This is a genomic window from Rhizohabitans arisaemae (assembly GCF_025996515.1).
Taxonomy (GTDB): domain Bacteria; phylum Actinomycetota; class Actinomycetes; order Streptosporangiales; family Streptosporangiaceae; genus Rhizohabitans; species Rhizohabitans arisaemae.
In genome coordinates, this window is sequence record NZ_BLRH01000035.1 from 1 (window position 1) to 114,081 (window position 114,081).

Genomic DNA, 114,081 nt, shown 5'->3' on the forward strand with positions numbered 1-114,081 from the left:
CCGGCGCGGCCGGCGTCGTGGGGGCGGGGGCGGTTCGGCGTCGCAGCGGGATGACGAGTTCGAGGACGTGCCTGCCATCCGGGCCGTCCAGAACAGCCCCGGCTGAGGGGTGGCCGCCGGGGAGTTCGGTGACGGCGGTGATGCCGCGGCGGAAGTAGCGGCGCAGGAGCTGACGGTCGGTGTCCTCGCGCAGGTCCAGGGGCAGGTGCCGGTCGGTGTCCTCGATGACGACCATCTCCGGCGGGGTCGGGACGGTCGCCGCCTGCCAAGTGGCGAGAGCGGGCTCCCATCGGGAGGGGTCGCGGGCGGCGCCCGTCAGGGTGGCGGGCAGCCGCCACCGGGCGGGCGAGAGGATCGTCTGCCGGTAGGTGACGCGCGGCTGGAACGGGACGCGGTGCATCGGATCCCAGGACCAGCCGTGCCAGGGACGGCAGCCGTGCGCCGACAGGCCGGCCAGCAGCCGGGCGGCGGGTGGCGTGTAGAGGGGGCCGATCCGGGACAGCAGGACGGGCAGGACCGGGCGGTCGTGCTGGGCCGACCACAGGACGAACCGCCCGCCGATCGAGGCCAGCTGGAGATCGTCCAGTTCGAGGTCTCCGGGCCGGGACGGCACGCCGACCGGTATCCGGGGGCCGGGTGCCCCGGACGCCGGGGCGATCCTGGCCAGCTGGGGCGTCCGAGGCCGCACCACGACCTCGGCCACCAACTCCGAACCTCCCCGCGCATCGACTGCGGTGGTCTTGGCGGGGAGCAGGCCGACGAACCGCCCTGCGGTCGACCCGGCTTCCTGGTTGCCGCCTCCGTAGAGCGCCAACGACAAGCCGCCCGCGGCACCGCCCTGCCCGGTCAGTACCCGTGCGTAGACCTCGGCGGTAGGTGGTGGCGGCAGGTCCGCCGGATGCCGGTCCAGCGCGGTGACGGCGGCCTCCGACAGCTCCACCTCGATCCGGCCGCTGGTGAGGGCCTCGCTGATCAAGTCAGCGAGGATCGCCGCACGGTCGATGCGCGCTGATCGGTCGAAGGCTTGCCCGTCGGGTTGGTCGTCGGGAGCGCCCAGGCCGACGGCAGGATCGACGACCTCGCATAGCGGTACGAACCGGTCGGGCCCGTACCGGTCCACAAAGCGCCGGTGGTATGCGGCGATCGGGTCGATGCCCTGGCTGATCCGCCACAAGACGCCAGCGGCCTCGGCCGCCTGCCGGGCCAGCGCCGCCGGGATCGTGATCCGCGCGTCGGCCGCGACATCCGCCGCCAGGGGCCGGGATACCTCGGCGATCTCGTCGCAGGTCCGCCGCGCCGCCGACAGGGCCGTGATCCGCTCCGGTGCTCCCGGCGGACAGCGGTCGGCCGCGCCCAAGTACCCGTGCAGCCGTTCCAACGGACGGCGCAGCGGCGACGCGGCCGGCAGCCGGTCGATCACGTGGGTGAGCGGGTCTTGGTGGTCGCTTTCGGGGAGCAGATCGATCAACAGGAACCCGCTGCGGACCAGCGCCAGGACGGTGCTGTGAATCACGTCAGCCGGGGCCTGCGGCCAGGATCGGGTGACCTCCACGGTGACGGTGTCGTAAGAGGCTCCCGATGCGCAGACCGACAAGATGAGCAGGGTGGCGGCGGTCGCGCGCACCGTCACCAACTGCGGGGCGGCGACGTCCGGGACGGCGTCCTGCTCACGCTCCAACCGGTCGCCGCGCCGCACGACGAGGTTGCTCGTCGTCAGCCTCAGCCCTTGCAGCACCCCGGGCTGCATCAGAGCCCGGCCGACGACTGCGGCGAGCCATTCGGGATGCGGGTACGTGCGGACCAGATGCGCGCCGCCCACCAGGAGCTCGCCGCCCCCATCGTCAACGGAAGCGAGCGCGACCCCGGCGAACACTCCGTGCGGCGTCGGCCGGAACCGGGCCCGGAGCTCATACGCCCGAAGGGTCGCCTGCATCCGGTCGTCGCGCCGGTCGCCGACCTCCACGGCTCGGGACGCCAGGAACATCCCCTCGGCCACGAGCCCGTCCGTGGGGCCGGGTCCCCCGGCACCGGTAGCCGGCAAGAGCGGGATCCGCGCGAGCAGCGGGATCCCGCTCATCGCCTCGAAAGGCTCGTCGAGCATTAGTCGTCGCAGCCGCTTCTGCAGCCCTTGCTGCAACCGACGCTCGGGCACGTCTTCGAGCATCCGTTGTCGGTGCAGTCGGTGGTGGTGTTCGCCGCCGTGATGTCGGGGACCGGCACCGCCCGCAGATCCAGGTCGAACAGGCCCGCGGTCAGGTCGTCCAGGACCGCAGCCGCGCTGTCTGCGGCCGCGGCGCCGCCATGGTCCAGGGTGATCACACTCATCTGTCACCTCTCTGTTTTCTGTACAGGCGGCCGGGAGCCGCCACGGAACTCTCTGCCGTCATGGAACGCGAATTCGGTGATCGGTCCACCCCCCGGGTTGGAGGAGCACGGGCTGCACACCCCCAGATTGGGGGGCCACAAACCGCCCCACGGCGGGCTACCGTCGATGTGTCCTGTGCCCTACGGAAGGAAGTACCGATGGCCCAGCGGTCCGTCCAGGACTTCGTGCGAGGCCTGCGGGATGACGCCCTCGCCCACGGAGACATCGCGACGGCCCTGGTCACCGCCTACCGGTTCACCCCGCTGGCCGCCTACCGGCACGCTCACGGTTACTCCCAATCCGGCGCGGCCATCGCCTTCAACCAGCGGTTCCCCGGCGCCGCCGTCACCGCCAAGAACATCTCCTACTGGGAGAACTGGGCCGACCCGGACGCCGCCCGCTCCCCGTCGGCCCGGCCGCCGTCCCTGGTCGACCTGCGGCGGCTGGCGCAGATGTACGGCTGCCTCATCGACGACCTTCTGCCCGGATCTCACGATCGTCGCCAGCGGGCCCGGCTCACCGTGCCCTACCCCGTACTGACCGAGCTGCTGGCCGACCTCCCAAAGCCCCCGCAACGAGCGACCGTAGAGGCCTGCGACACGGTCATGACCATCCAAGCCAACCTCGGCGAAGGGAAGATCACCTTGGAACTGTCCCGCCGCGAGTTCGCGGCCCTTATTGCGACCGGCGGTCTGGCCGCCCTCCTGCCCGACTCCCTCGCCGCCGCGGCCGACGCGGGCCCGGCCGAAATGTTCCGCACGAAGCTCATCTCCCACCAGGCCGGGCACCACCTCCTCACCCCCGCCCAGCACATCCGTTCCCTGGCCGCGATCCTCACCGAGATCGACCAGACCAGGCAGACCGCACGGCCACCGCTGGACATCGACCTGCTGCACGTCAAGGCTGAGGTCGCCGAGCATCTCAGCTGGCTCCACCGGGAACGAGGCGACCAGCCGATCAGCACCCGCTGGGCCGACCACGCCACCACCTGGGCGATCAGCAGCGGCGACCCCGACATGGCCGCCTACATGATCCTCCGTCGAGCCTCCACAGCCCTCGACCACGGCGACGACGACTTGGCCCGAACCCTCGCCACCCAGTCCCGCACCATCTGGACGCTCCCGCCCGCGCTGGACGCCGTCGCACGCCTCTACCAGGCCCGCGCCTCAGCGATCACCGGCGTCGTCGACACCGGCCTGCTCGACACCGCCGACGAACTCCTCGCCCACGCTCCCAGAACAGGCCCCAGCTACTTGCGGTTCTACAACCGCGGCTGGGGAGACCTGCAGCGCGCCACCTGCTACACCGCCGGGGGCCGCCCCGGCACCGCCATCACCATCCTCAATGCCCGCCTCACCGGCCTCCCCAGCACCCACCACCGCGACCGAGCGATCCACCACACCCGCATCGGCACCGCGCACGCCGCCACCGGCACCGCCGACGCCGCCGCCATCGCCGCGATCGCCGGCCTAACCGAAGCCCAACGCGCCGGATCGCAACACGCTCTCGCGGAACTAAAGACCCTCAACGGCCTGCTCGTCGCCCGCTGGCCAGACCAACCCAAGGTCCGTGAGTTCGCCGAGGCACTGGCCACGGCGTAAACGAAGCGCCCGTTCCGGACGTGCTGATCTTGAAGGGCTCCCTACTCCCCGAACAGGGGTCTGGTCATGCCGAGTCGGTCACGGAAGAATCTGACGCGCTCGCCGAAGCTCATCGGCGCGGGCTTATTGCCTTCGTTCATAGGCCCTGCCCTTTCCTGACGATCTTCCAACCTCAGGCTAAGACGTGGCGCTCGCCTCGTGGAAGGCGAACCTCGACCCGGCGACGTCGTCAAAGGCTTCGTCTTCGACATGCCCTCGGTCTTCGAGGACTTCGTCACGGTCGCCCTGCGGGAAGCCCTCGCCGGCAGCGGCGGACGCTGCTCCGTACAGGACACCATGTACCTCTCGTGTGGTTACGCTGTGCGATTCCCCTGTTGCGGAGGCGTATTGGTGGGGGCATATTCAAATGTGGGCTCAGCCGATTTCGGTTCGGCTGTCACGACTCAACTCCGATGGTGTAACGATGTTGTCGCCATGGAGTCGCCTTGTTGCATTCTGGAAATATGAGACGGTGTTTTGGAATCGTCCTGGCGGTCATGGTCATCATGGGGGCCGCTGGCTGCACTGTTCCACCGGCCGGTTATACGGGGCTGAGCGTCGACGATATGGGGCGCCCTATTATCGTTTTAGCGTGGTGCGACGGTTTCGCTCCCGATGGCGTCACTGTTTATCATGATGAAAAGGTGGCAGCCACGGACGGTTCCTCTCCGTACCCATCTACGACAAGTAAAGCAGATGCGAGATTCACCGCGCCGACGCTCGATGGGCAGACTGCTTCGTTCCGTCTTGACATCTCGTCCAACGGATGGGATCTGGACTCGAATCCACCTGTCTTTAAGCCTGGAGTAACTTACTCGGCGTACGGCTGGACGTACGATAATTCCACAAGTACTGCTCATGTCGAATTCAAAGTGGAAGACATCGGCAAACTCCGGCCGGGGTCGGTCATGGCGCCGGGTGGTGCGGTCGTCTCACAAGAAGAGTTCGATCAGATGGGCAGGGAATCGTCCTACTGTTCCGAGAAATCGCCCGGCTGATGAACCGACCGTTGCGGCGTGCCGTGCCCGCGGCGACACCTGTCGCGCGGCTGGTCACGCTGTCCGCATCCGCCGTCAGCTCGTCCGGAGGGGTTCTTGGGCCGGTTGTCTTGGGTACGGCTGTGCGCTCCGCCGAGCCGGCGTGTACGGCAGGAGGCTGACGTCCGTAGGCTGAGTACCGCCCGTGACGGACAGGAGGCTGAGATGGCCGAGACGACGCCGACGATGGCTGAGGTGATGGCCGAGCTGGCCGAGCTGGAGGATCCGAAGGCGCGCGAGGTGAACGAGCGACACGGTGACGATCACGGTGTGAACCTCGGCAAGCTGCGCGCCCTCGCGAAACGGCTGAAGACGCAGCAGGAGCTCGCGCGCCGGCTCTGGGAGACGGATGACACCGCGGCGAGACTGCTTGCGCTCCTGATCTGCCGTCCGAAGGCGTTCGGGCGTGACGAGCTGGACGTGATGGTGCGCGAGACGCGCGCACCCAAGGTGCACGACTGGCTCGTGAACTACGTGGTGAAGAAGAGCCCGCACTCCGAAGACCTGCGCCTGTCCTGGTCGGCCGATCCGGATCCGGTGGTCGCGAGCGCCAGCTGGGCGCTGACCACCGAACGCGTGGCGAAGAGACCCGAGGGCCTCGACCTCGCGGGACTGCTCGACGTCGTCGAGGCGGAGATGAAAGACGCCCCGGATCGCCTGCAGTGGGCGATGAACCATTGCCTGGCGCAGATCGGGATCGAGCACGCCGAACACCGCGTCCGCGCGATCGACATCGGTGAGCGCCTGGAGGTGCTCAAGGACTACCCGACTTCCCCGGGCTGCACGTCGCCGTTCGCGCCCATCTGGATCACCGAGATGGTGCGCCGACAGCACGGTTAAGCCGTCGGCTCTCTCAGTGGAGCCGGCTCGAAACCCTCGCCGACGCGGTACATCCGCAAGTACGCGGCGCGAGGGCGGACCGCGGCCCGCCGCGAGTCCGGCACCTCGCGGTCCGGGCCTGTCGGCTCGACTGCCCGCCCCGGCACCTTCACGGATACCCGTGCGCCCCTCGACACCTGGTTGAGAGCACCGCGTGAACCCGTTTGCGCGGACAGAGGTGATCTTCGAGACGACCTGTGACCGATGGCTAGGTCACGATCACCGGGAGCAGGATGAGGTAGAGGAGGAGAAGGAACACGGATTCAGCCCGGCTGAGGCGTTTGCCGCGTGCCAGCAGCGCCCAGGTGAAGCCGCTGATCCCGACCATCGCCAAGATGACGAGCGGGCTCAACGGGGGCCCGGTTTCGGCGGTGAAGGCGATGATCATGCCCCCGGCGAGGCTGTTGACGAGGTTGCTGCCGAGCAGGTTGCCCACCATGAGGTCGCCGTCGCCGCGGCGCTGCGCCTGGATGGAGGTGACCAGCTCGGGCAGCGAGGTGCCGAGCGCGACCAGGGTGAAGCCCACCACCTCCGCCGAGACGCCGAGCCGGACGGCCATTTCGGCGGCGTTGTCCACCAGCAACTGCGCACCCAGCACGGTCCCGCCGAGTCCAAGCAGGACCCGGAGGCATTCGACGGCCAGACGAGGCTGCCCGGCGACGTTCAGGTAGTCGACGGTTTCGGCCGCGACGACGTCACGGGGGGCGGCGCGGGCGAACCGCAGCAGCAGGATGACCGACCCGATCAGGCCCAGTGTCAGCACGACGGAGCCGGTTCGCCACAGGCCGTACATCAGGATCACGCCGAAGATCGCCACGGCCGCGACCGACAGCGGCGCCTCGCGCCGCAGGATGGTGGAGCGTACGACGAGCGGCGCGATGAGCCCGGCCACGCCGAGGATCAGGGTCAGGTTGAGGATGTTCGAACCCACCAGGCTGGCCGCGGCCAGCTCGGTCTCGTCCCGGACGCTTGCTGTGCCGGCGACCACCAGTTCCGGCGCGCTGGTGCCGAAGCCGATCACGACCACACCCACCACGACCGGCTGAATGCCGAGCCGTTCGGCCAGCCTGCCGGAGCCGAGCACCAGGTGATCGGCGGCGAGTGCGAGCAGCACGAGGCCGAAAACGCTCAGGACGGCAAGCAGCACCAATGGTCAGACTCCGATCAGGTCGCGATGGCGGAAAGCGGCCACTCCGGCTCCGGCGAGCACCAGGGCGAGCGCGGTGAGCCAGATCAGCGGGCCGGCGTCGAGTTCTCCTCCGGGTGCCTGCGGCAGATGGGCGTAGGGGGAGAGGCCCTGTATTCCTTCCGGCAGCTGGAGCACCTCACCCAGCTGGCCCAGGAGGGCGAAGGCGACGAGTGCGGTCCAGGCGAGTGCGGTCAGCCGGGGGAGCAGGCCGTACAGCAGCATGGCCAGCCCGGCCGTCACCCATACGGCGGGTAGTTGCACCCAGGCCGCAACGGCTGGCCGGACCATCTCGCCGGGCTCGCCGGTGCGGATGCCGTGGGCCAGGCCGACGGCGAGGCCGCCTGCGGTGAGGATCGCCGTGGCGCCGACGAGGGCCGCCAGCAGGTGGGCGGAGGCCCATCGGAGGCGTGGCACGACTGAGCTCAGGACGTGCTCGGCGCGGAGCGCGGCCTCCTCGACCTGGAGCCGGAGCACGGCCTGGATGGCGAACCCGCCCGCGACCAGGCCCATCATGCCCAGCACGGTGGCCAGGAAGGTGTCGATCAGCGTGTTCTCCCCGCCCATCCGGTCCAGGATGGCGGCGAGTTGCGGGTTGTCCCGCAGGATCTGCCCCGCGCTCAGCGCCAGGGATCCGAACAGCGCGCCCATGACGGCGAACCCGGTGGCCCAACCCAGGACGCCGCCACGGTGCAGGCGCCAGGCGAGACCCAGGGGGCTGCTCAGGTACGGCGGGGCGTCGGCCGGTCCACGCCGGGGCGGAAAGGCACCGGCGCCGTGGTCTCGCCGCCCGGCCAGTGTCGCGGCGACGGTGACCAACGCCAGCCCGGTCAGGGCGGCCAGGCCGGGAACCCACCACTGCTCGCCGGCGAAGGCGCGCACACGCTGCGCCCAGCCCAGCGGTGAAGCCCACGACAGCGCGTCGACGCCGGCGGCGTCACCCCCGGCGCGAAGCAGGAAGGCCAGGCCCAGCACCGACACCGCCAGCCCGTTGGCAGTACGGGCGTGCTCGGTCAGCTGCGCGGTGATCGCGGCGATGCCGGCGAAGATCCAGCCGGTGCCGGCGATGGCCAGCCCGAAGGCGAGCGCACCCTGGACGGGCAGGCCCTGTCCGGCCAGGGAGGCGGTGAGCAGCAGCGCGACAAGCAGATTCGTGCCGCCTGCGACGGTGAGCGCGGCTGCGGGGAAGGCATATCGCCCTACCGCGCACGCGCCGACCAGCTCGGCCCGTCCGCTCTCCTCTTCGGCGCGAGTGTGCCGGGTGACCAGCAGCAGGCTCATCAACGCGGTCAGGACGGCGGTGATCGTGGTGGTGCGCCAGGCGGTCAGCCCGCCCACCGAGGCCGGATCGTAGACCGGGCCGGTGATCGCCTGCAGGGCGGGGGTGGAGCCGATCGTCAGGCCCAGGGCGAGGCGCTGCCCCATGTCGGGGTAGAGCTCGGCGATCGCGGCGGCGGTGCCTGCCACGGCGCCCACGATGACCAGCATCCAGGCCGGAAGCAGCAGCCGGTCGCGGCGCAGCGCCAGCCGTACCAGCATCATCGTGCCGGTCATGGGGAAACCTGGTAGTGGCGTAGGAACAGCTCCTCCAGGGTGGCGGGCCGGCAGGTCAGAGTACGCACGCCCGCGGCTGTGAGCAGCGGCAGGATCTCGCGGAGCCGGTCGGGCTCGACTTCGAAGGCGATCCGGGAGCCGTCGACGGCCAGGTGGTGCACACCGGGCAGGTTCTCGGGAACGTGGTCGAGTTCGGCGGTGACGGTGGTCCTGGTGAGGTGCCGGAGCTGGGCCAGGGTGCCGCTCTCCACGACGCGGCCGGCGCGGATGATGCTCACCCGGTCGCACAGCGCTTCGACCTCGGACAGGATGTGGCTGGACAGCAGGACGGTACGGCCGCTGCCGCTTTCCTCCGCGATGCACGCGCGGAAGACGGCCTCCATGAGCGGGTCAAGCCCGGCGGTCGGCTCGTCGAGCAGCAGCAGCTCGACGTCGGAGGCGAGGGCGGCGATCAGGGCGACCTTCTGGCGGTTGCCTTTGGAGTAGGCGCGGCCCTTCTTGGTCGGGTCGAGGGCGAAGCGCTCCAGCAGGTCCTGCTTGCGCTGCCGATCGAGGCCGCCGCGCAGCCGGCCAAGCAGGTCGATGGCCTCACCGCCGGAGATTGTGGGCCACAGGACGACGTCGCCGGGCACGTAGGCGAGGCGTCTGTGCAGCTCGACGGAGTCGTGCCAGGGGTGGCCGCCGAGGAGTTCGGCGTGGCCGGAGTCGGCGCGCAGCAGGCCGAGCAGGATCCGCAGGGTGGTGCTCTTGCCCGCGCCGTTGGGACCGAGAAAGCCATGCACCTCGCCCGTTCGCACGGTCAGGTCGAGGCCGTCCAGGGCACGGACGGCGCCGAAGGTCTTGGTGAGGCCGCTGATGAGGATGGCAGGGCTGCCCTGCATGGGCGCCTCCCTGGGGTCGGTCCGATACGACGTTGCCGACCAGGCTTCCCGGCGCTCCATCAATGACGTTAACAGCGGCCGATCCGCTGCGCCATAAGGTTTTTGACGCCGTTCACACAGCGGGAGGTGGGGTGGTTTCCAGCGCCAGGTGGGGCTCCCGTCGGGGGGAGATCGCTTTGCTCCGGAGTACGGCGGACATCGGGCGGATCATCGGCACGACGAAGAGATAGGCAGCCGGGAAGGTGGAGCGGGCGCCGTCCCTTTCCCCAGGCTGACAGCTCCGTTCGTGCTCATCTGGATCGCCGAGATGGCGTGCCGACAGCACGGTCAAGCCGCCGACTCCGTTCGGACCAGTACTGCCCGTGCTGGGCGAGCCGTACGGCTGACGGGTTGATCTCCTGTCTGATCAGGGGATTGTCGTCGAAAGCCATAGGCGGATGTGTGGGGACCATGGTTGGCCTGACACGAGAAGTGACGCAGGTCATACTGAGTGTATGCGTGCCCCCAAACGCCGTCGTCCCCTGCTGCGTAGCATCGTTGCTCCTCCCGAGGGAGTGTCACTGGACGAAATCGCAGAGAAAGTCGCCTACGTCGGCAGCGGTGAGCACAAGTCGTACCCGTCATTCGCCGGGCACCCGAGATTGCGGGCGGATGCCAGCAAGTGTGACCCCAAGTTCACAGATCCGGAGGAGATCACCGGCTGGTTGCGGAAGACCATCGCGAATGGGAACATCGGCGCGCCGTGGGAAGGAGGGTTTCCTCGGTATGCCTGGCATCGGCAGGATGATGTGATCTATGAGGCTCGGCTGGTGAACCGGGAGCTGGGCCAGTACAAGGGGTATCCGCTCGAACGGAGTGAGTGGCCGGAGAGGCTCAATGAAGCCGGCGAGGATGGCGACCGATGACGATGGTTCCGGAGTTGGGGATTCGCTGGGAGTGGGAGGCCGCGCCGTCGGTCAGGGCTCCCGAGCATCGAGCCACCTGGGCGCGGATCGAGATCGGCGTCGGTGCCGACCACATCACCCTGGTCGAGGACCGCGAGTCCGGCAGTTCCCGTCGCTCGATTTACTGTCCCCTCTATCCGCTCGCGGAGTGGATCGCCTATAACTGGTGGGCTTTGCGAGCCGATGCCAGACCTGCCCGGAGTCTTCATCTCCGCGGTTCCGATCGGCGGGAGTTCTCGCGGTTCAGGCGGCACTCCGTGCGTTGCAGCGGGGACGGGTTTCTGTGGCCCGACCTGTTGATCATCCCCGAAGGGGATCGGAAGCGTCTGATTTGGCAGCGTGATCGGGCTCCGCATCCGGGACGGCCGATCAGGTTTCTGGCGGACGGTGAGGCTCTTGTAGACGGCGTGTCCGTTGAGCGTGAACTCGGCCATCTTGTTTCTGCGGTTCTGGTCCGACTCGCGGAGCAGGGCATCACCGGTACTGCGCTGGAGCAGGAGTGGGCGGGAATCCAGCAGGCGACCCCTGAGGAGGTTGAGTTCTGCCTGGCGGCCGCACGCCTGGGGCTTGATCCTTACTCCGAGGCGGAGCCGTATGAGAAGTCCATTCTCCGGGCCGCCGGTGAGTTGCCGGGGAATCTGCTCGGAGATTTCCTGGACGCGGTTGAGCCGTCCCGGATCAGCCAGGCACTGGAATGGATCAATGCGGCTCGGGTCGAGATCGGACGTACCTCCGGGGCGAGGGCGGGCCAGGAGTTACGAAGCGAGCTTCGACCCCTTCGCCTCCCCCTAGGAGATCGGCTATGGGAGAAGGGCTGGGGTCAGGCGCGGGCCGTACGCAAGATGCTCGATCTTGCCGATCGTGAGGTGTTCGACCTCTCTTCGTATATGGAGAGTGCGGATCGCCCTTCCGCCGATCGGGGGCTCCAGGCTATTGGGGGAGCCGGGACTGCCGGACCGCTGGCACTCGTCGAGCCTGGCCGGACACCTGGTTCCCGGCGCTTCACTCTCTCTCGTGCACTTTGGCACTATCTCTGGAGTTCTGATCCGGTTTTCCTGGTGACGACCGCTCATACGGATCGGCAGAAGATCGAGCGGGCTTTCGCCGCCGAGTTGCTGGCACCTGCTCAGGGCATCAGTGAGCTGTTGGGCGAAGTCCTGGAGACGGCGACCCAGGATGATCTCGACGGGGTTGCCGCGCACTTCCAGGTGTCCCCAATGCTGATCAAGCATCAACTGGAGAACCAGCTCCTGGCCGCCTGAGCCGGGAGCGCTAATCACTTCCGGATCTGGTGGACGGGGTGGCACGGGCCGAGGCCGTCGACGTTGAAGCGGGGGACTGGCTGGCGACCGGGATCTTGCATGGGGCGGGAAGGAGCATGCTCCTTACGCCCGGACCGGCACTTGCACTCCGGCTCGCCGACGGCAGCGACTACTTGCTCTCCTGCCGGGACCCGGCGACGGCGGCCGGATTGATCAACAGCATGCGCGACCGCCAAGCCGCTTAACCCATCACAGTTCATCGGATTTCGGACTCAACGTTTTGCGGGCTTCGAAGCGTCATAGAGGTAGGCGGCTGAGCAGCGCTATCCGGATTGCCATGTCTCACCGCCAGTAGACCGGGTCGCCCAGTCCAGCCCGTGGACTGGGCGGCTTGGCCTTTGACCTGGAAATGGTGGTACGCGGGCGGACACCACGCCTGAAACCCCAGGCGTTCTGAAGGAAGTGCCTGACGCGAGGCGCGGTCCGGAGTGGCCGACCCGGGGAGTTCTCGATCAACGCGGACGGCACCGGCTTCGCGTCGGTTGACGGTTGCCGGGTACGGGCGCCGCGCCACCCTGGCCGCAGGCCGTACCGCACTAAAAGGATCAGCCGCGGCGGATACGCCGACCGGTGATCTCGGTGGTCGCGATCCTCAGGTACAGCTCGCGGGGACCGCCCGCCCAGGGCTGGACCCCGGATGCCGCCGCGGCGGCCCGCTCGTCGGGTGAGACGTGGTGGACGCCGCCCCGGACGAGCACGCTCCAGCCTTCCCTGGTCGTCTCGTCGATCCGGTCCACCTGGAACGCGATCTTGAATTCGGCGCCGTCCATGCCGGTGCGCAGCGGTTCGTCGAGCGGGCCGCCGATCGCGGTCCGGATGATGATCGCACCGTTGTGCAGCATGTAGTTGACCGGCAGGACCGCAGGCCCCGCGGGCTCGTTGAAGGCGACCCTGCCGATGCCGCCCGGCGCGATCAGCCGCAGGCATTCGTCGGGCTCCAGCTTCTCCAGGCGGCCGCCCGGGGTGTCGCGGAGGAGTTCCTCGACGCCCATGTTGAGGGCGACGGCCAGCTTGTGCACGACGTCGATCGCCGGAGCGCCGCCGGTCTCCTCCAGATGGTCCAGGTAGCCGGGGTCGAGCCCGGCCCGGGCGGCGAGTTGCTCGCGGCTGAGGGACAGCTCCTCACGCCGTGCGGCCACCCGGCGCCCCAGGTCACCCGAGACTTTCACACGTTCGGTCATCGCCGTCTCCTTGTCCCCGGACTGCGGGCGTGTCGCCTCTGCTTCCATTCCACTGCGGAAGCCCCTCCGGGACACGGGCCGGAAGTCCTCCCTCGCCGGGCCCTTGGCCCTTCGGACCCTGCGACCATCGCGGATCCGGTACGGCGCCACGGCGCGGCTTCAGGCTCAGTCCGGGGCCGCCCCGTGGCGCCGCCGCCGTCGCGCAAGGCCTGCGGTCAGCGCCACGAGCGCCGTGACCAGCGCGATCGTGTAGGCGGTCGACTTGATTGCGTTGACGCCGCCGAGCAGGACGGCGAGTCCGTCGAGGCGGACGGGATGGCTGATCAGCAGGACTGCGACTCCGATGTCCTCCAGGTAGTTCAGCGCGGCCCCGGCGAGCGGCACGGTCGCGGCGAGGGCGCGCAGCCGGAGTGGCCGCGCGATGCCGTACGTCAGGCTCAGGGTGGTGAAGGCCGTCATGGCCAGGACCAGCGGCACGTCGAGCAGCAGGATGAGCAGGTGGTTGAGCCGCCCGTCGGGTCCGTAGGCGGTCAGCCAGGAGTGTGCGATCTCGGCCGAGTAGCCGCCCGGGGCGGGTTCGAGGAAGCTGCGGGCGCCGAGCAGGTTGAGGATGCCGGCTCCGGTCGCATCGTGGAAGGCGGTGGTGGCCGCGTTCATCGCCCCCAGCAGGGCGATCAGGGCGAGGAACGTCGTGCCGACGGTACGGCCGTCGGCGCGGCGCTCCAGGAAGGCGATCACTTTCGCACCGCGGCGATCGCCGCCTCTTCGATGATCCGGTCGTGTTCGGTGTCGTGGAGCAGGTCGAGCGCGTCTTGGCGGGACATGACGGACACGATGATCGGGCGGAGGACACAGCCCATCAGGATCGCGGCGAGCAGGTTCGGCCGCCCGTCGCGGATCACACCCGCCCGCTGCCCGTCCGTGATCAACCCCTCGACGATCTCGATGGGGTACCGGGTGCCCTCGGGCAGCCGGGGAAGGAACGAGCCGGTGCTCAGCAGGGTGAAGACGATCGCGTCGGGCTGGTCCCGGTAGGCGCGGAGGATCTCCCGTACGGTTGCCGCGACCCTGTCCAGCGGCGCGCGGTCTGCGGAGGCGACGGCGGTGAGCCGCCGTACGTGCTGCTCGGTGTGGTGGGTGAACAGCTCCTGCGCGATCGCCTCTTTGGAGGGGTAGTGCCGGTAGAGGGCGGATTCCGCCACTCCGGCGCGTTCGGCGATGTGTTTGACCCGGGTGGCGTCGTAGCCGAGTTCGGCGAAACACGACAGCGCGGCGGCGAGTATCCCGGGCTTCTGACTGACCCGCGGCATCGATCCTCCAATGTGGCATCATTGAAAGTGAATATTCACACACATTAGATGCCGACGCAAGCCGGGTGGCACCTCCCGATGAGGTGCCACACCGGGGCTATCGCCGGTACTCAACCTCCAGGAAACCGGAAGGCGGTGGATGGATGACGGAACGCCGGGTCACGGCGGGGGACTTGGCTGAGACGGTGCCGTCACACGCAGGTGTCCACCTGCCACGGGGTGCAGGAAGGACGTTCGCCCCCGCCGGACAGGAACTCCTTGACGGCCTGGCAGGCCAGATCAAGGGGGATGCCGGAGTTTGGGGGAAACTCCATCCCTTCGCCGAAGTAGAGGTACGTGGAGGTGCCCGATTGGTTCTCCGGGTACCCGTCGCTTGCCCAGTTTCCGTTTGTATCGGCATATTTCACGGCGCCTAGCCGCGCCTCGCCGTCCACCGCCAGGTAAAACTGATGATCGGGGAATCCGGTTTCGGGATCTACCCGTTCCGCGATGCACAGTGCCGCGACGCCATGTGATTCGGGGAGCTTCACGAGCTTGGCTATGAGGGCGTCCACATCCTCAGGCGTGCATAGTATCTCGGGCCCATTGCGATGGCTCGACGAGTAGTACGCCTCGATGTGAAAGGTCATGACTGTTCTTTCTCTTCTTCCTTGCCGATGAAGACCTGCGAATGCTGCCACTTGCCGTTCTTGTCCCGCCAGTGAATGATCACCCTCTGATTCGGCCCGAGTAGCCAGGGCAGAACGTTGACACAGCCGTAACGAGACCCACACGGACCGTCTTCATTGTTGATGATCAGGTGGGCTTCTTCGACATTCTGGTTCTCGAAGAGCCAGTAGGCGATCTTCTGCTCCGCGTGATGCGCGAGCGCGGATTTGGCGTGGCCGAGACCGGGGATGCGCTTGCGCAAGCGCTCGTTGATCTTCTTGATCCTATCCGTGTCGTCGCTCTGCCCACTTATCGCGCGACGGAGAAGCTTCTTCTTCGCGTCCACGGCGATCCCTGCGGTGGCGGTGCCCTCGCGGGGAGGGAGCCCAAGCGTCGCCGCCAGCATATCCAGATCAGCATCGGAAAAATGCGTGGTAAGGGCGTCCTGCTCCGCCTGCAAGGCTTTGGCGATGGCCGGGATCTCGGCTTCGACCGCGGCACTGGCGTAACCGGCGGACTCCGCCTCGACACGGTGGCGGCGATTGGTAGGAGCGTTGTACCGGACGCTGCAGGAGACCTCGACTCTACCGTTGGCCGGTATCGTCACCCGTTTCGTGCACGAGCCGACGAAGATTCTGTTCAGGCGGAAATTGACGACGACGTTCGCCGCGATTTTTCCGATTTTTACATGGGGGCTGTCCACTGCAACCCGCGTGCTGATCGTTACAGTCACGGTGCAGCCGAAGTTGTTGCAGTTTGACAGCCTGGAGCCGCCTTCAAGGGAGAATCTGACGCTGGAGTCGATTGCATCCTTGAGCTTGGAGACCTCGAGATTGAGATATCTGAGATGGGTGCGGGCATCGTCATCGGACACCGCGTTGACGTCGATGACCAGACCGAAGAGAGCCGGGTCCCCGGCCGGTCTGAAGAGGCCGGCGACGGCCGAATAGACTGTGCCGACGGCGTATGTCCTGGCGCCCGGCAGACCGGTGTCCCCGGACGGGGATTCGATCCGGACAACGCGGTACGGCGCGGCCGTCGTCACATACACGGCACTGAAGGGAGTGACGACCTTCCGTACCTCAATGCCGTTGATCTTCTTCGTCGGATCGGTCGACGGTCGTCCAAAACGTCCGACCCATTTGGCCAGGTCGGGCGGGGCAAGCATTTCGGTGAGTCCGAAACCTGGGGCTCCGAGTGAGACCTTGACCCAGCGCTTGCCGTACTCCTTGCTCAAACTCGCCGGTGCGCCGTTCTGGCGCCAGTAGGCCGGTTTGGCTTTCAGGAAGGTGTGCTTACCGACGGTGAGAAGCCGGATCTTATGGCCGTCCAGGGTCAGGGTTCCTGATGCCGACCCTTTCGAGGTCACCTTGACGTCGAGGCCTGTTTTCTGGCCGCCAAAGGAAATGGTGCCGACATAGTGCGCTGCGGGAAGCCCGGACAGCTCGGCGACCGCGTCGGCGAGCTGAGCCGATTCGAGGGGCCTTCCCTGCCGGAGAAGGTCCGAAAGACGACCGATCCCGCTCAGGACCAAGGCGAACACGACGAGCAGGCCGATCAGTGCGACCGCCGCTCCACCGATCAGGATGCGACGCCGACGGCCCGGACGGTGTACGGGCGGAGGCGCCGTCAACGGAGGCGCTGTCGACGGCGGGGGCAGATCGGTGACAGGCGGACCTTGAGGCGGTGGCGGACCACCGGGGAACGCAGCCGGTGACGTCTCCGGGGGCGGAGGCGTGTCACCTGGTGTTTCGTTGATGGGTGGGTCCATGTCAGGCATGGGCGCTCAGGTCTCGGACTCCCACCGGCGCTGCTTCCAGGCGCTCCGGCGGTCCCGGACGGGGAGCTTCGAACCATCTATCCGGCTGTCGGAGATACCGAGGTTGAGGCCGGAGAAAGCTGTCTTCATGCCACCGATTATTGCGACTGCCAGTATATTTCTCATATATAAATTTGAGCGGTGGCTATCGGATTTCCGTGATGCCCACCGGCATGGGCGTTGCCGGTGACAAGGGAAATCGGTGATTCGCCGAATTCGGCCCGTCCGAAAACCCGGAGGATTCTGAGCTCAATCCGGGATATCGGCGGGTGCGCCGGGTGGTGGACGCGCCGATATCGATGGCGGCCATGACCTCAGAATGGTCGGCTGGCAGGAATCGACCCGTAGACAAGTGTGGCACCTCGCGGGGAGGTGCCACGTCGCCGGTAGCCGATCTCTGGGAAGCCCGAGGACGGCCGTCCACGCTGTGGTCAGGTGCGGCTTGAGCGGAGGGCTTTGAGGATCTTCAAGGTCCCGGTCGCGAGGTGCTCCCGGTACTCGGCGGACTCCATGGGGCAGAGCGCGATCTTGCCTTCGGCGTTGAAGACGAGGCCCCAGCCGTGCTTCTTGGGCAGCGGTGAGGAGCGCAGGCAGGCTTGCGGTTTGCTGAAGAACTTCGCCCGGAGTGCGGCGATCTCCTCGTCGGAGGCCTCCGGCAGCTCATGCCGCTTGAACCAGGTGTCGAACAGCACGTCTTCCTGGGTGTGGACGAACGGCCGGCCGGCGAGCATCTCGTACTGGAGAACGGCGACGGTCTTCTTGGCCCCACGGTCCTTGGGGGCGACGCCCTCCTTCACCGGACAGTCGTCGGCCACCGCGATGAACGTTCGGTAATAGTTCATGTCCATGGGGAAGGTCTCCTACCAAGCGGTCTGTCAACTTCTCCACGCGCCCCGGAATCCTACCCAGATTCGACCGTTTCCCCAGAAACTTCTTTGCGGGTATCTCACCCCCGCCTTTGGCGGCGGAACCATCGGCGGATGCGCTGCCGCAGAGCGGTCTCCGCTTCTCCCCGGCAGGAGGCGGGCCACCTCGTTACGCCCGTGAACGGGGTGGCCCGGCTGGGAACGCGTGGCGTCAGGACATCGCGCGGGCGATGAGTTTCCGGATCGTGTCGGCGGTGCCCTCGTCGATGTCGGCCACCGCATAGGTGGTGGGCCAGAAGTTCCCGTCGTCGAGGTTGGCGGTGTCGTTGAACCCGAGGCTCGTGTAACGCGTCCCGTCCTTGTCGGCGGTGCGGAAGAAGCACAGGAACTTGCCCTTGTAGGCGTAGGCGGGAGCGCCGTACCAGAGCCGCGGCGCCAGGTCCGCCGACGCGGACGTGATGACCTCGTGCGACCAGGTGGCGATGCGGCGGTCTTCGTCGGAGAGCGCCGCGATCGCGTTCAGCACGTCTTGCGCGTCGGCGGCCGCCTTGTTCTTCGCGGTCGAGCGCTTGGCTTCCTTCTTGAGTTCGGCGGAGCGTTCGCGCATCGCGGTGCGTTCGCGGTCGGTGAAGCCGTCGTTGCCGGCCATTGTTCGTCCTTTCCTCAGAGCTCTGTCGGTTGTGGTCAATGGGTCACGGCCCAGGCGATGGAGTCGGGGTCGGTGAACACGTCACCGGTGCTCGCCCCCTCCGCACGCCGGTCCGGGTGTTGCGCCCGGGCGGTTTCGGTGAGGCGGCGTGCCGCTTCGGGGGTGTCCTGGCGGGAGACGAGGGTGATCCCGCCGTCGGCGGTCGTCGTGTCCGCCAGCACACCGCCGACATCCCTGGCCAGCGCTTTGCGGGGCATGAGCCCGAGGCGGAAGGCCGGCGCCCGGAAGGCGAAGTCGACGAACTTGGATCCGTAGTCGCGGTCGACGGTGAATCCGAGCCCCTCGTAGAAGCGGCGTGAGGCGGCGACGTCGGTCACTCCGAGCAGGAGCACGATCTCTGTGGGCAGGGGCGGCGACGAGGCCGTGGCGGTGTCCTTCTTCTTCGGTGCGGAGACCTTCCAGATCGTGCCGTCCGGGCTTCGGAACGATCCGGCGAACCCGCCGAAGAACCCCTTCTTCGGCGGACGGAGGACTTCGGCACCGGCCGCGGCTGCGGCGTCGACGATCTGAGTGACGTCCGAGGGCTGGGCCACCACGTAGTTGACCACGACGAGCCCCGCCGCCTCGCGCGGGGATCGGCCGGTGGTCGCGAGTGATCCCGCCCCGTGAAGCTCAAGTGCCGCACCGGGTGACGCCGCAGGAAGCCTGAACACGGACGTGTAGAAGGCTCTCGCCTTCTCCGGGTCGGTGACGTGCACGTCGATCCGATCGAGGGTGACAGACATGATGGGTTCCTTCCCTGGGCTCGACTAGGACCGCTGGTTGATACGGATCGTGTTGCCCGCGGGGTCTCGGACGGCGCAGTCGCGCACGCCGTAGTCCTGGTCCATGGGTTCCTGCATGATCTCGACGTTGGCCGCTTCCAGCTTTTCGAACAGCGCGTCCAGGTCGTCGCTGCTCAGGGTGAGCGTGGCGTAGTTCCCCTTGACCATCAGCTCCAGGATCGTTTCGCGTTCCTGACCGGTCAGCGTGGGGTCCGCGGCGGGCGGGGAGAGGACGATCGACACGGCGGGCTGGTCGGGCGGTCCGACCGTGATCCACCGCATGTCTTCGTAGCCGACGTCGTTTCGGACCTCGAATCCGAGCAGATCCCGGTAGAAGGTCAGCGAGTCGTCAGGATCAAGGTGGGGCAGGAATGTCGAGTGGATGAACAGGCTCATGGCTGCGAGCCTAGAAAGCACCCCCCACCGGGCGCTTATCGATTCCTGACCGGTCGTGAAACCCGCTTGGCCACACAGGGTGGGATCCCGGACAGACTCCCTGCGGCGGCCGCTTTGTACTCCGAGGGGCTCATCCCCACCAGTTCCTTGAACCGGTTGCTGAACGTGCCGAGCGATCCGCATCCGACCTCGAAGCACACATCCGTCACGGACATGTCCCCTCGGCGCAGCAGCGTCATCGCACGCTCGATGCGCCGGGTCATCAGGTAGCTGTACACCGGCTCGCCGTACGCGGCCCGGAACTCCCGGCTCAACCGCCCCGCCGACATGTGCACACCGCGGGCGAGCTCTTCGACGTTCAACGGTTTCGCGTACTCACGGTCAATCCGATCACGCACCCGGCGAATCCACACCAACTGTGAAAATCGATCACTGACAGTCACACCGCCAGTATCGCACCACCACCGCAGTGGCCTCTCCACGGCATCGTCGCAGGACACAGCCGGTACGGCCTGCGGCGCCACACGCCGTACCCGCCTGTCCGTATGGTCGCGCAGTGTGAGGTGCCGCAGCGTCCGGCCAGGGCTATCGGCGGTAGCCGACCTCCGGGAAGTCCGGGGACGGCCCGTCCAGCAGCGGCACCTTCCTCCCGCGCAGGTGCAGGTCGAAGAAGGCGGGGACGTATGCCCGCTGGAAGGCCAGCGCCCGAGCGGCCGGGATCGTGCCGACCACCTCCTCCAGCTGCTGCTTGGTCAGCCCCAGCGCCTTCGCCGCCATCGGGATCAGCAGGACGTCGTCGCCGAAGGAGTTGTGCGCGGCCCCCTTCAGGGTGAGGTTGAGCCGCCAGCCGCGTAGGCCGTCCCAGAACTTCCGCAAGACGGGATTGGTGGCCATGCCGCCTTTGCCGGGGGTGTCGACCACCAGGTAAGGCCGGTCAAGTCCGGACACGCCCACCTCGCCGAAGATCGCGCCGTCGAGCCCGAGACCGGCTTTGATCCGCTTGTCCTCATGCATCGTGGAGGAGGTCGCCGCACCGCCCAGTGAATGGCCGAACATACCGATCCGATCTAGCTGGAAGACGCGTTCCTTGTCCAGTTTGGGCAACTGATCCATGACGAACCGGACATCGGCCACGCGTACGGTGACCGCTTTGGCGAAGTCCGTCACCTCCGGGCCGCGCTCCACCCGGCCGCCGGGAAACTCCACCACCGAGGCGTCGTAGGTGTGGTCGACGGTGACCACCACATAGCCGTGGCTCGCCAGCTCCTGAGCCAGGCCGGTGCCGTAAGCGCGGGAGGCGTTGGCGCCGGGCGAGTACAGGATGACCGGCAGCTTGCCGAGGTGCTTGGCGATCGGGGCCCCCAGATGCCCGGCGGTCCTGTCCATCAGGATCGCCCCCGGCTCCAGCCCGTTCTCGCTCTGGTAGCGGTCGGCCGCGGCCTTGGGCATCCAGGGGGCGACCTCGTGGCCCTTCACCTCCTGCGCCGGGTACCAGAGACTGATCATCAGCTCGCGTTTGGCGCCGTCGTTCTTCCACGGATCCGGGCGAGCCTGATCCACCAGGTGTACCGAGACCGTGCCCACCGGGTGCTTGCCCGACGGCGACGGCACGGTGAGCCGTTGACCGGCGGTGGATTCGGGCCCGCCGCATGCGCCGGCCAGCAGGAGCATCAGAGACATGAGTGTTCGCTTCATGTCCTTCACCGTGTCGGGGGAAACCGTGCCCGGCCTCAGGCTCAAGAACGGACTTGACGTCAACCCAGGACGGTACGGCCTCAGGCCCGGCCTTGTGGTCGTGAGCCGGTTACCCGCCCGGCGGCGCTCCCGGTGCCGGCATACCAGCCCAGGACGGTACGTCGGCCTCGTCCGGGGGGATGAGTGCCGCCCGGGGATGATGTCCTCCAGGGCGATTCGCGACGTGAAAGGCGCGGATACCGTGAAGCCATGTCCGATCGGCGCCCCTTGATCGCCCGACGGCTGCGTCCGGGCCACTGGGTGGCGCTGGACGCCGCCGCGGCCGTACTCCTCGGCATCGGGTTTTCCGCGGTGGCCGCGCGCGGCGGCATTCTGGCGATCTTGCTGGCGTTGGCCGGATGGCTGCCGCTCGCGGTTAGACGACTTCAGCCCTGGCCGGTGTTCTGGTGGGTTCTGGCCGCCTCGGCGGCCACCGGGCTGACCGGCGAGCCCGCCTGGTTCCTGCCGGTGGCCATGGCCCTCCACGCCGTCGCCCTGCTGCAACCCCGCCGACGGGCCGTCACCGCCCTCCTGGCCTGCCTCGCGGCCGCGCCGGCCGTCGTCGTCCCGATTGCCGGATCGGCCTGGGGAGACGCGTTGTCGTCGGCCGTCTTCGCCGGGCTTGTCATGGGCCTGACCTGGACGGCGGGTACGGCTGTGCGGGAACAGCGCGCCCACGCCGCCCGCGCGATCAGGCAGTCGGCACGCGAAGCCGTCACCCAGGAGCGGTTGCGCATCGCCAGAGAACTGCACGACGTCGTCACCCACAGCATGAGCGTGATCACGGTCACCGCGGGCGTCGCCAACCATCTGGCCGACTCCCACCCCGGCGAAACCCGTAAGGCCCTGACCCTCATCGAAGAGATCGGCAACACCGCGCTCACCGACATGCGGAACATGCTCGGCCTGCTCCGCCGTACCGCCGACCAGGACGGACACGAGCCCATGCCGGGCCTGGCCGACGTACCGGCGCTCGCCGAGCGGGCGGAGGCGGCCGGGGTGACGGTGGAGACGGACGTCGACCCGGGGCTGACGGTGTCCGGGGCGATCGGGGTGGCGGTCTACCGGATCGTGCAGGAGGCGCTGACCAACGTGATCAAACATGTCGGGCCGACCCGCTGCCGGGTCGCCGTCCTGTCCGGAGAACCCGGGGAGGTCCGGGTGACGGTACGCGACGACGGGCCGCACCGGCCCGCGCCGTCGTCGCGGACACCGGGCCACGGGCTGATCGGCATGCGGGAACGGGCCGCTCTGCACGGCGGCCGGTTCTCGGCCGGACCGCGACCCGAGGGCGGCTTCCTGATCGAAGCCACGCTGCGTACCCGCGATGGGTGAGTCCACGTACACCGTGCTGGTCGCCGACGATCAGCCGCTGCTGCGCGCCGCGTTCCGGCTCCTCATCGACAGCACCCCCGACCTGAAGGTGGTCGGCGAAGCGGGCACCGGCCGCGAAACGATCGAGCTGGCGGCCCGGCTGCGACCCGACCTCGTGCTGATGGACGTCCGCATGCCCGACCTGGACGGCCTCGAGGCCACCAGGCGGATCCGCGCCGACCCCTCCACCGCGGAGGTGAAGATCGTGGTGCTGACCACCTTCGACGTGGACGAGTACGTGTACGCCGCGCTCCGCGCGGGGGCCGCCGGGTTCCTGCTCAAGAACACCCACCCCGCGGACCTGCTCGGCGCCCTGCGGGTGGTGGCGGGCGGGGAGGCGCTCCTCGCGCCCAGCGTGACCAAACGGCTCATCGAGGAGTTCGCCCGGCGGTTCGCCGGCGACCCCGGCGCCCCCGGAGCCGACCTCAGCCAGGTCACCGACCGCCAGCGGCAGGTGCTGCTGCTCATCGCCCGCGGGCTGACCAACCCGGAGATCGCCGAACGGCTCGGCGTGAGCATCGCCACGGTCAAGACCCACATCCGCGGCCTGCTCGCCAAACTCGACGCCCACGACCGCGCCCAGCTCGTGATCGCCGCCTACGAGAGCGGCCTTGTACGGCCGGACCCGGCGAGCCCGCCTCACCCCTGAGCGGCCGAGGCGTAGCGTTCCGCGAGGGCGCGTAGGTGGGCGCGGAGTTCGGGTGGGTGCAGGACGGTGAAGGGGATACCGAGGCTGCCCAGGAATCCGGCGAGGTCGTGGAGGGAGTCCGCGCCGGTTTCCAGGAGGCAGCTGTCCTCGTCGACGAGCTGCAGCAGGCCGGCGGCGGGGGTGAGCCGTTCGGCGACCTTCTCGACGGGGGCGTGCAACCGTACCCGGGCCGGATGGTTCCAGGCGGTGGAGCCCGTTCCCCGCAGGACGTGTACGGCGGCGTCGCCCTCCGGCGGCTCCCGAGGGGTGAAGCGGGGGCCGCCGGGGGTGCGGGGGGTGATGCGGTCGGCGCGGAAGGTGCGCCAGTCGTCGCGTTCCACGTCCCAGGCGAGGAGATACCAGCGCCGTCCGGTGTGCACCAGGCGGTGCGGCTCCACCTCCCGGATACTGGGGGAGTCGTCGTGGCCGCGGTAGTCGAAGCGCAGCCGCCGACGATCGCGGATGGCGGCGGCGACGACCGTCAGGGTGTCGACGTCGACGGTGGGGACACGGCCGGTGGCCGAGACGGTGGCGGCGTGCACGGCTTCGATCCGGTGGCGCAGGCGTGAAGGGATCATCCGCTGGAGTTTGGCGAGCGCGCGAAGCGAGGTCTCCTCGATCCCGGTGACGGTGCCGCCGGCCGCGGTGCTCAGGCTGACCGCGACCGCAACCGCCTCCTCGTCGTCCAGGAGCAGCGGGGGGAGGGCGGCGCCGGCCCCGAGGCGGTATCCGCCCGCCGCTCCCGGCGTCGAGTGGATCTGATAGCCGAGGATGCGCAGTCGCTCGATGTCGTTGCGCACGGTCCTGGTGGTGACGTCGAGCCGCTCGGCCAGCTCGGCTCCGGGCCAGTCGGGTCGTGCCTGGAGCAGTGACAGGAGCCGGAGCAGCCGGACCGAGGTTTCCAACATTCTTTCAGTCTGCCGGATACTGCGGAATCACACGTTCCTCAATGCCGCCTAGCGTTGCCGGCATACCCCATGGAGGAGAGGAACGACCATGTTGCGAGGACTGACCACGACCAGCTTCTGGGCCGACGACCTGGAGGCGGCCAAGGAGTGGTACACCGAGCTGCTGGGCCTTGAGCCGTACTTCGTCCGGTCGGGACCGGATGGCCGCATCGCCTACATCGAGTTCCGGCTCGGCGACTACCAGCATGAACTGGGCATCATCCAGAGCGGCTACGCGCCGCACGGGCCGATCGGCGAGCCCGGCGGGGCCGTCGTCTACTGGCACGTCGACGACGTCGCCGCCTCCTACGACCGGCTGCTCGCGATGGGCGCCAAGGAGCACCAGCAGATCATCCAGCGCGAAGCCGGCTTCGTCACCGCCTCCGTCGTCGACCCGTTCGGGAACATCCTGGGCGTCATGTACAACCCGCACTACCTGGAGATTCTCCAGTCCATGCAGGGATGACCGCGCCCGCGGAGCCGTACTGTGCCGATGAGAGCCGGTACGGCCCGCGGGCGTTCATCCTCAGGAAACCTGCGCCGGTCCGTCAGGGGACGGGCGCACAGGTTCGCCGGGACGATCGGCCGCTGATTGTCGGTGTGGCTGCTTAGGCCGCGGTCTTCAGTGACTTGCCGGTGATGTAGAAGTTCATGTCCATGAAGTCGAACGTGATGGCGTAAGGCTTGAAGAAGGCATGGGTGAAGTTGGCGATGGTCTCAAACCTGAATCGATCGTCCATCAGCAGCGGGCCCGCGATGGAGTAGAGGTCCCGGGCGACCGCATTCCCGAGGCTCACCTTGTCCGGGACGCAGGGAAAGACAGGGATCTTGTTGAACCATGCCGGGCGGTCGTAGTCCACCCTGATGCCCGCCCGCTTGGCCGTCTCCGCGTTCGTGACGACGCCTATGTTGCCGGCGCCACCGGTGTCGAGGGAGACCATTTTCGGCCCGAGATTGTTGAGGCTGCCCCGTGTGCACGGGAAGTGACCGTGGGCCAGCCACAGCGGCAGTTTCTCGGCGCCGGCCTGTTTCGCCTCGGCCTGGAAATCACTCAGATTCCTTCTGCTCTTCTGCCGCAGAACGAGTGCCCGCCCGGCGTAGTCCATCGTGGTGAGGAAGTGGTAGAAGATGGTGGTTCCGATGACGCCTGACGGTTGAGGATCGCCGAGTGCGGCAGGCATCTTGGCGTCGTGCCAGTGGACGGGGAGATTGCGCAATTCGATGTCGCCCATCCGGAACGAGTCAAGAACGCCGAAGTACATGGTGAACACCTGGCCGCCGGCCCGCGCCATGCCGGTGGACACATGCTCAAGACCGGCCTCCCGGGCAGTCTCCATCGAGAGGCTCAGCGTTCCCCCGGTGTCGAGGAGGAACTTCCTCGGATTGTTCCCGCTCACCGACGCTTCGACGAGGGGCAGGGGATCCAGGCCCTGGAACGGAATCCGCGTGCTTTGCGCCCCGTGCACCTGGTACGGCGTGCCGCGCACGCTGGCGAGCTGCGTGGCGTAGCCCTTGTTGCCTGCCCTTTCGAGGAAGGGCACGGCGCGGTCGAGCTTGTCCTGTCGGACGAGAGTATCCGCCAGTTGCGTGAGAGAGAACTTGTCATCCGGTGCCAGCTCGGTGGCTTTGGTCAGATATGTTTCGGCGTCCTGGAATCTGTTGGAGAGAAGGGCGATGTACCCGACCTGGGCGGCCGCATGCGCGTTGTCCGGGTTCGCGTGCAGCAATTTCCGGTAGCCGCGCTCGGCCTCGGTGAACCTGCCCTGCTTGAACAGCTGATCGGGGTCCCCAGTGGCGGCGAGCGCCGGGCTCAGGGTGGACCCCAGGAGGGGGAGAGCCGCCCCCGCGCCTGCGGCCAGGCCCGCTTGCCGCAGGAATGCGCGCCGGTCAGGGCTGTGAAGATCGTCGGAATGAGTCATTCTTCGTTTCCTCATGTCGTGGCTGAACGCACCGCCGAGTTGATCGGAGCGCACGGCTATTCGACTCGGGGACACGTTACATACGGATAAGTCGGCTCCCCTCTCCCACGGCCGAAACGCCTCAACCGCTATAGCCGCCTATCGGCGCAGCTCGCTCTGCCACGCGACGCTCGCGTCGGCCGAGGAATGTCGGTGGGCCTGCTTAGGCTGCCGGAGTGGGCGAGATCGTGTATCTGATCGGCGACGCGACGACTCCGGTGGGGGAGCCGCCGAAGGTGATCTGTCACGTGGCCAACGACATCGGTCGCTGGGGCGCTGATCGTCGGCGAGGGTACGGTAGGCGATCTTACTGAGATGAGATCAGCTGAATTTTCCTCATGAGGTGGGTTTGTGGTGGTGCTGGCATGCTGAGCGGGCTCGACGAGGTGCGCTGGGAGCAGACCAAGCACAACCATGGCACCGGGGAGAACCTCCCGGATCTGCTTCGTGCGATGACGAAGCCGGGATCGGGTGCCGCTCGTGTTCAACTGCAGGACGAACTGTTTCATCAGGGCGGCTGGATCTGCTCGGCCGCGGTCGCCGCCGTACCCTTCCTGGTCGAGCTGGCCTCGTCACCCGGGATCGAGGGACGGGACGAGATCGTCGAACTGCTCGCGGATCTGGCTGGAGAAGCGCGCCGCCTCAAGGGGGAGAGGGTGCCGACGACCTGGCCTGAGGTGTGGGCGGCGGCCGTACCCCGACTGCTTGATCTGATCGACGACGCCGAGATCGGGCGGATCGCGGTGTATGCGCTGGCGGCCGGCGGCGCCCAGGTGCATCCCCGGCTGATGGCCGCGTTTCCCGGTGAATCCGATCCTGCCGCGCGGCTGGGGTTGGTGCTGGCGGTCGGTGAGCTCGCCGTCGAAGCCGCCGATGACGCACGCTCCTGGCTGCGGGATCTGCAGCGGCATGCCGACGCGCAGGTACGGCTGGCCGCCACGATCGCCCTGGGCCGGGTCGCCGAGGATCTCGATCTCGTGCTGGCTTCGCTGTCCGAGGGGGATCTGGCGGACTGGCGGAAGAGCCCCTGGGTCTTCGGTAGCCCCGACACCGTGGTGCTCATGGTCGACCGTGCGTTGAACGGGAACCTACCGGTTCGTATCCGGCTCGCTGTGGAGATGTTCGGCCACGAGGACCCCCTGTGCCGACAGGCGGCGATGCGGATCTGCACCGACCTGATGAGCGTTTCCCGTGGCGCGACCGTTGAACTTCTGCCGTTGGTGACCCGTTTTCTGGACAGCCCGGATGAGAAGCTCCGGGAGTACGCGACGCATCTCGTGGTCGCCTCCGGCCAGGCGAGGGCGCACGCCGATCGGCTCGCCTCGGCGATGGCCGATGAGGGACGGGTCGGCAGGATCGCGCTGTGGGGTCTGGCCTGGTCGGGGGACGAACGGGCGATTCCCGGCCTGATCGACTGCCTCTCGGAAAAGCAGCTAGGTTTCTCCCTTTTCAAGCATCACTATGGGAAATCCAGCTACATGTCCGATCCTCCGGGAGGACCGGAACTCTTCGGGCGGCTGGCCGGATGGGCTGACCTGCTGCTCCCGGCCCTCCGCCGTGGGCTGAGCCAAGCCGAGGGGAACGACCTGAAGCGGGCTTTGGCGCAGGTGCTGGCCGCCTGGGGACCCGCTGCGGCGCCCGCCGTACCCGAACTGATCGAGTTGCTTGACGGCGAAGCCCGTACCTGGGCGGTGGAGGCCCTCGGCGCCATCGGCCCGGCGGCGGCCCCCGCCGCACCCAAGCTTCGTGCCTTGCTTCTGTCGGCGGCGGACGACGGATTCCGGATCGACCTCGCCTGGGCACTGTGGCGGACAGTGGGCGAGGCAGGCCCGCTACTGGAGGTCACGAGGTCCCTGCTGGAGTCCACCGGTGAGTCGTGGGACTCCCGGGCGAAAGTGCCTCAAGTCTGCCGGCGGCTGGCGGACCTGGGTCCCGCCGCAGCGTGTCACGCGGCCTTGCTGCGCAAATTCCTGGACGGTCCTCCGACCTGGAGCCAAGTCGAGGCCGCATATGCGCTCTGGCGGTTGACCGGTGACTCCTTTCCGGTCCTCGTCGACGCCATCCGACCGCTTGCGACGGAGAGCGCCAAGCCCGTCATGCGCGCCGCAGCCCGCCACCTTGCCGAGATCGGCTCCCTCAACGCGGACACGGTCACGCTCCTTCTGCGAGTGTGCGCCCGGGACGAGCGGCTCGGCTACTTCGGCGGCTGGCGACCCTTCGATGAGGACGAGGAACTCCGTCGCCACCTCCGCCGAGCTCTGGCCGGCACGTACGATCAGATCAATGAGTCGATTCGGGATGAGATCTCCAAAAGCGTACGGCTCGGGGTGGCGCTGGCCCGGGAGGACTACCGGCAACTGGTCGTCGACGTGCTGGAAAGCTGGAGCCAGGAGCTCGATGACTCCGCCGAGCTCCACCGATACGCCGTAAAGGTTGTGCAGCGGGAACTCGCGCGCCACCTAGTGGAACAGATGGACTGGCCGGAGGTGACCGACTGCGATCGGCTCAGCCTGGCGTTGATCGAGCTCGCCATGGCGGGCATCGTCTCCCGTGAGATCTTCACATGCTGTTCGATCTGCGGGTACTCCGAGATCCGTGTACTCGTCGAGGAGCTTTCCGGAGCGCGGGGCTTCGTCTTCTACCACCGGAAGGACGCCGAACGGGCGGTGGAGACCGGGATCGTCTCGCTGAAGTACGGCGCCATGGATGGGAAGGACATCGTGCGCATTGGAGCGGAAATCGCTGAAGTACTCCGCCGCCGCGGCTTGGACGTGCGCTGGCGTGGTGATGCGGCCGACTTCATCAAGGTCGACCTGACCTGGCGGCGGCGCCGCTTCGGGAGACACGCGGTACACCCCGGGACCGTCGCTTCAGAGGCCGTGGCCGGGCCGTGGTTGAGGGCGGTCTTTTACGACCGGACACGGGAAGCCGACGGTGATTCGCTGCGTATGCGGGCCGAGGACTGCCGCGATCGGCACCGCTTTTGGAGACACGCGGTACTCCCCGGGATCGTTGGTTCAGAGGCCGAGGTCGGGCCGTGGTTGAGGGCGGTCTTTTACGACCGGAGGTGGGAAGCCGACGGTGATTCGCTGCGTATGCGGGCCGAGGACTGCCGCGATCAATTGCTCCGGCTGACACCCCGTGTCGGCAACTTCGCCGTTTTCGAAACCTCGGGCGACACTGTCCTTCAGTTCCGCTGGGAGGAAGGGTTGCGGCTCTGGGCGGAAACCCCGGACGTCACCGAGCGCTGCTCCTATGGTCGTCACGTCGACATCGACGAGGCCAGATCCTTGATCACGACCCTGGGCCACGAGGGCCGAGTCGGCCTTGCCGACCTCGGACCCCTGGAAACCGTGACCTGGGAGGGATGACCCCGGCGTAGACCCAGGTCGAGGACGGCCATGGTCGTCGCCGACACCAGAACGACGGACGACTGCAATTGCGGTGAGGTGCGTCAGGATCGGCTGACCTTCAGGATGCCGGGTGAGTGTTCGCCGCCGAAGCCGGTTGGTCGTCCGCTGGGGTGAGGAGGCGGAGTTTGCCGTCGGCGGTGGAGACCAGGACCTCGATGAGGCCGTCGCCGTCGAGGTCGGCGAGGACGGGGTTGGTGACGGCTGCGGGCAGCCGGTGTTCCCAGACGATCTCACCGTCCCGCAGGCAGAGGAGACGGCCGGTTCGCGTGCCGACGAGGAATTCGTCGCGGCCGTCGCCGTCGAGATCGCCGGCTGCGACGGCGCGCTGCGGGATCGTGGGGCCGGTGTCCAGTTCCCAGCGGACCGTTCCGGTGGCCGCGTCATAGGCGGTGAAGACACCGTCGCGGGAGACTGCGCCGAGCAGCCACGAACCGGCTTCGGGTGCGCGGGCGAGGGCGGATCTGCCGGGGAAGTAACACCAGAGCTCGGTGCCGACCCGCCAGATCGTGTGGCCGTCGAGGTCGATGAGCTCGATGCCGTGGATTCCGTCTGCCCTGAGCAGGGCCGTGGTCCCGCCGTCGGCTGCCGGGACGGCGACCGGTGTGGTGTACGCGGCCGTCCAGTCGTTCTCCGCCACGACTTTCCCGTCCTCCCGGTAGAGGCGGATCCGGCCGTGGTCGTCGGCGGCCACGAGCCAGTCGTCCCCGCCAAGCGGTACGACTCCGGGCTGGGACGGGTGCCCGCCGTGCCGGGAGTCGCCCCAGAGCGGCTTGCCGTCGGAGTCGTGTGCCGCGAGCGCTGCGGTGTGCACACCGGTGTGCATGTTGGTGAGCAGGCGAAACTCTTCGCCGTAGGGGATGAGCGCGAGTGCCGGGGGTGCGGGCGTTCCGATGACGGTTGCCGTGCCGCCCAGGGAGCCGGGCTCGCGATACACGGTCACCCCCGGCTGGTCGCGGTCCATGGTGGAAACCACAAGCCGCCGGATTCCCGCCACGTCCCGGTGCAGGGCGGGCATGGTTCCGCGAACCGACCACGAGGGCCGGCTTCGCCGGGAAGTCTCAACGATGGAGGGGCTTTTGGAGGATTGAGTTCCGTGACTCGTCCGTTCCGCGTGGACTCTTTGGCCTGTCTCCACGATGGACGGGCTTCGGGACGGCGGAGCTTCGGAGTGGTTTGTCGAAGCCTCCTCCATCACGGACGAGCTGCGGGAAAGCGCTCCTGGCAGGTCGATACCAGGTGGAAGGCCCACAATCACTCCACCGGCGAGGTCGACGACGATCTCGGGGCCGTGTTCCCGATTCCAGACGAGGGGCTGGCAGAACCGGCCTGAGGTTCGCACGGGATCGCCGATCGGGCGCAGGTCGGGTCCGCATCGGCTGACCAGGCCGTCCGCCGTGGTGAGGATGAGCTCCCCGTCGTGCCAGTCGGCCCGGGTGTATTCCGGTCCGGCGAGTCTGTGCAGCGCCCGGCCGTTCCACAGGTGGACGCCGTCGTCGCGCCGGACGAGGAGCCCCGGGGAACCCGCGGAGTCGCGTACCTCGACGGCGCTGCGCCGCTCGGCGTGGAAGTTCACGTGCTCGGGGAGCGGGGAGTCGCCGGAGAGCAGCAGTGCGGCGTCGTCGAGGGTGGCGAGCGTCTCCAGGGTGGTGCCGTCCACGATCTCCAGCACGCTCCGGCTCGCGGTCCGCCGGGCGGGCTCGCGGCTGACCACGAGCTCGGGCCGGCCGTCGCCGTTCAGGTCGTGACAGCCCCAGAAGTATCGTCCCGGCAGCGCGGCGCGGGCCCCGGAGACCAGGTCGCCGGACGCCGGGCCGGTGGAAAGGTCGAGCACCAGGGTGTGCCATTGCTCGTCCTGCCAGAGTCCGACGACGAGTTCAGGGCGCCCGGTGCCCTGCAGATCGGCGATCGAGGTGATCTGCGGTCGCAGTTCGCGGTGGTCCAGGGGCCAGTCCTTCTCCACGAAGTGCCCCCAGGCGCGCCGGAGCTCCCCGCCCGAGTGCGCGGTCACCGAGACGAACTCCTCGACCTGGCAGCTGACGAGGACCGCCCCGAGCTGTGACCCCTCGTCCAGGGCGACCGCCTGCAGAAGCCCGTACGGCCGGGCGCACGGGTAGTCGCCGGGGTCGGGCCGGTAGCGCGCGGTTCGCCGTACCGCACCCGTGTCGGTGTCCACGATCGCTTGGTAGAGGTGCCCGTCGTCACGCCCGAGCACCAGGGCCTCGGTGTCGTCGCGGGGGTACCCGGTGCCGCATCGGCTGGACAGCAGGATCTCCGGTTGGCCGCCCCCGGTCAGGTCGGCGACGACCAGGGTGGGCCCGAAGCCGGAGTCGTAGGCGTCGCCGTAGTCCACGTCCCACAGGACACCCGGCCGGTCGGGGTCGGAGAACTCGACGCATCGGCCGCGGGTCGAATAGGTCGGGAAGCAGACCCAGCGCAGGGCCCCGGGGTTCCCGAACACCTTGGAGCCGCCGGGTCCGGTGAGGTTGGCCTGGGCTTCGGTGCGCCACGTCCAGCTGATCGTCCCGGTGTCCAGGTCGAGCAGGGCGACCGTGCGCTCATCCGTGGTGACCAGGGCCTGCCAGGAGCCGGGGGTCCCGAACCGTCCGGCGTGGAGCACGCGGGTGACCCCGAGCGTGTCGGCGCGCCAGATCGGTGTGCCGTCCCATCGGGTCGTGGCGAGGGTGCCGCCTGCCTGGACCAGCAGGGCGTCGTCACCCCTGATCCGGACAGTGCGAGCGAACAGGACGTCTCCGCCGGTGTCGAGCGACCAGGTTTCCACGGGAGCACCGCGGTAGCCACCGGGCAGGTCCGCGCGGGCGAGGTTACGGCCGTCGCCGCGAGGAGCCCACCATTCGCCGCAGCGTGACATCGGCACCTCCATCTGTCCTATGACAGAGGTTACTTCTCCGCCGTCGCGCTGTCCAGGTCGCGGAAGTGTTGCCGGGCGCGTTCCAGGATGGCCCGCATGCACTGCTCGGCGAGCTGGGTGTCACGCGCCTCCAGAGCCAGTAACAGTGCCTGGTGCTGGGTGTTCGTCTCGGCGTGGGTGAGCCCGGCGGCCTCGGTGAGCTCACCGCCGCGGTGCCGCTCGGCGGTGAGCGCCTCGGCCAGCGCGTCCAGGATCGACTGGAAGAAACGGTTCCGCGAAGCATGGGCGATCTTGTCGTGGAAGGCCATGTCCAGCTCGACCCGGCGGGTCAGGTCGTCCTCGGCCTCGCTGAGCTGGGCCATGATGATGCGGAGTTCGGCGATCTCCTCCACCGTGGACCGAGTGGCGGCGAGCCCGGCGGCCTTGGTCTCGATGGCGAGCCGGAGTTCGAGAAGTTCGTCGATGGCGTCCTGGTCCACATCCACGGCGAGCCGGAAGTAGTCCTCCACGGCGACGGGGCGCAGGCTGCTGACCGTCGCGCGTTTGCCCTGGTGGGTCGCGACGACGCCCTGGTTGGCGAGGGTGCGGAGGGCGTCGCGGACCACTCGCTGGCTCACGCCGTACCGCGCGGCCAGGTCGGACTCGGAGGGCAGGGGATCGCCGTCGCCGAGGCCCTCGGTTTTGATCAGCTCCCTGAGCTGGTCGGCGATCTGTTTCCCGAGCGGTACCCGGGTGTGCCGCCACTGCCCTTCCGGTCCTGATGTCCCGGTCACACCGGTCACCCCTTTGAAGTTGGTCGTTGCCGAGCCGGCCTGCGGCCAGGACGCCTGGACGACAGCTTAGCGGTTTTCGAAAACCACACAGGACACAGGAGATATGACCTAGGGCCTAACCTGGGTTACATTGTCCGGCAATGAGTTGACATGTGGAGGTGTCATGCGAGTCACCGGTGTGCGGCAGTGGATCGCCGATTTCGGCTTCTACAACGCCATCTACCTCCGAATCGAGACCGACGAAGGGGTGGTGGGCGAGGCCGAGGTGGCGATGCGCCGCCGTACCAGGTCGGTCTCCGCTCTCATCGAGGAGCTCTCCGAGTATCTGATCGGACGGGATCCGACCCGGATCGAACAGCACGCCGAACGCATGTACCGGGACGCGTTCCTCGGCGGAACCCTGCTCACCATCGGAATCAGCGCGATCGACCAGGCGCTCTGGGACCTGAACGGCCGGGCTCTGGGTGTGCCCGTACACCGCCTGCTCGGCGGGAAGTTCCGGGATCGGGTGCCGGTCTACACCCACGCCAAGGCGGGCGGGTCGCCGGAGGAGATGGCGGCCGAGGTCCGCGATCGGGTGGATCGCGGCTTCAAAGCGGTCAAGACCACCCTTCCCGGTTTCTACGAGAAGGTGACGAGCGTTCGGCACGACCAGCCTGCGATGATCCCTGCTCGGCAGACCGAGACCGAGCTGCTCCCCACCGGGGTCTTCACGATGATCGCGGAGTACTTCGAGGCGACCAGGGAGGCGGTCGGCCCCGACGTCCACCTGATGCTCGACTGCCACGGACGGCTCAACGTGGCCAACGCCATCCGGCTGTGCGAGGCGCTGGAGCCGTACGGTCTGACCTTCATCGAGGAGCCGGTGCCGGCCGATCGGGTGGACTCGATGCTTGAGGTGAGCCGTCGCTCCACCACCCCGATCGCGGCCGGCGAACGGTGGGGCAACCACTTCGGCTCGGCCCCGTTCATCGGCGCGCACGCGGTCGCGGTGGTGCAGCCGGACGTCGGGATCTGCGGGGGGATCACCGCGGCTCGCAAGATCGCCACTTGCGCGGAGGTGCACGGGCTGTCCATCGCCTTCCACAATCCGTTCGGGCCGCTGCAGAGCGCGGCGACCTGGCACCTCGGCGCCACACTGCCGAACCTGCTGATCTCCGAATCGATGATCACGCCGACCCAGATGAGGTACTGGGAGAGATACACCGAGAATCCGCCGCGGGTGGAGAACGGGGAGTGGGTGGTCACCGACGAGCCCGGGTTGGGGACGCGGTTGCGGGTCGAGGAGATCGTCAAGCATCCGTTCAAGCCCGAACTCGACCAGGGCGGCACGCGATGACCGAGCCGTACCAGCTGATCATCCATTCCGGGCTGGTGGTCGACGGGTCGGGGAACCCCGGCTTCCACGCCGCCGTCGGCGTGCGCGGGGATCGCGTGTACGTGCTTCGCGGCGATGTGTCCGAAGTACCGGCCGAACGCCGGGTCGACGCCCGGGGCCAGGTCGTCGCACCGGGCTTCATCGACGCGCACTCCCACTCGGACCTGGTGCTGATGGTCGACCCGACGCTGGAGATGAAGGTCCGGCAGGGCGTGACGACCGAGATTCTCGGCGTGGACGGACTGTCCTACGCCCCGTTCGATGACCCTGCGGATTTGGTGCGTTTTGTACGGCTGAATGCGGGCATCGCCGGTCATCCGGAGATCGACTACTCCTGGCGGTCCGTGGCTGAACTGCTCGCTCGCTACGACGGCTCGGCCGCGGTCAACGTCGGGGTGTTCGTGGGCAACACCGCCCCGCGGATCAGTGCGCTCGGCTGGTCGGACGCCCCGGCCGACGCGGTCGCGCTCGATCGGATGTGCGGGACCGTCAGGGACGCGATGCGTGAAGGCGCGCTCGGCTTGTCGACGGGCCTGGACTATCCGCCGGGTTCCTATGCGGACACCGAGGAACTCGTCCGGCTTGCCAAGGAAGCCGCTCGATTCGGCGGGATTTACCACACCCACGTGCGGTACGCGCTGGGTGACACCTATCTCGACCCGTTCAAGGAGGCGCTGGAGATCGGCAGGAAGGCCGACATTCCTGTACAGCTAACTCATTTCTCCCGTTCGTCCAGGGCGACCTACACCGGCGGAGCGCAGCGGATGCTCGACCTGGTGGAGGACGCCCGCACCGAGGGATTGGACGTCACCTTCGACACCTATCCCTACGAGTGGGGCGGCACCCGGCTGGTCCGGTTGCTCCCGGGCTGGCTCCAGGCCGACGGACCGGATCCGCTTCAGGAGCGGCTCTCCGACCCGGCGCTGCGTGACCGGATCCGAGCCGAGCTCATGGACGGTGCGGCGGTCCGGCAGTATGCGGTGAGCCGGCCCTTCGCCGACGTGCGCATCGGCAACCTCACCGACCCGGCGGACCTGCGGTTCGAGGGCTGGAACCTCGCCGATGTCGTGGTCGAGCGAGGTGGGGATCTGACCGAGGTGCTGTGCGGTCTGGCCGTGGCCAATCCGGGCGCCACCTTCACCCGGCCCAGCCCGCACGCGATGACCCTGTGGAAGTTCGTCTGCCATCCGATGGGGATGATCGCCAGCGACTCGGTGCTCATCGGTGCCTATCCGAGTCCACGGGCATACGGGTGTTTCGCCCGGGTTCTCGGGGACTTCGTCCGTGAGGAGCGGCTGCTCTCGCTCCCCGAGGCGATCCGCAAGATGACCTCGTTCCCCGCGCAGCGGCACGGGCTCTCGGACCGGGGCCTGCTCCGGGACGGAATGAAGGCGGACCTGGTGGTCTTCGACCCGGCCACCGTACACGCGCCCGCCGCCTACGAACGGCCGCGGGAGCTCGCCCTGGGTATGTCCTATGTGGCGGTCAACGGACGGCTTGTCCTCGACGACGGGGTGCTGACCGGGGCGACACCGGGTCGTGCCCTGCTCGGCCCCGGCGCGGTTCGCTGACCTTCGGGCTGCCCCGCCTGGCGGGGCAGCCCCGGTCCGGGATCAGCGCTCGGCGAGCAGCCGGGTGAGGGTTTCGCGCTGGGCCGGGGTGAGCGGAAGCAGCGGCGCGCGGCTGTGGCCGCCCGGCAGACCGCGCATCTCCAGCATCTCCCGGTAGATGGCCAGGTCGTTGACCGGCCCGAGGGGCTGCCGGGTGTAGAGGTACTTGATCGGCAGGATGCGCTCCCAGGCAGCCCGGGCGGCGGGCAGGTCTCCGCGCTGTACGGCGTTCCAGAGGGTGATCGCGTCGGGGGTGACCACGTTGAGGATGCCGCTCACCCAGCCGTGCGCACCGCCGGCCATGCCCTCCAGCGGCGCCATGAAGCTGCCGTAGAAAACCCGGAAGTCCTCGTCCGTGGCGTTACGTGCCTCATGGACCTGGTGCACGGTCGGAAACGTGCTCTTCACCGCGTGCGCGACGCCCTCCTGCCGCAGGATGCCGAGGTCGGCGGCGGTCAGCGGCTCGGTCCCGGAGTTGGTCGGGTTGTTGTAGACCATGATCGGGATTTCGGCCGCCCGGCCGACCGCCCGGAAGTGGGCCATCACCTCCTCGCGGTGGGGGCGCTGATAGTAGGGCAGGATCACGATCGCGCCGGAGGCGCCGGCCTCGGCGGCGTCCCGGGTCAGCCGGATCGTCTCGGCGGTGCCGAAGGCCCCGGTGCCGGCGATGATCGGAACACGGCCCGCCGCGGTCTTCACGGCCAGCTCGAAGAGTCGGCGCCGCTCCTCGCCGGAGAGCGAGATGAATTCACCGGTGGTGCCCGCCACGACCAGGCCGTGCGCGCCCTCCCCGATCAGCCGGTCCAGGTTTGCGGCGGTGGCGTCCTCGTCGAGCCCGCCGTCCGCGTCGAACATCGTCAGGGCGGCGGGGAAGATCCCGCCCCAGGTGGTGGTGGGTTGCATGACCGTCCTCTCGTACGTGAGAGGTAATGTAACACCTATGTCCTAAGTCAGGGGTCTTGACGCCCGGTCCGGGCCACGCCTAGTCTCTGCGCTACCACACGGGACGCCAAGGAGGCGGGATGCGACGCACGACAACGCTTTTCGGGGTCTCTGTACTGGTCGGTGCGTCCGCGCTGGCCGGTTGCGGTGGCTCTCGATCCGGATCCGAATCCGGGGCGGGGAACTCCGCGCCTGCCGTCGCCGAGATCACCATGCTCCAACCGGAGCCGAGTCAGGGCCTCGACCCCAATCTGGCCGCCTCGGATGCCTCACGCATCCCGATGGCGATGATGTATGAAACCCTCACCGAACGTGACGCCTCCGGCAAACTCATCGGCGCGCTCGCCGAGAAGTGGGAGTCGTCGCCGGACGGCAAGACCTATACGTTCACCCTCCGGGACAAGGCCGCGTTCAGCGACGGCACCCCGATCACCGCGGAGGACGTCAAGTTCTCCTTCGACCGGATGAAGGCCGGGGAGGTGATGAAGGGCCTGCTCTCCACGCTGACCGGAGTCGAGGTGGTGGACCCGAAGACGATCCGGTTCACCCTCGCCAAGCCGTCGAGTGTCTTCCCCGAGACGGTGGGACGCCCGGGCAGCGCCGGGATCCTGTCGAAGAAGGCGGTGGAGGCGAAGTCCGACTACTTCGTGCAGCCGACGGCCACTTCGGGGCCGTGGCAGCTCACCTCGTACATCCCTAAGGGGAGTGCGACCTTCGAGGTCAACCCGGGATACCCGACCCCGCCCAAGATCGCCAAGATCAAGTACACGTTCTCCGAGGACCCCGCGGGGCACGCCGCCGCGCTGGAGAGCGGCTCGGGGGACATCGCCAACATCGGATACGTCGACGCCGAGCGACTCAAGGCCGGCGGTGTGGTGCAGGTGCTCCAGTCCGACGCGCTCGCCCCGCTCTTCTGGGGATGGGATCGTTCCAAGCCTCCGTTCTCGGACAAGAAGGTGCGTCAGGCGATCGCCTTCGCGGTCGACCGCGAGAGCCGGCAGACCGCCTGCTGGTCGGGTACCGGCGGCATCACCTACGGGAACATCCTGCGCCCATGGGATCCGAACTACACCGAGATCAACGCCTACCGGACCGCGAGCCGTCAGGAGTCGGTGGCCAAGGCCAAGGCGCTGCTCACCGAGGCCGGTTGGGTGGAGGGCGCCGCCGGAGCCCGGACCGCCAAGGGGGTCTCGGGGATGGCGGACGGAGCCCCGTTCAAGGTCACGGTGCCGTATGAGTCCAACTGGCCCGCCGCCGGCTGCCACGTCCAGGTGCTTCAGCAGAACCTGAAGGAGATCGGCGTCGAGGTGACGCCGGAGAAGTACGATCCGGCGGCCTACTGGGGGGATGCGGCCAAGGGCAAGTTCGCCATGTACCACGGGGGCGCCGGTGCCAGTGGCTCCGCCGATCTGTACCAGAACTGGTTCCACAGCAAGGGCTCCCTCACCGCACTGACCACCCATCTGGACGATAAGTCCATCGATGCGAAGATTGACGACGCGCTCGCCGCCACCAGTCCGGAGGGGGCCGGCGCGATCTTCAAGGAGTTGGAACAGTGGCAGGCGGATGAGCTGCCGATGCTCGTGATCGGCTACCAGTGGCCGCAGGTGGCGGTCGGCAAGCGGGTGAAGAACTTCACCGCACCGCTGGACGCCGACTCCGCCAACCTGGTCCGGGCCGAAGTCGGCTGATCGCACCGCCGTCGCGGCTGACCGATCGGCGGTGGTCGTTCCCGGCGACCACCGCCGATCGCGGAAAGGAAGGTGGGCGATGCTCAGGTACGCACTCAGCAGAGTCCTGCTCGCGTTACCCCTGCTCTTCGGGCTGTCCGTGCTCTCGTTCATCTACGTCCGCCTGATTCCCGGCGATCCGATCGTCGCGATGCTCGGGGTGAACGGCAATCCCGCCCTGGTGGCCCGACTGCGGGAGCAGTTCGGCCTGGATCGCCCGTTGCTCAGCCAGTACGGAGAGTGGATCACCGGGGTCGCCCGGGGGGATCTGGGCGTCTCCTTCCGCTCGCAGATGCCGATCAGCACGATCATCGTGGATCGGATCCCGGCCACCCTTCAGCTGGCCGGTGCCGCCCTGCTCGTCTCCTTGCTGATCGCGATCCCGGCAGGGGTGGCCGCGGGGATGCGACCGGGCTCCCGGCTCGACTCCTTGATCACCTCCGCCACCCTGTTCGGGCTCGCCGTACCGGCGTTCTTCCTGGGCACGCTGCTGATGCTGGTCTTCGCGGTGAATCTGCGGCTGGTGCCGTCACAGGGATATGTGCCGTTCGCCGACGACCCGATGCAGAGCCTGCGGCTGACGCTCCTGCCCGCGGTGACGCTGGGGCTGGCCATCAGCCCCTACCTGGCACGTCTGACCAGATCGGCGGTGGTGGAGACGATTCAGGAGTCGTTCGTCCCGTTCGCGCAGGCGAAGGGCCTCACACCAAGGAAGATCTCCATGGGATACGTGCTGCGCAACGCGCTGCCCTCCCTCGTCGCCGCCCTCGGGGTGACGGTCGCCTCGCTGATCGCCGGATCGATCGTGGTCGAGGCGCTGTTCAACTGGCCGGGCATGGGACGGCTGGTGGCCAGCGCGGTGGTCGAACGGGATTACGCGATGATCGAGGCCTTGCTGCTTATCTACGGTGGCCTCTTCATCACGGTCAACCTCGTCTGCGAGCTGGTCCAGAGCGTGCTCGACCCCCGGGTCAGGCTGACGTGACCGCCAAGACCATGGTCGTGACGACCGCACCCAAGGCGGCGGTCCGCCGCCGGATGCCGCTGCGCACCGCCATCGGCTCGGGACTCGGCCTCCTTGTGGTCCTCACCGTGGCGATCGGTCCCTGGGTGATCGGCAAGGACCCGTACGCCATCGACATCGCCAACCGCTTCGCCGGTCCGAGCGCGGAACACTGGCTGGGCACCGACGAACTCGGCCGGGACGTGGCGAGCCGGATCGCCTCCGGAGCGCGGGCGACCGCGTTGATCGCATTGGGCGCGGTCGGCATCGCCACCGCCGTCGCGATCCCGCTGGGCTTGCTCACCGGGTTCCTCGGCGGCTGGGTGGATCTCGTGGTGACCCGGGTGGTCGACCTGTTCCTGGCGATTCCCTCGCTCCTGGTGGCCATCGGGGTGGTCGGCGTCTTCGGTGCCTCGGTGACCACGACCGTGCTGGCGCTCGGCCTCTCGTACTGGCCGTTCTACACCCGGCTCATCCGATCCGCCGTGGTGGGCATCCGATCCAGGGCCTACATCGACGCGGCCCGGGTCCTCGGCGCCTCACGGTGGCGGGTGATCCGCACCGAGATCCTCACCGGCCTGGCCCCGCTCGTCCTGCTGCAGACGACGGTGCTGCTCGGCTTCGCCGTCCTCGACGAGGCGGCGCTGGGGTTCCTCGGACTCGGCGTGCAGCCGCCCCAGGCCTCCTGGGGTTCACGCCTGGCCGAGAGCCGGGAGTTCATTCTGGCCCAGCCCGAGCTGGCCCTGGTCGCGGGCGTCCCCATCGTCGTCGCGGTCTTCGCCGTGAACCTGCTCTCCGATGCGCTGCGCGATCGGCTCGACGCCAGGAGGATCAGTTGACGCCGCTCGATGAAACGGGGGGCACCGTTCTCGAAGTGCGGGACCTCGCCGTGGAGTTCCCCTTGACCGGAAGCGTGGTGCGAGCCGTCGACGGGGTCGACCTGGACGTCGCCGCCGGAGAGATCGTGGGTGTGGTCGGCGAGTCCGGCAGCGGCAAGAGCGTGACCATGCTGGCCCTGCTCGGCCTGGTACACCGCCCCGGTCGGATCGTGGGCGGTTCGGTACGGCTGCGCGGCACCGAGCTTGCCGGACTGGGGCCACGCGAGCTGGCTCGGCTACGAGGCCGGCGGATGGCGCTCATCCCGTCGGACGCGGGTGCGGCGCTGAACCCGGTCACCCGGATCGGGGCCCAAGTCGACGAGGGGCTCGCCCGGCACCTGCCCGAGCTGCCACGGGCCGAGCGGCAGGGCCGGATCCTGGACATCCTCCGGCGGGTCGGGCTGCCCCGGCCGGACACACAGGTGCGGCGCTATCCGCACGAGCTCTCCGGCGGCATGCAGCAGCGGGTGGCGGTGGCGATGGGGGTCCAGCTCGGGCCGGACCTGCTGATCGCCGACGAGCCGACCACCGCGCTGGACGTGACGATTCAGGCACAGATCCTCCGTCTGCTGCTCGACGTACGGGAGGAGTCCGGGACCGCCATCCTGTTCGTCACCCACGACATGACCGCGGTGGCCGAGATCTGCGATCGGGTGCTGGTGATGTACGCGGGCCAGATCGTGGAGTCCGGCTCCGTCGCCGAGGTCTGCGCGGCCCCCGGCCATCCGTACACGAAGGCCCTGCTCGATGCCATACCGCCGCTGGGCGGTGAACCCCCCGAGGAACTCACCACGATTCCCGGTGCTCCGCCCGATCCACGGGCCTGGCCCGTCGGCTGCCGGTTCGCCGAGCGCTGCCCGTTGCGTCGGCGGCTGGGTGACCCGGCCGAGTGCACCTCGGTCGCCCCGGCCATGGCCACCCTCGATTCCCGCGGTTCGGCCGGGCGGCGCAGCCGATGCCACTTCCCGGATGCTTTGGTGGAGGCGGTAGGAGGGCTGGTTCGATGATCGGAGAGCTTCCGTTTCCGGTGCCTGGGTTCGGTCACGGGCCTGGGAGAGGTTGGCGTTCGGTTCCCCAAACCGTCGTGAGCTCAGCCATCTGTGCCGTGGGGGGTGCTGCCCCCTGCGCTGTCGAGGGTGCCGCTCTCAGCGATCGTCACGTTGGGCCGTCGGGTTTGTGCAATGCCGAGGGGGTGGGTCGATGAGCGGGATACCGCTGTTGTCGGTGCGCGGGCTTGGCAAGGAGTTCCGGGAACGGGGATTCGGCTCCGGCCGCTCGGTGGTCCGGGCGGTCGACGACGTCTCGTTCGACATCCATCAGGGCGAGACGCTCGGGCTGGTGGGGGAGAGCGGTTCGGGGAAGACGACGATCGGGCGGATGATCGTACGGCTGGAGGAGCCGACCTCCGGCCGGATCGAGCTACGCGGCGAGGATCTCCGCGACCTGTCCGGCCGGCGGTTGATGGAGTTCCGCCGTGACGTACAGATGATCTTCCAGAACACGCAGAACGCGTTCAATCCGCGGCGGTCGATTCGCTCTGTGCTCTCCGACCCGTATGAGATCCACCGTCTCGCCGCCGGACGGGAGCTGGAGGAGCGCATCGGCGAGTTGATGCGCCGCGTCGGCCTCACCCCCGAGATGCTCGACCGCTATCCGCAGCAGTTCAGCGGTGGGCAACGGCAGCGTATCGGCATCGCCCGCGCGCTTGCCTTGCAGCCGTCGCTTGTGATCGCCGACGAGCCGGTCTCCGGGTTGGACGTCTCGGTGCAGGCTCAGGTGCTCAACCTGTTCGCCGGACTGCGGCGCGAGCTCGGCCTGGCCATGCTGTTCATCAGCCACGACCTACGCGCGGTGTACTTCCTCTGCGAGCGGATCGCGGTGATGTACCTCGGCCGCCTGGTGGAGATCGGACCCCGGCGCAGGCTGCTGGAGAACCCGGTGCACCCGTACACGCGTGCCTTGGTCGGCTCCATCCCGGCCTTCCAGCCGGGTGGCGGTTTCACCCGGACGGTGATCCAGGGTGAGATCTCCGACTCGGAGCCGACGGCGACCGGCTGCCATTTCGCACCTCGATGCGCGCTCTGGCGTGAGCTGGGCCGTCCCGAACGCTGCCGTGAAGCACGACCCCCGCTCAGTCCGGCGCCCGGCGGCGGAATGGCCGCTTGCCACTTCGCCGACGTCCCAGGGTCTCAAGCCGCTGAGTTCGGTGACGCGGCGCCGGGCGCACATTCGGCCGTTGGCCCGGTGAACCTGGCCGCCCGGTTGCCGGGAGGGTCGGGATGAGCGATGTCCGGGTCGAGCCGACGACCCATTCCGCGGTCGGTGACGACATCGTGTTCACCCGGACCGTCGATTGTCTGGTTAGTCCGGCTAGGTCGGTTGGCGGGAGGAAGCCGGTGGGTCGCTGGTCAGGCTGGGTCGGTGACCGTGGAATGCCGCCGGTTGGGGGTGGCTCGGCGCTGAGTTGGGTGGGCTGCGCTTCGGCTGAGTTCGGATGGGTTGGGTCGCCGCACGCCGCTGTGTCCGGAGCCGCCTCCGGGGTGAGTGCTGCCTGCCGGTTGTCGGAGCGGGCAGATGAGTGCTTTCGAAGTTCGCCGCCCCGACGGCGACGTTCGGGAAACGGGCCGGTCGGTTCGATGGGGGGCCGATCGGCTTCCGTAGGTGATGACGCCGCTGTGTTCGCACGCCGTACGTGCGGTTTGGACGGCACGCCGGTAAGTGCGGCGGCCTGGGCTTGTGGAGGGTTCGAATGAGGATCGGGTGGATCGGCACGGGGCTGATGGGCGAGCCGATGGCGGCCCGGCTGCTCGCGGCCGGGTATCGGGTGGCCGTGCACAATCGCACCCGCGCCAAGGCCGAGCCGCTGCTCGACCAGGGGGCGGAGTGGGCCGGGTCGATCGCCGAGGCGGCTCGGGAACGTGACCTGGTCGTCACGATGTTGCCGTTTCCCGCCGACGTCGAGACGGCGTACCTGGGGCCGGACGGGATTTTCGCCGCCGCCTCGCCGGGCACCGTCGCGGTGGACATGTCCACCTCGTCGCCCGAACTGGCCCGCCGGCTGGGCGGTCACGGCCAGGTCCTGGACGCACCGGTAAGCGGCGGCCCGGCCGGGGCACGCAGTGGTGGGCTCTCCGTCTTCGTCGGCGGGGATATCGGCGCGTTCGAGCGGGTCAGATCGGTCCTGGAGGTGCTCGGCACGACGATCGTGCACCACGGACCGGCCGGTTCCGGGCAGGCGGCCAAGCTGATCAACCAGGCCCTGGTGGCGAACGTGACGCTCGGCGTCTGTGAGGCGTTCGCCGCGGCCGAAGCCGTGGGCCTCGACCCGGCCCGGGTACGCGAGTCGCTGCGGGTCGGGGTCGCCGGTTCCCCGTTGCTCGACTTCGCCTGGACGCGGCTGAGCGAGCAGGATCTGGAGCCCGGATTCAAGATCGAACATCTCGCCAAGGATCTCGGACTCGCGCTCGGCGAGGTCGGTGACGCACGCGAACTGCCGGGGACGCGTCTCGTCCTGGATCTGTGCCGGGCCGTCGCCGACGCGCACGGCGGAGACCGCGGCACCCAGGCTCTCATCACGCAAACCATGCCGACCGCGCACACCGAAGGACACCGATGAAGCTGACCCTGACCGGCCGGTACTACCGGCTGTACCCGTCGTTCGAAAACCCGCTCGGACACGCGGAGGAGCAGCTTGAGCTCGACCCGGCACGGACCGGGTTCCTCGTCGTGGACGCCTACGGCAAGGGGTTCGACGACGACGCCGAGAACCCCGATCTCACCGGGATCTACACCCCGGACCCGACGATCAAGAAGATCGTGACGGAGCACATCGTCCCGGCGCGGGATGCGGCACGGCAGGCCGGGCTGCAGGTCGTCTACCTCACCAACCACCTTTCGCCGGGGTTGAACGACCGCAACACCTGGCGCAACCTCTCGCAGCGGGTCTGCGATGTGGACGTGCTGGACGCCTGGCAGGAGCCCAACGACATCCTCGCCTTCTCCGATGTGATCGCCCCCGGTCAGGGGGAGCCGTTGATCCGCAAACAGATGTACAGCGGTTTCTTCGAGACGACGCTCGACTCCACCCTGCGTTCGCGGGACATCACCGACCTGGTCGTGGTCGGCTTCGACACCCGGGTCTGTCTCGGGAACACGGTGACCGAGGCGATGTACCGGGGGTACCGGGTGATCGTCCTGCGCGACTGCGTCCGTACCTTCGAGTATCCGGAGACCCGGGAGGGCGAGCTCGCCAACCTGATCGCGATCCGGTACATCGAGTCCAACGTCGGATACACCGCCACCTCGACGGAGTTTGCGGCGGCCTGTGCGAGGCTGGCGGGCGCTCATGACGGGAACTGACCGCGTGATCGTCGACTGCCACGTCCACGTGGGACTCACCAAGTTCCGGCCGGTGGAGGACTATCTCCACGCCATGCGGACCCACGGTGTCACCCGTGCCGTACTCGTTCAGCATCTCGGCAACCCCGACAACGACTACCTGGAGCGCTGTGTCCAGGAGTATCCGGAGCTGTTCACCGGAGTCGGGCTGGTGGATGCCGGAGACCGGGACGCGCCACGGCAGATCGAGAAACTCGCCGGGCGTGCCGTCCTGGGCGGGGTACGGCTGCCGCCGACCGCACCTGCGGATGTGTGGAAGGCGATGGACACCCACCGGCTCGTCGCCAGTGTCACCGGGCCGTTCGACGCCGTGGCCGACGACGCGTTCCTGGGCGTCGTCGACCGGTATCCGGGAGTGCATTTCCGGTTCGAGCACCTCGGCTGGCTGAGACTCGCCGACGACCCCGAACCGTATCGCGGCTTTCAGCGGTTCCTCCGGCTGGCGACCCGCCCGAACACCTCCGCCACCTGGTCCGGGTTCTTCCACAACGCCGCGACCGCCTACCCCTACCCGGACGCGGAGCCGTACCTGCGCATGTCCTTGGCGGCGTTCGGCGCGGAACGCCTGATGTGGAGCGGGGACTGGAACCGCGAAGGCGGCACCGACGCCACCTACACCGACGCCATCAGCCATGTCACCGACCACATGCCCTTCCTGTCCGCCCGGGAACGGGAGTTCGTGCTGGGTCGCAGTGCCGACGAGTTGTTCGGGAGGAGACTGTGAGCCGTTGTCCCGGTCCTGGTAGGGCGGCGTGTGCTGAGCGTGAGTTCGCACCGGCTTACGGCATCGAGAACATTTGCGGGAGGGAATCATGAACGGTGTCGGTATCGGCATTCTCGGACCGGGGGCGATCGGTGGCTTTCACGCTCGGGCCATTCGCGCGGCCGGTGGCCGGATCGTCGCGGTGGCCGGGCCCAAGCCCGACGAGAACACCGAATTTGCGACGGAGTACGACATCCCGAGGTCGTACACGAGCACGGAGGAGTTGCTCGCCGACGACGAGGTGGGTGCGGTCGTCGTCGCGGCGCCCAGCCCGGTGCACGCCGAGTTGACGGTCGCCGCGCTCAGAGCCGGGCGGGATGTGCTGTGCGAGATCCCGGTCGGGGTGTCACTGGCCGAAGCCGAGCTGGTGGCGCGGACCGCCGAGGAGACAGGGCGGGTCGCCGGGATGGGCCACACCCTGCGGTACTGGGCGCCGCATCTGGAGGTCAGAGCGCGGGTCGAACGCGGTGAACTGCGCCTGCGCCATGTGATCGCCCGGTCCTTGCAGTTGCGGCAGACCAACATGGGGTGGACCGGCCGGGCCCGGGACTGGACCGACAGCGTGCTCTGGCACCACGGCGCCCATCTCGTCGACGCGGCGCTGTGGCTGCTCGACGCCGCAGAGGTGGACACGCGGGGCCGATGCGGGCCGGTCTGGCCGGGCAGCGGCACGCCGATGGACGTCGCCGCGGTGCTGGTCACCCCGACCGGTGACCTGGCGACGCTCTCCCTCTCCTACCACTCCAGGGAGCCGATCAGCGACTACGTGCTGATCGCCGAAGACACGACTCTGCACATCAAAGACGGCCGCCTGTACGGGCCCGACGGCGTGATCGTCGACTCGCCCGGTGTGGCGGCCACCCAGGACGCGGCGATCGAGGCGCAGGACGCTGATTTCCTCGCCGCCGTTGCCGAGGGCCGCTCTCCGCGATGCACGGTGGCAGACGTGCTGCCGGCCATGCGGGTGCTGGACGCCTTGGCGAACGCCCCCTAAGAAAGCAGAGAAGGAGTCCGTATGGGCCGACTCTTTGTCCGACTCCTCATGTGCCTGATGCCGATCACGGTGCTCACCGTGGTCGGCGTCCCACCCGCGGCGGCGAGCCCGCCCGCCGTGGGCAACGTCATCGTCCTCTCCGGCGGCACCGTGCTGCCCGTCTACAAGGTCACCGGCAGCGCGACCGTGAGCGCCGTCGGGTTCCAGCTCACCGGCGGCACCCTGCGTGCCGTCGACCAGTCCGGCACCTCGCTCTGGACGGCGAGCACGACCGGTTACGGTCCGTACGGCGGCTTCGACTATGACAGCGACGGTTGGCCCGATATCTACGTCGTGGTCGCCACCCCGACCGGCACGACGTGCGGAACCACCCCGGTCCACAACACCACCTTGCACTTCTACAGCGGGCGGACCGGGGCACGGCAGACCCCGCTCAGCCCCATGGCCGACATCTGCTGGACCTTCGGCAGCACGAGCTACCCCACCCGTCAGTGGACCGAGAACGGCGTGATGTGGGGCGGCAGCACCAACAAGATCGCGGTCTCGCCCTACTATCCGAACACCTCGTGGTTCCTCGGCTTCAGCGGGAGCTCCTTCACCACCGACGGGGCGCTGTACTTCCCGTCCACCTCGTCCTATGACGCCACATACACGAACGCCCTCGCCAACACCTATCCGACCGGCACGAAGTACATCACCAACTCCCACGTCGCCAACGGGCTGATCGTCAACGTGGCGGGCCAGCGGCGGCTGGTGTTCTGGACCTCCGGCCGGGTCGTCCAGTACGCCGTCGGGCCGCTGAGCGCGAGCCAGCTCGTCGCCGATCGGCCGTACCTCACCGGCGGTCGCACCGACATCGCCGGGCGCAACTACGGAGTCGTCGCCGTCGACCCCGGAAATCCCGACAAGGTGGTGCTGATCTCTGGAACCAGCAACTACTCCCTCTACAAGGACCGGCTCTCCGGCACCATGACCCGCGATCCGTGGGGCGGAATCGAGCGGCACGTCTCGGTCTACAGCCTTGGTGCGAACACCGTCGACGACCGGTTCTACTCGTACGCGCACGACAACAGCGACGGCAACAAGTACGTGAACCGGGTGTCCTACCCGGCGAACCCGATCGTCCGCACCGGCGGCACCTCGCGGATCGCGTACAACGTCTACAGCGGCGGGCGCTGGTACCTGCACATTTCCAACCCGGGTGCCACCACCGACCGATACACCATCAAAGACCTGTTCCTCTGGGACATCGCCGACGTCGACGGGGACGGGGTGGACGACTGGCTCACCTCACCCACCCGGCATGCCCACGAGCCGGACGTACCCGGCTACTACTTCCCCAAGTGGCAGACGAACATGTACCACTGGAACGAGGCCACGGAATCGCTGACCAACTTCCGGACCGAGGTCGGCTACATCCCCCACTTCCAGGAGACCTTCACCAGGTCCGCCGCCACCGCGAGCGACGGCTACCTGACCCCGGCCCAGACCTACATGGACAACGGCACCCTCAAACTCATGATGATCGACAGCACCGGCACCGTCTCACCCCGCTGACCCCGGACCCCGAGTAGCCACGAATCACTCCAGGTCGCTCCGCCGAGGGGCCTGCGCCGGTACGGCCAAGGCACGCCAGGCCGTACCGGCGGTCTGTCGATCTTGGGTGTCCTTCCAGAGTGTGGTACGGCTTCCGCGGCTTCCAGCCGATCAGCAACCCCGGGCGTCCCGGGTGACGATCAAGGTGTATCGGTCCGGCGTTGGGGAGTTCCGCTTATGGAGCCATTGAAGCTCCTGGGCATGCGGATGGTCGGCCGGGGCTGGGATTCAGGCGGATGGCGAGGATACCTGTCTCCAAACCCACGACGAGGAGATCATCAGCTTGGGTGCAGGATAGGGCCGGGTCGTGGGTCGGGATGATCATTTCGCAGATGGCGGTGGCCGGGTCCCAGATCCGCACGGTTCCGTCGTCACTGGCGCTGGCGAGGAGGGTGCGGCCGTTTGCGGTGAAGGCGCAGACAGCGTTCACCCCGCCGGTGTGGCCGGTGAGGTTGGCGATGGGGTGGCTGGTGGTTGGGTCCCAGATTCGGACGGTTCCGTCGTAGCCGGTGGTGGCGAGGAGGGTGCGGTCGTTTGCGGTGAAGGCGCAGACTGTGTGTACCCCGCCGGTGTGGCCGGTGAGGTTGGCGATGGGGTGGCTGGTGGTTGGGTCCCAGATTCGGACGGTTCCGTCGTAACTGGCGCTGGCGAGGAGGGTGCGGCCGTTTGCGGTGAAGGCGCAGACAGCGTTCACCCCGCCGGTGTGGCCGGTGAGGTTGGCGATGGGGTGGCTGGTGGTTGGGTCCCAGATTCGGATGGTTCGGTCGTAGCCGGCGCTGGCGAGGAGGGTGCGGTCGTTTGCGGTGAAGGCGCAGATTGCGCGCACCCCCCAGGAATGGCCGGTGAGTGGATTATTGATGGGGTGGCCGGTGGTTGGGTCCCAGATTCGGATGGTTCCGTCGTCGCTGGTGGTGGCGAGGAGGGTGCGGTCGTTTGCGGTGAAGGCGCAGATTCCGAGGACCCAGTTGGTGTGGCCGGTGAGTGGATTATTGATGGGGTGGCCGGTGGTTGGGTCCCAGATTCGGATGGTTCGGTCTTCGCCGCTGGTGGCGAGGAGGGTGCGGCCGTTTGCGGTGAAGGCGCAGACGGTGCGTATTCCGCTGGTGTGGCCGGTGAGGTTGGCGATGGGGTGGCTGGTGGTTGGGTCCCAGATTCGCACAATTTGATCGGTACCGGCGGTGGCGAGCAGGGTGCGGCCGTCGGAGGTGAAGGCGCAGATTGCGTTCACTGTCCCGGTGTGGCCGGTGAGGTTGGCGATGGGGTGGCTGGTGGTTGGGTCCCAGATTCGGATGGTTCGGTCGTAGCCGGCGCTGGCGAGGAGGGTGCGGTCGTTTGCGGTGAAGGCGCAGACGGTGCGTATTCCGCTGGTGTGGCCGGTGAGGTTGGCGATGGGGTGGCTGGTGGTTGGGTCCCAGATTCGGACGGTTCGGTCGTAGCCGGTGGTGGCGAGGAGGGTGCGGTCGTTTGCGGTGAAGGCGCAGACGGTGCGTATTCCGCTGGTGTGGCCGGTGAGGTTGGCGATGGGGTGGCTGGTGGTTGGGTCCCAGATTCGGACGGTTCCGTCGTCGCCGCCGGTGGCGAGGAGGGTGCGGCGGTCAAAGGTGAAGGCGCAGACGGCGTTCACCCCGCCGGTGTGGCCGGTCAGGAGGGCTTGGTCGGCTCGTGGTCGACTTGACGCCCAGGCAGCCAGATAGGGCATGGATCGATCGTTGGCGCGGTAACGAGGTGGCAGGTCGATCAGGGCGGCGGTGATGCTGAACATGGCCGCACGTGTGGCGGCGGGGGCGGCTATGGCATGCGGGGTCAGCGTGATAAGCCGCACCTGACTGCGAACGTGGGGAGAAGGAGAGCGGTCGGCTTCCAGAACAAGGCGGGGCAGATCGGCGTAGAGCAGAAAGTCGTCGTCGGCGAGCAGGTGGTCGAGCTTGCCGGCCCGAGCGGCGTGTCCGGGCAGAGAACGGAGCAGGTAGGACGATGCCGCCGCCCATGATTGCCATTCGGCCACTCGCAGGAAAGCCTGGGTAAGAGCGTCCTCGTCGGCTTGGCGCGGTGAGTGCCGGATTTGCGCGGTCAGCAGGACGTCGTTGAGCGCCTGATGAAACAGGCGGAACACGGGGATCCCGTCACTGTCCCGGTCGACATGCGCCTGAGCATCAGGGGTGCTGGATTCGATGAGGAAATTGGCCGCCGATGAACGGGCGAAACGCGACAGCTGTCCGGCGGTCGGCTCGGCCCGGTTTAGTGCGCTGATGGCTGTCAGCCACAGGTCGAGATCCATACCCGGTGCTTCGGCGAAGGCCAGAGCGGTAAGCGCGGCGGTGGCGGAGACCGGGCCGACATCGGGCAGCCGGTTCAGGTAGGCGCCCAGAGCATCCTCGACGCTGTCCGGGAAGGTGAGCCTGTCCAGGTCGGCGGGCTGCGTGTCATGGAGACCGTGAGCGCGCGCGACCAAACCGGTGATCAGGAAGTTCTGCCCCGATCGGACCGCGATGGCGGCGGCCACCGGTACGGCGGTGTGATCGCCGACGTAGGGGTTGCCTGCGCGTTCCTCCCCGTTCAGCCGCAGATTGGCCAGTGCGTAGGCGGTCAGATCCTCCGGCGCGAAGAAGGCCGGGTCGTCCAGATTCACCAGCCGGGCCGCGGTACCGAAGCCGCTCAGCAGGTCGCCTTCGTCGTCACGGCGTCGCGAGGCCACGATGACCTGGGCGCCCCGTGCGGCGCAGGTGTCCACGAGTGGCAGCACGATCCGGGTGATGACGGCCCGGGCCTGGGCGGGGGAGGTCGCCTCATCCAGGGCGTCGATCAGCACGTTGAACCGTCCCCGCCGCTCGTCAAGCGCCGCGGCCATCGTCGGCTCGAAATCGTCGAGGGACTCCGGCAGTGTGGCCGAGGCGGCCCGGGCGATTTCGACCGCCACCTCCAGCGCGGTCTTGCCCTTAACGTGGACGGCGCAGGCCACCGACCCGGCCGGGGCCCGTACTGCGTCATCGCTGAGGGGTAACACAGCCCGGATGCCGGGATCGGCGGTGGTCACAATCCGGCCCATGACTGCGGACTTGCCCACGCCAGGCGAGCCGGTCACCACCAGCACCCGCCGATCCGGCCGCTCGCGCTCCAGCCAGCCGGTGATCGCGGTCAGCGCCGCGGTCCGGCCGCGGAAGAGGTACCCGGGCTGGCTGTCGACGCTGACCCCGCGGGCACGGGGCCGCCAGTGCCGTCCGGCCTCGGGGTCGTCGGCCAGCCGCCAGCCCCATGACGCCAGGGCCAGCTCACCGGCCTGCTCGGCCGACCACTGCTCGGCCAGTATGCGGAGCTTCTGATCGGGAAAGCAGAGGTCGGCCTGGTACAGGGTGATCGCCCGGCCGCCGCCTCCGGCGGTGTGCGCTTGGCCCACCACCGCGACCACCGCCTCGTAGTCGGCCGACCAGAGCCCGGCTCCGCTGAAGCCGCGGGCCAGCGGGTCGGCCGAGCCGGTGGCCAGCCGGATCCACCCGTAGCCCAGTGCCGCGTTCACCTGCCCGGAGCTGACATCGCCCAGTGCGTCACCGCCGGGGAACCCGAACGCCCACCACCCGCGGCCGGTCAGGCTACCCGGCTGCGGGCAGAGCAGCCGGGCGGGCCGCACACCTGGGGGAATGTCCTCATCCAAGGTGAGTAACGCCAGGTCCATGATGCCGGGCTGCGCGATGACGACCGAGGTCACCCGGCGGCGGTCACCCGCTGGATCGGATTTGGGGAAGGCCAGCCACAGCGGTTCCCGGATGACCCCGTCGCGCTGGACGACATGGGCGGCGGTCAGGGCCCGGCGGGAGTCGATGACCACGGCGGCGCCCAGAGGCGTGTAATCGACCTCGGAGGAGTGGACCGAGGCGTTCCAGGAATCGGCGGCAGGCCCTGCGGTCATGACGATCGGTCAGGCGGCCGGATCGGGTGTGGGCCGCCAGGTCAGGGTGATCTCGAAGTTGCCCTCGGTGCCGGCTTTGGCCACCAGCCAGTTCATCGTCCCCGTCACCTTGACGCCGAACTTCACCTGGATCTCGTCCGGAGTGATCCGCCGGGCCTGATCCAGCACCACCTGTGCCGCCGCGACCGCCGGGCCGATCGCCTGACGAACCCGTCCGACGATCTCCTCGGCGCTGCTCGCGGGCTGGTATCCGGCGGGCGGCTCGATCTCAAACTGGACCGTCGTGCTGTCGTCCAGCTGGTACGTGACAACCTGGGACGGCAAGGGCGCTCCCATCACGGAACGGATCGAGAAAGACCGGCTACCACGGCCGGCCTGTGGTACACGAACCAATCCGGACGCCGCCCCCGACCGGCGTACTTGACGGAAATCCTATCCAGCTGCATCCACTTTGGGACCGGCATAGTGAGGAATGTCCTGGACCGCACCAAGGGCCGCTATCGGCCTCCTGGACACGGTAGGGAGTCCGGAGGCGAGGGCTTTCTCGTAGTGGCTGAGCAGGGTTTGGGCGACGGAGACGGCGACGGTGTCGTGGGGCGGGGTGAAGACCTCGTTGACCACGGGGATCTGGGCGGGGTGGACGCAGGCGCGGCCGAAGGAGCCGAGGTGTTTCAACGCATGGGTTGAGATGTACAGCGCGTCGAGGTCGCGGATTTCGATGCTCACCGAGGCGGTGGGCGGGTCGATGTCGGCGGCGACGACTTGGGATCGGGCCCAGAGGAGTTCGGGGCCGGGGCGACGCCGAGGTCGGCCTCGCCGAGCAGGTGGAGAGCCACCGCGAAGTCCGGATGACCGTCACCATCGGCTGGCTGCACGCCGGCTCCTCCTCCAAAGCGATCCTGGCCGCCCCGTCCGACCGTGAGGTCGGCGAGTTCCTCCGCACCCGGCCGCTGGAGGCGCTGACCCCGCACACCCTGGTCACCCGGGAAGCCGTCCTGGCCGAGATCGGCCGGATCCGGAGCCTCGGCTACGCCGAAAGCGTCGGCGAACGCCAGTCCGCCGCGGGCAGCGTCGCGGCCGCCGTACTCCGCTCCGACGGCACGGTCCTCGGCTCGGTCTCCATCTGCGCCACATCACCCGCTTCGACAAGGCCACCCGCGCCGCCTACGGCCCCCTCGTCGCCACCGTCATCCGCCCCGCCATCCCCGCCCCCCTCTGACCCCTTCACGCGGCTCGGGGAAACCACGTGCCCAGATGGCGGCACAGTTCGTTGAACGCCGGATCCTGACAGTGCCGTACGGAGATCTTCTCGGCGAGCCGTCGGAACGCCGCGTTGGACCGGTCGGCCCGATGCTTACGCCGCAGATGTTCCAACGCCTCCTTCGGATCCGGCGGCTTGAGATCTCCCTCAGGCCAGTGTCCGCTTACCGCGAGGATCTTCCGGAACTCGCTGGGACACTTCAGCGCTTGGGCGACATGCGGATTGTCCTGCCAGACCCACGCCTCCAGCTCGGGTTCGATCACCACCACGGCAAACTCGTTCCACACCTGGCCAAGGGAACGGCTGATGTGCTCGTGGATCGCTTTCGGGCCGGGACTTCCGTCCCACGCCACGTCGAGCATCACCACCGCCCTGCCGTGAGACCGTTCGAACGGACTGAGCAGCTGACGCGCGGTGCCGTACACCCCCGGGTCCTTGGTCGGCGCGACGATGACGTCGACGCTCGGATCGAAGGTGAATTGGCCGCAGCCGAGGCTCCGGTGGAAGTGGGGACGGTCGAGGAAACCCCGGAGCATCTGTTCCATGGCGGCATCGGCCACCAGGAAGACGACGTCCCGATCGGGGGGCTGACCGGTCACGAGAGGACTCCCGCGGCGAAGAGAGTGCCGATGTCGATGGACCCCTGCCAGTCGCGCAGCCGGGGATGCTGTTTGCCCGGAATGACGGTGACGGCTCCGGTGGGGTCGATGCGGGCGGTGAGCACGTCGGCGAGGTCGGTGGCGGCGAGCACGATCGGGGAGTGGGTGGAGACCCAGACCTGCGAGTCGTAGAGCGAGCTGAGCGACTGGACGACGGTCTCGATCGCGCGGGGATGGATTCCGTTCTCGGGCTCCTCGGTCACCAGTAGGCGCGGCAGAGCCGCACCGTCCAGGTACGGCAGAAGCGAGAGCGCGAGAATCCGCAGGGTACCGTCGGAGAGGCCTGAGGAGGTGACCCGGTAGCCCCCGGTGTATTCGACCGCGAAGTAGGCATGGTGGTCCTCCTCCCGCTCGACCACGCGGATCCGTTCGACCTGGGGCAGGGCGGTGCGCACGTGATCGACCCATGAGGCGAACCGCTCAGGGTCGGACTCCTGCAGCGCGAGGGCCAGCCACGGGATGCTCAACCCGGAGGGTTCCAGTAGTTCCGGCATACCGGGAGGCACCGGACGGCGCAGTGCGGTCCAGTCGGGTTCGAAGAAGACGACGTCTTCCTGCAGCAGCGATGCGAACCAGAGTGCGGCGGGAAAGAGGGTCGGATCAGCTGGGGTCGCGCCGAGGGCCGGCTGGCTGGGCGGGATCCGCAGGGGTGGGATGCCGCTTTCGTTCGCGGTGGTCTCCGGGAAGAACCGGGTGCTGGGTTTTAGATCACGAAGAATCACGGGCTGCCAGGACGAAGGGGAGATTCCGTTCTCGGCGGTAAAGAGGCGACCCGGCATGAATCCAAATGAGGCCGGGAGGTCCCGTTGGCTGGAGAACAGGTACAGGTTCTCGAAGGCCACGCTCAGCTCGTGCGGGGAGACACTCAGGCACAACTCATAACGGATGTGGGTGAACGGATCCCTGGCCGGTCCGCTGCCGGAGGCGCCGGTGAGCAGGTCGGCCACCTTGTCGGGGAGACGTGCCTCGATCGCGAAGGAGACGGAGCTCCCATGGCCTCGGTGGAGTAACTCGGTGAGGGTGGAAGCACGGGCTGGAATGCCCCGGCGTTGCCGCCCCAGGAACACCCGGCTCAATCCCTGGTGTTGGCCGCCGAGCATCATCTCACCGAGGAGGGTGGGGATGTCGAGCATCGTTGTCTTCCCGGCTCCGTTGGCCCCGGCCAGCACGTGATAGCGGTCGAGATCGATACTCAGCTCGCGGAAACAGCGGTAGTTGTGCGCCTCGATCTTAGTGATCACGTTGTTGCTCCTGGCATGGGGTCTGCGTCACGGAACCGGGTGATATGCGAGGAGGTGGTTCCGGTTACGACACCCTTCCGCCTTCGGACGAGCATGTAGGCGATGTCCTTTTTGCCGAGTCGGATGCGAGGTTGTGGCCTCACCTGGCAGGCCTGTGCCCACTTTAGAGGTTGTGCCGCACCGGCGGGTTGATACCCGGGAGGTCTCCGGCGTGGTGGGTTATCTGCCGCCGGCGGCGTCGATGAAGGTGCCGGTGATGTAGGAGGCCTGGTCGGAGAGGAGCCAGAGGATCGCTTCGGCCACTTCCTCGGGGTAGCCGCCGCGGCGCATCGGGAGGTTCGGGCCGATTCTGTCCACTCGACCGGGTTCGCCGCCGTCGGCGTGGATGCCGGTGTGGATGATGCCGGGGCGTACCGCGTTCACCCGGATGCCCTCGGCGGCGACCTCCAAGGCGAGACCGATGGTGAGCGAGTCCACCGCGCCTTTGCTCGCCGCGTAGTCGACGTACTCGCCCGGGGAGCCGAGGCGGGCGGCGGCGGAGGAGACGTTGACGATGGCCCCGCCGGCGCCGCCGTGCGCGGTGGACATGCGCAGGACCGCGTGTTTGGCGCAGAGCAGGTAGCCGACGACGTTGGTGGTGAGCACACGCCGGATCCGGTCTTCGTCGAGTTGGTCGACCCGGCACTGGGTGAACAGGATTCCGGCGTTGTTCACCAGTGCGGTGAGCGGGCCGAGCTGCTTGTCGACGGTGGTGAAGAGCCGTTCGACCTCCGATTCGCGGCCGGTGTCCGCTTGGACGGCGACCGCCTCACCGCCTTCTTCGGCGATCCGGGCGACGACCTCGGCGGCCGCGTCGGCGTTGGCGCGGTAGTTGACACAGACGCGATACCCCCGGCGGGCGGCAAGTAGCGCCGTCGCCGCCCCGATGCCGCGGCTCGCCCCGGTGATCAACAGGATTCCGGACATATCTGAGTATCACATTCCTGTGATTGACGATGTGACCGAGCGGATGTGCCGTCCGTTACGGACTGCGCCTGCCGAGGCCGTCGCCCTCGGCTTCCGACCAGGATCGTACGGTTGTCGGCCGAACACGGCGGCGCCATACGAACCGGATCGCGAGCACCGGCAACGAGAGGGTGTGACGATGATGGATCGGGCAACCTCACCGAATGCCGGGACCGAGCGGAGGACACGTCACCAGTCGTTTGTCGAGCCGGTCGCGCCGTGCACGCAGATCGACGACTTCGAGGGTGAACGGCCGCCGAATCAGTAGGAGTCGCGGAGACGCCGGATCTCGGCGTCGGAGAGCTCCGGCAGGCCGTACTCGGCGAGGAACGCGCGACCGAGCCGGTCACCGTCGCCGAAGTTGTGGTCCAGGCTCCACAGCGCCGCGGCGAGGTCCACCTCGGGTGGGGCGAGCCCGGCGTCGCCGAGGTCGATGTAGCCGGTCACCGCGAGCCCGTCGATGAGGATGTTGGGCAGGCAGGCGTCCCCGTGGGTGACCGCCGAATCCGGCGCCGCCGTCCCGAACGGGCAGTCGTCCGGGTCGAGGGAGTGGATCCGACGCAGTGCCCGGGCGAGCAGCCGGACCACGTCGAGGGGGCGGGCCAGGTGCCGGGTGAGGTCTTCTCCGGGTAGTTCGGTGGTGAGCAGGCATTCGACGTCGTCGAACGCATGCCAGCCGCGGACTTCGGGGATGGGTATCCGCCCGGCGAACCAGGTCAGCCGATCCCGCTCGGCGGTCAGGTCCTCGGCGGAGACCTTGAGGTACACGCACTCGCCGCCGGTCAGCGTGAGCCGGTGGACCGTGTTCTCCTCCCGGCCGAGCACCTGGCGCCAGGCCGTCGGCCGTTCACCGAGCGTTTCCGCGACCCACTCGTGGATCCGGTACGGCTGAAGTGTCTCCGTCATCGCGGCCCCCGCCGATCTCGCCCTGTTCCCGGGCGGATGTGTCCGTACGGCGTGGTGTCCGAGGTGTCCCGCCGACCGTGGCCCGATCAGGCTACCGCGTGGGCCGGCGACGACCTGCCGGGTTTCCGTGGCGCAGCCCGTACATCGCCGAGGTCGTGCACATACTGATAAATCACCAAAAATCATAATAAAGGCGGTAAGCAAGGTGGATTTGAGATAACGATCAGCTGGCAATGTAAGCATTTGTGCTCGGTGAAGTGCTGACTTGTCCTTTGCGTGGATCTACCATCATTGTTCGCACGACAATGCGGAAGATCCCAGCCAATGGGGTTTTCCTCGGGGTGCTTACCGGTGGCCTCACCCCCTTGGAGGGACATTGGCCCGTGAAGTGGACACTCGCGATCACACGGTGAACCGTGCCACACCTGGACGAACGAGTGAGCTGTCAGGTCGCGCCGAGAGCATCAGCGCGGCGCTCCCCGGAGCGCAGAACATCGTCGTCGACGACGTCGATCCCAGAACCGGAAACGCGAGCCTGGTACGGCTGGCGCAGGGCGCACCGGTCTCGGGTGATCTCGTGGAGGCCGCGCAACTTCATCTGCAGAATATCGGGTCGGCATTCGGATTTCAGGACGCCGTTCCCTTTGAATTTCGGGCGGCCCCACAACCGTTGTTCACCAGTTCCGGTTCTGCCGCGGTTCATTTGCAGGAGACGGTACACGGAATTCCCGTCTTCGAAGCGTCGGTCGTCGTGCGATTCACCCCCGACCGGGTCATCGACTCCACCGCCGGGAGCACCCTCTCGCCGAGCGAGATCTCCGGTGACGCCCCGTCGATCTCGGTGACCGACGCGGTGAGCGCCGCCGCCCGGCACGTGGCCGAGCCCGACCCCGCCGACGAAGGCCGTACCGACCAGTTCGGGGAGCCGCTGTACACCCAGACCGTGGACGTCGGCGGGCTCCAGCCCGTCGTACGGTCGTCGGACGGCGACCCCGAGCGGTCCACCCTGGTGGACGCGCCGCCGTTCGAGGCGCCGGTACGGGCGTCGCTCATCTGGTTCGACCTGGGCACCGCGCTGCGGCTCGGCTGGGCCGTCGACATCGGGTTGCCCGGCGGGGGCGAACGCTACACCGTGATCGTGGACGCGGAGAACGCCGAGATCCTCTACTGCCGTGCCACGACGTCGCCCGTGGCCGCCCGCGGCAACGTGTCCCACCCCGACGGCGGCTCCGCGCGGGTGCTGCGCGACCTTCCGTTGCAGCTCAACGCCTATCCCGTGCCGGCCCCGGGCAACCTGCCGGACCCGTTCCCCCGGGTTGACTGGATCAGTACAGACCGGACCGAGGGGAACAACGTCATCGCCCGGCTCAACACCGGAGGCACCGGACAGGGTGTCGTCGTGGACGGCGTGCTGACCTTCGACCCCGCGGACGCGGTCGGAAACGATCAGCTGCTGCTGAGCCTGTCGTACTTCTGCAACTTCATGCACGACTTCCTCTACCTGCTGCACTTCCGGGAAGGTGACCGAAACTTCCAGCAGGCCAACGACATCGGCGGCGGTCTGGCCAGCGACCGGGTGGACGCGATCGTGCATCCCGGCGCCGTGTTCGGCACCGCGAACATGAGCACGCCCCCCGACGGTGCTCCCCCGACCATGAACATGGGGCTGGTGACCAGCACCAACCGGCACACCGCGCTCGACTCCAGCGTGGTCTTCCACGAGTACGCGCACGGCCTGTCCAACCGGCTGGTCGGCGGCGGCGCACCGCGGGTGCTCAGCACGATCCAGGCACGCAGCCTCGGCGAGGGGTGGAGCGACTACATCGCCTGCACGATCAACGACACGACGGTCGTCGGCGCGTGGATCGTCAACTCGCCCGGCGGGATCCGGATGCATCCCTACGACGCGAACTATCCGGACCGGTACGGCATGCTCGGGACCGGCCGTTTCACCCAGGTGCACAACAACGGGGAGATCTGGTGCGCCGCCCTCATCGAGCTGAACCGCTTGATCGGTGCGGCGCTCGCCGCGCAGCTCGTGGTCGACGGACTCAAACTTACCCCGGCGAACCCCACCTACCTGCAGGCGCGGGACGCCGTCCTGCTCGCGCTGGAGAACAAGGCCGCGGCCGAGGCCTGGAGCGACGCCGATCTCCGTACCCGTCGCCGGAACGCCTGGCAGGCGTTCGCCAAGTACGGCATGGGGGTGGGCGCCAGGTCCGGGCCGTCGGACACCCTGACCGGGATCGTGGGTGACGACACGGTTCCGCCGGAGCCGCCGGAGACGACACCCGACCGGATGGCGGCTGGCGAACGCCTTCAGCCCGGTGGGTTCCTCACCTCCGAGAACGGCCGGTTCACCCTCAGATACCAGCGGGACGGGAACCTGGTGCTCTACCGCAACCGCGACGGGATCGCCCTGTGGAGCACGCGCACCGCCGGGATTCCGGCCGGGGAGTGCGTCATGCAGGGCGACGGCAACTTCGTCGTCTACACCCCGCAGCCGACCCACCGGGCGGTGTGGAACAGCGTGACCGCAGGGAATCCCGGAAGCCGCGTCATCGTCCAGGACGACGGCAACCTTGTCGTCTACCGCGCCGACAACGTGGCCGTCTGGGCCACCAACACGGTCTCCTCCTGACCGGCCGCAGGCTCCGGGAACCGGGCGGCCCGCCCTGCCCGGCTCTCGGGTCCGCGGTCCGTCCGCCGGTTGCCGCAGATTCGGTGGATCGGTATGCAGGCTGGGGGGCTGATACTTCATTTTGCCGTACGGCGTACGCCGACTTGATGGGCTCCCGGGCTTGTAGCCCATCTGCCAGTTTCTGCAGATCTGGTAGATCGTTTACGGCAGCTGACCCGGACGCCGGTGGGTGTTTGGGTTGTTTGGGTGGTTCATATGGGCCGAGCGCCGGGTCCATCTGCCAGTTGCTGCCAGTTGCTGCCAGTTGCTGCAATTCTGGTAGATCGTTTAGCCCGGCATCATCGTCATCCCGGAGCCCCGGCCTTCGAAGTCAATCGGGAGATCGTCGATGTCCGTGGGAACAGTGGCTGTCAGCGGCCGGATGCGCCGGTCGTAGTGTTCCCATGGTCTCCTGCCCTGGCAACCGGAACCAAGCCCATGCCGACGTGGCTGTGCCACCACCTGGGACTCGGGTGGTGGCACAGCGCCGGATACAGGGGTGTCGGTAGGCCGGGTGATTCGCCAGAGGGTCGCCGGTGTGCTCGTGGCCGAAGTCCTCCGGGCCCGGCCGGGGCGAGTCAGGTCAGGTGGATCCGGGCGTAGGCGGCCATGGCGTCCCGCTGGTACTCGGCCAGCCCTTCGGCGATTCGGTCATAGGTCGCCCGGAATGTCGGATCACTGACCTGCATCTCCCCGAAATGGGTGTACTCCTCCGCGCTGGGTGTCCAGTACCGGCTCATCCGCCGATAGTGCACATCGAGCTTGGCGAGGACGGCCGGGTCGTCGACCGGGGTGCCGGCCGCCATCAGTTCGGCCAGCCGGACAAGGGCCGCGGTCGCCTCTCGTTGCATCTTCTCGATCTCCTGGGGCGTGGAGTTCGCCAGGAGATCTGCTTGGCCGGTCCCCTCCCAGTGGCCGGGCCAGCGATCCCGCGCGTCGGCGGTGTACTGGGCGGCATCGAATCCGTCGAACAGATTCTCCGGGTTGTTGATCTTTTGCACCTTCCCTGTCCTTTCGCTCTCATCGAGCTCGGCGATGGTGCGCGCCACCGTGAGCGCAACAGCGTCGAGCCGGTCGCGTTCCGCGAGCAGCCGCCGATGGTGCTCGCGGAGTGCCGTCAGCGGATCGGTGTTCCGGTCGACGATCTCCTTGATCTCGGGGAGTCCGAGGTCGAGCCGCCTGAGGATGAGGATCTGCTGGAGTCGCAGCAGCTGGCTCTCCTCGTAGTGGCGGTAGCCGCTCGCCGACACCCAGGCAGGGGCGAGGAGCCCGATCTCGTGGTAGTGGCGCAGGGTCCGGGACGTCACACCCGACATCCGCGCCACCTGCGTGATCGACCACGCCATGGCCCGTCACCACCTCTCCTTGGACACCGGCCCGATTCCTCCGGCTGGTTCCCGACCGTAGGCGTTGCCGTAGCGGCAAGGTCAAGGCACAAGAGCAGGAGAAAGAGCGCCGGATTGTCTCGAACGGTTTGACGGTTCGAGTGGCAGGAGGGCTGTAAGCGGCCGAGCGTCAGCCGGTGTGAGCGCGGAGGCGGTCGTCGAGGAGGAGCAGGTCGTGCACGAGGCGTTCGGGCGCGTGGGCGGCCAGCTCCAGGTCGGCCACCACCACCTTTCCTCCGGCCGGGGCGGTACAGGGGTACACGGTCAGCGTGTCCGGCAGTCCGCTGGTATCCACGTCCGGTGAGACGTAGGTGATCGCCCAGACGTTGTTCGGGTCTCGGGCGTCCCACAGTTCGTCCTGGAGCCGTCTGTTCCCGATGGTCACCTCCGTGGCGTTGGCCGCCTCGACGATTCCGCATACCAGCGAGACCAGCCAGGGCACAGGGTGCTCCCGCAGGGGGCGTGCCCCGCCCTCCTCATACAGGTATCGGGTGTGGAACTTGAATGAGGCGGTGAACGGCCACTCGTCCTGTAGTCCGGCGCTCCACAGTGAGTGGATCATGTCCTTGGGTGCGCCGACCCGGCGGCCGAGGGCGACGCCACCGCTTCCCAGGGCTTCGAAGACGACTCCGAAGTCGTCGAGGCGGCGGTTGCGGACCATCTCGGTGGCGATGGCGTCGAGGTCGGTCCACTGCTCGGCCGTCATGACCTCCGAGTGCCAGGTGATGGGGGTTCCGTAGGACTCCGCCACATGGGTGGCGATCACGTCCAACAGGCTACGTAGCCTCCGGGCCTCCCCACCCCAGAGCTCCTCCTGGAGGCGTGATCCAATGGAGATGGTCCATTCGTCCTTTCGCACAGGGGCATCCTTTCTCATTCCTGTGGCTTGGGTCGGTACACGGCTCGGATCCGTCCGAGCAGCCGACGGTCCTCCCGGAACCTCTCATTAAGCAGATGTGCGAACTCCCGTTCGGCACACCACCATTCCACCGGTCTTCCCGCGCCGGCTCGCACATGTCGGAGCGCGGTTTCCAGCATTTTCGGTAACCCGCTGTTCTGCGCGTGCTCCCACCAGGAATGGAAGTCGCCTGTGGTCTTGTCGATGAACTGGGCGTACTTGCCTTTGGCGTCGATCAGCACGTGCACCAGGACGTCTCCGCGCCGATCGGTTCTGACAGCATCGAACATCGCCCGGTCCCTGCCGCGAATGACCAGGTACTCCCGGTCGGGTGGGCCGCCGTTTTCGCGTCTCACCCAGTCCTCGTATCGGGCGTTGAAGGGGTTGCCGTGGTGGCGTGGAGGTGGGACGACCCAGCCTTCCCCCTGGAGGGTCGCGGCGTAGAGCAGGACGAGGTTGTGGGCTCTGCCCAGATGGTCGCGGGCGTTGAGCAGGTGGGTGAGGGCCTCGGTGAAGTGGGCCAGCGCTTGGCCGGGGAGCGTTGAGGAGCTGCCGTCGGCGACGGGGGCGAGGGCCTGTGACGCGGTTTCCAGGTGGTCGGCTCCGGAGCGTACCGCCTCCGTGGGCAGGCCCTCGGCGATGGCTTGTATCCGTGCCACGAGTTCGGTGATCAGGGACACCGGAACCGCCGATCGTGTCTGACGGGGGATGGGACAGACGTTCTGCGGCCTGGAAACGGTCTCCAGGGATTACCCCGGGAATTACCCGACGTTACGTTTCTAATGATGGCACGAATTAGCGCGATACTCGCTACGTGCTTAATAAATGATGATTTGTCCCAGTATTGAGTTCAGCCCAGGGAACGATTCGTCAGGCTGATTGTCAGACTCAAAGGGGCACACGCCGGCTGCGGCCACCGCCCCTTTCTGTTCCGTATGCCGCCGGTTCCCCGGTACCCGGACAGGGATTCAGGTGGGGCGGCGGGCCGTGGTGACGAACATGGTCACGGTGGCGTTGAACTGGCCCTTCTCTTCCAGCCGGTGCTGTTCGTCGAGCCATTCGCGGGACTGCTCAGGAGTGATCACTCCGGCGATCTGAGCGGCCTCGACGGCGGGCTCGACGAGCAGTCGCTGGACGGCGGGCAGGCTGGTGAAGACCATCGGCATCACGGAGACGGTGACGTCGACGAAGCCGATCGTGGTGAGCTGGTCGGTGGTGCGGGTCCCGGCGCGGCCGTTGGGGAGGCTGTCGGTGAAGGAGCGCAGGATCCGGCGGGTGAGCGCCGACTCGGGGGCGTTGATCAGGTAGGTGTCCCAGTCGGGGTCGGCGAGGAGGATCCGGCCGCCGGGGACGAGTGTCCGCCAGGCCTCGCGCAGCCCGGAGTCCGCGTCGGCGAGGTGCTGGTAGACCCGCTCGGCGCGGTACCAGTCGAGGGAGGCGTCGGGGAGGCCGAGTTTGCGGGCGTCGGCGACGGTGAACCGTTCGTCGGGCAGCCGGCGGCGCGCCGTCTCGATCATGTGGGGGCTGAGGTCGATCCCGGTGACGTCGAGTCCGCGGGCGGAGAGTTCGGCCACCGCCCGGCCGCACCCGCAGCCGACGTCCACGCCGCGGCCTTGGACCGGTCCGAGTCGTTCGTGGGTGTGGTGCCGGACCTGCTGGGCCTGGGGGAGTTGGTCGAACTGGTCGAGGAACTCGATGAGGGCCTCGACCTGCCGGCTGTCGTCGGGATCGGTGAACTGTGAGATCGTCACGATCCTGTTCTCACTGGTCCGGGGGTTGCCCGATGCCAGCCGGTTGCTCCTGGTCACTCACCAAAGGTATAGCCCGGATCGCAGGCGGATGTGCGAATTGTGTAAACCTGTGGGCCGGTTGACGGGCGGGTTCGGGGTGTTCGTTCAGGTCACGGGCCTGACGGGCGCCGACGGTGGGGCCTAGTGATAAAGGTCACCCGGGTGAGGCCCGTCGTCGAGCGGGTACGGGCGCCGCGGGCCGGGCCCGGTCGGTCCGTACCGCCCCGGTGGATGGATCCGGGGCCCGTCAGGGTGGCGATTTCCGACAGACAGTCTAAGGATTTCGTCATGTATGGCATTTCCTCTCTGATGCTCGGAAATGTTCAGATGCATGAGCCGACTCTGCATAAATGCGCTTATGCATGTTAATTTTTTTGCACGAAAAATCTCCATCCTATTGGCGTTTGTGAGTGTCCTGGTGGGTTTGGTATTAAAAATCCCCCGGGAGGCGGACGCCGCCGCCGTGTACACGATCGGGCAGTTCAACATGGCGGGGGCCCACCATGTGCACGGCTGGAAGGGCAGTCCGGTGCCGGCGTCGTTCGTCGACAGCGTCCTGTCGCGTCGTCCGGCGTTCGTCATGGTTCAGGAGACCTGTGGCAACTGGGTGTCCTACCTGAAATCCGCGCTCCGGGACTACCACGTGGTCTTCGATCCGGTGTCGAACGGCCGGGGGCGCAGCGCCCGATGCCGTCACGGGAGTCCGCTTGGGAACGCCGTCATCGCCCGGCGGGATCTGGGGTTCGAGGAGTACCCGGTCTCGTACGCGCTGGGCACGCCGGTCGGCCGGGAGCAGCGGGAGATGCTCTGCCTCAAGTCCTGGGGCCGCAAGCTGGTGGCCTGCTCGGCCCATCTCACCACCGGTGCCGCGAGCTGGCAACGGCAGGCCCGGCTGACCGAGGCGCAGCGGGTGAAACAGCTGCTCTCCGCCTACATCGCCAGTGGGCACAAGGTCTTCTTCGGCGGTGACCTCAACGACATCCCGATCTCCTCGACGACCGACAACCTCTACGACGCGGGGTACGGGCAGAACGCGCACGGCACGATGCGCGAGGTCACCAGCCCGTGCGTGAACACGATCAGGGCGGGCTGCCGGACCGGGACGGTGACCCACTCGTGGCTCAACCGCAAGATCGACTATCTGCTGGTGGGCAAGTCGGTGACCGTGACCCAGGCCGCCGACGTGCGCCCGTCCATGCAGTCGGACCACAAGTACCTGTGGGGGTTCGTCAAGATTCCCTGAAGGCGATCCGCGGGGTTTGAAGATGACCCACGGAGTCGCGCGGGGTGTCGGGAGTCTGTTTCCGCACGTCAAGCGCTTGCTTGGTAACGGCTCCGGCAGGGCCGACCAACGGGCTCCCCACTAATCGGCAGGACCTGATATTTCCGCTTTTATCTAGAAATGTCACCGTCCTTTCTGTCGCCTTGATCTCGCAGACGTCCAGGAACCCCCCAGCCTGGCCGGGATCGGCGGCAGAGGGAGTGACTCGTGCGACGAGTCGTCGTCATCCTGGCCGCGCTCACCCTGAGCCTCGGCCTCATCCAGGGAACCGCGCACGCGGTTCCGCCGAACATCCCCTCCGCGTCGGTCGCCGCCGCCGAACTCGCGGCGCTCACGGTCGCGCCGGAGAGCAATCAGTCCAGCTACGACAGGAGCCTGTTCCCGCACTGGATCACGATCTCCGGCAGCTGCAACACCCGGGAGACCGTCCTGCGCCGGGACGGGACCGGCGTGGTCGTCAACTCCAGCTGCTATCCGACGTCGGGCAGCTGGTTCAGCCCCTACGACGGGGCGACCTGGTACGCGGCCTCGGACATCGACATCGATCACCTGGTCGCGCTGGCCGAGGCGTGGCGGTCGGGTGCCCACGCGTGGACGACCGCCAAGCGGCGTTCCTTCGCCAACGATCTCGGCAACGCCCAGTTGTGGGCGGTCACCGACTACGTCAACCAGGCCAAGGGCGACAAGGATCCGGCCGCCTGGAAGCCGCCGCTCCCCTCGTTCTGGTGCACCTACGCCAGGGCCTGGATCGACGTCAAGTATGAGTGGGGCCTCACCGTGGACGCCGCGGAGAAGTCGGAGTTGACCGCGATGCTCGGTCACTGCTGATCCGGATCGGCCGATGCCCGTACGGCGCCCGCCGGCGGCCGTACGGGCACGCGCGGGGCGGGACCAAGGTCCTTCGGGGAACGCGCCTTAAGTCTCTGTCTGGCGACGTATGGAAACCAGGAAGGTAAACCACATAGCGCTACGAATCGTGTAAAGCACCATAACCAACACTTAAGAACCGAGATCCCGGTCGGCGGTGTGAAGGAGACAGACGTGATCATTGTGGGTGTGGACGGATCGGCCACCGGGCTCCAGGCGGTCTCCTGGGCGGCCGAGGAGGCGAAGCTGCGAAGCTCCCCGCTCCAAGTGGTCCACGTCATGCCGCGCTGGGCGCACACCATGTCGGTGGACGCCGAGCACGCCGAGGTCGGCGCGTGGATGCGCGACGGGGCGCGGACCGTCCTGCACGACGCGGTGGAGCTGGTCCGGAAGCGGACCCCCGAGGTCCGGGTCCACTCCGAACTGCTCGGCGGCGATCCCCGCGACCTGCTGCCCCAGGCCGCCGAGGGCGCGGAGATGCTGGTGGTCGGCAACCACGGGCTCGGCGGATTCCGAGGGCTGCTCCTCGGCTCGGTCGCGCTCGGCGTGTCCGGCCGGAGCGCCGTCCCGGTCGTCGTGGTCCGCGACGGGCGGGGCGAGCGCCGCGGCCCGGTGGTCGTCGGGGTCGACGGGTCGGCGGCCGGGGAGACCGCGCTGGGGTTCGCGTTCGAGCAGGCGGCCCTGTACGGGGTGGAGCTGCACGCGGTCCGGGCCTGGCGGAGGCAGCCCTTCGATCCGGCCGACCCCGAGCGCACCGCCGAGGTGGAGGAGAAGCGCGTCCTGGCGGTGTCCCTCACCCCGTGGCAGGAGCGATACCCGGACGTCAAGGTCGTCGGGCTCGTCGAGAACGCCCACCCGGTCGACGCGCTGCTCGGCGCGTCCGCCGACGCCGGCCTGCTGGTCGTCGGGTCACGCGGCCGCGGCGAACTCGCCGGGCTGTTCCTCGGCTCGGTGAGCCACGCCCTCCTCCACCACGCCGAATGCGCCGTGGCCGTCTGCCGGTAGCGCCGGTACGGCCGGAGGCCGACCAAGCCCGTGATCACGGGATGGGCGGCAGGCGCGACGCGAGAAGCCGGGCGAGGTGGAGGGGTCTTCGCCCGGCGAGTTGCTGCGCCTGGAGGCGGCAGGAGAACCCGTCGGCGAGCGGAATCGCTTCGGGGGACGCCGAGCGCAGGGCGGGGAGCAGGTCGTTCTCGGCCACGGCCACCGAGATCTCGTAGTGGCCGCGCTCCATGCCGAAGTCGCCGGCCAGGCCGCAGCACCCGTCGACGGTGGTGACGCGGGCTCCGGCGTCGGTGAGCAGCCGCCGGTCGCGGTCGAAGCCGAGGACCGCGTGGTGGTGGCAGTGCGGCTGGACCACCAGGTCGAGTCCGTCGAGCCGGGGGAGCGCCGGGTTGCCGCCGAGGAGCTCGGCGAGGGTGCGGGTGGCCGAGGCGACGGCGTCGGCCCGGGGGTCGCCGGGGAGCAGTTCGGCCAGGTCGGAGCGGAGTACGGCGGTGCAGGACGGTTCGAGGCCGACGATGGGGACACCGCGCTCGGCGTGGGGGGCGAGTTCACCGAGGGCCGCGCTGAGCCTCCGCCGGGCGCCGTCCAGTTGCCCGGTGGAGATCCAGGTGAGCCCGCAGCAGACCCGGCGGCCGGGGAGGATCACCTCGTATCCGGCGTGTTCGAGGACGGCGACGGCGGCCTGCCCGATTTCGGGGGAGAAGTAGTCGGTGAAGGTGTCGGGCCACAGCAGGACCCGCTGCCCTTCCCTGCGCCGGGCCTCGCGGCGCGACCACCAGCGGGTGAACGTCTCCCGGGCGAACTCCGGCATCCCGCGCCTGGGGTCGACCCCCGCGAGGCGGAGCAGCGCCCGTCGGAGCGGTCCGATTCGGGCGACCGCGTTGAGCGGCCCGGCGACCGGGGCGGCGAGCCCGGCCCAGAGCGGGAGCCGGCCGAGGGTGTAGTGGGTGATCGGCCGGAGCCGCCGGCGATAGCGCTGGTGCAGGACCTCGGCCTTGTACCTGGCCATGTCCACCCCGGTGGGGCAGTCCCGCCCGCACGCCTTGCAGGCGAGGCAGAGGTCCAGGGATTCGGCGAGTTCGGCGGAGCGCCAGCCCCGGCCGAGCGGCTGGCCGCCCGCGACCTCCTGGAGCACCCGGGCGCGTCCGCGGGTGCTGTCCTTCTCGTCCAGGGTCGCCCGGTAGGACGGGCACATGAAGCCGCCGGCGACCGACCGGGTCGCCCGGCAGGCGCCCACGCCGACGCAGCGGTGCGCCGCGGCGACCAGGTCGCCGCCGTCTTCGCGGAGGGCGAAGCCGGGGACGCGGGGGATGGGGGCGACCGTGACCAGGCGCAGGTCGGCGTCGAGCGGCCGGGGGTCGGGGCCGACCCCGGGATTCAGCAGGTTGTCCGGGTCGAAGCACGCCTTGAACCCGGCGAACAGGGCGAGCGCCGCGGGGGAGTACATGTGCGGCAGCAGTTCCCCGCGGGCCCGGCCGTCGCCGTGCTCGCCGGAGAGGGAGCCGCCGTAGGTGCCGATGAGCCGGGCCGCGTCGACCAGGAAGGCGCGGAACCTCCCGGGGTCGTCGGCGATGGGCAGGTTGAGCCGGACGTGGATGCATCCGTCGGCGAAGTGGCCGAACGGGATCCCCTCCAGATCGTGGTCGCGCAGCAGGGCGTCGAGTTCCCGCAGGTAGGGGGCGAGGGCGGCGGTGGGGACGGCGGCGTCCTCCCAGCCGGGCCAGGCCGCGGAGCCGTCGGGGAGCCGCCCGGCCAGCCCGGCGCCGTCTTCGCGGATCCGCCACAGCGCCCGTGCGGCGGGACCGGCGGGGAGGGCGACGGAGCCGAGGGCGCCCGCGGCCCGGCGGACGCGCTCGGCGTGGGCGAGGGCTTCGGCCTGGTCGGCGCCGCAGGTTTCGACGAAGAGCCAGCCGCCGCCGGGCGGCAGGTCGGGTACGGCCGAGGCGCCGCGGCGCGCGCGGACCACGTCGACGAGGCGGGCGTCGAGGCCTTCGACCGCGATGGGCGAGCAGGCGAGCACGGCCGGGAGGTCCTCGGCGGCCTGGATCATGCCGGGGTAGCCGAGGACGGCGAGGGCGACGGCTTTCGGGAGCTCGACCAGGCGCACGGTCGCGCCGAGGACGACCGCGCAGGTGCCTTCGGTGCCGACCAGGGCTTTGGCGAGGTCCGGGGTCCGCTCCGGGAGAAGGTGTTCGAGCGAGTAGCCCGAGACCTGCCGGTTGAAACGCCCGAGTTCGGTGCGGATCACCGCCAGGTTCGCCCGGATGAGCGGCTCGACCCCCGGGACGACCTCCGGGTCGGCGCCGACGGCCGCACGCCTGCCCAGACCGTCGACGACGTCCAGCCCGAGCACGTTGTCGGCGGTCCGCCCCCAGGCCACGCTGTGGTTTCCGCACGCGTTGTTGCCGATCATCCCGCCGAGGGTGCAGCGGGAGTGGGTGGAGGGGTCGGGACCGAACCGCAGTCCGTGCGGCGCCGCGGCCCGCTGCAGCGCGTCGAGGACGACGCCCGGCTGGACGGTCGCGGTGCGGAGCTCGGGGTCGATCCGCGTAATCCGGTTGAGGTGCCGGCTGTGGTCGAGGACGAGGCCGGGCCCGACGGCGTTTCCGGCGACGGAGGTGCCGCCGCCCCGGGAGGTGAGCGGGAGCCCGGCGGCGCGGCAGATCCCGACGGCGGCGATCACGTCGTCCTCGTCCCGCGGGAAGGCCACGGCGCGTGGCGGGACCCGGTAGTTGGAGGCGTCCGAGGAGTACTCGATCCGCCGGCGCGGTGAGTCGTCCACCTCGCCGCGGAGCCGGGTCCGGAGGGTCCGCAGGACCGTACGCCACTCGTGTTCGCCGATCACGGCGCCTCCTCTCCGGCGGCCGACGCGCCACGTCCGGATCTTGGGGACGTGGTCGACGTCCCGCTGAAACGGTCATTCCCATACAAGTAACTCTCATCACGATCGTCGTATGGTGTGACGGGCTTACTGATCAACGGGGAGCGACGATGACCGACAGACATCTGGACTGGGAAGGCTGCTACAACGCGCGGGACCTCGGGGGAATGCGAACCGCCGGCGGGCATACGATCCGCCGGGGGGCGGTCGTGCGCTCGGACGAGCTCGACCGGATCACCCGTGAGGCCCGGTTCGCGCTCGTCGACCACGGTGTCCGGACGATCGTGGATCTGCGCGACGACGACGAGCGGGAGCTGGCGTTGCGGGGCACCCCCGAGCTGGCCTTCGTGCACGTCCCGCTGCACGACCGCGCGGACGCGCAATTCCGGCGGCACTGCCTGGACGACGGGCTGGACGGGACACCGCTGTACTTCCGGCCCTTCCTGGAGCTCAAACCGGAGCGGTGCGTGGCCGCGGTGGCGGCGGTGGCCCGGGCCCGGCCGGGCGGCGTGCTCATCCACTCCGGTCTGGGCAGGGACCGCGCCGGGCTGCTCACCCTGGTGCTGCTGGTCCTGGCCGGGGTGGACGCCGGGAGCATCGCCGACGACTACGATCTGAGCGCCGAACGGCTTCCGGCGCTCTGGCTGGCGGCGGGCTTGCCGGATCAAGGACATCTGGTCAAGGAGCAGCTGGTCCGGCACCACACGACCGCCCGCGAGGTCATCGTCTCCCTGATCGAGTCCCTGGACATCCCCGGTCTGCTGCGGACGGCCGGACTGTCGCACGAGGACGTGGCCGCCCTCCGCGCCAGGATGCTCGTCGCCGCCTAGCCTTCGGGGCCGGCGGCCGTACCGGGTCCGGCTTGTCAGGACACGGTCGATTGGCCGGTCCGTCCGGGGTGGTGGAAGACTTCCAGCATGGCGGACACCGAACCCGGACCCCTGATGCCGCAGATGAGGCTGGACGAGCTCCTGAGCGAGCTGCAGGTACGGCTGGACGCGGTGCTCGCCGTCCGCGACCGCGTGCACATCCTGCTGGAGGCCGTGGTCATGGTCGGCGGCGACCTCGACCTGGAGACGGTGCTGCGCAGGATCGTGGAGACCGCGACCCGGCTGGCGGACGCCTCCTACGGGGCGCTCGGCGTGGTCGGGTCGCACCAGGCCCTCATCCAGTTCGTCCCGGTGGGGCTGTCCGAGGAGGAGATCGCCCGGATCGACCACTGGCCGCACGGCCTGGGGCTGCTCGGCCTGCTCATCCGGGAGCCGCGCCCGCTGCGCCTGCGCGACATCGCCGAACACCCCGAGTCGCACGGGTTCCCGCCCGGGCACCCGCCGATGGGGACGTTCCTGGGGGTGCCGATCCGGGTGCGCGGGGAGGTGTTCGGCAACCTCTACCTGACCGAGAAGCGGGGCGGCGGCGACTTCGACGAGGAGGACGAGGCGATCGTGGTGGCGCTCGCCACCGCGGCGGGCGTCGCCATCGAGAACGCCCGCCTGTACGGGGAGACCCGGCGCCGGGAGATCTGGCTCCAGGCGTCCTCGGCGGTCACCACCAGCCTGCTCTCGGGCGCCGAGCCGCGGGAGGTGCTCGCCCTGATGGCGCGGCGGGCCGCCGAGATGGCCGACGCGGACGTGGTGGCGATCCACCTGCCCGGCGGGGCCTCCGGGACGGCCGGGCTCGTCCCCCGGGTGGAGATCGTCGGCGACCAGGTCTTCGAGTACAGCGGTGAGATCGAGGGGTATCCCGTCGGCGCGCTGGCGGAGCGGGCCTTCGCCGACGGGGAGCCGATCACGGTGGCCGACCTGGCGGAGGAGGACGGCCCGGTCTCGGGCCATCTGACCGTCGGCCCCGCCGCCGCCGTGCCGATCGGCGCGCCGGGGGCGGTTCGCGGGGTCATGTCCCTGGGGAAGCGCCCGGGGCGGGTCCCGTTCGCCGGAGCGGAGCTGAGCATGCTGCACTCCTTCGCCGGGCAGGCGGCGGTCGCCATGGAACTCGCCGAGGTACGGCGGGACGCTGAGCGGCTCGGGTTGCTGGAGGATCGCGACCGGATCGCCAAGGACCTGCACGACGTGGTGATCCAGCGGCTCTTCGCGGTGGGGATGACGTTGACGAGCACGATCCGGCTGGTGGAGCACCCGGAGGCGGCCTCGCGGATGAAGGGCGCCATCGACGAGCTGGACACCACGATCCGGCAGATCCGTTCGACCATCTTCGCGCTGCAGGTCCCGCATGAGACGGGGGCGCCGAGCCTGCGCACCCGGATCGTCACCCTGGTGGAGGGGGCGCGGGGCCATCTGGGGTTCATGCCGAGCCTGATGATGGAGGGGCAGCTGGACAACCGGGTCGACGAGGATGTGGCCGAGGATCTGCTCGCCGTGCTGCGCGAGGCGCTGTCCAACCTGGTCAGGCATGCCAGGGCGAGCCGAGCCGAGGTCGCGGTGGAGGCGGTCGGGGAGTGGCTTGGCCTGACCGTGTCCGACGACGGGGTGGGCCTGGCCCCGGACGGGCGCCGCAGCGGCCTGCGGAACATGCGGGAACGGGCGGAGCGACTCGGCGGCACGTTCACGATCGAGCCCGGCGCCGGGGCGCGGGGGACCCGGCTGAGCTGGCGGGTTCCGCTCAGCCGGTGAACGCCGGGACGCCGATCGGCGGGGGGATCCGGCGTCCGGACAGCTGGGTGGGCGTGATCACCACGAAGTCGTCCCGCTTCCCCGGCGCCCAGGGACGCAGCGGCAGCAGCGAGAGCCGGGCGATCTCCCCGGGGTCGTGCACGCAGCGCGCGTACCCGACCGCGGTCACCGACCAGCCCGACTCCAGGTCGACGTTGAGGTCGTCGGCTTCGAAGGCGACCACGGAGCCCGCTGCGGCCGCGGCGAGCTTGGATCCGGCCGCGGCCCGGATCACGATGCTCTCCCGGTCCATCCGGAAGTTGACGGGCTGGACCGCGGGGAGGGCCCGGTCGGTGAAGACGATCCGGCCGATCGGCACGCTGGCCAGCAGATCCAGACAGTCCTCCCGGGTCAGGATCTCCAATCCGGCCGAGTCGAGTTTCATAAGGCCAAGCCTGCGCCTGGGACCGGACCCGCGTTAGGGGCGAAGGTCCCAAGTTTTGCGATCTCCCCAATGGCGGGCTTTCCCCGGCAGGATGAGGACCAAGGTCCCTACATGATCCCCGCGCGCTCGGGGAGTGTCAGGGACATGGATGGACTTCAGCGCATCGACGCCTTCTGGCGGGCCGCGAACTATCTGTCGGTCGGGCAGATCTACCTGCTGGACAACCCGCTGCTCACCGAGGAACTCCGCCCCGAGCACATCAAGCCGCGGTTGCTCGGCCACTGGGGGACCACCCCGGGACTCAACTTCTGCCTGGCCCACCTCAACCGGGTCATCGTCGAGCGCGACCAGGACATGATCTACATCATGGGACCGGGGCACGGCGGTCCGGCCGCCGTCGCCTTCTCCTGGCTGGAGGGGACCTACTCGCGGTACTACCCCGACGTCTCCCGGGACGCCGAGGGGATGCGCAGGCTATTCCGGCAATTCTCCTTCCCCGGGGGCGTGCCGAGTCATGTCGCCCCGGAGACCCCCGGCTCCATCCACGAGGGCGGGGAGCTGGGGTACTCCCTCGCCCACGCCTACGGCGCCGCCTTCGACAACCCCGGTCTCGTGGTGGCCTGCGTGATCGGGGACGGGGAGGCGGAGACCGGGCCGCTCGCCGCGAGCTGGCACTCCGACAAGTTCCTCAATCCGGCCAGGGACGGGATCGTGCTGCCGATCCTCCACCTCAACGGCTACAAGATCGCCAATCCCGCCGTGCTGGCGCGGATCCCGGAGGAACAGCTGATCAAACTGATCGAGGGGGCCGGCTATCGCCCGTACCTCGTCTCGGGGGAGGATCCCGCCGCGATGCACCGGCTGATGGCCGGCACCCTCGACGAGGTCTTCGACCGGATCGCGGCGATCAGGGAGGGCTCGCGGGAGCCGCTCCCCATGATCGTCCTTCGCTCGCCGAAGGGCTGGACCGGGCCGCGTGAGGTGGACGGCGTGCAGGTGGAGGGGACCTGGCGCTCCCACCAGGTTCCCGTGAACGAGGTGCGGAGCAACCCCGGGCACCTGGAGATCCTGCGGGACTGGATGCTCTCCTACCGGCCCGAGGAGCTGTTCGACGCCGACGGCCGCCCCTACCCGGAGATCCTGGCGGACGTCCCGGCCGGGCCGCGCCGGATGAGCGGCAACCCGCACGCCAACGGCGGCAAACTGCTCCGGCCCCTCGCGCTCCCGGACTTCCGCGACTACGCGGTGGAGGTGAAGGCCCCGGCGACCGCCTCCAGCGAGCCGACCCGGGTGCTCGGCACCTACCTCCGCGACCTCATGCGGAGGAACCCGGAGAACTTCCGGCTCATGGGCCCGGACGAGACCGCCTCCAACCGGCTCTCCGCGGTCTTCGAGGTCACCGCGCGGACCTGGGACGCCCAGACGCTCCCCGGCGACGACCACCTCTCTCCCGACGGCCGGGTGATGGAGGTGCTGAGCGAGCATCTCTGCCAGGGCTGGCTGGAGGGATACCTGCTCACCGGGCGGCACGGCCTGTTCAACTGCTACGAGGCGTTCATCCACATCGTGGACGCCATGTTCAACCAGCACGCCAAATGGCTGGAGAGCTGTAAGAAGATTCCCTGGCGCCGCCCGATCGCCTCGCTCAACTACCTGCTCTCCTCCCATGTGTGGCGGCAGGACCACAACGGCTTCAGCCACCAGGACCCCGGCTTCCTGGACGTGGTGATGAACAAGAAGGCCGAGGTGGTCCGGGTGTATCTGCCGCCGGACGCCAACACCCTGCTCTCGGTCGCCGACCACTGCCTGCGCTCCCGCGACTACGTCAACGTGATCGTCGCCGGCAAGCAGCCCGTCCTGGACCTCATGACCATGGACGAGGCGATCGCGCACTGCACCCGGGGGCTGGGCATCCTGGAGTGGGCCTCCACCGACGCGGGCGTCGAGCCCGACGTGGTGCTCGCCTGCGCGGGCGACGTGCCCACCCTGGAGACCCTCGCCGCGGCGGCGCTGCTCCGGCGGCACCTGCCCGAACTCCGGGTCCGCGTGGTCAACGTGGTGGACCTCATGCGCCTCCAACCGGACACCGAGCACCCGCACGGCCTGACCGACCCGGAGTTCGACGCGCTGTTCACCGTGGACAGGCCGGTGATCTTCAACTTCCACGGCTACCCGTGGCTGATCCACCGCCTCACCTATCGCCGGCACGGCCACGACAACCTGCACGTCCGCGGCTACAAGGAGGAGGGCACCACCACCACGCCCTTCGACATGGCGATGCTCAACGACATCGACCGGTACCACCTGGTCATGGATGTGATCGACCGGGTGCCCGGCCTGGGCTCACGCACCGCCCACCTGCGCCAGCGGATGGCCGACGCCCGGCTTCAGGCCCGCGCCTACACCCGGGAGTACGGCGAGGACACCCCCGAGATCCGCGACTGGACCTGGGGGTGGGAAGGCTGAGCGCGATCTTCCGCCCTGCGGGCTCCGGGACGACCAGGTCGGCCGTTCCGGCGCCCGCCGGCCCCGAGCGTGGCCCGGTCACCCCCCGAAAAGATCCAGCAGCATCCGGATGTCGGCGATGACGACGAAGCCCAGCACGCAGTAGGCGAGTCGCCGGGTCACCGGCCGGATCCGCATCTCGCCCATGAGAGAGGCGGTGTCGGTGAGGCGGATCAGCGCGAAGATGACCAGCGGCAGGGCGAGACCGAGGACGAGCTGGCTCACCATGAGCGCCTGCACCTCGCCCACCCCCACGAGCAGGAGCAGTACGGCGGGAACCAGCGTGGCGCAGCGGCGCGCCAGCAGCGGCGGGCGGAACCGGGTCAGCCCCTCGATGGCGAATTGCCCGGCGATTCCGCTGGTCGCGGTGGAGGCCAGGCCGGCCGCGAGCAGTCCGATGCCGAAGGCGAAGACGGAGAAGGAGCCCAGGGCGGGTTCGAGGGACAGCGCGGCCTCGCCGATGGTCTCGGGCACTCCCGCGCCGCTGCGGGTGGCCGCGGCGACGATGAGGATCGCCGCGTTGATGAGCAGCGCCCCGTTGAGCGCGATCGCCGCGCACACCATGGCGCTGCGCAGCGCCGCCGACCGTTCGACGGGCCTGCTCCAGTGGACGACGCCGCTGTGGAGGAACAGGTTGTGCGGCATGACCGTGGCGCCCATGAGGGCCACGGCGACGGCGGCCGCGCCGGGCGGCAGGCTGGGGGCCAGCCCGGTGAAGGGGGTGAGACCGGGGTCGCTGAGCCACACCTGGACCACGAACACGGCGGCGATGACGCCGAGGAGCAGCGCGATGCCGCGTTCCAGGGCCCGGTTGCCGGACGCGACGCTCAACATGGTGAGCACCAGGACCACGCCCAGCACGATGGACAGCACCAGGGGGCCGCCGAGGAGCAGGTGCAGGGCGAGCACCACCCCGAGGAACTCGGCGACCTCGGTGGCGAGCAGGATGACGGCGGTCGCGGCGAGGGCGATCGCCCGCCCCGTCCGGCCGAGGCGGGCGCCGAGCAGTTCGGCCAGGTGGGAGCCGGTGGCGATGCCGAGTTTGGCGGACAGGTACTGCAGGAACAGTGCGATGCCGTTGGCCAGCACCAGCACCCACAGCAGGGTGTAGCCGTATTCCGCGCCGGCGGCGATGTCGGTGCCCCAGTTGCCCGGATCGACGTATCCGACGGCGACGATGAAGGCGGGACCCATGGCGGCGAGGCGGCGGCTGACGCCCGCGGTCGGCGCAGGCGCGGTGGTGGTCACAGACGGAAGATCCTTTCCGCGTTTCCGCCGAGAATCCGCTCCGCCTGGTTCCCGGGCAGGCCGCGGACCAGGTCGATGATCTCCTCCATGTGGCCGTTCTTGTGGGGGAAGTCGCTGCCGTACAGCACGTTGTCCGCACCGAAGACCGAGACGGTGAGGTCGAGGGCACGGGGGTCGTACACGATGGAGTCGACGTAGATGCGGTCGGTGTAGCCGCTGGGGCGTTCGGCGATCGCGGCCCGCGCCGACTCCCAGGTACGGTGCCCGACGTCGAGCCTGCCCATGAGGAAGGGCAGGTAGCCGCCGGCGTGGCCTGCGATGATCTTCAGTTGGGTGTACCGGTCGAAGAAGCCGTCCAAGATCATGCGGGACAGTGCGAGTGTCGTGTCGAAGGTGAAACCGGCGCTCCAGGCCAGGTGGTAGCGCCCCATGTCCATCAGTTCGACCCCCGGCGGCGTGGTGGGGTGGACCAGCACCGGCAGCCCCAGCAGGTCGACGGCCTCCCACACCGGGGTGAACCTCGGGTCGGTGAGGCTGGCCCCGTCGATGTTGGCGAGCACCATCACTCCGACGGCCCCGGCGTCCACCGCGCGCTTCAGCTCGGCCACGGCCAGGTCCGGATACTGCCAGGGCAGGGTGGCGAGGAAGCGGATGCGATCGCCGCTCCGCGCCGCCATCTGGTCGTTGACCAGCCGGGCGGCGCGAAGGCTGAGCTCCTCACCGCCCCAGTAGACGCTGGGGCAGGTGAGGGAGACGATCGCCGTGTCCACCCCGGCCGCGTCCATGGCGGCGAGGCGGAGGTCGTAGTCGAACATGGCCGGGGTGAGGGTGAGGAACGGTGCGCCCCCGCGGTGCACCATGCCGTCCACCAGGGTGTACGGCTCCGCGAGCAGCTCAAGGTACTCGTGGCTCAGCATGTGCGTGTGCACGTCGACAATCTTCAAAACCGGCTCCTTGGAGACGCGTGGCGCGGGGGCGGGGGGGCTACTGCGGGATGGGGGCCGAGATGAGCTTGCCGATCCGCTCGTCCACCTCGCCGCGGTCGTAGCGCAGGTAGAGGTTGATCAGGTTGCGGGACGGGTCGCCGCGGTGCAGGTACTCGTAGAGCTCCTGCCGCTGCCCGAAGCCGCCGCCCACCAGGTCCCAGGCCATCCGGAACAGCCGGGACTTCTCCGCGGCGCCGATGTCCTTGCCGCGCATGTAGCGGTCGAGGAGGGGGCGCAGCTCCGCGCTCTCCAGGTCGCCCTCGCTGGGCTGCATGAGCAGGCCCGAGGCGGTGATCTTGCGGAGGAGGTCGGCGACCCGGCCGGAGCTCATCGCGGAGAAGTACCCGATGGCGGTGGAGCCGACCGGTTGGACGAGGCCCGCCGGAGTGACCTTGTGCTGTGCCTCGGTGGCGACGGTGAGCAGCCGGCTGAGCTCCACGATCGCGGTCATCTCGCCGAGCATCTCCTGGATGTTCCGGAAGCCGCTCACCCCGATGGCGTCGGCGCAGCGGGCGGCCACACCGAGCGCGGTCTTCATCCTTTCCTGGAAGCGCACGTGGGAGCTGTAGGAGGCCCAGGGGGTGATGCGGCCCAGCCCGCGCATGGCGAGCTCCCCGTCGTGCAGCAGGAAGATCCGCTCCCGGGGGACGAAGACGTCCTCGAAGAAGAGCATGGCGTCCTGCTCGTCGTAGAGGCGGGCGAAGGGGTGGCTGTGGCCGTGGGTGTGGTCGCCGAGCGGTTCGCGGCAGACGGTCTTGAGCCCGGGGGTGTTCATGGGGAGGGCGAACCAGATCACGAACTCCGAGGCGCCGCGGCGGGCGAAGGAGGCCGACAGGTAGCAGAACACCTCGTGGGAGTAGGGGGCGAGGGTGGCCAGCTGCTTGGCACCCCGCACGACGATGCCGTCGGCGCGCTCCTCGACGATGCGCAGCGCCAGGTCGGGATCGTCGAGCGGGGTTTTGGAACGGTCTATTTGCGGGTCGCCGATAGCGTGGGTGAGGGCGAGGTCGTTCTCCATGCAGTAGCGGTGGTAGGCGACCGCGTTGGGGCCGAACTCGCCGAGCTCGGGGGCGAAGTCGTAGAGGCCGACGGTGATGTTGGCCATGTAGTCGGGGGAGCGGCCGAGCTGCCCCCACGAGTTGCGCATCCACGCCTGGCTGTTGGCGTACTTCTCTTTGAGCTGCTCGTAGGTGCGGGGCAGCAGGTAGGACTTGCTGACCCGGTTCCCGGTCTCGGGGGAGACGAAGGTCATGACGTCGTTGTGCTGCATGTCGTACAGCTCGGCGAAGCGGTCGACGGTGCCTTTGAAGGCGGGGTGGGTGGTGACGTCGTCGATGCGCTTGCCGTCGAGCCAGACCTCCCGGCCGTCGCGAAGCGATTCCCGGTAGCGACTCCCGGTGAGTGCGCCTTGCGTGGTCATTTTTCCTCCGATGTGGGCATTTCTGGGCCGGTGGTGACACCGGCGGGTGGAGCGGGTACGACCTGGGAGCCGACGAGCCTGACATGGCCCGCCATCAGGGCCCGGGCGCCGTCGGCGTCGCCGGCCCTGATCCGGTCGAGGATTCTGCGGTGGAGTTCGTGGGCGCGCCGGGCCCGCTCGGGGGTGTTGCGGGGCTCCAGCAGCGATTGCTTCTCCCGGCGGAGGGCGGCCAGGGTGCCGGCCAGGGCCCGGTTGCCTGAGGCCTCGCCCACCGCGATGTGGAAGGCGATGCCGAGCTCGGTGAAGAGAACCGGGTCGTCGAGTGCCTCGTCGGCCTCGTCGATGAGCGCGGCGAGCCGGTCGAGCTGCTCGGCCGTGGCGTTTTCGGCGGCGAGCGCGGCGGTCACGGGTTCGATCGCGGCCTGGGCGTCGATGATCTCCCGGGCGGTGATCCCGGTGAGGCGGAGCTGGACGGCGAGGGCGTCGGCGAGCATGCAGTAGGCGCCGTCGTAGTAGAGCAGGGGGGCGGAGCGGGCCTCCTCCTCGACCGGGCTTCCGCCTGCCGAGACCACCCGGCCGACCATGATCGTGTGGTCGCCGCCGGTGAGGAGGTCGTGCAGCTCGCAGTCGAAGTAGCTGAGGCAGCCGTCGATGATCGGAGCACCGGTGAGGGCCCGCCGGGTGGCTACCTCGGTGAAGCGGCCGGGCTCGGGGTCACGTCCCTGGCTGGAGAAGTACTGCGAGATCGCCTGCTGGTCGGAGCGGAGTACGCTCACGGCGAACCGGCCGGAGGCGCGCACATAGGTGAGGAGCCGGCTGTAGGAGGCGAGCGAGACCGTGACGAGCAGGGGATTGAGGGAGAGCGAGGCGAAGGACGAGACGGTGACACCGTAGTCGGCGACGGGCCCGGACTCGCCCTCCTCGCTGCTGACGAGGGTCGTGACGACGGTGACGCCTGAGGCGAACCGGCGGGCGGCCTGCTTGAAGGCGAGGGGATCGATCATCGTGGACCTCCTGGGCTCGAACCATATGAACATATGACCTTTATGTCAACGGACCCCTTCTGCAAAGCGGGGTGGGCGTGCCATCCTGCGATATCGGCCGTTGACAAGGGGACGGGCTAAACAAATAATGTTTATACATTAGCTGTGCCGTGGATCCGGGGCTCTGCGGCCAGGTATGGGCAAGACGTTCGGAGAGGTGGCCCATCCCCGATGATCATCGATATCCATGCGCATGTGAGCGCGCCCATAGAACTCGCCGCCTACAAGGCGAGCCTGCTGTCCCACCGAGGCGCGCACGGGAGGGGAAAGGTCGCCGTCGGCGACGATCGCATCCGCGAGGCGTTCGAGGAGGACAGCAGGTTCTTCGGCGGCATCTCCCACCTGCGCCACCTCGACGACGCGGGCATCGACGTCCAGGTCCTCTCACCGAGGCCCTTCCAGGCGATGCACAGCGAAGAGCCCGCCAAGCTCGTCCAGTGGTACACCGAGGAGACCAACGACCTCATCAAGCGTGCCTGCGACCTCTACCCGCAGCGCTTCCGCGGCATGGCCGGGCTGCCGCAGAGCCCTTCGTTCAGCCCCGAGCAGTGGACCGGCGAGCTCCGCCGCTGCGTCACCGAGCTCGGTTTCGTGGGCGCCATGCTCAACCCCGATCCCATGGAGGGCACCTATCCGCCCAAGCCCCCGCTCGGCGACCGCTACTGGTACCCCGTCTACGAGGTGCTGTGCGAACTGGACGTCCCCGCCCTCATCCACTCGGCGGGCTGCAAACCCCCTGCCCGCGAGTCCTACAGCCTCCACTTCATCGTGGAGGAGACGATCAACACCATCAGCCTGGTGAACTCCCCGGTCTTCCAGGACTTCCCCGACCTGAAGCTGATCGTCTCCCATGGCGGCGGGGCCGTCCCCTACCAGGCGGGGCGGTTCATGCCGGGGGCGCTGCGCCGTCCCGAGCTGGGCACCTTCATCGAACGGCTCCGCAAACTCCACTTCGACACCTGCCTCTACACCCAGGACGCCCTCGAGCTGCTCATCCGCACGGTCGGAGTGGACCGCTGTCTCTACGGCTCGGAGAAGCCCGGCACCGGTTCGGCCAGGAACCCCGAGAACGGGCGCTGGTTCGACGACATCCACCTGCTGATCGAGGACATCGGCTGGCTCTCCAAGGAGGACCGGGCCGACATCTTCGCCGGCAATGCCACCGCCCTCTTCGGCTCGTTCGAATGAGGAATCTGACCGACTCGGAGTGGAGCGACTAATGGCGGAGATCGTTCTGGGCCTCGGGACCTCCCACGGCCCGCTGCTCAACACCCCTCCCAAGGACTGGGACCAGCGGGCCGCGGCGGACCGGCGCAGCACCGGCCTGAAGTACCAGGGGAAGACCTGGACCTACGCCGACCTTCGGTCCGCCCGTCCCGACTTCGCGGGTGAAGTGGCTCTGGATGTGCGGCAGGAGCGGCACGCCGCGTCCCGGGCCGCCCTCGACCGGCTGGGTGAGATCCTCGACGAGGTGGCCCCGGACGTCGTCGTCATCGTGAGCAGCGACCACAAGGAGCTGTTCGGGGACGAGCTGCTGCCCTCGTTCGGCGTTTTCCACGGGGCGCAGGTGGACCACCTGCCGCTGACCGACGAGGAACTCGCCGCCATGGGCCCCGGCCTCGCCGTCTCCGCCCGCGGCTACGTCCCGGAGCGGCCGGAGGTCCGCGAGTGCGCGCCGGACCTGGCGGGGCACATGATCGCCTCGCTGATCGGCGACGGGTTCGACGTCGCGGCCTCCGACCGGCTTCCGGCCGGCAAGCACGGCAACCACGGGCTGCCGCACGGCTGGGGGTTCGTCTTCCAGCAGGTGATGCGCCGCCCGTACCCGATGATTCCGATCTTCGTGAACACCTTCTACCCGCCGAACCAGCCGACACCCGCCCGCTGCTACGCCTTCGGGCAGGCGCTGCGCCGCGCCGTCGAGGGCTCCCCCGGAGCCGAGCGGGTGGCGTTCATCGCCTCGGGGGGATTGACACACTTCGTGGTGGACGAGGAGTTCGACCAGGAGTTCCTGCGCGCCCTCGCCGACGACGACGTCCGGTACCTCTCCGAGATCTCGCCGGCCTGGCTGGAGTCGGGCTCGTCGGAGATGCGGAACTGGATCGTGGTGGCCGGGGCGATGTCCGGCACCGGGTCCGTGCTGGAACTCGTCGACTACGTGCCCTGCTACCGGGCTGAGGCCGGCACCGGGAACGCGATGGGGTTCACGGCGTGGCGGTGACCGGCTGGAAGTCGGCCCGGATCCCCGCACTGACGCGGCGGCTCTGGATCGTGCTGCTGGTCGTGGCGGTCTGCGTTCTCTGCGTGTCCCCGGTGATCATGCTGATCGCCGGTGCGTTCCGCACGTCGCCGCCGGGACTGCCGGGCGAGTGGTCGACGGCGCCCTTCCTCGAGGCCTACGCCGACCCGGCGACCTACAGCACGTTCGGGAGCTCCGTCGTCCTGGCGGTCTCCACCAAGCTCATCTCCACCGCGCTGGCGGTCTACTTCTGCTGGGTGGTGGCCCGCACGACCTCGCCGCTGCGCGGCCTGGTCACCCCGATCATGCTGTTCGTGTTCGCGATGCCCACCTTGTTCTTCGCGTTGAGCTGGGGCATGTTGGGCAACCCCGACGTGGGGTTGCTGAACAAGCCGTTCGAGGCGCTCTTCGGGATGTCCCCGATCAACGTCAACTCCTGGTGGGGGCTGATCATGGTCATCGCCCTCAAGTCCACCGCCTCCTCCTACATCCTCCTCATTGGACCGTTCCTCGCCCTCTCCCGGTCCTTGGAAGAGGCCTCGTTCGTTTCCGGCGCCAGCCGGATGCGCACGTTCTTCCGGATCAACGTCCCGGTGCTGGCGCCGGCCATCACCGGGATCCTGATCCTCGGCTTCGTGGTCGGGCTCAGCTCCCTGGACGCGGCCCTCATCATCGGTGTCCCGGCCGGCATCACCGTCTTCCCCACCCACCTGTTCGGCCACCTCTACAACTCGGCCACCCCGGACTACGCCCAGGCCAGCGCCCTGTCGCTGCTCCTGGTCGCGATCACCGTGGTGCTCGTGTGGGCGCAGGGCCGCGTGCTGGGCAAACGGCAGTTCACCACGGTCACCGGCAAGGCCTACCAGCAGGAGCCGTGGGACATCGGCCCATGGCGCCACGTCTGCGTCGCCGCGATCGTGGTCTACGGGCTGCTGGCCATGGTGCTGCCGCTCGCCCAGCTCATCCTCGGCTCCCTGCAACCCGTGTTCGGACTGTACGGTGCCCTCACCTTCGACAACTACCGCGAACTGTTCGCCGAGCCCGACATCGTCTCGGCCTTCCAGGCGACGCTCACCGTGTCGATCGTGGGCGGCCTGATCGCCATGCTGCTCGCGGTCGCCCTGCAGTACGTGGTGCGCCGCCACCCCGGTCGGCTCACCCGCGTCATCACCTTCGCCACCTGGCTGCCGTGGGCGCTGCCCGGCATCGTGCTGGGGTTGGCGATGTCGTGGGCGTACCTGTCGATCCCCGGGCTGCGGGAGATCTACGGCACAGTGTGGATCTTGATGATCGCGCTGATCGTCACGGTCACCCCGATCGCCGGACGGGTCGCCGAGGGCGCGATCGTCCAGCTCAGCCATGAGCTGGAGGAGTCCGCCCGGACCAGCGGCGCCACATCGCTGCGGGCGCTGGTCGGGATCGTCGGCCGACTCATCCTGCCCAGCTTCATCAGCGGCTGGTTCGTCACGGCGCTGGTCATCTCCGGCAGCTTCGACGTGCCCATCCTCATGTCCACCTCCACCAACAGGACCATTCCCGTGGTGGTCTACGAGCTGTACACGCAGGGACGCACACCGTTGGCCGCCGCCGCTTTCTGCGTGCTCCTGGCCGTGGTGGCGGTCATCGCCGCAGTGGGTCTGCTGTACCGCCGCCGCATGCTCAAAGTCAGGGCCCGCTCTGTTAGCACAGGACAAAGCACGAGGTAATCGACATGGCCAAGGTAGAGATCAACGGCCTGAGCAAGAGATTCGGCGACGCCACCGCCGTGGACGGCTTGGACCTGGTGGTGGAGGAAGGCGAGTTTCTCACTCTCCTGGGCCCGAGCGGCTGCGGCAAGACCACCACGCTGCGCTGCGTGGCCGGCCTGGAGACTCCCGCGGAAGGGGACATCCACATCGGCGGGGAGTGCGTCGTATCCGCCAAGCGGCAGCTGTTCACGCCGCCTGAGCGGCGCCGACTCGGCATGGTGTTCCAGAGCTATGCGCTCTGGCCGCACATGACCGTCTTCGGCAACGTGGCCTACCCCCTCAGGATGCAGCGGCGGAGCCGAAGCGAGATCGCCCAGCGGGTCATGGAGGTCCTGGCCCTGGTCCGGCTGGAGGACTACGCCCAGCGCTCACCGTCTCAGCTCTCCGGTGGTCAGCAGCAGCGTGTGGCCCTGGCTCGGGCCATGGCCGCGGACCCGCGGCTCCTGCTGTTCGACGAGCCGCTCTCCAACCTCGACACCAAGCTGCGCGGCCGGATGCGCGACCTACTGCTCCGGCTTCACCGCAGCATCGGAACCACCTCCATCTACGTCACCCACGATCAGTTGGAGGCACTCACCCTGTCCGACCGGATCGTCGTCATGAACGACGGCCGCATCGAGCAGACAGGATCCCCGCAGGAGATCTACACCTCACCCGCCAGTAGATTCGTCGCCGATTTCGTGGGGTTTGAAAACATCCACACCGGCGTGGTCTGCGGGGGTTGGTCCCAGGGTTACGAAGCCCGAGTAGGGGACCTGACCATCAAATTCCGGCACCAAGGAGGTCTTGGCACCGGCGAATCCGTCACACTCGCCGTCCGCGGCTGCCACATCGGCATCGCCACGGAACCTCGTGCTGACCACGGCGAATTCGCCGTGGTCAACCATGTCTACCTCGGGGACCAAGTCGAGTACGCCTTGGAGGGCAACGGTCTGCGTCTCATCGTCCGCAAGGCCGCCCCCGACGGGACCCTCGACAGCCACATCGGATCGCGTCTGTGGGCGCGTATCCCTCCGGAACACATCGTTGGGTTGAAGTCGCCATGAAACACGCCGTCAAAACCCTGACACTCCTCGTCGGTGCCGCCCTCCTCACCGCCTGCGGCGGTGGGGCGGGAACCGGTGCCCATGATCTCGCCGCCGCCGACCTGCTCACCAAGGACGCCCAGGTCCTCGGCGGAGCCGAAGCCGTCACAGCCATGCAGGACCTGTACAAGAAGGCGGTGGCCGCCGGTGAGACCAAGGTGACCGTCTACGGTCCCGTGGAAGCCGATCTCAAGCCCGTCTACGCCGTCTTCGCCAAACGCTTCCCCGGCATCCAGGTCGTCGGCGTGCCCGCCTTCGGTCCCGCCCTCGACCAGAAGGTCAACTCCGAGGAGGCCTCCGGTAAGCGGGTCGGGGACCTCGTCCACACCGGCACCACCGTCATCGACTACGGCGTGGCCGGGAAGCTCGACGTCTTCGAACCGGTCACCGCCAAGGGGATGAGCGACCAGTTCGCCGACCCGGAGAAGCGGTTCTTCGCCAACCAGTTGGGCGGTATCGGCTTCGTCGTCAACACTCAGAAGATCAAGGTCGAGGAGGCGCCGAAGAGCTGGGAACAGCTCGGCGACCCCAAGTACAAGGGCCGCATCGTCACGGCGGACCCACGCAAACCCGGGGCACTCGTCGACGGCATCGCCAACATGATGTTCAGCGCCGTGTTCGACCGGGCCGGGGTGGAGAAGGTGGCCGCCAACGACCCGCTCATCGTGGACAGCTCCGAGCTCGCCATGCAGGCCGTCGTCTCCGGGCAGCGGGACATCGCCCCCGGGCTCGGCTTCTCCTCCTACAACGCCGCCAAGGCCAAGGGCGCTCCGGTGCACATGGTGTTTCCGTTCGACGGGCCGACCCCGATGACCACCACCTACTACGGCATCCTCAAGGGTGCCCCCAACCCCAACGCCGCCCGGCTGCTGGAGACCTGGATGTTCACTCCGGAAGCCATGGGGCTGGTCCCCCAGGCCGGTCTGTGGGGTTCCCGTCCCGGCAGTCCCGGCCCGACGGGCTACCCGGGCATCGACCAGATCCAGGTGGTGAAGAAGCCCCCGTTCCTGGAGTCGGAAAAGAACTTCAACGCCACGCTCGACCTCATGAAGGAGATCTTCAAGTAAGGCGTTCCACGCCACCGTCACGCCGCCGCCGGTCCACGACCGGCGGCGGCGCCGTGCTTGTCCGTGACATCCGGCAGGTTCCGGGCATAGCCGAACGGGCCCGCTCCGTCGACGGAGCGGGCCCGTTCGGCATTGCCGGAGGCCGAGGTCAGCGGCGCGGTCCGGCCAGGAAGTCGTGGATCAGGTGCCAGGCCCCGTCCATCTCGCCCACCGGGGCGTGCACCAGCGCGGGCTCGCCCGCGGCCAGCGACTCCCGCACGACCCCCTCCAGCGCCTGCGGAGTCTCCGCCCGTACCCCCGTCACGCCGAACGCCTCCGCCAGCTTCACGAAGTCGGGATTGCTGAGCTCGGTGCCGTGGACCCGGCCTTCGAACCGCTGCTTCTGCGTCCGCTTCACATTGCCGAAGGCCCCGTCGTCGAAGACCACGGTGACCAGGCCGATGCCGTACTTGCGGGCGGTCGCGAGCTCCTGCATGTTCCAGCCGAAGCCGCCGTCGCCGGTGACGCAGAGCACCGGCCGGTCGGGCGAGGCCGCCTTGGCGCCCAAGGCGGTGGCGAAGCCGTAGCCGAGGGTGCCCTGGTATCCGGGCCACACATAGGTGCGCGGGCCGTACACCGGGAAGGCGATCTGCGAAAGGTAGCCCACCTGGGTGAGTTCGTTGACCAGGATGCCGTCCTCGGGGAGGGCGGCGCGCAGCGCCCGTACATAGGACGCCTGCGGCTCGATCTCCGCGATCTGCTTGCGGCAGTCGTCGCGGATCCCGTCCAGTCGCGCCCACGGCTCCCGCGTCGCCTCCGGCAGTTCGGCGCGGAGGGCGGCCAGGCCGAGGCGGGCGTCGCCCAGGATGTCGAGTTCGGCGACGCGGGGCGCCCCCAGATCGCCCGCATCCGCGTTCAGCATGATCAGTTTGCCGGAGGTGCCCACCGGCCTGCCGATCGTCATGAGGAAGCGGGTGCCCACGGCCAGCACCACGTCGGCCTCCGGCAGCACCTCGCGTCCGCCGAGGCTGGTGAGGGCGAGCGGGTGACGTTCGTCGACGGCGCCGCGGCCGTTCTGGCTCATCACCACCGGTGCGCCGAGGGCCTCGGCCAGCTCGGCCAGTTCCGCCCACGCCCCGCCGGCCAGGACGCCGCCGCCCGCGTACAGCACGGGCCGGGCGGCACCGCGCAGCAAGGCGCCCGCCTTGGCGATGAGGGCCGGGTCGGGGACGGCGGGGGTGCCGACGGCGGAAGTGCCGATCAGGTCGACGTCGGCGACGGCCGACAGCACGTCCGGCGGGATCTCGATGCCGACGGGCTGCGGCCTGCCGGAGCGCAGCACCTGGAACGCCTCATGCACCAGACGCGGCACGTCCTCGGCCCTCATGGCGCTCCCGGTCCACTTGGTGACCGTGCCGAAGGTGGTGGTCTGGTCGCGGACCTCGTGCAGCATGCCGAGGCCCCGGCCGATCATGGAGGAGGGGATCTGCCCGGCGATGCACAGGACGGGCGACGAACAGGCGTAGGCGGTGGACAGGCCCGCCATCGCGTTGAGGAGGCCGGGGCCGGGCACCACCATGCAGACGCCCGCGTCGCCGGTGGTGCGGGCATATCCGTCCGCCATATACGACGCGGCCTGCTCGTGGCGGGTGTTGTGGAAGGTCAGCTGATCGGCGACTTTGGCGAGGCCGTCGACGGCGAAGTCGAGCTGGACGCCCGGCACGCCGAAGAGCCGGGTCACCCCTTCATTCACGAGTTGGCGAGCAAGAGCCTCGCCGCCGGTCATCTCCATTGAACTCCTCACAAGGTGGTGAATATCCGCTGATCCGCCCCGGTGGGGGATCCTGGCGCCTGTGCCGGGCACCAGGGCGGATCAGCGGGACGTGCCCGCCGGAAGGGGGATGGTCGGTCCGCCCGGCGGTGAAGCTTCATCGGTCCATCGCGGTGCGGGCCGCCCGCCGACGGACACGGGGAAGGGCCGCGGTAGCGGCGGAGCGGGATCAGAGGGCGGCGAGGAACCGTTCGTTCTCGACCCGGGTGCCCACGGTGACGCGCAGGCCGAAAGGTGCCTGCGGTCTGGTCAGGACGGCGTGGGCCTCCAGTTTGCGGGCCATCTCCACCGAGTCCACGCCCGGCAGCCAGATGAAGTTGCCGTGTACGGGCGGCGCGTGGTGGCCGCGCTCGACGAGCTGGGCGCGGAGCCATTCCCGTTCGGCCACGACCTCGGCGACACGGTCGTCCAGTTCGCGCTGCGCCGCCAGGCAGGCCAGCGCGGCCACCTGGCCCAGCGCGTTGATCTGGAACGGGGTCTGCGCCTTCTTGACGACGGCGACGGGCCGGCCCACCGCGTAGCCGGCCCGCAGGCCGGCCAGGCCGTAGGCCTTGGAGAAGGTCCGCAACGACACCAGGTTGGGGTGGTCGTGCACCATCCGGTGGCCTTGGGCGCACACCGCCGGATCGGCGAACTCCACGTAGGCCTCGTCGAGGATGACCAGCACACCGGTGGGGACGGCACCGAGGAACGCGGTCAGCTCCTCGGCGGAGACGACCGTCCCGGTGGGGTTGTTCGGGCTGCACAGGATGATCGCCTTGGTGCGGGGGGTGACGGCGGCGGCCATGGCGGCCAGGTCGTGCGCCCCGTCCTCGCGGAGCGGCACCTTCACCGGGGTGGCCCCTGACACCCCGGCGTAGGACTGGTACCCGGGGAAGGACGGCCACGGGAAGATCAATTCATCGCCGGGGCCGCACGTGGCCAGGACCGCCCGCTCGCAGAGCGCCCCGGCGCCGGGGCCGATGGTGACCTCCGCCGGGTCCACCTCCAGGCGCGCGGCGATCGCGCCGACCAGTTTCGCCCCGGTGGGGTGCGGATAGCGGTGCAGCGTCCCCATCGCGCCGGTCATCGCCTCGATGACGCTGGGCAGCGGCGGATAGGGGCACTCGTTGGCGGCCAGGCGGGCCGGGGGAAGTCCGCCCGTGGTGCCCTGCTTGCCCGCCACGTACTCCTGGGCTGCGGCGACGCTGTCCTTGACTTTCACGGCATCGGTCATAGGGGCCATGCTCCTTTTCAATACTCGGCGGCGACGACGTTGATCAGGGGATCACCGGCGCGGTGCCGTTGGATCTGCGCCGCCACCAGGGCGTAGGCGCGGGGGAGGAACGCGGTGGTCTGGCCGGCGGTGTGCGGGGTGATCAGCACTCCGGGGGTGTGCCGAAGAGGGTGCCCCGGGGGGAGCGGCTCCGGATCGGTCACATCGAGCACCGCGCGCAGTCGGCCGCCGCCGGTCTCCGCGGCCAGCGCCTCGGTGTCGGCCGCCGTCCCCCGGCCGGCGTTCACGAACAGGGCGCCGTCCGGCATCGCGGCGAACTCGGCCGCGCCGAACACGCCCCGGGTCTGCGCGGTGCCGGGAAGCAGGCAGACCACGACGTCCGCCAGGGGCAGCAGCCCGGGCAGCTCGGTGACGGCGGAGACGCCCGGGCGACCGCGCCGCGCCACCCGCAGAAAGGAGCAGCCGAACGGGCCGAGGCGGGCCTCCACCGCGGCGCCGATCTCGCCGTAGCCGACGATCAGCACCGTGGCGCCGTCCAAGGTGCGGGTACGCCTGAGGCCCGGCCGCCCTTGTGGCTGGGGGGCGAGCAGCTCACGCTGGGCCGCGAGGACCGCGGCGGCCACCCATTCGGCCACCGCGCCGCTTTGAATGCCGCGCCCGTTGCACAGGGTGACCCCCGGAGGCAAGGCGCGGCGGAAGCCGTCGACGCCGGTGGCGAGGGTCTGCAGAACCCGGAGATGCGGCATACGGCCGAGCGCCGCGAGCATCGTGGGGGTCGGCCGGCTCGGCACGCAGAACTCCACCTCGGCCAGGGCGGCGGGCGGTTCCCCCGTTCCGTCGTAGACGGTGAGGTCGAGCTCGGCGGCCACGTCGCCGAGGAGGGCGGGGCCCTCGGGGTGCGGGACCGCCACCCGGAGCGGCCCGCTCATTGGAGGAGGTCCGGCTGTTCGGCGACGATCATCTCCCAGAGGGGGCGGAAGCTGTTGCGGCCGCTGGCGGGGCGGCCGATGTCCTCCCTGGTCATGCGGGCGGTCTCCGGATCGATCGGGATCGGCGGGCCGGCCGCCGCCGCGGCGTAGGCGAGGAGGTGCTCCTGGCAGGAGCGTTCCATCTTCACGAACCAGGACACACACTCCTCCACGGAGCGCCCGGCGGTGATGATGCCGTGGTTGCGGAGGATGGCGGCCTTGTGGTCGCCGAGGGCGGCGGCGATCCGCCGGCCCTCCTCGAAGTCGAAGGCCGCGCCGCCGAAGTCGGCGTACAGACCGTGGTCCTCGTAGAAGACGCAGTCGTCCTGGCTCAGGGGCTGGAGCAGGCGACCGAGCGTGGACCACGTCTTGCCGAAAATCGAGTGCGCGTGAGCGCATCCCACCACGTCGGGGCGGGCCTCGTGGACCGCGCCGTGGATGGTGACCGCCGCGCGGTTCACCCGGGCGTCACCCTCGACCACCTTGCCCTGGCCGTCCACCAGCACCAGGTCGCTCACCTTGATACGGCCGAAGTGCATGGCGAAGGGGTTGACCCAGAACAGCTCGGGGTGCTCCGGGTCCCGGGCGGTGATGTGCCCGGCGACCCCCTCGTTGAAGCCGAACTTGGCGAAGATGCGGAAGCCCGCGGCGAGGCGTTGCTTGCGATGGAGGCGCTCCTCCTCGACGGACCGGACGGGTTCGTCGTCGGTGTAGTTGCGGATCCTCACGGATCTCTCGGACATGAGGCCACACTCCCTTGCACTCTATATGGCTAAACATTATATGTTCATACCCTCATCAGACCAGGGAGTGAGTGGCATGAAAAAGTACGACCTGCACACGCATTTCTATCCGGCGGAGTTCTTCTCGGTCATCGAGCAGGCCGACTCCGACTTCTCCTTCTCCACCGCCCCCTCCGGGATGCGCTTCATCGCCTACCAGGGCACCCGCTTCTTCGGCATCCGCCCCGCCATGTCTGACATGGGGCTCCGGCTGGAGGCGATGGACCGGGCGGGTGTCGACGTCGCGGTCATCTCCATGGGGCCGCTCATCCAGTTCGTCAAGGATCCCGCCGCCCAGGCCGAGGCCTGCCGCCGGCTCAACGACGCCTACGCCGGCCTCGTCGCCGCCAACCCCGGCCGCCTCCTCGCCTACGGCACCGTTCCGATGGGGGACCAGGACGAGGCGGTGGCCGAGCTCGGGCGCCTGCTCGGCGACCTCCGCTTCCAGGGGGTCATCCTGCCCAGCAACATCAAGGGCGACTACTACGACAACCCGGCGTACACCCCGTTCTTCGAGGCCGCCGACGACCTCGGGCTCTGCCTGTTCATCCACCCCCAGGTCCCGCCGGGCAGCGTCAACGTCGCCGACTACATGCTGGGCTCCACCGTCGGGTTCATGTACGACACCACGACGTCGGTGCTGCGCCTGATGTACGGCGGGCTGCTCGACCGCTACCCCCACATCCGCTGGCACATCGCCCACGCCGGCGGCGCCCTGCCCTGGCTGCTGGAGCGCATCGACAACGGGTGGCGCGACTACGCGGAGAACCAGGAGCTGCTGCCGGAGCTGCCCAGCGCCTACCTCAAGCGGCTCTACTACGACACGGTCAGCTTCACGCCGAACACGATGCGGCTCCTGCGCGACGTCGTCGGGACGGACCACATGGTGATGGGCACCGACTTCCCGCACCCGCTGGGCGACATCGACCGGGGCGTCTCCAACATCGAGAGCCTCGACATCCCCGAGCACGAGAAGGCGAACATCTTCCAGCACACCGCCCTCTCCATCCTCAACAACGTCTGATCGCCGCGTTCTCGCAGGTCAAACCGCCTTGCCGGGATGGGTCTAATTATTATATGTTTTACATAACTGAGCTGGAGGCCGCAATGAAAGTGCATGTGGGTGCCGCGGCGGAGTTCGAGGAAGGCGACCGGCGCATCATCGACGTGAAAGGGCGTCGCATCGGTGTGTTCCGGGTCGACGGGCGCTTCGCCGCTTACCTCAACATCTGCCCTCACCAAGGGGGACCGATCTGTGAAGGGCAGTACTTCCCGCAGGTCGAGGCTGTTCTGGGCGCTGACGGAACCCTTGTGACGGAACGTTCCAACCCCGACCGACCGCAGCTCGTCTGCCCCTGGCACGGCTGGGAGTACGACCTGCGCACCGGAGTCATGGTCGCCGATGAGCAGATCCGGCTCCGCACCTACGAGACCGTCGTCGAGGATGGAGAGGTTTATGTCGTCGCCTGACCTGCGCCCCACCGCCGAAGAGGTGCAGCGCCGCTTCGCCGAGGCCTTCAAGCTCTACGCCGCCCACCTGCGTGACGGCGGCTACATCGACCCCTTCGCCCCCGACGACGACATCACCGCCACCGACGTCGTCACCGTGGCCGGCGCACTCCTGCACGCGCAGAACCTTGAAGTCTTCGAGCTCGCCCTGTGGCAGTCCTGGGGCGGCGTGCCGTGGAAGGCAGTGGCATGAGTCTCTACACCCGTAGCCGCATCCCCGTCGAGAACACCCTGCTGAACGCCCGTCTGCAGGCCGCCGACCGGGGGTACGACGACTTCGTCGTCGTCGACGTCGACGCGCACCACTACGAGAACCGGGCCTGGGTCGACATCGTCCCCTACATGGAGGACGGACCGCTCAAGCAGTGGGCCGAGTCCATGGTCAAGCGGGGCGGCGGAGGCGGCGCGAGCGCCGCCCTCACCGGAGTCCAGCTCGGCAACCAGGAGGTCGGCGGACGCATCATCCGCGCGGGCCGCAACTTCTCGGACCCCCTCGACACCGTCAAGGACGACCGCCACCCCGACGTCGTCCGCATGCTGTGGGCCATGGACCAGATGGGCATCGACTACACCGTCATGTTCCCCACCCCCATGCTCACCCTGGGCCTGCACCCCCAGGTCGAGGTCGAGGTCGCCCTTGCCCGGGCTTACTGCCGGTGGCTCACCCGCGAGCTGCTTCCCCAGGACGACCGCATCAAGACCATGATCTATCTGCCGTTCAACGATCCGGCGGAGACCCTCAAGATGGTCCACGAGTTCAAGGACGTCCCCGGCGTCGTGGGCTTCATGGTCACGAGTGTCCGCCACCGCATGGTGCACCACAACGACTACGTCCCGGTCTACGCGGCCATCCAGGAGACGGGGAAGCCCCTCGCCTTCCACGCCGCCTACAACTGGACCGAGCCGAGCATGACCCAGCTCAACAAGTTCATCTCGGTCCATTCGCTGGGGTTCACGACCTGCAACATGATCCACATGACCAACTGGATCATCAACGGGCTGCCCGAGCGCTTCCCCGGCCTCAAGGTGCTCTGGATCGAGAGTGGCCTGGCCTGGATCCCCTTCCTCATGCAGCGGCTCGACAACGAGTACATGATGCGCACCTCGGAGGCGCCGCTGCTGAAGAAGCTCCCCAGTGACTACATGCGCGACATGTACTTTTCGTCGCAGCCGATGGAGCGGCACAAGAACGGCCGCGCCCTTGAGGTCACCTTCGAGATGATCGACGCCCCCAACCGGCTCATGTACTCCTCGGACTACCCGCACTGGGACTACGACGTGCCCGCCGTCATCCACGACCTGCCCTTCCTCGACGACAAGGCCAAGCGGCAGATCCTCGGCGGCAACGCCTGCGAGGCCTTCGGCCTCGACCCGACGGTCGTCAGGAAGGCCCCCTCCCGAGGCTGATCACCCACCTGGACACGCATGGAGAAAGGGCCCGCATCCAGCGGGCCCTTTCTCCGTCTGACTCCCTCACAGCACTCGGCACCGTCCCCGGCGCTCCGGCCGCCTCCCGCACGGAGGACTTCCGCCGACGTCAGGGTGCTTCGGCACCGTCGCGGAAGCCGTACAGATCCATCGTCGCCTCACCGTCCCGGATGCGACGCAGATAGTCCGCCTCCTTGGCGACGCGGCGCCGCGCGGAGTCGAGCGTGGCGGCCACCTCGTCGCGAGGGAGGACCACCACGCCGTCCGTGTCCCCCACCACCAGATCGCCGTGGCGTACCGGGACCCCACCCACCACGGCCGGGACGCCGAGGCGGCCGGGGTCGTGCTTGGCGGTGCGGCGGACCGAGATCCACCGGGAGAACACCGGGAATCCCAGCTCGGCGAGGCGGTCCACATCCCGCACCCCGCCGTCGATGACCAGGCCGGCCACGCCGCGCACCTGCGCGGCCACCGCCAGCACCTCCCCCCAGAAGCCGTGCGGCGCGCCGCCGGCGTCCACCACCGCCACCTCTCCGGGGGAGATCCGCTCCAGCATGCGGTGCAGCGGCAGGTTGTCGGCGGGGTGCAGGGTCACCGGGTAGGCGGGTCCGGCCAGCCGCGCCCCCGGCCAGGCCGGGCGGATCGCCGGGTCGAGGGCGCAGTCCAGGCCGGAGGCCTCGTACAGGGTCGCGGTGCCGTGGGCGAGCGCCTCCGCAGCGCCGTCCGGCTCCGGGCTCATGTCCCGCTCCGCTGCAGCAGGTGGTACCCGTGGCGGGCCCGCGCGTCGCCGAGGCTGCCGCATCGCAGGGCGAGGGCCAGGATCTCGTCCTCGCGGGCGGCGATCTCCCGGGCGGCGGCGGTCACCGCCTCCACCCGGCCCCACGGCACCACGACGACCCCGTCGTCGTCCCCGATCACCAGGTCGCCCGGGCGGACCTGGACGTCGCCGAGGGTGACGGTGCCGCCGGTCTCCACCACCTCCACCCGGTCCTTGCCCGTGCGCATGAACCGGCCCCGGCTGAAGATCGGGTACCGGCGGCCCAGCGCCTCCCCGGTGTCGCGGCACACCCCGTCGATCACGGTGCCCGCGATGCCCCGGTGGCAGGCCACCGCGGTGAGGATGTCGCCCCACACCGTGCAGTCGGTGCGGCCCCCGTTGCTCAGCACCGCGACCTGACCGGGGCTCATCTCGTCGATGTAGTCGCCGACCGTGCCGGGCTCGGCGCCGGCCGGGGCGTAACGTACGGTGTACGCCCGGCCCGCCAGCCGCTGTCCGTCGGCGATGGGGGCGATGCCGTGGGCGGATCCGGGCAGGCGGAGCCGGTCGAGCGCGTCGGAGACCGTGGCGGTGCCGAATGCGGCGAGTTCATCGGCCGGGTTCACCGGGTGGCCTCCTCGAACGAGGTGTCGTGCATGACGTCGACCACGGACATCCCTTCGTCGATCTGCCGGATCATCCGGCGTTCGCGGGCCGCGAGCCGCTCGGCGATGTCGAGGACCTCCTCCGCCCGGTCGGAGGGGATGAACACGACGCCGTTGACGTCGGCGAGCACCAGGTCGCCGGGAGCCACGGTGACCCCGGCGAAGGCGATCGGCACATCCCACGCCTCCTGGACGATGCGCCCGCGGGCGGTGACGGGTACGGCCGTCCGGCCGTAGACGGAGAAGCCGAGGTCGTGGGCTTCGCCCACATCGCGCGCGGCGCCGTCCACGACGACGCCTTCGATGCCTTTGCGGCGGGCGGCGGCGGACAGGATGCCACCCCAGGAGGAGACGTCGGTCCGCCCCTGGTTGTCGATCACCAGGATGTGGCCGGGGCCTGAGGCGACGATCGCCGGGGTGGCCAGATGGTGTTCGGGGTTGCTTGTGGTCTTTGGTCCGATTTTGATGGTGACTGCTGTTCCGGCGATGGTCCGGGTCGCCGGATGCAGGGGTTGGATGCCCGTCGTCGCACCCGGCAGTCCCAATGCGTCGAGCGCATCGGAGACCAGGCAGGTGTCGAGGGCAAGGAGGCGGGGAGTCATCTGCTCTCCTTGATTCAGACGTATAAAGATATAATAATCAGATAGCTACATCACGGTGTCAACGGAGAGGCCGCCGAATGGAACGTTTCGATCACTTCATCGACGGGGAGTCCCGGCCCTCGGCCGACGGGCGCGTCTTCGCCTCCGTCAACCCGCACACCGAGGAGCCCTGGGCCGAGGCGGCCCTAGGCGGCCCGGCCGAGGTCGACGCGGCGGTCGCCGCCGCCACCCGGGCCTTCGAGGAGGGCCCTTGGCCTCGGATGGGGACGGGGGAGCGGCGGGAAATCCTCTACCGCCTGGCCGAGCTCATGGTCGAGCACAAGCGGGAGTTGGCCGAGTGCGACACCAGGGACATGGGCAAGCCCATCTCGCGGCTGCTCCAAGGCGAGGTCGCGGGCGCGGCAAGCAACTTCCGGCTGGCCGCGGACGAGGCCGATCTGGGGCATGCGGAGACCTACCCCAAGGACGCCAACCACCACATCTACACGCAATACGCACCGGCGGGGGTCGTCGCCGCGGTGGCTCCGTGGAACTTCGCCCTCACCATGGGCTCCTGGAAGGTCGCCGCCCCGTTGGCCTGGGGCAACACCGTCGTCCTCAAGCCCGCTGAGCAGAGCCCCGGCTCGGCTGCCCTCATGGCCCGCCTCGCCGCGGAGGCGGGCATGCCGCCCGGCGTCTTCAACGTCGTCCACGGCTTCGGCCCCGGATCGGCCGGGGGCCACCTCGTCGCCCACCCGGGTATCAGCCGCATCACCTTCACCGGCTCCAGCGGTGTCGGCGCCGCCATCTCGCGGGTCGCCGCCGACCGGCTCGTCCCGGTCACCCTGGAATGCGGCGGCAAGGGGGCGGGGCTGGTCTTCGACGACGCCGATCTGGATCTGGCCGTGCCCACCTGCGCTCGCGCCATCTTCTCCAACTCCGGTCAGGTCTGCCTGGTCACGAGCCGGCTCTACGTGCAGCGCGCGATCTTCGACGAGTTCGTGGCGCGCTTCGTGGCGCAGGCCGAGACGCTCACCGTCGGCGACCCCATGGATCCGGCCACCGACCTCGGCCCGGTGGTCAGCAGGGAGCAGCACGACAAGATCTGCGGCTACCTCGACTCGATCCCGCAGGACGGCGGGAAGATCCTCACCGGAGGGCGCGGCGACGGCCTCTACATCAGGCCCACCGTCGCCGTCGGCCTGCCGCCCACGGCCCGGGCCTGCCGGGAGGAGATCTTCGGGCCCGTGGTGTGCATCGCCCCCTTCGACACCGAGGCGGAGGCGGTCGCCCTGGCCAACGACAGCGACTTCGGACTCACCGCGGCCCTCTACACCAAGGACCTGCGCCGGGCTCACCAGGTCGCCGAGCAGGTCCGATCCGGCACGGTCTGGGTGAACACCTGGGGGATCCGGGAGCGGCGCGCCCCGTTCGGCGGATACAAGCTGTCGGGCGTCGGCCGGGAGGGCGGCCACTTCCACCGTGACTTCTTCACCGAACCCAAGGCGATCGTCATGCGATACTAGTTACATCTAATATTCATATGTTAGCGGTGCAGGTCGGCCCGCTGAAGGAGGAAGACGACGTGGATGCGGCTCAATGGAAGCCCGTCCGAGGCAGCAGGGTCTCCGAGGACGTTATCCACCAGATCCGCGAGGCATTCTTCAACGGACTCCAAACGGGCGACTGGCTCGGCACCGAAACCGAGCTGGCCGAGCGCTTCGGCGTCTCGCGGATCACCATCCGGGACGCCGTCCGCACTCTGGAGGCGCGCGGCATCGTCGACGTCAAGGTCGGCGCCCGCGGTGGGCTCCGCATCGCCGCAAGCGATCCCGAGCGCTTCATCGACGCGCTCGCCGTCCAGCTCCACCTGATGGGGGTCACCTTCAGCGAGGTGATCGAGGCTCAGTGCGCCATCGAGCCGGTCGCCGCCGCGATGGCCGCCCGGCAGGCCACCGCCGAGCAGTTGGAGAAGGTCGCCACCGCCATCGCGAAGTCGGAGGAGGCGGTGGGCGACCCGAAGCTGTTCACGGAGTGGAGCCTGCAGTTCCACATCGCGGTGGCCGAGGCCTCCGGGAACCGGGCGCTGCACGCGATGCTCATCGCCCTGGCCACCATGCAAAAGCCCAAGATGTCGCCCCGGGCCAGCGAGTGGCGGGCCCGCCGGGTGCTCAAGGTGCACCAGGAGATCTACGCGGCGATCGTCGCCGGTGACGAGGACAAGGCCCGCACGCTCATGGACGACCATGTCCGCAACGTGCGCAAGGAGCACCCGGAGGCCCCGCTGCTCTGATCCCGCGATCCTCGGCCGGCACGGCGGGGGAGCCCCTCCGGTGAGGAGGGGGTGTTCGGGCTCCGTGAAGGCGCCCGGCCGTCCGGCCGGGCGCCTTTCCCGTGGGCGCCCGCAGGCGGGGCTTCGCATCCTCCGGGGTGCGCGCGCCACGCCAGGGGCTCTCGTCCCGGGCTCGCCGCAGGGCTTGTCTCCACCATAGGTGCATATCTATATTAACATCATACTATTCGCCCTTTGGAGGAGTGAGGCAATGGCGCCTTTTGTCATCCGCCCCCACAGCCGCCTGCACGAATGGGTCGCACAAGAGCGCGGCTACTTCGCCGACGAGGGCCTCGAGTACGTCTTCGAGGTCGGCGTGCCCGAGTCCTGGTCCGGTGGATCCGTGCGGAGCAGGCCGCGCGAGCGCAGGCGCGGAGCCTTCGAGAGCTTCGCCGAGGGCCGGTCCTGCGACGTCAGCTCCGCCTGCCACTGGGCCGTCAACCACGCCCAGTCCCAGGGACACGGCCGCATGTACGACAAGGCGTACTCGGTCACCCCGGCCGCGATCTACGTCCCGGCCGACTCCCCGGTGCGCCGCCCCGCCGACCTGGCAGGCGTCCCCGTGTCCGTCGGCTACCACTCCGGCAGTCACTTCGCCGCCCGGCAGGTCATGGAGGCGTTCCTCGATCCGGCCGACATCACCCTCGACTTCGTCGGTCTTCCCCTCGACCGGCTCACCGCCCTCGTCGACGGGACCTCGCCCGCCGCGCTGATCTGGGGTCCCGGGCAGTACCTCCTGGAGCAGAACGGCTTCCGCCGTATCGCCGACGCCACATTCATGATCGGTTTCTTCTTCACCGAGGACGTCAACGAAGAAGATGTGGAGAAGTACTTCCGCGCCCTGCGCCGCGCCCAGATGGACATCGACCTCCACCACCAGCGCTACGCCCACCACCACCTGAAGCAGTTGCCTGAACGCCTGCACGGCCTCGCCGACGTCCGCGCCTTCGGCCAGGGGGAGAGGATCGTCTTCCTGCCCTACACGCGCGAGACCTTCGACGAGACCCGGAACTGGATCCAGGCCAGGGACTTCTTCGCCGACACCGCTGAGGAAACCGTCTGATGAAACCATTCGCCTCGTCCGCCGACCTCGACGTCAAGGAGCAGACGCTGGAGGTGCTCGCCGACGGCGTGTACGCGCTGACCGCCCAGGGCGACCCCAACGTCGGCGCCGTCGAGGGTGACGACTTCGTCGTGTGCTTCGAAGCCCTCGCCACACCGGTCGCCGCCGCCGACTGGCTGGCGGGGCTCCGCGAGCACACCGACAAGCCGGTCAAATACCTGGTGCTCTCGCACTACCACGCGGTGCGGGTGCTCGGCGCCTCGGCGTTCGAGGCGAATGTCATCATCGCCCACGAGAACACCAGGGCCCTGATCGCCGAGCGGGGGCGCCAGGACTGGGAGAGCGAGTACGGGCGCATGCCCCGCCTGTTCCGCGACCCTGAATCCATCCCCGGCCTCACCTGGCCGCACGTCACCTTCGGCAGCCGGCTCACCATCGACCTCGGCAGCCGCGGGCCGCTGCACCTGGAATACCTCGGGCGCGGCCACACCGAGGGCGACATCGTCGCCTGGCTTCCCGAGCAGCGTGTCCTCTTCGCCGGAGACCTCGTCGAGTCGCAGGCCGCCCTCTACACCGGCGACGCCTTCCACCGGGACTGGGCCACCGGCACGCTCGACCGGCTCGCCGCCCTCGACGCCCACACCCTCGTCGGCGGGCGCGGCGCCGTCGCCCGAGGCCCGCAGGAGGTCGCCGCCGCCGTCGCCCAGACCCGGCACTTCCTCGACACCATGCGGACGGAGGTGGGCGCGGTGCACGCCGCGGGCGGCACCTTGAAGGAGGCGTTCACCAACACCCACGGCGTCCTTGAACCCCGGTACGGCGCCTGGCCGATCTTCGAGCACTGCCTGCCGTTCAACGTCTCCAGGCTCTGGGACGAACTCGACGGCGTCGAACGTCCGCACATCTGGACCGCCGCCCGTGACCGCGCCGTCTGGGAGCAGCTGCAGTCATGAGCCGAACGCCCGCTCCGGTGGTGATCGTCGGAGCGGGGCCGGTCGGCCTGACCGCCGCTCTGCTCCTTGCCCGCCTGCACGTACCCGCCGTCATCCTCGAAGCCGGGTCCGCCCCCGACACGGTCGGCTCCAAGGCCATCTGCTTCCAGCGCGACGTCCTCGACATCCTGCACCGGGCCGGCGTCGCCACCGACATGATCGCCGAAGGCGTCACCTGGACCACCGCCCGCACCTATCACCGAGAGCGGGAACTCTTCGCCCGCACCTTCCCCGCGGGGTCCGCCGCGGGCGACGGCCCACCTCCCTGGATCAACATCTCCCAGGCCCGGGTGGAGGCCCTGCTCCGTCGGCAGGTGGCCGCCCATCCTCTGGTCAGCCTGCGCCACGACCACCGCGTCACCGCTCTCGTCCCCGGCGACGGTCACGTCACCGTCCACGTCTCCGGCCGGTCCGGCGGCATCGTCGCGAGCCACGTCGTCGGCTGCGACGGCGCCGCCTCCACCGTCCGCGACCTCATCGGCCTCCCCATCACCGGCCGTACCTTCGACGACCGCTTCCTCATCGCCGACATCCGCACGGACCTGCCCTTCGCCAGCGAGCGCCGCTTCTACTTCGACCCGCCGTGGAACCCCGGACGGCAGGTACTCGTCCACCACTGCCCCGGCGGCGTCTGGCGCATCGACTGGCAGGTCCCCGCCGACTACGACCTGGAGGAGGAACGGGCCACCGGCGCCCTCGACGAACGTATCCGGCGCATCACCGAAGGGCGCCCGTACAGCATCGAATGGCTCAGCGTCTACCGCTTCCACCAGCGCCTGGCCGACTCGTTCCAGAAGGGACGCGTCTTCCTCGCGGGTGACGCCGCCCATCTCTACGCCCCCTTCGGCGCCCGCGGCTGCAACTCCGGAATCCAGGACGCGGAGAACCTCGCCTGGAAAATCGCCTTCGACCGTCGGGGCCACGCCGGGGAGCACCTCCTGCCCAGCTACACGGCCGAACGCCGTGACGCGGCCCTTGAGAACCTCCGCGCCACCGGCGCCACGATGGAATTCCTGGTCCCGCAGACCGAGGAGCAGTGGGAACGGCGCAACCGGACCCTGCGCGAGGCCCGCACCGACCCCGCGGCCCACAGCCGCGTCGACTCCGGCAGACTCGCGGAACCCCACTCCTACGCCTCCTCCCCGCTGACCACTCCGGGTCCCGGGGCCGGCGACCTCCACCCGGACCTGCCTCTCCCCGGCGGCCGGCTCCGCACCCGGCTGGGTCCCGGCTTCACCGTGCTCCTCGGCGGGACCTTCGCCGGCGTCGCGGACGACTCCCGCGACGGGGCGCTCACCGGGGAGATTCACCAGGCCGCCGCCGGCATCCCCGTCACAGTGATCCACAACCCCGGCCAGGAGGCCGACGTCCACGTCATCCGAGCCGACGGCCACCTGGCCGCCACCCTGCCCGCCTACCGCCCCACGGCTCTGGCCACCGTCCTGCGCCGCACCGCGGGCCACCCCTCCACCGTGGAGGAGTAGCACACCGCCGCATGTCCGGGCCGACCCGTTCCCGGAACGCCCCGCTCCGGCAGACCGCGGCCGGACCCGGGAACGGGAGAGCCGAGCGTCACCAGCGGGCTTTCTGCGCCCGGGCCTCGTACAGCAGGATCGAGGCCGAGACCGAGACGTTGAGCGAGTCGGCGTACCCCAGCATCGGGACCCCGAGGCGGTCGAACCCGTGCTCGTACCAGGGCTTGGAGACGCCGTAGCGCTCACTGCCGACCACGAACGCGGTCCGGCCCCGGTAGTCCGCCCGCCGGTAGTTCACACTCTCGTCGGTGTCGGCGAGGTACACGGTGAAGCCCCGGTCCTTCAGCCAGGCGATGGCCGCACCGGTCTCCGTGAACTCCAGGTGCGGCACCCGGACGCTCATGCCCTGGCTCCCGCGGACCACTTTGGGGTGGCTCATCCGGGTACGCCGGTTGGTCATGATGAGCAGGTCGGCCCGGCAGGCGTCGAGGGTGCGGATGAGGGTGCCCAGGTTGCCGGGGATCTCGATCCCGTCGGTCACCAGGACCAGGGCGGACGGGCCGAGCGTGATCTCGTCGGGGTGCCACTCCGGCATCCGGGCGAGGCTGATGATGCCGTCCGGGTTCCCCCGCTCGGCCATCCGCAGGAGCGTCTTCTCCGAGACGCGGTACGGCCGTCCGGCCCGCTCCGCCAGCTCTTCGCTGCGTTTGCGCGCCTCATCGGAGTGGATCAACTCCGGGCACCAGAAGAACGTGTCGACGTCCAGCCCGGTGTCGAGGACGACGTTGTTCTCCCAGAGTCCCTCGGCGACCAGCAGCTTGAAGCGGTTGGGCGCCGTGTTGTTCTGGATCGACAGGACGTGTTTGACGGCGGGGTGCCCCATACCGATCTGCTGTAGCTCCATGGCAACGGCAATGCTAGCCGGAGCCCAGCAGCTCGCACGCCTGCAGCGCGATCTCCCGCTCCTCGTCGGTGGGGACGACCAGGACGGCCGTCTCGGCGCCCGCGGGGGAGATCTCCCGCTCCGCCGGGCCCGGCGCCCGGTTCCGCTCCGGGTCGACCGCGACGCCGAGCCGCTCCAGGCCCGCCAGGGACTTCTCCCGGGTGTCGGCGTCGTTCTCGCCCACGCCCCCGGTGAACACGATCGCGTCCACCCGTCCGAGGACCGCGAAGTACGCGCCGGCGTACTTGCGGATCCGATGCCGGTACACCTCCAGCGCGAGCACGGCCGCCGGGTCACCCTGGGCCGCGCGGCGCCGTACCTCCCGCATGTCGCCGGCCCCGGCCAGGCCGAGCAGCCCGCTCTCCCGGCTCAGCGCCCGGTCCACCGCCTCGGGGGTGAGCCCGGCGCTCCGGCACAGGTACGCGGGGATCGCGGGGTCCAGGTCGCCGGAGCGGGTCCCCATCACCAGGCCCTCCAGCGGGGTCATCCCCATCGAGGTGTCCACGCTCCTCCCGCCGTCGATCGCGGCGGCGCTGGCCCCGTTGCCCAGGTGGAACACGATGAGGCGGGTCGACTCCGGGGGACGCCCGAGCAGGTGGGCCGCCCGCCGCGAGACGTAGGCGTAGGAGGTGCCGTGGAAGCCGTACCGGCGGACGCCGTGCTCGGTGATCCAGTCCGGCGGGACCGCGTAGGTGTAGGCGGCGGGGGGCATGTTCTGGTGGAAGGCGGTGTCGAAGACGGCGACCTGGGGGACGCCGGGGAAGATCCGCCGGGCGATCCGGATGCCGACGAGGTTGGCCGGGTTGTGCAGCGGGGCGAGCGGGACGAGCTCCTCGATCGCCTTGACCACCCGGTCGTCGATGAGGACGGGCGCGCTGAACCGGGAGCCGCCGTGCACGACCCGGTGGCCGACGGCGGTCAGGGTGATCCGGGACAGGTCGGGGCCCCACTCGGCGAACGCGTCCAGGATCGCCGCCATCGCCGTCTCGTGGTCGGGGCGCTCCAGCCGTTTCACCGACCGCGCGCCGTCGCCCGCGGTGTGGGTGAGCAGGCCCTCCCCCTCGCCGAGCCGTTCCGCGAGGCCTTCCGCGTGGCGCTCGCCGGATCGCCCGTCCAGGAGTTCGTACTTGACGGTGGACGAGCCGATGTTCAGGACGAGGACCGGGGCGCTCACGTCCGCAGACTACCCGGACGGGTTGGGGCCGGAGGTCCCCGGAGCCGGGGACGTTTGGCCGGTGTGTTGAACATCGCCCGGTTGTTCGATGGAGACATCGAGAGAGGGGATCGGACATGGCCGGACGAATCAGTGTCGCGGTGGACGGGTCCGCGTCGGCGGGGGCCGCGCTGGACTGGGCGGTCGACGAGGCGTCGCGGAGACGGGCCGCACTGCGGATCGTGCACGTCGGCGCGGTGTGGGAGGACCTCCAGGTCCCGATTCCGGTCGAGCCTACCTATCGGGAAGCCCTGCAGTCGTACGCCGAGGGTGTCCTGACCGAGGCGGTCGAGCGCGCGGAGAAGCGCGCCCCGGGCCTGGAGACGACCACGGCGCTGCTGACCGGTCCCGTGGTCGACGCGCTGCGCGGCGAGTCCGTGGGCGGTGAGGAGCTCGTGCTCGGCAGCCGGGGGCTCGGCGGCTTCACGGGGCTGCTCCTCGGCTCGGTCGCCCTCCGGGTCGCCGGACACGCGGAGGGTCCGGTGGTGGTTGTCCGCGGTGGGGAGGGGCGGACGACGTACGGGGAGGTCGTGGTCGGTCACGACGGCTCGCAGAACGCCCAGGCCGCGCTGGAGTACGCCTTCGAGGCGGCGCGGCTGCGCGGGGCCCGGCTGCGCGCCGTCCACTCGTGGCAGATCCCGATGTTCTCCTCCTACGCGGTGCTGTACCCCGGCCCGATGGACGAGATCTCCGAGGCCGCCGAGCAGGCGTCCGAGCGGCGTCTGGCTCCCTGGCGGGAGCGGTATCCGGAGGTCGCGGTGGTGGAGTCGGTGGTCTGCGGGCACCCGGTGGCGGAGCTGGTCGAGGCGTCGGAGGAGGCCGACCTGGTCGTCGTGGGCTCCCGGGGCCTGGGCGGTTTCGGCGCGGCGGTGCTCGGCTCGGTGAGCCACGGCGTCCTGCACCGCGCCCACTGCCCGGTGGCCGTGGTGCGACCCCGGCACTAGCCCGTACCCCGCGGCAAATTCCGGCCAAAGGTCCTGTCATGAGAGGGCTTTCGACCGCATTTGCGGACTCCGATCAGTGATCTCCTCACAGATATGGACAGTGGTGTGGAACCCCCTTCCCCCGGATTGGCCGACGAGCAGGCGGCGCGGCTGCTCGCCGAGCACGGCCGCAACGAGCTGCCGCGGGCCAAGCCGCCCACCCTCGCGCGCCGCGCCGCGCGGCAGCTCGCCGACCCGCTGTCGATCCTGCTGCTGATCGCCGGCCTGGTCACCCTGCTCGTGCTGCGCGAGGTGCCGGAGGGCCTCGCCATCGTGGCGATCCTCGCGGTCAACGTGGTCATCGGGGTGAGCCAGGAGGTCAAGGCCGACCACGCCGTCGCCGCGCTGCACACCCTCACCGCGCCGATGGCCAAGGTCCGTCGTTCGGGGACGACCCGGCGCGTCCCGGCGGCGGAGGTGGTGCCCGGGGATCTGATCGAGGTCGCGGCGGGGGACCGGACCCCGGCCGACGCCCGGGTCCTGACGGCGCACTCCCTCGCCGTCGACGAGGCGATGCTCACCGGGGAGTCCCAGTCCGCGCAGAAACGGGCGGACGGGGCGACCGGCCCCGGCACCCCGCTCGGCGATCGGACCGGGGAGCTGTTCTCCGGGACGCTGGTGGTCCGGGGCTCGGGGACCGCGGTCGTGGTGCGGACCGGCGCGGCCACCGAGATGGGGCGGATCGCCTCCTCGCTGGAGGCGCGGCCCCGCGGCCCGCTCGACGTGGAGCTGGGGCAGGTGTCCCGGCGGATCGGCGTGATCGCGGTCGTCGCGGCCGTCCTGATGATCCTTATGGGCCTGACCAGGGTCGTCCAAGGCCAGGCCACCCTGATCGACATCGTGCTGGCCGGGGTGGCGCTGGCCATCGCCGCCGTTCCGGAGAGCCTGGCCGCCGCCGTCACGACCGCCCTCGCCCTCGGCTCGCAGCGGCTCGCCAAGCTGGGCGTGATCGTCCGCAGGCTCACCGCGATCGAGGGGCTCGGCGCGACCACCGTGATCGCCAGCGACAAGACCGGCACCCTCACCACCGGACGGCTCACCGTGGTCGACGGACTCGCCGCCCCCGGGGCAGGCCGGGACCGGACGGCGCTGCGCCTGGCCGCGCTGCGCTGCAACGACGCCCACGACGGGGTCGGCGACGCGGTGGACCTGGCGCTGCTCGCCGACGCCGAACGGCACGGGGTACGGCTGCCGCCCGGGGAACGACGCGTGGCGAGCCGGCCCTTCGACGCCGAGACCCGGTCCATGGCGGTCGTCACGACCGGCGGCGGGGGCGTGCCGCTGACCACGGTCAAGGGCGCCCCCGAGACGGTGCTCGCCCGCTGCGTCCCCGATGACGCCGCCCGGCGCCTCGCGGACGCCGTACCCGGCCTCGCCCTGCGGGGACTGCGGGTCCTGGCCCTCGCGGAGGGGCCCGGGGACGACCTGGACTCGGGCGGGCTGCGGCCGCTCGGCCTGGTGGGACTGCGGGACGAGGTACGGCCGTCGGCCGGGCGGGCCATCGCGGACTGCCGAAGGGCGGGCATCCGGGTGGTCATGGTCACCGGGGACCACGGCGACACCGCGCGGGCGGTCGCCGAGGAGGTGGGGATCGACCCCGACCCGGTGGTGACGGGTTCGGCCCTGAGCGGGCGCGACCGCGACGACCTGCTCCGCCGGGCCGGGGTGGTGGCCCGGGTGGATCCGGCCACCAAACTGGACCTGGTGCACGCCCTCCGGGGACACGGCGAGGTCGTGACCATGACGGGGGACGGGGTGAACGACGCCCCCGCGCTGCGCAACGCCGACGTCGGGGTGGCCATGGCGGGGGAGGAGGGGACCGACGTCGCCCGGGAGGCCGCGGCGGTGGTCGTCACCAACGGCGAGCTCGGCACGATCGTGACCGGGGTCAGGGAGGGCCGCAGGCTCCACCACAACGTCTCGTCGATGATCGGCTATCTGCTGACCGGGAACCTCGCGGAGATCATCCTCGTGCTCACCGGCCTGATCCTCTGGCCGGACCTCATCGTCCCGCTCCTGCCGGTGCAGCTGCTCTGGATCAACCTGGTGCTGGACGGGATTCCGGCGATCGCGCTGGGGGTGGACCGGCCGCCCGGCGATCCGCTGAGCCTGCCGCCCCGCCGGAACGGCCTGCTCTCCCGCGACGTCCTGGTCACCGTCACCGTGCGGGCGCTTTTCGTGGCCGTGCTGGTCATCCTGGCCGTCGAGGTGGCCCGGCGGATGGGGTGGACCCCCGAACAGGTCCGCACCCAGGCGGTTCTCGCGCTGGTGTTCGCCCGGTTGACCCTGGCCTATGTGGTCCGCGCCCGCGGGCGCACCTTCGAGCCGGGCTGGTGGCGGGGGAGGACCCTGGCCGTGGCGGTCCTGGCCGCGGCGCTGCTCCAGACGCTGGTGACGGTGGTTCCGGTGCTGGGGACCCCGCTGGCGCTGGCGCCGATCCCGCCGCTCGGCTGGGCCATGGCGCTGGGGGCGGCGCTGATCACCCCGTTCGCCTGCGACGCGTTCCGGCTGGTGCCCGCGCTGAACCGCTGGGATCGGGCGGCGGTGCCGCCGTCCGATGGGGGACGGCGGCACCCGTGACGCTAGTTCACCTGGAGCTGCCCCAGGAGGATGCGCTGGTATCCGGCGCCGCACTCGTCCTCGAAGGAGCCGTACAGGTCGAGTACGGTCCCCGCCGGGAAGAAGAGCTGGACCTCCTCGGGCTCGTGGTGGATGACCCCGTTGCTGCGGGAGGGGTTGGTGATGTGCCGGTCGACGAGGTTTCCGGTGGCCGGGTCGATGTAGTCGAAGACGGCCCTGGTTCGCGGCCGGACGTCCCCGGTGTGGGTGAGCTTCATGGTGTACCCGTTGGCGGAGTTCAGATACAGGGTGCCGCCGGGAGCCTGGGAGTTGACCGCGTTGGTGTGGATGACGTTGCCCAGGAACATCTGGGCCATCTTCCCCCAGGAGGGGGTCGGGCAGTCCAGGGCCTTGGCGGGTGCGGCCTGGGCGGCGCCGGGGGCGAGGACGGTGAACGCCAGGGCGAGGGCCGCGATCAGCGCGGCGGATCGGGGCCTGCGGACGTGGGACGGACGGACTTCCGGCACGGCGGATTCCCTTCTCACATGGTGCGCACGACTACGATTTCGCCCCCTATGATTCCCTGGGAAGATCCGCCGTTTACAGGGTTTCCCCAGCTACCGTCAAGGCAAATTTCACAGTTTTCCGGTTTTGTACGGCATGCGCCAAGTCACCGTCGGCGGTCCTCCTTGAGCCGGGCGGCGAGCGCCGCGGCCTGGGTGCGCCGCTGCATGTTCAGCTTGGCGAGCAGGTTGGAGACGTAGTTCTTCACGGTCTTCTCGGCCAGGTGCAGGCGCTCGCCGATCTGCCGGTTGGTCAGGCCTTCCCCGATGAGTTCGAGGATGTGGCGCTCCTGGTCGGTGAGGGCGGCCAGCGGATCCTGCTTGGTCGCGGCCTCGCGCAGGCGGCGCAGCATCGCCGCGGTGGTCTCCGGGTCCAGCAGCGACTGCCCGGCGGCGACCGTGCGGACGGCGCCGACCAGGTCCGAGCCGTGGATCTGCTTGAGCACGTACCCCGCGGCCCCCGCCATCACCGCGTCGAAGAGGGCGTCGTCGTCGGCGAACGAGGTGAGCATCAGACAGGCCAGGCCGGGCACCCGGGAGCGGACCTCCCGGCAGACGTCGACCCCGTTCCCGTCGGGCAGCCGCACGTCGAGCACCGCCACGTCCGGGCTGAGCGCCGGGATCCGGGCGATCGCCTGCTGGGCGGTGCCGGCCTCCCCGACCACCTCGATGTCGTCCTCGTCGTCGAGCAGCGCGGCCACGCCGCGCCGTACCACCTCGTGGTCGTCCAGGAGAAACACGCGAATCATGCCTTGACGCTAGCCGATGCGCCCCGGCTTCCGTCCGCGGACGCGGCGGAGCCCGCCGGGGTCACCCCGCGGCGGGCTCCGTCATTCGCGGATCAGTGGGTCACACGAGGGTGGGGACGTGCCGGCGGCGGCGCATGACGACCGTGGCGGCGGCACCGGAGCCCGCGAGCAGCGCGAGTCCGAGGTAGAGGCCGGCGCCCGAGGCGATCGGGATGGGCGGCACCACCGGGGCGGGGCCGCAGGTCGCCGAGGAGATGATCGCATTGGCGGCGCTGCCGAGCACCCGGATGTGGACGGCGTTCACGGTGAGGCTGCCCGCCACGGTGTTCTGCTCGTTGAGCGTGACGGTGATCAGCGTGGGCGGGATCGGCCCGGGCGGCACGTTGATCACGGTGTTGGGCGCGGGGTTGACCGGAACGGTGACACCCGGGATGACGAGGTTGGTGAAGTTGGAGGTCCCTACGGGGGAGCTGCCGTCGGTGGCGCTGCAGGTCGCGGTGAGCGCCCCGGCGGAGATCGTGATCCCGGGCACCAGGGTGGCGCTGAGGTTGGCCGTGGTGGCGGTGGACGACTCGGTGCCCAGCGAGGTGTCCTGGGTCACCGACGCGGTGATCGCGCCGGTGGACAGCAGCGGCGGAACGCTGAAGTTGAGAACCGAGGCGTTCGGAGTGCCGAGGTTGGCGAGCGCGATCGGGCCCACCGGTGCCCCGAGCAGGTTCCCGGACACACCGTAGGCCTGGATGTTCAAGCTCTTCTTGGCTGCCGTGGCCGGGGCGGCGACGACAAGTGCCGCAACCCCGGCCAGCGCCGAGACAAGAAGTCTCCGTTTGGTCAACACTTTGAGGTACCCCCTGGCAGCGAGCCGATAAATGAATGCTGAGCGCGACGGTAGACCGGACCGTGTCCCCTAATGCGGATATGAGCCGCCAATTCACTCCGGGGGGTGAGTCAAGGCTTCACAATCACCCTGCGGGGTGATTGCCGGGGGAAATTCCGCGGTGCGTCGGCGGTTACATTGGCGAGCGACCGCAAATGCGCCCTAAGCCAGGTGTGGGAGAATGACGGGATACGCGAATAGCGTGGTACCGGCCCGCCGTGCCGGCACGACGGCTGAAATCTGCAAAATCGTGGTCGCGGATGAATCGCGGCTGATACACGTCGCGCTGCGCGCGGTGCTCTCCCGGGCGGCGGAGTTCGCCTTGGCGGGGGCGGCGGTGAGCGTCGCCGAGGCGCGCAAGGCGGTGCTCCAGCATCGGCCGGAGATCCTGCTCTGCGAGGTCGAGGTGGCCGGGCAGAGCGGCCTGGAACTCTGCCGGTGGGCGAGGTTCTCCAGTCCCCGCACCGCCACGGTCATCCTCACCTCGCACGACGACTCCCTGCTCGCCCAGTCGACGATGGCGGCCGGGGCGTCCGGCTACCTGCTCAAGGTCTCGCCACCCGAGGACCTGCTCTTCTACCTGGGCCGGGTGGCCACCGGGCAGCAGGTACTGGACGAGCGGGTCGGCCGGTCCCGCACCAATCTGTGGGAGCTCGACCCCCAGCGGCGTTTCGGGCTGAGCCCCCGGGAGAGCGAGGTCCTGGAGGAGATCGTGCTCGGCATGGACAACCGGTCGATCGCCAAGCGCCTCTGCATCGCGCACGACACGGTCAAGAGCCATGTGAAGGCGATCCTCCGCAAGATCGGCGCCAGGGACCGGGCCCACGCCGTGGCGCTGGTCCTCGGCGCCCGGCAGCGGCTGGTCCCGGGGCCGCGGGATCCGGCGTAGCGATCCCCCCGCGGGGTGAGGCGGCGTGTGTCCGTGCGGCCCGATCGCGGCCGATTCCTAGCGTGAGCGGGAATGTCGAGCCAGCGGGGGGAAGAGGATGCGCAGACGTGGAGTCGCCGTGGTGGTCGGCACCCGGCCGGAGGCGATCAAGCTCGGCCCGGTGGTCGTCCGGCTCCGGGAGAGCGACTGGGCCACCGTCCAGGTGATCGGGACCGGCCAGCACGGGGAGGTCGTGGACGAGAGCCTGGCCCTCTTCAACACCCCGATCGACCGGCGGATCCGCCCGGCGCGGGGCACCGGGGAGCTCGCGCTGCTCTCGGCGGAGCTGATCGGCGGGCTGTGCCGGGCCTTCGCGGAATCGGAACCGGAGCTGGTGGTCGTTCAAGGCGACACCCTCTCCGCCTTCGCGGGGGCGTTCGCGGCCTACCTGGCCAAGATCCCGGTCGCGCACGTCGAGGCCGGGCTGCGCAGCCATGACCGGCTGCCGTTTCCCGAGGAGGCGAACCGGCGGCTCATCGCCCCGCTCACCGATCTGCACCTGGCGCCCACCGAGTCGGCCCGGTCCAACCTGCTCGCGGAGCGGATCCCGGCCGCCCGCGTGATCGTCACCGGGAACACCGTGGTGGACGCCCTGCTCCAGGTGGCGCCGGCCGCACCGGCACCGGGGGAGGGCCGGCCGTCGGTTCTGATCACCGCGCACCGCAGGGAGTCCTGGGGCGAACCGCTACACGGGATCGCCCGAGCCGTCGCCACGCTGGCCGAGGCCTATCCGGAGACGGACTTCACCGTGGCCGGGCACATGAACGGCGCGGTGCGCTCGGTCTTCGAGGCCGCCGTCGCCGGGATGCCGAACGCGAGGTGTACCCCGCCGCTGCCGTACCCGGAGTTCGTCCGGCTGCTCACCCGCAGCACCCTGGTCATCACCGACTCCGGCGGGGTCCAGGAGGAGACGACCGCGCTCGGCCTGCCGACCCTGGTGATGCGCGAGGTCACCGAGCGGGGTGAGGCTCTTACCGCCGGGGTCGCGCACCTGGTGGGCGTCGACGCGGAGCTGATCGTGAAGTCGGCGATGAGTGTGCTGGACCGGATGTCGGGCCCGGGCGCCGAGCTGCGCGTGTCGCCTTTCGGGGACGGCCGTGCGGCGGGCCGGGTGGTCCAGGCGTGCGGCTGGCTCTTCGGTCTTCAGGAGCGACCGGAGGACTTCGCCTATCACCCGGCGGAGTGATCCGTCGTGGCGTGGCCCGGCGGGTGGGCCGTTATCTGCGACGGTTGCGATAAATAGTCCGGAGAAACGGGAGGTACCGATGTACGGGGGCTACGGAGGGTATGGCGGTACGGATTATTTCAAATTGCCTTTTACGGGGTTCCCGCTGGCAATCATCATCGGTCTCGCCGTCGCGCTTATCCTGGGCGGAATGCTGATCGTCCGATCGCTGCGTTTTCGGCGCTCCCCGTGAGCGAACGCGTCACCGTACCCGCTCCGCGGAGAACACGGAAAAGGGGAAGGCCCGGGCATCGCCCGGGCCTTCCCCTTCTGGGTTAGCCGCTTTTCCGGCTCAGACGTCGCTGGCCACCGGTCGCCCGCCGACCTGGGACTCGGCGTTGCGGCGGGTCTTGGCCCAGCCGTCCCGGCGGCGGACGATCCTGGAGAAGGCCCGCCAGGAGGTGATGTAGAAGTTGTAGATGTACAGGGAGTAGGCGAATCCCAGCCAGAGGCTGCGCAGGAACCCGATCTTCGGCTCGCATTTCCACCAGTACAGCGGCCCCCAGACCAGGAACGGCAGGATGCCGAAGGTGCCGTAGATGGCGAAGAGGATCCAGCCGCCCTCGCCCAGCCACCCGAGCATGCCGATCGGGTCGACGACGATCCGCCAGATCAGCAGTCCGAGCGGGATCGGGTAGACCAGGGTCCCGAGGAGTTGGAGCCAGGGCTGGGACAGGTAGTACAGCACCTCAAGGGCGCCCAGGCCGCTGAAGTTCCGTGACCGCCACACGTCGGGCAGGTACTTGGCGCACTGCATGGTGCCCTGTCCCCAGCGGGTGCGCTGGGTGATCAGGCGCCGGAAGGACCAGAGCCCCTCCTGTTCGACCCAGGTGTCGGAGGTGTACTCGTTGCGCTCCCCGGCCAGCAGAAGCTGGATGCCCAGCTCGAAGTCCTCCAGGAGCGAGCCCCCCCAGGGACGCCCGTCCACGCCGCCGATCTTGTCGAGGGCGCTGAGCCGGGAGAGCTGCCCGTTCCCGCCCATCGCCACGGTCCCGCTCTTCCTGCGGCTGAGCTGAATCGCGGCGATGGCGCAGCGGAACTCCAGGTCCTGCATGCGGACGAGCAGGTGGCCGAAGCGGTTGCGCAGCCATCCCCGGTGCGGGCACGGGATCCGGTCTCCGCGGTTGCTCATCCACACGTCGATCTGGACCGCGCCGACCGTGGGGTCCCCGAAGAGGGTCGGCCCCGCGCAGACCCGGAGCAGGTTGGGGGCGGGCCGGCCGTCGGCGTCCAGCACGCAGACCACCACCCTGCGGTGGTCCGCGTCGGGGCCGAGCCAATCGCACAGGGCGGTGTAGGCGGCGTTGAGCGCCTCACCCTTGCCGACCCGGGCGTCGGGGCGGAATCGCCGTACCAGGTGGATGAAGGGGTCGGCGGCCCCCCGGTTGTCGACGATCTCGGCCGTACGGTCGTCGGAGTCGTCGTCCACGATCCACAGGTGCGCGCTGGGGATGTTCTCCCGCAGGTAGGCGAGGGTTCCGCCGATCACCATGGCCTCGTCGCGGCACGGGATGAAGATGTGCCACTCGAAGGCGGCCGGGTCGCCGGTCCGCCCCGGCAGCCGTTTGACGTACGGCCGCAGGATGGTGAACACGTAGCTGAGGAAGGTGACGCTGAGAAAGAGCGCGAACGCCTGGGTGAGGCCGAGCGCGTAGTCGAATCCCCCGATCACCGAGCCCTCCTCATGATCAGTAAGACGTACGCCACCAGGCTCGCCGCGATGCCCAGCACGCTGATCACCGAGCCGACCACCGT

The 114,081-nt window shown here is 69.2% G+C and carries 102 protein-coding genes and 1 pseudogene (1 of these 103 only partly in view); 48 read left to right on the plus strand and 55 right to left on the minus strand.

The features are described from left to right. Positions 1 to 2,152 (minus strand): lantibiotic dehydratase family protein (locus tag RUR_RS22205; protein WP_283137077.1); only part of this gene is annotated, 2,152 nt, incomplete at its 3' end. Further along, a complete protein-coding gene (locus RUR_RS22210; RefSeq protein ID WP_283137078.1) occupies positions 2,101 to 2,325 on the minus strand; it encodes a hypothetical protein in 225 nt (74 codons plus the stop codon). The genes RUR_RS22205 and RUR_RS22210, both read right to left, overlap by 52 nt. Positions 2,326 to 2,523: 198 nt before the next feature. On the opposite strand from RUR_RS22210, the gene RUR_RS22215 reads away from it, so the two are divergent. The 3 genes from RUR_RS22215 to RUR_RS22225 all read left to right on the plus strand — a co-directional run bounded on the left by RUR_RS22215 (position 2,524) and on the right by RUR_RS22225 (position 5,882). Then, entirely contained in the window at positions 2,524 to 3,966 is a 1,443-nt protein-coding gene (locus tag RUR_RS22215; RefSeq protein ID WP_283137079.1) for an NsdA family TPR-like regulatory protein, read from the plus strand. Positions 3,967 to 4,502: 536 nt separating this feature from the next. Then, positions 4,503 to 5,003, plus strand: coding sequence for a hypothetical protein (locus RUR_RS22220; protein ID WP_283137080.1), 501 nt, complete (start codon positions 4,503 to 4,505; stop codon positions 5,001 to 5,003). Between the two features lie 204 nt (positions 5,004 to 5,207). Next, entirely contained in the window at positions 5,208 to 5,882 is a 675-nt protein-coding gene (locus RUR_RS22225; protein WP_283137081.1) for a DNA alkylation repair protein, read from the plus strand. Between the two features lie 247 nt (positions 5,883 to 6,129). On the opposite strand, the gene RUR_RS22230 is transcribed toward RUR_RS22225, so the two are convergent. The 4 genes and pseudogenes from RUR_RS22230 to RUR_RS36840 all read right to left on the minus strand — a co-directional run. Next, positions 6,130 to 7,068: a sodium:calcium antiporter gene (locus RUR_RS22230; protein ID WP_283137082.1), complete on the minus strand. Its 939-nt coding sequence runs from the start codon at positions 7,066 to 7,068 to the stop codon at positions 6,130 to 6,132. Between the two features lie 6 nt (positions 7,069 to 7,074). Further along, complete coding sequence (locus RUR_RS22235) at positions 7,075 to 8,661, minus strand: ABC transporter permease (RefSeq protein WP_283137083.1); 1,587 nt, start codon at positions 8,659 to 8,661, stop codon at positions 7,075 to 7,077. Continuing rightward, on the minus strand, positions 8,658 to 9,116 hold the full coding sequence (locus tag RUR_RS36835) for an ATP-binding cassette domain-containing protein (protein WP_428847024.1): 459 nt from the start codon (positions 9,114 to 9,116) through the stop codon (positions 8,658 to 8,660). Before RUR_RS36835 ends, RUR_RS22235 begins: the two co-directional genes overlap by 4 nt. Before the next feature lie 3 nt (positions 9,117 to 9,119). Then, positions 9,120 to 9,464, minus strand: a pseudogene (locus RUR_RS36840) (ATP-binding cassette domain-containing protein); the annotation flags it as partial. 572 nt (positions 9,465 to 10,036) lie between these two features. Between RUR_RS36840 and RUR_RS22245 the strand changes: the two are divergent. From RUR_RS22245 to RUR_RS22255, 3 genes are read left to right on the plus strand one after another with little or no spacing between them, the layout of a single operon-like run. Further along, entirely contained in the window at positions 10,037 to 10,447 is a 411-nt protein-coding gene (locus tag RUR_RS22245) for a hypothetical protein (protein ID WP_283137085.1), read from the plus strand. Continuing rightward, entirely contained in the window at positions 10,444 to 11,748 is a 1,305-nt protein-coding gene (locus RUR_RS22250) for an ImmA/IrrE family metallo-endopeptidase (protein WP_283137086.1), read from the plus strand. The genes RUR_RS22245 and RUR_RS22250 overlap by 4 nt, the downstream gene beginning before the upstream one ends. A gap of 38 nt (positions 11,749 to 11,786) precedes the next feature. Continuing rightward, positions 11,787 to 11,993, plus strand: coding sequence for a hypothetical protein (locus RUR_RS22255; protein ID WP_283137087.1), 207 nt, complete (start codon positions 11,787 to 11,789; stop codon positions 11,991 to 11,993). Positions 11,994 to 12,353: 360 nt separating this feature from the next. On the opposite strand, the gene RUR_RS22260 is transcribed toward RUR_RS22255, so the two are convergent. The 12 genes from RUR_RS22260 to RUR_RS22315 all read right to left on the minus strand — a co-directional run bounded on the left by RUR_RS22260 (position 12,354) and on the right by RUR_RS22315 (position 21,196). After that, positions 12,354 to 12,989, minus strand: a complete 636-nt coding sequence (locus RUR_RS22260) for a pyridoxamine 5'-phosphate oxidase family protein (RefSeq protein ID WP_283137088.1) — start codon at positions 12,987 to 12,989, stop codon at positions 12,354 to 12,356. A 165-nt stretch (positions 12,990 to 13,154) separates the two neighbouring features. Then, complete coding sequence (locus RUR_RS22265) at positions 13,155 to 13,727, minus strand: hypothetical protein (RefSeq protein ID WP_283137089.1); 573 nt, start codon at positions 13,725 to 13,727, stop codon at positions 13,155 to 13,157. After that, positions 13,724 to 14,299: a TetR/AcrR family transcriptional regulator gene (locus RUR_RS22270; RefSeq protein WP_283137090.1), complete on the minus strand. Its 576-nt coding sequence runs from the start codon at positions 14,297 to 14,299 to the stop codon at positions 13,724 to 13,726. The genes RUR_RS22265 and RUR_RS22270 overlap by 4 nt, the downstream gene beginning before the upstream one ends. Before the next feature lie 191 nt (positions 14,300 to 14,490). Then, positions 14,491 to 14,928, minus strand: coding sequence for an Imm1 family immunity protein (locus tag RUR_RS22275; RefSeq protein ID WP_283137091.1), 438 nt, complete (start codon positions 14,926 to 14,928; stop codon positions 14,491 to 14,493). Beyond that, a complete protein-coding gene (locus tag RUR_RS22280; RefSeq protein WP_283137092.1) occupies positions 14,925 to 16,580 on the minus strand; it encodes a DddA-like double-stranded DNA deaminase toxin in 1,656 nt (551 codons plus the stop codon). The genes RUR_RS22275 and RUR_RS22280 overlap by 4 nt, the downstream gene beginning before the upstream one ends. A 153-nt stretch (positions 16,581 to 16,733) precedes the next feature. Beyond that, positions 16,734 to 16,856 (minus strand): hypothetical protein, encoded by a 123-nt coding sequence (locus RUR_RS22285; protein ID WP_283137093.1) that lies wholly within the window; start codon positions 16,854 to 16,856, stop codon positions 16,734 to 16,736. Between the two features lie 341 nt (positions 16,857 to 17,197). After that, the gene (locus RUR_RS22290) at positions 17,198 to 17,614 is read right to left on the minus strand and encodes a DUF6157 family protein (RefSeq protein WP_283137094.1); all 417 of its coding nucleotides are present in this window, start codon (positions 17,612 to 17,614) and stop codon (positions 17,198 to 17,200) included. Between the two features lie 229 nt (positions 17,615 to 17,843). Further along, entirely contained in the window at positions 17,844 to 18,281 is a 438-nt protein-coding gene (locus tag RUR_RS22295) for a DUF1801 domain-containing protein (RefSeq protein WP_283137095.1), read from the minus strand. Positions 18,282 to 18,316: 35 nt separating this feature from the next. Further along, positions 18,317 to 19,066 (minus strand): VOC family protein, encoded by a 750-nt coding sequence (locus tag RUR_RS22300; protein WP_283137096.1) that lies wholly within the window; start codon positions 19,064 to 19,066, stop codon positions 18,317 to 18,319. 24 nt (positions 19,067 to 19,090) lie between these two features. Then, a complete protein-coding gene (locus RUR_RS22305) occupies positions 19,091 to 19,501 on the minus strand; it encodes a VOC family protein (RefSeq protein ID WP_283137097.1) in 411 nt (136 codons plus the stop codon). Between the two features lie 35 nt (positions 19,502 to 19,536). Beyond that, positions 19,537 to 19,899, minus strand: a complete 363-nt coding sequence (locus RUR_RS22310) for a helix-turn-helix transcriptional regulator (RefSeq protein ID WP_428847016.1) — start codon at positions 19,897 to 19,899, stop codon at positions 19,537 to 19,539. A 187-nt stretch (positions 19,900 to 20,086) separates the two neighbouring features. Next, positions 20,087 to 21,196, minus strand: a complete 1,110-nt coding sequence (locus tag RUR_RS22315) for an alpha/beta hydrolase family protein (protein WP_283137099.1) — start codon at positions 21,194 to 21,196, stop codon at positions 20,087 to 20,089. A gap of 249 nt (positions 21,197 to 21,445) precedes the next feature. On the opposite strand from RUR_RS22315, the gene RUR_RS22320 reads away from it, so the two are divergent. Together RUR_RS22320 and RUR_RS22325 are read left to right on the plus strand one after the other, a co-directional pair. Further along, on the plus strand, positions 21,446 to 22,570 hold the full coding sequence (locus tag RUR_RS22320) for a sensor histidine kinase (RefSeq protein ID WP_283137100.1): 1,125 nt from the start codon (positions 21,446 to 21,448) through the stop codon (positions 22,568 to 22,570). After that, positions 22,563 to 23,258 (plus strand): response regulator, encoded by a 696-nt coding sequence (locus RUR_RS22325; RefSeq protein ID WP_283137101.1) that lies wholly within the window; start codon positions 22,563 to 22,565, stop codon positions 23,256 to 23,258. The genes RUR_RS22320 and RUR_RS22325 overlap by 8 nt, the downstream gene beginning before the upstream one ends. Here RUR_RS22325 and RUR_RS22330 read toward each other — a convergent pair. Beyond that, positions 23,249 to 24,205, minus strand: coding sequence for a helix-turn-helix transcriptional regulator (locus RUR_RS22330; protein ID WP_283137102.1), 957 nt, complete (start codon positions 24,203 to 24,205; stop codon positions 23,249 to 23,251). The genes RUR_RS22325 and RUR_RS22330 overlap by 10 nt on opposite strands. A gap of 88 nt (positions 24,206 to 24,293) precedes the next feature. Between RUR_RS22330 and RUR_RS22335 the strand changes: the two genes are divergently transcribed. After that, a complete protein-coding gene (locus RUR_RS22335) occupies positions 24,294 to 24,710 on the plus strand; it encodes a VOC family protein (protein ID WP_283137103.1) in 417 nt (138 codons plus the stop codon). Positions 24,711 to 24,852: 142 nt separating this feature from the next. Here RUR_RS22335 and RUR_RS22340 read toward each other — a convergent pair whose 3' ends face one another. Then, positions 24,853 to 26,163, minus strand: a complete 1,311-nt coding sequence (locus tag RUR_RS22340) for an aspartyl protease family protein (RefSeq protein WP_283137104.1) — start codon at positions 26,161 to 26,163, stop codon at positions 24,853 to 24,855. Between the two features lie 404 nt (positions 26,164 to 26,567). On the opposite strand from RUR_RS22340, the gene RUR_RS22345 reads away from it, so the two are divergent. Then, complete coding sequence (locus tag RUR_RS22345; RefSeq protein WP_283137105.1) at positions 26,568 to 29,573, plus strand: HEAT repeat domain-containing protein; 3,006 nt, start codon at positions 26,568 to 26,570, stop codon at positions 29,571 to 29,573. A 100-nt stretch (positions 29,574 to 29,673) separates the two neighbouring features. Here the strand turns inward: RUR_RS22345 and RUR_RS22350 are convergent, their stop codons facing one another. Both RUR_RS22350 and RUR_RS22355 read right to left on the minus strand, forming a co-directional pair. Further along, complete coding sequence (locus tag RUR_RS22350; RefSeq protein ID WP_283137106.1) at positions 29,674 to 32,484, minus strand: outer membrane protein assembly factor BamB family protein; 2,811 nt, start codon at positions 32,482 to 32,484, stop codon at positions 29,674 to 29,676. Positions 32,485 to 32,513: 29 nt separating this feature from the next. Next, positions 32,514 to 33,257, minus strand: coding sequence for a FadR/GntR family transcriptional regulator (locus tag RUR_RS22355; RefSeq protein WP_283137107.1), 744 nt, complete (start codon positions 33,255 to 33,257; stop codon positions 32,514 to 32,516). Positions 33,258 to 33,420: 163 nt separating this feature from the next. Between RUR_RS22355 and RUR_RS22360 the strand changes: the two genes are divergently transcribed. Continuing rightward, positions 33,421 to 34,596 (plus strand): mandelate racemase/muconate lactonizing enzyme family protein, encoded by a 1,176-nt coding sequence (locus tag RUR_RS22360; protein ID WP_283137108.1) that lies wholly within the window; start codon positions 33,421 to 33,423, stop codon positions 34,594 to 34,596. Next, positions 34,593 to 36,206, plus strand: coding sequence for an N-acyl-D-amino-acid deacylase family protein (locus RUR_RS22365; protein WP_283137109.1), 1,614 nt, complete (start codon positions 34,593 to 34,595; stop codon positions 36,204 to 36,206). Before RUR_RS22360 ends, RUR_RS22365 begins: the two co-directional genes overlap by 4 nt. Positions 36,207 to 36,248: 42 nt before the next feature. On the opposite strand, the gene RUR_RS22370 is transcribed toward RUR_RS22365, so the two are convergent. Next, complete coding sequence (locus RUR_RS22370; RefSeq protein WP_283137110.1) at positions 36,249 to 37,148, minus strand: dihydrodipicolinate synthase family protein; 900 nt, start codon at positions 37,146 to 37,148, stop codon at positions 36,249 to 36,251. Positions 37,149 to 37,267: 119 nt separating this feature from the next. Here RUR_RS22370 and RUR_RS22375 point away from each other — a divergent pair, with 119 nt between their 5' ends. From RUR_RS22375 to RUR_RS22420, 10 genes are all read left to right on the plus strand, one after another. Beyond that, complete coding sequence (locus RUR_RS22375) at positions 37,268 to 38,878, plus strand: ABC transporter substrate-binding protein (protein ID WP_283137111.1); 1,611 nt, start codon at positions 37,268 to 37,270, stop codon at positions 38,876 to 38,878. Between the two features lie 79 nt (positions 38,879 to 38,957). Further along, complete coding sequence (locus RUR_RS22380; protein ID WP_283137112.1) at positions 38,958 to 39,902, plus strand: ABC transporter permease; 945 nt, start codon at positions 38,958 to 38,960, stop codon at positions 39,900 to 39,902. Beyond that, the gene (locus tag RUR_RS22385; RefSeq protein ID WP_283137113.1) at positions 39,899 to 40,759 is read left to right on the plus strand and encodes an ABC transporter permease; all 861 of its coding nucleotides are present in this window, start codon (positions 39,899 to 39,901) and stop codon (positions 40,757 to 40,759) included. Before RUR_RS22380 ends, RUR_RS22385 begins: the two co-directional genes overlap by 4 nt. Then, positions 40,756 to 41,805, plus strand: coding sequence for an ABC transporter ATP-binding protein (locus RUR_RS22390; RefSeq protein ID WP_283137114.1), 1,050 nt, complete (start codon positions 40,756 to 40,758; stop codon positions 41,803 to 41,805). The genes RUR_RS22385 and RUR_RS22390 overlap by 4 nt, the downstream gene beginning before the upstream one ends. Before the next feature lie 193 nt (positions 41,806 to 41,998). Continuing rightward, entirely contained in the window at positions 41,999 to 43,081 is a 1,083-nt protein-coding gene (locus tag RUR_RS22395; protein WP_283137115.1) for an ABC transporter ATP-binding protein, read from the plus strand. Between the two features lie 466 nt (positions 43,082 to 43,547). Continuing rightward, positions 43,548 to 44,414: an NAD(P)-dependent oxidoreductase gene (locus RUR_RS22400; protein WP_283137116.1), complete on the plus strand. Its 867-nt coding sequence runs from the start codon at positions 43,548 to 43,550 to the stop codon at positions 44,412 to 44,414. Next, a complete protein-coding gene (locus RUR_RS22405) occupies positions 44,411 to 45,157 on the plus strand; it encodes a cysteine hydrolase family protein (protein ID WP_283137117.1) in 747 nt (248 codons plus the stop codon). The genes RUR_RS22400 and RUR_RS22405 overlap by 4 nt, the downstream gene beginning before the upstream one ends. After that, a complete protein-coding gene (locus RUR_RS22410) occupies positions 45,144 to 45,920 on the plus strand; it encodes an amidohydrolase family protein (protein WP_283137118.1) in 777 nt (258 codons plus the stop codon). The genes RUR_RS22405 and RUR_RS22410 overlap by 14 nt, the downstream gene beginning before the upstream one ends. 88 nt (positions 45,921 to 46,008) lie before the next feature. Beyond that, positions 46,009 to 46,953, plus strand: coding sequence for a Gfo/Idh/MocA family protein (locus tag RUR_RS22415; RefSeq protein ID WP_283137119.1), 945 nt, complete (start codon positions 46,009 to 46,011; stop codon positions 46,951 to 46,953). 21 nt (positions 46,954 to 46,974) lie between these two features. Next, positions 46,975 to 48,510: a hypothetical protein gene (locus RUR_RS22420; RefSeq protein ID WP_283137120.1), complete on the plus strand. Its 1,536-nt coding sequence runs from the start codon at positions 46,975 to 46,977 to the stop codon at positions 48,508 to 48,510. A 214-nt stretch (positions 48,511 to 48,724) separates the two neighbouring features. Here the strand turns inward: RUR_RS22420 and RUR_RS22425 are convergent, their stop codons facing one another. The 3 genes from RUR_RS22425 to RUR_RS22435 form a co-directional block, all read right to left on the minus strand. Further along, positions 48,725 to 52,453 carry a trypsin-like peptidase domain-containing protein gene (locus RUR_RS22425; protein ID WP_283137121.1) on the minus strand — a complete coding sequence of 1,243 codons (3,729 nt, stop codon included), beginning with the start codon at positions 52,451 to 52,453 and terminating at the stop codon, positions 48,725 to 48,727. Positions 52,454 to 52,462: 9 nt separating this feature from the next. Continuing rightward, complete coding sequence (locus tag RUR_RS22430) at positions 52,463 to 52,777, minus strand: CU044_2847 family protein (protein ID WP_283137122.1); 315 nt, start codon at positions 52,775 to 52,777, stop codon at positions 52,463 to 52,465. Positions 52,778 to 52,885: 108 nt separating this feature from the next. Then, positions 52,886 to 53,179: a hypothetical protein gene (locus tag RUR_RS22435; RefSeq protein WP_283137123.1), complete on the minus strand. Its 294-nt coding sequence runs from the start codon at positions 53,177 to 53,179 to the stop codon at positions 52,886 to 52,888. Between RUR_RS22435 and RUR_RS22440 the strand changes: the two genes are divergently transcribed. After that, the gene (locus RUR_RS22440) at positions 53,137 to 53,727 is read left to right on the plus strand and encodes an IclR family transcriptional regulator domain-containing protein (RefSeq protein ID WP_428847017.1); all 591 of its coding nucleotides are present in this window, start codon (positions 53,137 to 53,139) and stop codon (positions 53,725 to 53,727) included. The genes RUR_RS22435 and RUR_RS22440 overlap by 43 nt on opposite strands. Here the strand turns inward: RUR_RS22440 and mads4 are convergent. The 5 genes from mads4 to RUR_RS22465 form a co-directional block, all read right to left on the minus strand. Then, positions 53,678 to 54,313: a methylation-associated defense system protein MAD4 gene (gene mads4 / locus RUR_RS22445; RefSeq protein WP_283137125.1), complete on the minus strand. Its 636-nt coding sequence runs from the start codon at positions 54,311 to 54,313 to the stop codon at positions 53,678 to 53,680. The genes RUR_RS22440 and mads4 overlap by 50 nt on opposite strands. Next, positions 54,310 to 55,614, minus strand: a complete 1,305-nt coding sequence (gene mads3, locus RUR_RS22450; RefSeq protein WP_283137126.1) for a methylation-associated defense system AAA family ATPase MAD3 — start codon at positions 55,612 to 55,614, stop codon at positions 54,310 to 54,312. Before mads3 ends, mads4 begins: the two co-directional genes overlap by 4 nt. 219 nt (positions 55,615 to 55,833) lie before the next feature. Next, on the minus strand, positions 55,834 to 56,580 hold the full coding sequence (locus tag RUR_RS22455) for an SDR family oxidoreductase (protein WP_283137127.1): 747 nt from the start codon (positions 56,578 to 56,580) through the stop codon (positions 55,834 to 55,836). Between the two features lie 300 nt (positions 56,581 to 56,880). Then, positions 56,881 to 57,525: a phosphotransferase gene (locus RUR_RS22460; RefSeq protein ID WP_283137128.1), complete on the minus strand. Its 645-nt coding sequence runs from the start codon at positions 57,523 to 57,525 to the stop codon at positions 56,881 to 56,883. A gap of 445 nt (positions 57,526 to 57,970) precedes the next feature. After that, entirely contained in the window at positions 57,971 to 58,228 is a 258-nt protein-coding gene (locus tag RUR_RS22465; protein WP_283137129.1) for a hypothetical protein, read from the minus strand. Positions 58,229 to 58,276: 48 nt separating this feature from the next. Here RUR_RS22465 and RUR_RS22470 point away from each other — a divergent pair, with 48 nt between their 5' ends. After that, entirely contained in the window at positions 58,277 to 60,166 is a 1,890-nt protein-coding gene (locus tag RUR_RS22470; RefSeq protein ID WP_283137130.1) for a M36 family metallopeptidase, read from the plus strand. A 617-nt stretch (positions 60,167 to 60,783) separates the two neighbouring features. On the opposite strand, the gene RUR_RS22475 is transcribed toward RUR_RS22470, so the two are convergent. From RUR_RS22475 to RUR_RS22490, 4 genes are all read right to left on the minus strand, one after another. Next, positions 60,784 to 61,551: a MerR family transcriptional regulator gene (locus tag RUR_RS22475; protein ID WP_283137131.1), complete on the minus strand. Its 768-nt coding sequence runs from the start codon at positions 61,549 to 61,551 to the stop codon at positions 60,784 to 60,786. Between the two features lie 169 nt (positions 61,552 to 61,720). After that, positions 61,721 to 62,449, minus strand: a complete 729-nt coding sequence (locus RUR_RS22480; protein WP_283137132.1) for a hypothetical protein — start codon at positions 62,447 to 62,449, stop codon at positions 61,721 to 61,723. Between the two features lie 14 nt (positions 62,450 to 62,463). Continuing rightward, positions 62,464 to 63,168 (minus strand): Tox-REase-5 domain-containing protein, encoded by a 705-nt coding sequence (locus tag RUR_RS22485; protein ID WP_283137133.1) that lies wholly within the window; start codon positions 63,166 to 63,168, stop codon positions 62,464 to 62,466. Between the two features lie 288 nt (positions 63,169 to 63,456). Then, positions 63,457 to 64,296, minus strand: a complete 840-nt coding sequence (locus RUR_RS22490) for a methyltransferase domain-containing protein (RefSeq protein WP_283137134.1) — start codon at positions 64,294 to 64,296, stop codon at positions 63,457 to 63,459. 388 nt (positions 64,297 to 64,684) lie between these two features. On the opposite strand from RUR_RS22490, the gene RUR_RS22495 reads away from it, so the two are divergent. The 3 genes from RUR_RS22495 (at position 64,685) to RUR_RS22505 (ending at position 67,432) form a co-directional block, all read left to right on the plus strand. Further along, on the plus strand, positions 64,685 to 65,521 hold the full coding sequence (locus RUR_RS22495; protein WP_283137135.1) for an endonuclease/exonuclease/phosphatase family protein: 837 nt from the start codon (positions 64,685 to 64,687) through the stop codon (positions 65,519 to 65,521). A gap of 246 nt (positions 65,522 to 65,767) precedes the next feature. Further along, the gene (locus RUR_RS22500; protein ID WP_283137136.1) at positions 65,768 to 66,388 is read left to right on the plus strand and encodes an HNH endonuclease family protein; all 621 of its coding nucleotides are present in this window, start codon (positions 65,768 to 65,770) and stop codon (positions 66,386 to 66,388) included. Positions 66,389 to 66,601: 213 nt separating this feature from the next. Then, entirely contained in the window at positions 66,602 to 67,432 is an 831-nt protein-coding gene (locus RUR_RS22505) for a universal stress protein (RefSeq protein WP_283137137.1), read from the plus strand. 34 nt (positions 67,433 to 67,466) lie between these two features. Here the strand turns inward: RUR_RS22505 and RUR_RS22510 are convergent, their stop codons facing one another. Beyond that, positions 67,467 to 70,277: an FAD-binding and (Fe-S)-binding domain-containing protein gene (locus RUR_RS22510; protein WP_283137138.1), complete on the minus strand. Its 2,811-nt coding sequence runs from the start codon at positions 70,275 to 70,277 to the stop codon at positions 67,467 to 67,469. A 146-nt stretch (positions 70,278 to 70,423) separates the two neighbouring features. On the opposite strand from RUR_RS22510, the gene RUR_RS22515 reads away from it, so the two are divergent. Continuing rightward, positions 70,424 to 71,143 carry a tyrosine-protein phosphatase gene (locus RUR_RS22515; protein WP_283137139.1) on the plus strand — a complete coding sequence of 240 codons (720 nt, stop codon included), beginning with the start codon at positions 70,424 to 70,426 and terminating at the stop codon, positions 71,141 to 71,143. A gap of 87 nt (positions 71,144 to 71,230) precedes the next feature. Then, complete coding sequence (locus RUR_RS22520; RefSeq protein WP_283137140.1) at positions 71,231 to 72,943, plus strand: sensor histidine kinase; 1,713 nt, start codon at positions 71,231 to 71,233, stop codon at positions 72,941 to 72,943. Here the strand turns inward: RUR_RS22520 and RUR_RS22525 are convergent. Next, a complete protein-coding gene (locus RUR_RS22525; RefSeq protein ID WP_283137141.1) occupies positions 72,933 to 73,367 on the minus strand; it encodes a pyridoxamine 5'-phosphate oxidase family protein in 435 nt (144 codons plus the stop codon). The two genes, RUR_RS22520 and RUR_RS22525, sit on opposite strands and share 11 nt — an antisense overlap. Before the next feature lie 144 nt (positions 73,368 to 73,511). Between RUR_RS22525 and RUR_RS22530 the strand changes: the two genes are divergently transcribed. Next, positions 73,512 to 75,833 (plus strand): phosphoketolase family protein, encoded by a 2,322-nt coding sequence (locus tag RUR_RS22530; RefSeq protein WP_283137142.1) that lies wholly within the window; start codon positions 73,512 to 73,514, stop codon positions 75,831 to 75,833. Between the two features lie 78 nt (positions 75,834 to 75,911). Here the strand turns inward: RUR_RS22530 and RUR_RS22535 are convergent, their stop codons facing one another. From RUR_RS22535 to RUR_RS22550, 4 genes are read right to left on the minus strand one after another with little or no spacing between them, the layout of a single operon-like run. Continuing rightward, a complete protein-coding gene (locus RUR_RS22535) occupies positions 75,912 to 77,120 on the minus strand; it encodes an Nramp family divalent metal transporter (RefSeq protein ID WP_283137143.1) in 1,209 nt (402 codons plus the stop codon). Next, entirely contained in the window at positions 77,117 to 78,064 is a 948-nt protein-coding gene (locus RUR_RS22540; RefSeq protein ID WP_283137144.1) for an amidohydrolase family protein, read from the minus strand. Before RUR_RS22540 ends, RUR_RS22535 begins: the two co-directional genes overlap by 4 nt. 40 nt (positions 78,065 to 78,104) lie before the next feature. Continuing rightward, positions 78,105 to 79,526: a 4-hydroxyphenylacetate 3-hydroxylase family protein gene (locus RUR_RS22545; RefSeq protein ID WP_283137145.1), complete on the minus strand. Its 1,422-nt coding sequence runs from the start codon at positions 79,524 to 79,526 to the stop codon at positions 78,105 to 78,107. Beyond that, a complete protein-coding gene (locus RUR_RS22550; protein WP_283137146.1) occupies positions 79,523 to 80,530 on the minus strand; it encodes a flavin reductase in 1,008 nt (335 codons plus the stop codon). The genes RUR_RS22545 and RUR_RS22550 overlap by 4 nt, the downstream gene beginning before the upstream one ends. A gap of 210 nt (positions 80,531 to 80,740) precedes the next feature. On the opposite strand from RUR_RS22550, the gene RUR_RS22555 reads away from it, so the two are divergent. The 5 genes from RUR_RS22555 to RUR_RS22575 are packed head-to-tail and all read left to right on the plus strand — an operon-like array spanning position 80,741 to position 86,708. Next, positions 80,741 to 81,757: an amidohydrolase family protein gene (locus RUR_RS22555; RefSeq protein WP_283137147.1), complete on the plus strand. Its 1,017-nt coding sequence runs from the start codon at positions 80,741 to 80,743 to the stop codon at positions 81,755 to 81,757. Positions 81,758 to 81,788: 31 nt separating this feature from the next. Continuing rightward, positions 81,789 to 82,790 carry a DODA-type extradiol aromatic ring-opening family dioxygenase gene (locus RUR_RS22560; protein WP_283137148.1) on the plus strand — a complete coding sequence of 334 codons (1,002 nt, stop codon included), beginning with the start codon at positions 81,789 to 81,791 and terminating at the stop codon, positions 82,788 to 82,790. Continuing rightward, positions 82,787 to 84,514 carry an ABC transporter permease gene (locus RUR_RS22565; protein WP_283137149.1) on the plus strand — a complete coding sequence of 576 codons (1,728 nt, stop codon included), beginning with the start codon at positions 82,787 to 82,789 and terminating at the stop codon, positions 84,512 to 84,514. The genes RUR_RS22560 and RUR_RS22565 overlap by 4 nt, the downstream gene beginning before the upstream one ends. A 5-nt stretch (positions 84,515 to 84,519) precedes the next feature. Further along, the gene (locus RUR_RS22570) at positions 84,520 to 85,602 is read left to right on the plus strand and encodes an ABC transporter ATP-binding protein (protein WP_283137150.1); all 1,083 of its coding nucleotides are present in this window, start codon (positions 84,520 to 84,522) and stop codon (positions 85,600 to 85,602) included. Then, the gene (locus tag RUR_RS22575) at positions 85,599 to 86,708 is read left to right on the plus strand and encodes an ABC transporter substrate-binding protein (RefSeq protein WP_283137151.1); all 1,110 of its coding nucleotides are present in this window, start codon (positions 85,599 to 85,601) and stop codon (positions 86,706 to 86,708) included. The genes RUR_RS22570 and RUR_RS22575 overlap by 4 nt, the downstream gene beginning before the upstream one ends. Positions 86,709 to 86,856: 148 nt before the next feature. On the opposite strand, the gene RUR_RS22580 is transcribed toward RUR_RS22575, so the two are convergent. The 4 genes from RUR_RS22580 to RUR_RS22595 form a co-directional block, all read right to left on the minus strand. Continuing rightward, the gene (locus RUR_RS22580; protein WP_283137152.1) at positions 86,857 to 88,479 is read right to left on the minus strand and encodes a thiamine pyrophosphate-dependent enzyme; all 1,623 of its coding nucleotides are present in this window, start codon (positions 88,477 to 88,479) and stop codon (positions 86,857 to 86,859) included. A 208-nt stretch (positions 88,480 to 88,687) separates the two neighbouring features. Then, positions 88,688 to 89,734 carry a histidinol-phosphate transaminase gene (locus RUR_RS22585; protein WP_283137153.1) on the minus strand — a complete coding sequence of 349 codons (1,047 nt, stop codon included), beginning with the start codon at positions 89,732 to 89,734 and terminating at the stop codon, positions 88,688 to 88,690. A gap of 17 nt (positions 89,735 to 89,751) precedes the next feature. Next, complete coding sequence (locus tag RUR_RS22590; protein WP_283137154.1) at positions 89,752 to 90,663, minus strand: NAD(P)-dependent oxidoreductase; 912 nt, start codon at positions 90,661 to 90,663, stop codon at positions 89,752 to 89,754. Then, the gene (locus RUR_RS22595; RefSeq protein ID WP_283137155.1) at positions 90,660 to 91,445 is read right to left on the minus strand and encodes a class II aldolase/adducin family protein; all 786 of its coding nucleotides are present in this window, start codon (positions 91,443 to 91,445) and stop codon (positions 90,660 to 90,662) included. The genes RUR_RS22590 and RUR_RS22595 overlap by 4 nt, the downstream gene beginning before the upstream one ends. Before the next feature lie 76 nt (positions 91,446 to 91,521). Between RUR_RS22595 and RUR_RS22600 the strand changes: the two genes are divergently transcribed. From RUR_RS22600 to RUR_RS22615, 4 genes are all read left to right on the plus strand, one after another. After that, positions 91,522 to 92,508 carry an amidohydrolase family protein gene (locus RUR_RS22600; RefSeq protein WP_283137156.1) on the plus strand — a complete coding sequence of 329 codons (987 nt, stop codon included), beginning with the start codon at positions 91,522 to 91,524 and terminating at the stop codon, positions 92,506 to 92,508. A gap of 83 nt (positions 92,509 to 92,591) precedes the next feature. Then, positions 92,592 to 92,954 carry a Rieske (2Fe-2S) protein gene (locus tag RUR_RS22605; protein WP_283137157.1) on the plus strand — a complete coding sequence of 121 codons (363 nt, stop codon included), beginning with the start codon at positions 92,592 to 92,594 and terminating at the stop codon, positions 92,952 to 92,954. After that, entirely contained in the window at positions 92,941 to 93,186 is a 246-nt protein-coding gene (locus RUR_RS22610) for a hypothetical protein (protein ID WP_283137158.1), read from the plus strand. Before RUR_RS22605 ends, RUR_RS22610 begins: the two co-directional genes overlap by 14 nt. Then, on the plus strand, positions 93,183 to 94,400 hold the full coding sequence (locus RUR_RS22615) for an amidohydrolase family protein (protein ID WP_283137159.1): 1,218 nt from the start codon (positions 93,183 to 93,185) through the stop codon (positions 94,398 to 94,400). Before RUR_RS22610 ends, RUR_RS22615 begins: the two co-directional genes overlap by 4 nt. A gap of 130 nt (positions 94,401 to 94,530) precedes the next feature. On the opposite strand, the gene RUR_RS22620 is transcribed toward RUR_RS22615, so the two are convergent. Genes RUR_RS22620 through RUR_RS22630 form a run of 3 tightly spaced genes read right to left on the minus strand, consistent with a single transcriptional unit; the run spans position 94,531 to position 96,445 of the window. Further along, the gene (locus tag RUR_RS22620; RefSeq protein ID WP_283137160.1) at positions 94,531 to 95,160 is read right to left on the minus strand and encodes an RraA family protein; all 630 of its coding nucleotides are present in this window, start codon (positions 95,158 to 95,160) and stop codon (positions 94,531 to 94,533) included. Beyond that, positions 95,157 to 95,804, minus strand: a complete 648-nt coding sequence (locus tag RUR_RS22625; protein WP_283137161.1) for an RraA family protein — start codon at positions 95,802 to 95,804, stop codon at positions 95,157 to 95,159. Before RUR_RS22625 ends, RUR_RS22620 begins: the two co-directional genes overlap by 4 nt. After that, a complete protein-coding gene (locus RUR_RS22630) occupies positions 95,801 to 96,445 on the minus strand; it encodes an RraA family protein (protein WP_283137162.1) in 645 nt (214 codons plus the stop codon). The genes RUR_RS22625 and RUR_RS22630 overlap by 4 nt, the downstream gene beginning before the upstream one ends. Before the next feature lie 77 nt (positions 96,446 to 96,522). Between RUR_RS22630 and RUR_RS22635 the strand changes: the two genes are divergently transcribed. From RUR_RS22635 to RUR_RS22655, 5 genes are all read left to right on the plus strand, one after another. Then, positions 96,523 to 97,950 carry an aldehyde dehydrogenase family protein gene (locus RUR_RS22635; RefSeq protein ID WP_283137163.1) on the plus strand — a complete coding sequence of 476 codons (1,428 nt, stop codon included), beginning with the start codon at positions 96,523 to 96,525 and terminating at the stop codon, positions 97,948 to 97,950. A 17-nt stretch (positions 97,951 to 97,967) separates the two neighbouring features. Beyond that, positions 97,968 to 98,717, plus strand: a complete 750-nt coding sequence (locus RUR_RS22640; RefSeq protein ID WP_283137164.1) for a FadR/GntR family transcriptional regulator — start codon at positions 97,968 to 97,970, stop codon at positions 98,715 to 98,717. Positions 98,718 to 98,967: 250 nt separating this feature from the next. Continuing rightward, on the plus strand, positions 98,968 to 99,819 hold the full coding sequence (locus tag RUR_RS22645) for an ABC transporter substrate-binding protein (protein ID WP_283137165.1): 852 nt from the start codon (positions 98,968 to 98,970) through the stop codon (positions 99,817 to 99,819). Then, positions 99,819 to 100,772 (plus strand): MBL fold metallo-hydrolase, encoded by a 954-nt coding sequence (locus RUR_RS22650; RefSeq protein ID WP_283137166.1) that lies wholly within the window; start codon positions 99,819 to 99,821, stop codon positions 100,770 to 100,772. The genes RUR_RS22645 and RUR_RS22650 overlap by 1 nt, the downstream gene beginning before the upstream one ends. Then, the gene (locus RUR_RS22655) at positions 100,769 to 102,295 is read left to right on the plus strand and encodes an FAD-dependent monooxygenase (RefSeq protein ID WP_283137167.1); all 1,527 of its coding nucleotides are present in this window, start codon (positions 100,769 to 100,771) and stop codon (positions 102,293 to 102,295) included. Before RUR_RS22650 ends, RUR_RS22655 begins: the two co-directional genes overlap by 4 nt. A gap of 88 nt (positions 102,296 to 102,383) precedes the next feature. Here the strand turns inward: RUR_RS22655 and RUR_RS22660 are convergent, their stop codons facing one another. Together RUR_RS22660 and RUR_RS22665 are read right to left on the minus strand one after the other, a co-directional pair. Then, entirely contained in the window at positions 102,384 to 103,190 is an 807-nt protein-coding gene (locus RUR_RS22660) for a TrmH family RNA methyltransferase (RefSeq protein ID WP_283137168.1), read from the minus strand. Positions 103,191 to 103,203: 13 nt separating this feature from the next. Then, positions 103,204 to 104,403, minus strand: coding sequence for an acetate/propionate family kinase (locus RUR_RS22665; protein ID WP_283137169.1), 1,200 nt, complete (start codon positions 104,401 to 104,403; stop codon positions 103,204 to 103,206). Positions 104,404 to 104,519: 116 nt separating this feature from the next. On the opposite strand from RUR_RS22665, the gene RUR_RS22670 reads away from it, so the two are divergent. Then, positions 104,520 to 105,386, plus strand: a complete 867-nt coding sequence (locus RUR_RS22670; RefSeq protein ID WP_283137170.1) for a universal stress protein — start codon at positions 104,520 to 104,522, stop codon at positions 105,384 to 105,386. Positions 105,387 to 105,479: 93 nt separating this feature from the next. After that, positions 105,480 to 108,005, plus strand: coding sequence for a cation-translocating P-type ATPase (locus RUR_RS22675; RefSeq protein WP_283137171.1), 2,526 nt, complete (start codon positions 105,480 to 105,482; stop codon positions 108,003 to 108,005). A 2-nt stretch (positions 108,006 to 108,007) separates the two neighbouring features. Here RUR_RS22675 and RUR_RS22680 read toward each other — a convergent pair whose 3' ends face one another. The 3 genes from RUR_RS22680 to RUR_RS22690 form a co-directional block, all read right to left on the minus strand. Continuing rightward, on the minus strand, positions 108,008 to 108,511 hold the full coding sequence (locus RUR_RS22680) for a hypothetical protein (RefSeq protein ID WP_283137172.1): 504 nt from the start codon (positions 108,509 to 108,511) through the stop codon (positions 108,008 to 108,010). 143 nt (positions 108,512 to 108,654) lie between these two features. Continuing rightward, entirely contained in the window at positions 108,655 to 109,296 is a 642-nt protein-coding gene (locus RUR_RS22685; RefSeq protein ID WP_283137173.1) for a response regulator, read from the minus strand. Positions 109,297 to 109,396: 100 nt separating this feature from the next. Beyond that, the gene (locus RUR_RS22690; RefSeq protein ID WP_283137174.1) at positions 109,397 to 110,131 is read right to left on the minus strand and encodes a choice-of-anchor protein CoaP; all 735 of its coding nucleotides are present in this window, start codon (positions 110,129 to 110,131) and stop codon (positions 109,397 to 109,399) included. Between the two features lie 292 nt (positions 110,132 to 110,423). Here RUR_RS22690 and RUR_RS22695 point away from each other — a divergent pair, with 292 nt between their 5' ends. Further along, on the plus strand, positions 110,424 to 111,062 hold the full coding sequence (locus RUR_RS22695) for a LuxR C-terminal-related transcriptional regulator (RefSeq protein WP_283137175.1): 639 nt from the start codon (positions 110,424 to 110,426) through the stop codon (positions 111,060 to 111,062). A gap of 97 nt (positions 111,063 to 111,159) precedes the next feature. Beyond that, complete coding sequence (gene wecB / locus RUR_RS22700) at positions 111,160 to 112,287, plus strand: non-hydrolyzing UDP-N-acetylglucosamine 2-epimerase (protein WP_283137176.1); 1,128 nt, start codon at positions 111,160 to 111,162, stop codon at positions 112,285 to 112,287. A gap of 331 nt (positions 112,288 to 112,618) precedes the next feature. Here wecB and RUR_RS22705 read toward each other — a convergent pair whose 3' ends face one another. After that, positions 112,619 to 113,998, minus strand: a complete 1,380-nt coding sequence (locus RUR_RS22705) for an XrtP-associated glycosyltransferase (RefSeq protein WP_283137177.1) — start codon at positions 113,996 to 113,998, stop codon at positions 112,619 to 112,621. Then, positions 113,995 to 114,081: the 3' end of a hypothetical protein gene (locus RUR_RS22710; RefSeq protein ID WP_283137178.1), read on the minus strand. Its footprint extends 426 nt past the window's final position; only the last 87 of its 513 coding nucleotides appear in the window; its start codon lies off the right edge, out of view; its stop codon occupies positions 113,995 to 113,997. The genes RUR_RS22705 and RUR_RS22710 overlap by 4 nt, the downstream gene beginning before the upstream one ends.

What these genes read in the sequence shown, in the direction of transcription:
- RUR_RS22210 (WP_283137078.1), bottom strand. Translation starts at nt 2,325, where the DNA reads ATGAGTGTGATCACCCTGGACCATGGCGGCGCCGCGGCCGCAGACAGC.
- RUR_RS22215 (WP_283137079.1), top strand. Translation starts at nt 2,524, where the DNA reads ATGGCCCAGCGGTCCGTCCAGGACTTCGTGCGAGGCCTGCGGGATGAC.
- RUR_RS22220 (WP_283137080.1), top strand. Translation starts at nt 4,503, where the DNA reads ATGGTCATCATGGGGGCCGCTGGCTGCACTGTTCCACCGGCCGGTTAT.
- RUR_RS22225 (WP_283137081.1), top strand. Translation starts at nt 5,208, where the DNA reads ATGGCCGAGACGACGCCGACGATGGCTGAGGTGATGGCCGAGCTGGCC.
- RUR_RS22235 (WP_283137083.1), bottom strand. Translation starts at nt 8,661, where the DNA reads ATGACCGGCACGATGATGCTGGTACGGCTGGCGCTGCGCCGCGACCGG.
- RUR_RS22245 (WP_283137085.1), top strand. Translation starts at nt 10,037, where the DNA reads ATGCGTGCCCCCAAACGCCGTCGTCCCCTGCTGCGTAGCATCGTTGCT.
- RUR_RS22250 (WP_283137086.1), top strand. Translation starts at nt 10,444, where the DNA reads ATGACGATGGTTCCGGAGTTGGGGATTCGCTGGGAGTGGGAGGCCGCG.
- RUR_RS22260 (WP_283137088.1), bottom strand. Translation starts at nt 12,989, where the DNA reads ATGACCGAACGTGTGAAAGTCTCGGGTGACCTGGGGCGCCGGGTGGCC.
- RUR_RS22270 (WP_283137090.1), bottom strand. Translation starts at nt 14,299, where the DNA reads ATGCCGCGGGTCAGTCAGAAGCCCGGGATACTCGCCGCCGCGCTGTCG.
- RUR_RS22275 (WP_283137091.1), bottom strand. Translation starts at nt 14,928, where the DNA reads ATGACCTTTCACATCGAGGCGTACTACTCGTCGAGCCATCGCAATGGG.
- RUR_RS22285 (WP_283137093.1), bottom strand. Translation starts at nt 16,856, where the DNA reads ATGAAGACAGCTTTCTCCGGCCTCAACCTCGGTATCTCCGACAGCCGG.
- RUR_RS22290 (WP_283137094.1), bottom strand. Translation starts at nt 17,614, where the DNA reads ATGGACATGAACTATTACCGAACGTTCATCGCGGTGGCCGACGACTGT.
- RUR_RS22295 (WP_283137095.1), bottom strand. Translation starts at nt 18,281, where the DNA reads ATGGCCGGCAACGACGGCTTCACCGACCGCGAACGCACCGCGATGCGC.
- RUR_RS22300 (WP_283137096.1), bottom strand. Translation starts at nt 19,066, where the DNA reads ATGTCTGTCACCCTCGATCGGATCGACGTGCACGTCACCGACCCGGAG.
- RUR_RS22305 (WP_283137097.1), bottom strand. Translation starts at nt 19,501, where the DNA reads ATGAGCCTGTTCATCCACTCGACATTCCTGCCCCACCTTGATCCTGAC.
- RUR_RS22315 (WP_283137099.1), bottom strand. Translation starts at nt 21,196, where the DNA reads ATGAAGCGAACACTCATGTCTCTGATGCTCCTGCTGGCCGGCGCATGC.
- RUR_RS22320 (WP_283137100.1), top strand. Translation starts at nt 21,446, where the DNA reads ATGTCCGATCGGCGCCCCTTGATCGCCCGACGGCTGCGTCCGGGCCAC.
- RUR_RS22325 (WP_283137101.1), top strand. Translation starts at nt 22,563, where the DNA reads ATGGGTGAGTCCACGTACACCGTGCTGGTCGCCGACGATCAGCCGCTG.
- RUR_RS22330 (WP_283137102.1), bottom strand. Translation starts at nt 24,205, where the DNA reads ATGTTGGAAACCTCGGTCCGGCTGCTCCGGCTCCTGTCACTGCTCCAG.
- RUR_RS22335 (WP_283137103.1), top strand. Translation starts at nt 24,294, where the DNA reads ATGTTGCGAGGACTGACCACGACCAGCTTCTGGGCCGACGACCTGGAG.
- RUR_RS22340 (WP_283137104.1), bottom strand. Translation starts at nt 26,163, where the DNA reads ATGACTCATTCCGACGATCTTCACAGCCCTGACCGGCGCGCATTCCTG.
- RUR_RS22345 (WP_283137105.1), top strand. Translation starts at nt 26,568, where the DNA reads ATGCTGAGCGGGCTCGACGAGGTGCGCTGGGAGCAGACCAAGCACAAC.
- RUR_RS22350 (WP_283137106.1), bottom strand. Translation starts at nt 32,484, where the DNA reads ATGTCACGCTGCGGCGAATGGTGGGCTCCTCGCGGCGACGGCCGTAAC.
- RUR_RS22360 (WP_283137108.1), top strand. Translation starts at nt 33,421, where the DNA reads ATGCGAGTCACCGGTGTGCGGCAGTGGATCGCCGATTTCGGCTTCTAC.
- RUR_RS22365 (WP_283137109.1), top strand. Translation starts at nt 34,593, where the DNA reads ATGACCGAGCCGTACCAGCTGATCATCCATTCCGGGCTGGTGGTCGAC.
- RUR_RS22370 (WP_283137110.1), bottom strand. Translation starts at nt 37,148, where the DNA reads ATGCAACCCACCACCACCTGGGGCGGGATCTTCCCCGCCGCCCTGACG.
- RUR_RS22375 (WP_283137111.1), top strand. Translation starts at nt 37,268, where the DNA reads ATGCGACGCACGACAACGCTTTTCGGGGTCTCTGTACTGGTCGGTGCG.
- RUR_RS22380 (WP_283137112.1), top strand. Translation starts at nt 38,958, where the DNA reads ATGCTCAGGTACGCACTCAGCAGAGTCCTGCTCGCGTTACCCCTGCTC.
- RUR_RS22395 (WP_283137115.1), top strand. Translation starts at nt 41,999, where the DNA reads ATGAGCGGGATACCGCTGTTGTCGGTGCGCGGGCTTGGCAAGGAGTTC.
- RUR_RS22400 (WP_283137116.1), top strand. Translation starts at nt 43,548, where the DNA reads ATGAGGATCGGGTGGATCGGCACGGGGCTGATGGGCGAGCCGATGGCG.
- RUR_RS22405 (WP_283137117.1), top strand. Translation starts at nt 44,411, where the DNA reads ATGAAGCTGACCCTGACCGGCCGGTACTACCGGCTGTACCCGTCGTTC.
- RUR_RS22410 (WP_283137118.1), top strand. Translation starts at nt 45,144, where the DNA reads ATGACGGGAACTGACCGCGTGATCGTCGACTGCCACGTCCACGTGGGA.
- RUR_RS22415 (WP_283137119.1), top strand. Translation starts at nt 46,009, where the DNA reads ATGAACGGTGTCGGTATCGGCATTCTCGGACCGGGGGCGATCGGTGGC.
- RUR_RS22420 (WP_283137120.1), top strand. Translation starts at nt 46,975, where the DNA reads ATGGGCCGACTCTTTGTCCGACTCCTCATGTGCCTGATGCCGATCACG.
- RUR_RS22425 (WP_283137121.1), bottom strand. Translation starts at nt 52,453, where the DNA reads ATGACCGCAGGGCCTGCCGCCGATTCCTGGAACGCCTCGGTCCACTCC.
- RUR_RS22455 (WP_283137127.1), bottom strand. Translation starts at nt 56,580, where the DNA reads ATGTCCGGAATCCTGTTGATCACCGGGGCGAGCCGCGGCATCGGGGCG.
- RUR_RS22460 (WP_283137128.1), bottom strand. Translation starts at nt 57,525, where the DNA reads ATGACGGAGACACTTCAGCCGTACCGGATCCACGAGTGGGTCGCGGAA.
- RUR_RS22465 (WP_283137129.1), bottom strand. Translation starts at nt 58,228, where the DNA reads ATGAACCGCGGCAGAACCGGAACTGGTGAACAACGGTTGTGGGGCCGC.
- RUR_RS22475 (WP_283137131.1), bottom strand. Translation starts at nt 61,551, where the DNA reads ATGGCGTGGTCGATCACGCAGGTGGCGCGGATGTCGGGTGTGACGTCC.
- RUR_RS22515 (WP_283137139.1), top strand. Translation starts at nt 70,424, where the DNA reads ATGACCGACAGACATCTGGACTGGGAAGGCTGCTACAACGCGCGGGAC.
- RUR_RS22520 (WP_283137140.1), top strand. Translation starts at nt 71,231, where the DNA reads ATGGCGGACACCGAACCCGGACCCCTGATGCCGCAGATGAGGCTGGAC.
- RUR_RS22525 (WP_283137141.1), bottom strand. Translation starts at nt 73,367, where the DNA reads ATGAAACTCGACTCGGCCGGATTGGAGATCCTGACCCGGGAGGACTGT.
- RUR_RS22530 (WP_283137142.1), top strand. Translation starts at nt 73,512, where the DNA reads ATGGATGGACTTCAGCGCATCGACGCCTTCTGGCGGGCCGCGAACTAT.
- RUR_RS22545 (WP_283137145.1), bottom strand. Translation starts at nt 79,526, where the DNA reads ATGACCACGCAAGGCGCACTCACCGGGAGTCGCTACCGGGAATCGCTT.
- RUR_RS22550 (WP_283137146.1), bottom strand. Translation starts at nt 80,530, where the DNA reads ATGATCGATCCCCTCGCCTTCAAGCAGGCCGCCCGCCGGTTCGCCTCA.
- RUR_RS22555 (WP_283137147.1), top strand. Translation starts at nt 80,741, where the DNA reads ATGATCATCGATATCCATGCGCATGTGAGCGCGCCCATAGAACTCGCC.
- RUR_RS22560 (WP_283137148.1), top strand. Translation starts at nt 81,789, where the DNA reads ATGGCGGAGATCGTTCTGGGCCTCGGGACCTCCCACGGCCCGCTGCTC.
- RUR_RS22570 (WP_283137150.1), top strand. Translation starts at nt 84,520, where the DNA reads ATGGCCAAGGTAGAGATCAACGGCCTGAGCAAGAGATTCGGCGACGCC.
- RUR_RS22575 (WP_283137151.1), top strand. Translation starts at nt 85,599, where the DNA reads ATGAAACACGCCGTCAAAACCCTGACACTCCTCGTCGGTGCCGCCCTC.
- RUR_RS22580 (WP_283137152.1), bottom strand. Translation starts at nt 88,479, where the DNA reads ATGGAGATGACCGGCGGCGAGGCTCTTGCTCGCCAACTCGTGAATGAA.
- RUR_RS22585 (WP_283137153.1), bottom strand. Translation starts at nt 89,734, where the DNA reads ATGACCGATGCCGTGAAAGTCAAGGACAGCGTCGCCGCAGCCCAGGAG.
- RUR_RS22590 (WP_283137154.1), bottom strand. Translation starts at nt 90,663, where the DNA reads ATGAGCGGGCCGCTCCGGGTGGCGGTCCCGCACCCCGAGGGCCCCGCC.
- RUR_RS22595 (WP_283137155.1), bottom strand. Translation starts at nt 91,445, where the DNA reads ATGTCCGAGAGATCCGTGAGGATCCGCAACTACACCGACGACGAACCC.
- RUR_RS22600 (WP_283137156.1), top strand. Translation starts at nt 91,522, where the DNA reads ATGAAAAAGTACGACCTGCACACGCATTTCTATCCGGCGGAGTTCTTC.
- RUR_RS22605 (WP_283137157.1), top strand. Translation starts at nt 92,592, where the DNA reads ATGAAAGTGCATGTGGGTGCCGCGGCGGAGTTCGAGGAAGGCGACCGG.
- RUR_RS22610 (WP_283137158.1), top strand. Translation starts at nt 92,941, where the DNA reads ATGTCGTCGCCTGACCTGCGCCCCACCGCCGAAGAGGTGCAGCGCCGC.
- RUR_RS22615 (WP_283137159.1), top strand. Translation starts at nt 93,183, where the DNA reads ATGAGTCTCTACACCCGTAGCCGCATCCCCGTCGAGAACACCCTGCTG.
- RUR_RS22620 (WP_283137160.1), bottom strand. Translation starts at nt 95,160, where the DNA reads ATGAGCCCGGAGCCGGACGGCGCTGCGGAGGCGCTCGCCCACGGCACC.
- RUR_RS22630 (WP_283137162.1), bottom strand. Translation starts at nt 96,445, where the DNA reads ATGACTCCCCGCCTCCTTGCCCTCGACACCTGCCTGGTCTCCGATGCG.
- RUR_RS22635 (WP_283137163.1), top strand. Translation starts at nt 96,523, where the DNA reads ATGGAACGTTTCGATCACTTCATCGACGGGGAGTCCCGGCCCTCGGCC.
- RUR_RS22640 (WP_283137164.1), top strand. Translation starts at nt 97,968, where the DNA reads ATGTTAGCGGTGCAGGTCGGCCCGCTGAAGGAGGAAGACGACGTGGAT.
- RUR_RS22645 (WP_283137165.1), top strand. Translation starts at nt 98,968, where the DNA reads ATGGCGCCTTTTGTCATCCGCCCCCACAGCCGCCTGCACGAATGGGTC.
- RUR_RS22650 (WP_283137166.1), top strand. Translation starts at nt 99,819, where the DNA reads ATGAAACCATTCGCCTCGTCCGCCGACCTCGACGTCAAGGAGCAGACG.
- RUR_RS22655 (WP_283137167.1), top strand. Translation starts at nt 100,769, where the DNA reads ATGAGCCGAACGCCCGCTCCGGTGGTGATCGTCGGAGCGGGGCCGGTC.
- RUR_RS22660 (WP_283137168.1), bottom strand. Translation starts at nt 103,190, where the DNA reads ATGGAGCTACAGCAGATCGGTATGGGGCACCCCGCCGTCAAACACGTC.
- RUR_RS22670 (WP_283137170.1), top strand. Translation starts at nt 104,520, where the DNA reads ATGGCCGGACGAATCAGTGTCGCGGTGGACGGGTCCGCGTCGGCGGGG.
- RUR_RS22675 (WP_283137171.1), top strand. Translation starts at nt 105,480, where the DNA reads ATGGACAGTGGTGTGGAACCCCCTTCCCCCGGATTGGCCGACGAGCAG.
- RUR_RS22685 (WP_283137173.1), bottom strand. Translation starts at nt 109,296, where the DNA reads ATGATTCGCGTGTTTCTCCTGGACGACCACGAGGTGGTACGGCGCGGC.
- wecB (WP_283137176.1), top strand. Translation starts at nt 111,160, where the DNA reads ATGCGCAGACGTGGAGTCGCCGTGGTGGTCGGCACCCGGCCGGAGGCG.